Below are 115,343 nucleotides of genomic sequence, written 5' to 3'. Positions count from 1 at the left end.
TGATCCTCGCGCCCGAGGGCTGGCTCTCGCAGCTGCTGCAGGGGATCGGGGTCATCCCCGGTCCGCTCGACCTGCTGTACTCGCGCGGCGCCGTGCTCCTCGGCGTCGTCTACAACTACCTGCCGCTGATGATCCTGCCGCTGTTCGTCGCCTTCGACCGGGTGTCGGGACCGCTGCGCGAGGCGAGCAAGGACCTGGGCGCGAACAGCATCACGACCTTCCTGCGGGTGACGGTGCCGCTGGCCCGACCCGGCATCATCGCCGGCGTGCTCCTGGTGTACATCCCGCTGATGGGCGACTACATCACCGCCACCGTGCTGGGCGGAGCGAAGGGCAACATGATCGGGCAGGTGGTGGCGAGCCAGTTCCAGACCGCGCAGAACTGGGCATTGGGCTCGGCGATGGCCGTGCTGCTGATCATCGTCATCATGCTCTCGATCGCGGTCGCGGCCGGACTCCTCTGGCTCCTGACCCTGCCGCTCAGACAACGCAACCGACTCGTCCTGGGGGAGGGATCATGACCGATACGAAGACCGCCATGACGGCACCGCGCGTGCGCCGCGGCGCAGGACGCTTCGTGCTGCCGATCTGGGCGGCGCTGGTGTTCCTGTTCCTGTTCCTGCCGATTCTCGTGATCATCGCGTACTCGTTCAACGTCGGGCGCCTGCTGGTGTCCTGGGACCACTTCGGCTTCGACTCGTTCCTCGCGATCGTGAACAAGCCCGCGATCCGCGATGCCGTGCTCGTGTCGGTGCGCACCGGTCTGCTCGCGGCTCTGCTCGCCACCGCGCTGGGCACGCTGGCGGGCATCGCGATGGCACGCAATCCCGGCAGGTGGGTGTGGTGGTTCCTCGGGCTTCTGCTGCTCGTGTCGGTCACGCCCGAGATCGTCGACGCGGTCGCGCTGCTGCCGTGGCTGGTGTTCCTCGGGCAGGATGCCGGGATAGGCATCTTCAACGACGGCACGATGAGACTCGTGGTGGGGCAGTCGCTGTTCTCGATCGCCATCGTGTCGTACATCGTGCGGGCGCGGCTGGTCGGGCTCGACGCCCGCCTGGAGGAGGCATCGGCCGACCTCTACGCGCCGCCCGTGCGCACGTTCCTCAAGATCACGCTGCCGCTCGCGATGCCGGCCGTGCTCGCCGGGTTCCTGCTCTCGTTCACGCTGAGCCTCGACAACACGGTCGTGTCGGCGTTCGTGCAGGTGTCGGGAACGACGCCGTGGCCCGTCTACGTGCTCAGCGCGCTGCGCAGCGGCTTGCGTCCGGAGATCGCCGCGGTGTCGACGATCATGCTCGTACTCACGCTGTTGGCGCTCGCGCTGGTGGCCGTGGTTCTGAAGAGGGCGGGGGACTCGGCGACCGAGATCGCCCGCACGATGGCAGGGGGTTGAGCGTGGGATACGCAGATCTGGTCTTCACGGGTGGCGTGCGCGGAGGGCGGGTGTTCCTTGCCGATGCCGCGCGCACCACGGCGCACGCGGTCGCCGTGACGGACGGGTTCATCAGCGCGGTGGGGCACGACGTCGCGGCGCTGATCGGGCCGGAGACCGAGGTGATCGACCTCGCCGGCGGACTGCTGGTGCCCGGATTCCAGGACGCGCACGTGCACCCGGTGTGGGGCGGGTTGGACATGCTCCGCTGCGATCTGTCCGCTCTGGCCACCCGCGAGGAGTACCTCGACCGGATCGCCCGGTATGCGGCCGCGCACCCGGACGACGAGTGGATCCTCGGGGGCGGATGGCAGATGTCGGCGTTCCCCGGAGGCACACCGACGGCAGAAGACCTCGACTCCGTCGTGCCCGATCGCCCGGCGTTCCTGCCGAACCGTGACGGACACGGTGCCTGGGTCAACTCCCGTGCGCTCGCGCTCGCCGGCATCACCCGCGAGACGGCCGACCCCGCGGACGGGCGGATCGAGCGCGATGAGACCGGTGCCCCCAGCGGCACGCTGCACGAGGGCGCGATGGGCCTGGTCAACCGGCTCCTGCCGACCGAGGCGCCCGAGCGACTCGTGGAGGCGCTCCTGCAGGGGCAGCGCCACCTGCACTCCTACGGGGTGACGGCCTGGCAGGACGCGATCGTCGGCACCGAGTACGGCGATGCGGGCGATCCGCTCCCGGCCTATCGGACCGCCGCCGCATCCGGGGCGCTCACCGGTCGCGTCGTCGGCTCCCTGTGGTGGGATCGATCACGGGGCCTGGAGCAGATCGATGACATCGTGCGCCGTCGGGACGAGAGCACGGTCGGGCGCTTCCGGGCGCGCAGCGTGAAGATCATGCAGGACGGCGTCGCCGAGAACTTCACGGCCGCGATGCTGGAACCGTACTGCGACGGCCACGGGCACCCGCGCGAGGATTCGGGGATCTCCTTCGTCGATCCGGAGCTGCTCAAAGAGGCCGCGACCCGACTCGATGCCCTGGGCTTCACGCTGCACTTCCACGCGATCGGCGACCGCGCCGTGCGGGAGTGCCTCGATGCGGTCGAGGCCGCCCTCGTGCGCAATGGGCCACGCGGCAACAGGCATCACATCTCCCACATCCAGGTCGTGCACCCCGACGACATCCCGCGGTTCCGGGCGCTCGACGTCACCGCCAACATGCAGATGCTGTGGGCGACGCTCGAGCCGCAGATGGTCGACCTCACCATCCCGTTCCTCGGAGCGCAGCGCAGCGCGTGGCAGTACCCGTTCGGCGACCTGTTGCGTTCCGGTGCCGCGCTCGCGGCGGGCAGCGACTGGTCGGTCAGCACGCCGAACCCGATGGCGGCGATCCACGTGGCCGTCAACCGCCGTTCCGCGCCGACCGAGTGGGAGGGCGACTACGAACCGTTCCTCCCGGAGCAGGCGATCGACCTCGCCACGGCCCTCGTCGCCTACACGGCGGGATCGGCGCGGGTGAACCACCTCGACGACACCGGGACGATCGCGGTGGGGATGCGGGCCGACCTCGCCCTGCTCGACCGGGATCCGTTCGAGCATCCGGCGGAGGAGATCGGTCTGACCGAGGTGCGCGGCACCTGGGTCGGGGGAGAGCGGGTGTTCGACTCCGTGGGCGACTGAGTGACACCACACCGACAATTACGCCGAGGGAAATCGGGGGGAGTAGCTCAGGGCCCCTCGGTCGCTAACCGCCCCCAGACCTGGTGCGTTGCGATCTCCTCGGCGGCCGCCGGACGCACAACGATCTGCGTGCGAAAGGTGGGGCCGGCGTAGACCTCGGGAAGCCACCAGTCGAACACATCGACGTGAGAGTGGAGTTTGCCGCCTAATCGTATATCGGTCGCTCTTCGCGATGTGGTGCGGGTTTCGCTGGTCCGTCCCCCGAATGGTGGACAGACAGGTTCTGCTGGAGTGCGGGATGCTTGTGCGCGCGGCGGGTCGAGTGATCGGAGAAACACAGTGAGATATCGAACAAAGGTTTCGGCTGGGGCGGTGGTGGCCTCCCTGGCTCTGATCTGTACGTGGGTGGGTCCGGCATATGCGTCCGAGGATGTTGACACGGTTTCGGTGGCAGACGTTGAGCGGGCTCTTGCCGGAGTGAGGGCAGGTTTGGTTGAGGATGCGGCGGCGTCTTCGCGTACAGATGATGCGGTGGCGGTGCTCGATGTCGGAGGAAGCACGGTTACCGTGCCGCGGGATGCGTCCGAGGGAGTGAAGCTCGCCGTCGGGGATGCTGTGGTGGGCATCAGCCTTCCTGCTTCGGAAGGGGGTGAAGCGGGCGTCTCATTGGAATCGGGGGCTGTCGCATACCCCTCGGATAACGGTGTGGCTAACACGGTCGTGCCATTTTCAGATGGTGTGCAGATGCTCACCACGATCGCTTCATCGAAAGCTCCCGAGCGCTTCGCCTACGGAATCGACGTTCCTGTCGGCGGTTCGGTGATGTTGGTCGAGGACGGATCAGCGGTGGTTGCGGATCGAGATGGCATCACGGTGATCACAACGAATGTGCCATGGGCGGTCGATGCGAACGGCGCTGCAGTTCCGACTCGATACGAAGTTGATGGCACTCAGCTCGTGCAGGTCGTTGAACACACTGCCCGCGATGTGGCCTATCCGGTCGTCGCCGATCCGACCTATTGGTGGGGAGGGAAAACGTGGATCCCCGCGAACAAGGTCTCGATCAGTCAAACTGCGTCCATCCTGTACGCACTGATTCCAGGATTTGTTGGCCCGGTAGCTCTCTACAACGTGGGGCTGGGGCTATGCAACCAGGCCGGTAAGGGCATCTGGGTGTACTGGACCTGGGCGGGTCACATCTGGTGTACAGGACCGTAAGGAGATAAGGAGCTTCAACCATGGTCTCTCTCAATGAACTTGGCCCTATGGCGAAACGGAAGCGCAGTCTTCTCATCATCAGCTGGGTGGCGCCTGTCCTCGCGCTGGTCGCAGCCATCGTTTTCTGGAATGACCCTCCAATGCTGAGCGCGATCGCTGCAGCGATCTTGCTGCTCATGATGACGGCGCTCTATCTTGTAGAAAGAAGATTCTCCAGAGCCCTTATCGCGGCTCTGAGGCGTCAACAAACATGAAGTGACGAACGAGAAGGGGTGAGAGCGGCTGCGCTCACCCCTCCGCTGTTCCGGACTAGCGGCTAGTGCCCTCGTTGAGGTTCGCGTGGGTCGTAGCGAGGGCTGTAGTCGGGCTCGTAGTACGAGGGTCGAAGGTCGTCATCTGAAAACCCGTGTTCTCGCGTCAGCCTGCGGCGGCCTCGTCGGCCACGGAGAGCGCTTCGTCGAGCACGGTGAGTCCGCGCACCAGGTCTTCTTCGCTGATCACCAGCGGCGGGGCCACGTGCATGCGGTTGAAATGCGTGAACGGCCAGACGCCGGCCTTCTTGGCGGCAGCGGCGAAGGCGCCCATCGGAGCGGCATCCGCGCCGGAGGCGTTGAACGGCACGAGGGGCTCGCGCGTCTCCTGGTCACGGACCAGCTCGACCGCCCAGAACAGTCCGAGGCCGCGCACATCGCCGACGCTCGGGTGCTTCTCGGCCCAGGAGCGCACGGTCGGACCGACCACGCGTTCGCCGAGGTCGCGCACGCGCTCGAGGATGCCGTCGCGACGGAACACCTCGAACGTCGCGACACCCGCCGCACAGGCCAGCGGGTGCCCCGAGTAGGTCAGCCCGCCGGCGAAGGGCATCGTGTCGAAGGCGCTCGCGATGCGGTCGGAGATCACCACGCCGCCGAGGGGCACGTAGCCCGAGTTCACGCCCTTCGCGAAGGTGATCAGGTCGGGGCTGGCGTCGAACGCGTCGATGCCGAACCATTCGCCCAGTCGCCCGAATCCCACCATGACCTCGTCGGCGATGTAGACGATGCCGTAGCGGTCGCACAGCGCGCGCACGCCCTGCAGGTATCCGGGCGGCGGCACGAGCACGCCGTTGGTGCCGACGACCGTCTCGATGATGATCGCCGCGATCGTCTGCGGCCCTTCGAGCTGGATCGTCTGCTCGAGATGCGCGAGTGCTCGTTCGGACTCCTGCTCCGGGGTCTCGGCGTGGAACGGCGAGCGGTACAGGTACGGTCCGAAGAAGCGCACGGCGCCGGAGTCGACGGTGTCGTTCGCCCAACGCCGCGGGTCGCCGGTGAGCGAGATCGCGGTCGATGTGGAGCCGTGGTAGCTGCGGTACATCGACAGCACCTTGCGACGGCCGGTGAACTGGCGGGCCATGCGCACCGCGTACTCGTTGGCCTCGGCGCCGCCGTTGGTGAAGAACACCTTCTCCAGGCCCTCCGGCGCGACCTCGGCGATCAGTCGCGCGAGTTCCCCGCGCACGTCGTTGGCGATCGCGGGCTGGATCGTCGCGAGACGCCCGGCCTGCTCTTGGATCGCCGCGACCAGGTCGGGATGCTGGTGCCCCAGGTTCAGGTTCACGAGTTGGCTCGAGAAGTCGAGGTACGCATTGCCCTGGTAGTCCCAGAACGTCGAGCCCTCGCCCGCGGCGACGGGATGCGGATCGATCAGGCCCTGCGCGCTCCAGGAATGGAACACGTGGCCGCGGTCGTCCGCACGCACCTGCGCTTCGGCCTCGGGCGCGGGGAGCGGGTGCGAGACGCCGTGGCGGTCGGTGAAGTTCGTCATCGTGGTCGCTCCTCGTCAGTGGTTGCTCGGGAAGCCCAGGTCGACCTGGGAGGGCGTGTGGTCGGGCCACCGGGTGGTGACGACCTTGGAGCGTGTGTAGAAGTGCACCGACTCGGGACCGTAGATGTGGGAGTCTCCGAACAGCGAGTCCTTCCATCCGCCGAACGAGTAGGCGCCGATCGGCACCGGGATCGGCACGTTGACGCCGACCATGCCGACCTCGATGTCGAACTCGTACTGCCGGGCGGTGCCGCCGTCGCGCGTGAAGATCGCGGTGCCGTTGCCGTAGGCGTTGGCGTTGACCAGCTCGACCGCCTCGGCGTAGGTCTCGACGCGCACGACCGACAGCACCGGGCCGAAGATCTCGTCGTCGTAGACCTTCATGCCGGGCGCGACCTCGTCGATCAAGCTGACGCCCAGGAAGAAGCCCTCCGAGTCGAACTGCTTCTGCGTGCCGTCGACGACGACCTTCGCGCCCTCGCCCTCGGCGCCCGTCACGTACGAGGCGACCTTGTCGCGGTGCTCGCGGGTGATGAGCGGACCCATCTCGCTCGCGGCATCCGTGCCGGCACCGATCGTGAGGCCGCCGATGCGATCGGCGATCGCGGTGACGAGGTCATCGGCGATGTCGCCGACGGCGACCAGCACCGAGACGGCCATGCAGCGCTCGCCGGCGGAGCCGTAGGCGGCGGAGACCGCTGCGTCGGCAGCCGCGTCGATGTCGGCATCGGGCATGACGACCATGTGGTTCTTCGCGCCGCCGAGCGCCTGCACCCGCTTGCCGGCGGCCGAGGCGCGCTGGTAGATCGAGCGGGCGATGGGGGTCGAGCCGACGAAGCTCACGGCATCGACCCGGGGCGACTCCAGGATCGCGTCGACGGCCTCCTTGTCGCCGTGGACCACGTTGAGCACGCCGTCGGGCAGCCCGGCCTCGGCGAAGAGCTTCGCGAGCCACACGGAAGCCGACGGATCCTTCTCGCTCGGCTTGAGCACGACCGTGTTGCCGCAAGCGATCGCCGAGGCGACCATCCACAACGGCACCATGACCGGGAAGTTGAACGGTGTGATCGCCGCGACGACGCCGACCGGCTGCTTGACCGAGTGCACGTCGACACCGCGTGACACCTGCTCGCTGCGTTCACCCTTGAGCAGATGCACGAGTCCCGCCGCGAACTCGACGTTCTCGATGCCGCGCGACACCTCGCCGGCAGCGTCCGAGAGCACCTTGCCGTGCTCGGAGGTGACGATCGCGGCGAGTTCGGGTGTGCGCTCCTTGAGCAGCTGCCGCAAGCGGAAGAAGACGTCGGCGCGCTTGATCAGGCTCGTCTCGCGCCAGGCGGGGAGCGCGGCCGCCGCCGCGGCGATGGCGGAGTCGACCTCGGCGGTCGAGGCGAATGCGACCTGCTTCGACACCTGGCCGGTGGCGGGGTCGAAGACCTGGCCGGTGCGGGCCGCTTCTGCGGCCTCCACTCCGTTGATGACGTGACGGACGATGTCCACGATGTTCCTCCGAGGCTGAAGAATACGGATTCGAACACTCTGACTGAACGTTCGATACGCTGATGTTCCTCAATGATCACAGAGCGGAAGAGCGTCGAGTGGTGTCAGAACGTCAGGACTTGAGCCCGCATCGGACAGATCGTCCGAGTCGGGCAGGGGGTGTGCTCACGGTGGCCGACGTTCTCGCCGATCCGGTGCTGCAGGCGGGCGCACCGGACGTGGTCGTGGGCGGCGCCGCTCTCGATGCCGACGTGCGCTGGGTGCATGTCTCCGACAGCGCAGGAGTCGCCCGACTGCTCGACGGCGGCGAGCTGCTGCTCAGCACCGGGGCGGGATGGCCGACGGCTCCGGACGAGCTGCGCGACTTCGCGAGAGCCCTGCACCGTGCGGGGATCGCGGGCATCGTCGTGGAGCTCGGGTCCGGCCAATCGCAGATCCCCGATGCCGTGACCGAGGTGTGCCGGGACGTCGGTCTCGCCCTGATCGCCCTGACCAGCGAGATCAAGTTCGTCGCGGTGACGGAGTCGGTGCACAGATCGCTCATCGCCGCTCAGACGGATGCGCTGCACGAACGCCAGCGCCTGCACGAGCTCTTCACTGCGCTGAGCCTGCAGGGCGCTCCGGCCGACGTCGTCGTCGCCGAGACCGCGAGAGCGCTCGGCGCGCCCGTCGTGTTGGAGAACCTCGCGCACGAGGTGATCGCGCTCGAGACCCTGCGGATGCCGGTCGCGCAGGCGCTCGGACAGCTCGACGCGGCCGATCGCATCCCGGTGCAGGCGCGGGGGGTGCGGTGGGGAACCCTGCTCGCCCTTCCGGGCCCCGTGCACCCGGCGGGCCGGCACACGGTGCTCGAACAGGGGGCGACGGCACTGGCCTTCGGCTGCCTGGCGGACGGGGGCGACACCGAGTGGTCGCTGCTCGCGCAGCGGGGCATCATCGACGATCTGCTCGGCGCGCGGTTCGCGAACCCGGCCGACATCGCCGCCCGTCTGGCTTCGGGCGGGTTCGCTCTTTCGGGTCGGCATTGCCACGGCATCGTCGCCCGCGGGGCGGAGTCGGCGGCCGAGCTCGCCTACCGGGCTCGGCAGGCCGGGGCCGCCGTGGTCGCCGCACGCGTGGGAGAGGACGACGTCGCCCTGCTGTCGCTCCCTGAGTCCGCGCTGCTCACCGATGCTCTCGCCGTGCGCATCGCCGGGCCCGCGCGCACGGTCTTCGTCGGCCCTCCCGCCGAAGATGTCCTGGGGCTGCTCGCCTCATTGCGCGCGGCGAGAGACCTCGCGGCGAGCGACCGCTCCGAATCCGGCCCGCGCGTGCGACGCGTCGACGACCGTCCGCTCGAGCGCTTCGTCGCCTCGTTGCGTGACGATCAGCGCCTGCTCGCGCACAGCGAGCGGATGCTCGCCCCGGTCGTGGCGTACGACCGCGACCGGCGCGGAGACCTGCTCGACGTGCTCGCGGCGCTCGTCACCCACCCCGGAAATCGCTCCGCGGCGGCGGCCGCGAGCCACCTCTCGAGATCCGTCTTCTACCAGCGGCTCACCCTGATCGGTGATCTGCTCGACGTCGACCTCGACGACGGGGAGACGCTCGCCGCGCTCCACCTCGCGCTGCTGGCGAAGCGGAGCGCGGTGCCGGTGGCCTGACCCGTATCCGCCCGATCGGTGCGCGCGAGGGTCAGAGCACCGACTGCGCGCGTGTCAGCACGTCGCGCAGGATCTGCTCGATCTCGCGGAATTCCGAAGGCCCGACGGTGAGCGGCGGCGCGAGCTGGATCACGGGGTCGCCGCGGTCGTCGGCGCGGCAATACAGACCGGCCTCGAACAGGGCGGGGGAGAGGAAGCCGCGCAGCAGCCGCTCGGACTCGTCGTCGTCGAAGGTCTCCTTGGTCGACTTGTCCTTCACGAGCTCGATGCCGAAGAAGTAGCCGTCGCCCCGCACGTCGCCCACCAGCGGCAGGTCGAGCAGCTTCTCGAGCTCGGTGCGGAACAGCGGGGAATTCTCGCGCACGTGCGCGTTCAGCCCCTCCTCGTCGAAGATCGCCAGGTTCTCCAGAGCGACAGCGGCCGACACCGGGTGTCCGCCGAACGTGTAGCCGTGCGGGAAGGACAGATCGCCCTTCGAGAAGGGCTCGTAGATACGGTCGCTGACGATGGTCGCGCCGATGGGGGAGTAGCCGCTCGTCATGCCCTTGGCGCACGTGATCATGTCGGGCACGTAGCCCAGGCCCGTGCAGGCGAAGGTGTGACCGAGGCGGCCGAAGGCGCAGATGACCTCGTCCGAGACGAGCAGCACGTCGTGGCGGTCGCAGATCTCGCGGACGCGGGCGAAGTAGCCGGGAGGGGGCGGGAAGCATCCGCCGGAGTTCTGCACCGGCTCGAGGAACACGGCGGCCACGGTGTCAGCGCCTTCGAAGAGGATCATCTCCTCGATGCGGTCGGCCGCCCAGCGTCCGAATGCCTCGAGGTCGTCGGCGGGTCCACCCATCTCGGCCGCGCGGTAGAAGTTGGTGTTGGGCACGCGGAAGCCGCCGGGGGTGACGGGCTCGAACATCGACTTCATCGCCGGGATGCCCGTGATCGCCAGCGCGCCCTGCGGGGTGCCGTGATACGCGACGGCGCGAGAGATCACCTTGTGCTTGGCGGGCTTGCCCTGCAGCTTCCAGTAGTGCTTCGCGAGCTTGAACGCGGTCTCGACCGCCTCGCCGCCCCCGGTGGAGAAGAAGACCTTGTTGAGGTCGCCCGGCGCCTCGTCGGCGAGACGGTCGGCCAGCTCGATCGCTGCCGGGTGCGCATACGACCAGAGGGGGAAGAAGGCCAGCTCGGAGGCCTGCGCCGCCGCGGCCTCGGCCAGCCGACGCCGACCGTGGCCGGCGTTCACGACGAAGAGTCCGGCCAGGCCGTCGAAGTATTCCTTGCCCTTGGCATCCCAGATCCGATGCCCGTCTCCCTTGACGATGATGGGCACACCCGACTCCGCCATCGTCGACTGCCGGGTGAAGTGCATCCAGAGATGGTCCTTCGCCATCGTCTGCAGTGCGGACTCGGAAGGGATGGTGCGTGCGGTGCTCATCTGGTCCCCCAGTTGTAGAGCTGCTTCTGCAGCTTGGCGTAGATGAAGGTTTCGGTGGAGAGGACGCCATCGATCGGGCGGATGACGTCGTTGATCAGCGCGAGCAGGTCGTCGTCGTCCTCGCAGACGACCTCGGCGAGGACGTCGAACGAGCCGACCGTGATGACCACGTAGTCGACGGACTCGATCGCGGCGATGGCCTCGGCGACACGGCGCGCGTCGCCGGACACGCGGACGCCGATCATGGCCTGGCGGTGGAAGCCCAGCTGCATCGGGTCGGTGACGGCGACGATCTGCATCACACCCGACTCGGTGAGCCGCTGCACCCTCTGGCGCACCGCGGCTTCGCTCATCCCGACGGTGCGGCCGATCTCCGAATACGAACGACGGCCGTCCTCTTGGAGCAGCTCGACGATCGTCTTCGAGACCGCATCGAGGGAAGGGTGCTTCTTCGCCGGACTCATGGTGCGATCTTCGCACTCCGCAATGCGCTCGGCAACCGATTTCGCAGAATCTGGCGATTCGTCCAGCGGAATCGGCAGGAAATTCAGCTCTCGAGCGGACCCAGCCAGGCGTTCGCCGCCGTCGAATGCGCGGATTCGGGGTCGGAGGGGTGGAACGCCCCGGCCAGCACGTCACGGTAGAGACGCGAGAGCTCGTTGGCGGAGAAGTACGACCCGCCGCCGGCCACGAGCATCGCCTCGTCGACCACGTGCTTGGCCATCGTGATCGCCCGGTGCTTGACGCCGGAGAGCTGCGGGAACCAGCGCGCGCCGTGATCGACGCCGTCGTCCACATCACGGGCGAGGGAGGCGATCTGCGGCGGCAGGGCGTCGTAGGCGATGGCCATGTCGGCGATGCGCCAGCGGATGTCGGGGTCCTGGCTGTAGGCGAGGCCGGTCTTCTTCGAGTGCCGCTTCTGCGCCGTCGTCACGGCCAGCTCGAGCGCTCTCCGGGCGATGCCGGTGTAGACGGAGGCGAGCAGGATCTCGAACACCGAGAAGATGCCGAACACGATCGGATCGGGGCTGGGCCCGGGGTCGATGCGCCGCACCACGTGCGCGGCATCGGCCACGGCGCCGTTCAGCCGGGTGGTGCGGCTCTGCGTGCCCCGCATGCCGAGGGTGTCCCAGTCGTCGGACGTCGTGACGGCGTGCGTCCGCTCCACGAAGGCGAACACGAGCTTCGGCCCATCGGGGCTGGTGGTGTCGAGGCCGTGCAGCCCCAGCCGCGTCCAGACCGGAGCGAGGGAGGTGAAGATCTTGGTCCCGGTGAACGCGTAGCCGCCGTCGCCGTCGGGCACGGCCGCGGTGTCGCTGCCGAACAGCACCAGGTCGTTGCCGCCCTCGCTGATGCCGAAGGCGAAGACCTCGCCTGCCGCAGCGCCGTCCTGCACGAACTCGAGGCCGGGGACGCCTCTGTCGGAGAAGACCTTCGCCACGCCGGTCCACACGAGATGCATGTTGATGGCCAGCGCCGTCGCCGGCGCGGCACCGGCGAGACGCTGCTGCAGGATCGCGGCCTCGGCGAGTCCGAGCCCCGCCCCTCCGCGCTCCTTCGGCACCAGGATCGACAGGTAGCCGGCCGCGCGCAACTCGTCGAGGTCCTGCTGGGGGAAGGTGTTCTCGCGGTCGTGGATCGGTGCGCGCTCGCGGATGCGCTCGAGAAGGTCGTCGGGCAGGAGCGTCGCAGGGTCGAATGTCATGCCAGAGCCTCCAGAAGCTGACGGACGGATTCCTCCGGGCGGTCGCGGTGCAGGGAGTGTCCTGCACCCTCGACGACGGAGAGGGTGATCAGGGGGTTCGCCGCGAGGACCTCGTCGGCGAGTTCTCCCGTGAAGATGCTGTAGACCGCGGGGTCGGCGCCGATCACATGCGTGGGCACGGTCAGACGCGCAGCCTCTGCCCGTACGTCCCAGGGCTGATTCTGGGTACTGGTCTGCTCCACCGCCCACGCGCTCGCACGCAGCACCGCGTCGACCTTGAGCTCCTGATCCTGCGGATGCCAGTGCGGATGCTCCGCCTGCACCACTTCGAGGCGGGTGTCGGCGAATGCGCGCTCCTGGCTCCGTCGCACGATCGCCGCATCGCGCCCGCCCACATGGATCGCGGGGTCGATCAGCACCAGCCGTCGAGTCCATTCCGGGGTCGATGCCGCCGCGACCGTGCTGGATGCGCCGCCGAGCGAATGGCCGATGACCGCGTCCCACGCGCCGCCGCCGTCCGGGAGGGTGGCGGCGAGATCGGCACCGTACGCGGCCACCGAGTAGTCGAGAGCGCGCGGTGCATCGCCGTGACCCCGCAGGTCGACGGCGGTCGCGTGCCATCCCGCTGCGGCGAGAGCGTCTCCGAGACGCCACATCAGTGCTCCGGAGGAACCGAGACCGTGGACGAGGAGAGCGCGACGGGATGCCGACGGGGAGCCCCACGAGATACGGGGCAGGGTGAGCGGGGCGGGCATGGCACCAGCCTACGACCGGTGGTGTTCAGGCGGCCGGGATCACCCGAGCCGCATCAGGCGAGCGGCACCAGCGGTGGGAGGTCGGCGGCGATCGTCAGCACGCGCTCCGCGGCCGCGTGGCCGGCGGAGAGGCGCGCGGCGAGGTCGGCTCCGTCGAGGGTCGCCGCCAGGAAGCCGGATGCGAACGCATCTCCCGCGCCGACCGGCTCGACGACGTCGACCACGGGAGCGGGCACGAAGATCGGCTCGTCGTCGCCATGGAAGGCAGTGGCGCCGACATCGCCGTCCTTGACGACCAGCAGCGCGCAGTTCGGGAGGAAGGCGCGGATCTCGGCGGGTGTCGCGGTACCCCAGATGCGTTCAGCCTCGTCTCGGCCGACGAAGGAGATGTCCGCGGTGTCGGCCAGGCGGGCGAGCGTCTCTGCGGCATCCTCCCTGCTCCACAGCGGACGCCGGTCGTTCACGTCGAACGACACGAGGGCTCCCGCGGTGCGGGCGTCGGAGAAGAGCTGGTCGACCGTCTCGCGGCACGACGCGGACAGCGCGGGGGTGATCCCGGTGGTGTGCACGATCCGCACCCCGTCGAGACGCCGCGCGGTCAGGAACCCCGGTTCCATGCGGGAGGCAGCGGATCCCCGACGGTAGTAGTAGACGGAGGAGGATTCGGCGCCCGGGTCCTTGAACATCACTCCGGTGGGCGCGGCATCGTCGCGCTCGACCCACAACTCCACACCCCGCCGCTCGAGCTCGAAGGCGACCCTGTCGCCGAGCGGGTCGGCGCCCAGCCGCGACGCCCAGGCGACCCGGTGTCCGGAGGAGGCGACGCCGGCGGCCACGTTGGACTCGGCGCCGGCCAGGCCGATCGACGCCTGCGCGGCGTCGGCGAGCGGGGCATCCGTCGGAGTGATCAGCGCCATGGTCTCGCCGATGCAGACGATCTCGGGGGCAGAGGTCGAAGAAATGGGGGAGCTCATGAGGGGGTGACCGCCAGGGGTTCGGTGTCGGGATGCGGGCTCGCGTCGCGGTGACGCAGATCAGGGAAGGAACGGACGAAGACGACGGCCACGAGCAGTCCCACCGCGGCGAAGATCGTGGCGGCGAGGTAGGCGCCGCGCCAGTCGCCGACATCGACGAGGAAGCCGGCGACCGCGGATCCGGCGGCGGCGCCGATGAGCTGGCCGGTGCCGGCCCAGCCGAAGGCCTCAGCGGTCTCGCTGAACTTCACACTGGCCGAGGTGATCGCGAAGAGCACGGCGAGAGCCGGAGCGATGCCGATGCCGGCGAGGATCAGGGTGCCGCCGAGCCAGAACACGTTGAGCATGACCATCGTCAGGCCGAGGCCGATCGTGACGATCAGCAGACGGCGCGCCATGGCCCACGGCCCGATGGGGATGTGACCGAAGGCCAGACCGCCGGCGAGGCTTCCCGCCGAGAACACGGCGAGCACGAGACCGGCCGCGAGGCTTCCGTGCTCGAACGTCGCGACGACTCCCACCTCCACAGCCGCACAGGCTCCGATCAGGAGGAAGCCGATCACGGTCGCCAGCAGTACGGGCGGCTTGAGCACGACCGTGCCCAGAGCGTTGCGGCTCCGGGGGATGCGGACCCGTCCGACCTCTGGGGAGAGGATGAACCAGGCGCCGCCGCCGACGAGGATGATCGCCACCAGCAGCAGGCCCTCCGGCGTGCCGATCTGGGTCGAGACGAGCGTGATCACGACGGGGGCCAGCACCCAGATGATCTCCTGCAGCGACGCGTCGAGGGAGAACAGCGGCGTGAGGTTCGAGGAGTTGACGAGCTTCGGATAGATGGTGCGCACCGCGGCCTGGACGGGCGGGGTGGAGAGTCCGGCGACCATGCCGAGAGCCATGTAGCCCGGTACCTCGAGCGGCAGCAGTGCGAGGCACAGCACCGCCACGACGCACACCGACAGCGTGAGCGTGAGCACACGTCGCATGCCCCAGACGCCCATCCAACGGCTCGTGATGGGACCGGCGATCGCCTGGCCCACACTGGTCGCGGCGAGGACCAGGCCTGCCGATCCGTACGACCCGGTCTGCTGCTCGACGTGCAGCAGGATCGCCAGCGACATCATTCCGTTGGGGAAGCGCGCGGTCAGCTGAGCAGCGATCATGCGCGCCACTCCCGGCGTGCGAAGAAGATCCCGATATCCCGCCACCAGACCACGGTACCGGGCCGCGGGGTCGGCCGCCGAAGAGGTCGATCCGCGACACGCCCGCGACACGCCGAAGGTCGATTTCCACAGGAATCCGAATGTCGGTGGGGCGTCGTAACGTCCCCCCTGTGGATGGATCGCTCACAGGGGCTTCCCAGCCGCGATTTCACGCGGTTCGAGTGCCTCCGGACGAGGGCTCGGCCTGTGGAAGAAACGGTGGAGAACCTGTGTTGTATCTGTAGAGAACGGTGGATAACTACACGGATGTAACTACTACCCCTTGTGGTCGCCCCCAATGTCGGTCCCCATATGTAGTATTGAAGTCCCGGCAGGGGGTCTACCGGGAAACAGCCTGATGAGAAGCGGGCCAGAGATTTGAGGGGTTACGAAAAAGATGTCGATCACGGTCTACACAAAGCCTTCCTGCGTTCAGTGCAACGCCACCTACCGTGCCCTCGATGCCAAGGGCATCGAGTACGAGATCCTCGACCTGTCGGAAGACCCGACGGCGCTCGAGCAGGTCAAGGCGCTCGGTTACATGCAGGCACCCGTCGTCGTCACCGACGAGGGTCACTGGTCGGGTTTCCGTCCCGACAAGATCGACGAACTCGCCTCCCGTCTGGCGTGACGCCGCATGAGCGCCGTCGCGACCGCAGCGCCGCTCCTGATCTACTTCTCGAGCGTCTCGGGTAACACCGCGCGGTTCATCGAGAAGCTCGGACTCCCGTCCCGACGCATCCCCCTCCACCGACACGAAGAAGACCTCGTCATCGACGAGCCCTTCGTGCTGGTCACCCCCACCTACGGCGGGGGAGCGGGGCGCGGCGTCGAGAAAGGCGCAGTTCCGAAACAGGTGATCCGGTTCCTCAACGATGAGCGCAACCGGCGCCACATCCGCGGCGTGATCTCCGCGGGCAACACCAACTTCGGCGACGCCTTCTGCCTCGCCGGTGACATCATCAGCCGCAAGTGCAACGTGCCTCACTTGTATCGGCTCGAGATCTTCGGCACACAAGACGATGTGGATCGCGTGAGCGACGGATTGGAACGACGGTGGCAGCTTCAGTGACCGAGACAGTGGCATTCAAGGCGAACCCCTCTTACGAGGGTCTCGACTATCACGCCCTCAACGCGATGCTCAACCTGTACGACGCGAACGGGAAGATCCAGTTCGACGCCGACAAGCGCGCCGCGCGGGAGTACTTCCTGCAGCACGTGAACCAGAACACGGTGTTCTTCCACTCGCTCAAGGAGCGTCTGGACTACCTCGTGGAGAAGGAGTACTACGAAGGCGCCGTCATCGAGAAGTACTCGATGGAGTTCATCCAGAAGCTCAACGACCTCGCGTACGGCAAGAAGTTCCGTTTCGAGACGTTCCTCGGCGCGTTCAAGTACTACACGAGCTACACGCTGAAGACGTTCGACGGCAAGCGCTACCTCGAGCGCTTCGAGGACCGCGTCGTGATGACCGCCCTCGGCCTCGCCGACGGCGATGAGAAGCTCGCGGTCGCGCTCGTCGAGGAGATCATCTCCGGTCGCTTCCAGCCGGCCACCCCGACATTCCTCAACGCCGGCAAGGCGCAGCGCGGCGAACTCGTCAGCTGCTTCCTGCTGCGCATCGAAGACAACATGGAGTCGATCGCCCGCGGCATCAACTCGGCCCTGCAGCTCTCCAAGCGCGGCGGCGGCGTCGCCCTGCTGCTGTCGAACATCCGCGAGTCGGGTGCGCCGATCAAGCAGATCGAGAACCAGTCCTCCGGCATCATCCCCGTGATGAAGCTCCTCGAAGACAGCTTCAGCTACGCCAACCAGCTCGGTGCGCGTCAGGGCGCCGGTGCGGTGTACCTCAACGCCCACCACCCCGACATCATGCGCTTCCTCGACACCAAGCGCGAGAACGCCGATGAGAAGATCCGCATCAAGACGCTGTCGCTGGGCGTCGTGGTTCCGGACATCACGTTCGAACTCGCCAAGAACGACGAGGACATGTACCTGTTCTCGCCGTACGACGTCGAGAAGGTCTACGGCGTTCCGTTCGGCGACATCTCGGTCACCGAGAAGTACCGCGAGATGGTCGACGACCCGCGCATCAAGAAGACCAAGATCAACGCGCGCGAGTTCTTCCAGACCGTCGCCGAGATCCAGTTCGAGTCCGGCTACCCGTACGTCATGTTCGAAGACACGGTGAACAAGGCCAACCCGATCAAGGGTCGGATCAACATGTCCAACCTCTGCAGCGAGATCCTGCAGGTGAACACGCCGACCACGTACAACGACGACCTGTCGTACGACAACATCGGCAAGGACATCTCCTGCAACCTCGGCTCGATGAACATCGCGCTGTCGATGGATGCCGATGACCTGGGGCAGACCGTCGAGACGGCGATCCGCGCCCTCACCGCGGTGAGCGACCAGAGCCACATCGGCTCGGTGCGGTCGATCGAGGACGGCAACGACCGCTCGCACGCGATCGGCCTCGGCCAGATGAACCTGCACGGATACCTTGCCCGCGAGCATGTGTACTACGGCTCCGAAGAGGGCATCGACTTCACGAACATCTACTTCTACACGGTGCTGTTCCACGCCCTGCGGGCGTCCAACAACCTCGCGATCGAGCGCGGCACGACGTTCGACGGGTTCGAGGACTCGAAGTATGCGTCGGGGGAGTTCTTCGACAAGTACATCGACCAGGCGTGGGTTCCCGCGACCGAGAAGGTCAAGGAGCTCTTCGCCGGCAAGCACATCCCGACCCAGGACGACTGGGCCGAGCTGAAGGCGTCGATCCAGAAGCACGGCATCTACAACCAGAACCTTCAGGCCGTCCCGCCGACCGGCTCGATCTCGTACATCAACAACTCCACGTCGTCGATCCACCCGATCGCGTCGAAGATCGAGATCCGCAAGGAAGGCAAGCTCGGTCGCGTCTACTACCCGGCGGCGTTCATGACGAACGACAACCTGGAGTACTACCAGGACGCGTACGAGATCGGCTACGAGAAGGTCATCGACACCTATGCGGCCGCCACGCAGCACGTCGACCAGGGTCTGTCTCTGACCCTGTTCTTCAAGGACACCGCCACCACGCGTGACATCAACAAGGCGCAGATCTACGCATGGCGCAAGGGCATCAAGACGATCTACTACATCCGTCTGCGTCAGCTGGCGCTCGAGGGCACCGACATGGCCGAGTGCGTCTCGTGCATGCTCTGACCTGACAACCTGTCGACCCGAGAACGCGGCTGAAACCCGAGAAACGACGAAGAAATGACTCCTGAAAGACTCAAGCTGGTCTCCAGCGTGCAGGCGATCAACTGGAACCGCATCCAGGACGACAAGGACCTCGAGGTCTGGAACCGTCTGGTGAACAACTTCTGGCTGCCCGAGAAGGTGCCGCTGTCGAACGACGTGCAGTCGTGGAACACGCTCACCCCCGACGAGCAGCTGCTCACCATGCGGGTGTTCACCGGTCTCACGTTGCTCGACACGATCCAGGGCACCGTGGGCGCGGTGTCGCTGATCCCCGACGCGATCACCCCTCACGAAGAGGCCGTGTACACGAACATCGCGTTCATGGAGTCGGTGCACGCGAAGAGCTACTCCTCGATCTTCTCGACCCTCGCGTCGACGAAGGAGATCGACGAGGCGTTCCGCTGGTCCACCGAGAACCCGAACCTTCAGAAGAAGGCTCAGATCATCATGGACTACTACCAGGGCGACGACCCGCTCAAGCGCAAGGTGGCCTCCACCCTTCTGGAGTCGTTCCTCTTCTACTCGGGCTTCTACCTGCCGATCTATTGGTCCTCGAAGGCGAAGCTGACGAACACGGCCGACCTGATCCGCCTCATCATCCGCGACGAGGCCGTGCACGGGTACTACATCGGCTACAAGTTCCAGAAGGGCCTCGAGAACGAGACCCAGGAGCGCCGCGATGAGCTCAAGGACTACACGTTCTCGCTCATGTACGAGCTCTACGACAACGAGGTGCAGTACACGCAGGACCTCTACGACGGTGTCGGTCTGACCGAAGACGTGAAGAAGTTCCTGCACTACAACGCCAACAAGGCCCTCATGAACCTGGGCTACGAGGCGATGTTCCCCTCCAGCGTCACGAACGTGAACCCGGCGATCCTGTCGGCACTCTCGCCGAACGCCGACGAGAACCACGACTTCTTCTCGGGGTCGGGCTCGTCGTACGTCATCGGCAAGGCCGAGGCCACGGAAGACGACGACTGGGACTTCTGAGAAGTCAGGGAGGACGCTCGAGCTTCGGGCGCATCCGGATCACCAGCGGGTGAGAGGGCCTCGGGATCATTCGATCCCGAGGCCCTCTCTGCATCGTCGAATCCCTTCGCTCATCCATGCACGGGTGCGGGATCGTGGCCCACTGCGCCCACGAGGCCGGGCGCGGTCATCGCCCTTCGTTCGTGTGCTCGGCACGCGCGTGGCGCGGCGGCGCCGGGCTGCGTCAATGCGTGACAGAAGCGGCTCCAGACCGTGATTAAACGATTATGCTGAGGGGATGCCCGAACCTTCCGCACAACGCGTTCGCATCAGGGACGTCGCTCTCGCCGCAGGTGTCTCGGCGGCCACCGTCTCGCACGTCTACAACGGGCGAGGGAGAGTGTCCGAGCGCACGCGCGCCCGTGTGAAGGCGATCGGCGACCGGCTCGGCTACCAGCCGAATCAGACGGGTCAGGCACTGCGACTCGGGCGGACGAACGTGATCGCGGTCGTGGCGAGCTTCCGCGATCCGCGCGTCACGGAAGCCTCGTTCATGCCGTGCTTCCGGAACATCCTCGCGGGGGCGGCGTTGGAGGCCGGCGCGATGGGTTTGGCGGTCACGGCAGGCCGCGCGGGGGTCGACGGTCAGATCACGACCACGCTCTCGTATGACGGGATCATCGTGGTCGACCCCATGCCCAGCGACCCCGTGGTGGAGCGCGCGCTGAGTCTCGGTCGACCGGTCGTCGCCGTCGGCGGATACGACGAGCGTCCGACGGCTCGCATCCAGCAGATTCGGCTGGGCATACGGGATGCGCTTCCGGCCTACCTCGACACAATCGCAGATGGTGACGAAGAAGTCCGGCCTGCGATCTTCGTCGGGGCGCGACTGGATCACTTCACCAACGATGCCATCGCCGGGTTTCAGCGCTGGTGTGCGCGGCGGGGGATCACGCCGCGGGGAGGGGCGTTGGAGCCGGGGGAGTCGCTGGACGACGCTGCCACGAGGATGCTCCCGGGCGCACTGCCGCCCACGGTGGTGCACTGCATGAACGAGTCATTCAGCGCAGCCATCCTCCGAGCGGCCGAACGGGCTGGGCTCGATGTGCCCGGTCAGTTGCGTGTGACGACGGTCGGTGATCCCGGCGGGCTCGCTGCGCAGCATGGCGTGGACTATTTCGCCACCGATCCGTTCCGGAACGGCTCCCTCGCGGTGAAGGCCATGGCCGAGCTCGTAAGCGGCGAGACCCCTGCTGACCTCCTTCTCGAGCTGCCTTCGGTGGCGGTTTCCGCCTCGCCTTCGTCGTACAGGCTTGCGTGATCCCCTGAGGACGTCTTACCTTGTTTCCATCGACCCAGGTGGCGGTTAACCGATTTTGCACGTCGGTTCCATGTGCCGCTGCGATGCACGCAAGCAAGGAGACGACATGACTGATCACGAGACCTCCAGCCCGGCAACACCGATGTTCGCGAGGCCGGCTGAAGCTACCGGCGCCGCACGTCATGTCATCCCTGCCGGTGAGTCGCTCCCCGACACGGCGAAGCAGATCGTGGAGGACGAGACGATCCTCGACGGGAACGCGCGGCTGAACCTCGCGACGTTCGTGAGCACCTGGATGGATGACGATGCGAAGCAGGTGTACGCGGCGTCGTTCGACAAGAACATGATCGACAAGGACGAATATCCGCAGACGGCGGCGATCGAGGACAACTGCTGGCACATGCTGGCGAACCTGTGGAACGCGCCCGATGCGGAGAAGAGCATCGGCACCTCGACGATCGGCTCGTCCGAGGCGTGCATGCTGGGCGGTCTCGCCTTCAAGCGGCGGTGGCAGCAGGCCAGGCGTGCAGCGGGCAAGGACACCTCGACGCCGAACCTCGTGATGTCCTCCGCCGTGCAGGTGTGCTGGGAGAAGTTCTGCAACTACTTCGACGTCGAGCCCCGCTACGTGCCGATCAGTGCGGAGCACAAGACGCTCGACGGGCATGACCTGGCGAAGTACGTCGATGAGAACACGATCGGCGTCGTCGCCATCATGGGTGTCACCTACACCGGCATGTACGAACCCGTCGCCGAGATCGCCGCGGCGTTGGACGAGATCCAGAAGAACACCGGCCTCGACATCCCGATCCATGTCGACGGTGCCTCCGGCGCGATGATCGCGCCGTTCCTGCAGCCGGATCTGGTCTGGGACTTCCGTCTCGAGCGCGTGCACTCGATCAGCACCTCGGGTCACAAGTACGGTCTCGTGTACCCGGGGCTCGGGTGGGTGGTCTGGCGTGACGCCCAGTGGCTGCCGGAGGACCTGGTGTTCCAGGTCAGTTACCTCGGTGGGGAGATGCCGACCTTCGCGCTGAACTTCTCGAGGCCCGGCGCCCAGGTGGTGTTGCAGTACTACCTGTTCCTGCGCTTGGGATTCGAGGGATACCGGGCCGTGCAGCAGGCCTCGCAGGACGTCGCGAAGTACCTCTCCGCGGGGATCGCGAAGCTCGACGCGTTCGAACTCTGGAACGACGGCAGCGACATCCCGGTGTTCGCCTGGCGCCTCAAGGACGGGCACACGAAGAACTGGACTCTCTACCATCTGCAGGACCGGTTGCGGATGAAGGGCTGGTTGATCCCCGCCTATCCGATGCCCGCCGACCTCGAGCAGATCACGGTGCAGCGCATCGTCGTCCGCAACGGGCTGAGCATGGACCTCGCGATCGAACTGCTGCAGGCGATCGAGACCGAGGTCGCGTACCTCGACGCGCTCGAGTCGCCGATGCCGATCGAGAAGCCGCAGTCGGCCTTCCACCACTGAGAGAAGCCGCCATGTCCTCGCCTCAGAGTTCCGCTCCGTCGCCGGCACCGGCCGAGTCGTCCCCGACCGCATCGAACCATCCGCTCGCACCCCGTTCCGCGGTGACCTCCTTCCTGGGAGTGGGGCAGCTCGCCCTCCTCACCCTGGTCGTGGTCGCGAGCCTGCGATCGCTCCCGGCGATGGCCGTGTTCGGCCTCGGCAGCATCACGCTCTACATCATCCCCGCGATCCTGTTCCTCGTGCCGACAGCGCTGGTCGCCGCCGAGCTCGCGACCGGGTGGAAGGGAGGCGTGTACATCTGGATCAGGGAGGCGATGGGCAACCGCTGGGGGTTCACCGCCGTGTGGTTGCAGTGGATCCAGAACGTGGTCTGGTACCCCACCCAGCTCGCCTTCATCGCCGGAGCGCTCGCGTTCGTCTTCTTCGACCCCTCCCTGTCGAGTTCCGGCTTCTTCACGGCCGTGGTCATCCTGGTCCTCTACTGGGGATCCACTCTCATCGCGTTGCGAGGCGGCAACCTCTTCGCCAAGCTCGGCTCCTGGGGCGGCATCCTCGGCACCCTGCTCCCCGCAGCCCTCCTCATCGTGTTCGGAGCGATCTGGGTGTTCAGCGGAGAGAAGAGCGAGGTACCCCTCACGCCCGAAGCGGTGATTCCCCCCTTCACCGGCATCGCATCGATCGTGCTGATCGTGTCGAACTTCCTCGCCTACGCCGGCATGGAGGTCAACGCCGTCCACGTGAACCAGATGAAGGACCCGGGCCGGGGCTTTCCTCGCTCCATCTTCATCTCCGCGGTCCTCATCCTCATCGTGTTCATCCTGCCGACGATCGCCATCGCCGTTGCGGTCCCGCAGAAGGAGCTGGGCCTGACCAACGGCATCATGCTCGCGTTCCAGGAGTACTTCTCGCACTGGGGTGTGGGTCAGTGGGCGACGGCGGCGGTGTCCGCGCTGATCGCCGCCGGCGCACTGGCGTCCGTGATCACCTGGATCGTCGGACCGTCCAAAGGTGTTCTCGCCGCGGCGGAGACGGGGCTGCTGCCCCCACTGCTGCAGAAGAAGAACAAGGCCGGTGTGCAGTCCGGAATCCTGATGCTGCAGGGCACGATCGTCACCGCCCTGGCGGCGATCTTCATCATCGTCCCCAACGTCAGTGCGGCGTTCGTCGCCCTGATCGACATGGCCGCAGCCCTGTACCTCATCATGTACATGATGATGTTCGCCTCGGCGATGGTCCTGCGGCGGACGCAGGCGAGCGTGAAGAGGGCCTACCGTGTTCCTGCGATCAACCTCGTGGCGGGCATCGGATTCCTGGCGAGCCTCGCGGCCTTCGTGTTCGCCTTCATCCCGCCGGAAGGGTTCACGGCGTTCCCGCCGGCCCTGTATCCCTGGATCGTGGCGGCGGTGATCGTCGTGCTCGGCGCTCCGCCGCTCATCTTCTACGCGGTTCGCAAGCCCGCCTGGGACATGCGCACCGAGGAGCAGAAGAATGCCCACGGGACCCACGAAGAAGACGAGCACGCGCAGACGTAGGCGAGCGCGCGTGCTCCGGAGCGCGTCGACACGCGCCCGGACCTAGAATCGACCCGATGATCGACGAGACCGCCACCGAGACGCGCGTGCGCGCGAAGGTGAACCGGACGTTCGTGCGCGTGCCGATCGCCGTGGGCACGGTGCTGCTGATCGCAGCCATCGGGTTCACGCTCGCGGGTGATGACCTCAGTTTCTTCCCGTTCCTGCTCATGCTGGTCGGGGGCTGGTGCTTCGGCTTCGCGTTCGTGAACGTCACCCTGGGCATGGTGCCGGCCCGCAACGGGGCGATCCTGCACCTCGGTGTCGCAATCGTGCTCGGGGCCGTCCTGGTCCTCATGGTGGAGTTCGGGGGAGACCTGCTCGACCGCTTCCCCGAGGCGGTGCGCGGGGTCGCCGTCGTCCTGCAGCTCGCGGGGATACCGGCGACCGGGTGGATCTGGCTCGGACTCCTCAGTCGCGTCACCGATCTCTTCGCCCGCCGGGACGCGAAGAAGAAGCCGCTGCCGGTGACGCCGGACTGGGAACGGGAGGAAGGCGGCGACGGGTCGATCGTGCGCTTCCCCGCCATCGAGCTGCGGATGCGCACGCTCACGCAGGCGATCGTCGGGATCGTCGTGGTCGTCGGACTCCTCGGCGTCGCGCTGCTGATCGGACTCGACGACATCGTGATGCGGATGGGGCCGCGGATCGCGATCGTCCTCATGGGAATCGTGCTGGGGCTTCCCGTGTACCTCCTGTTCATGGCGATCCTGCGCCGACGCACAGCGCAGTGCGCGGTCGCCTTCGGGAACGACGAGTTGCGTGTACGGGTAGGCGATCAGCTCCACACGATCCCGTTCCGGAGGCTCGAATTCCTGCGCTGGCGGTGCCGCAGCGACTACGCGCGGATCGAGGTCCGTGGCGCCGGTGTCGACCTGTCGCTCTTCGCCGGGCTCGCCACGCCGCCGCGCGGCTTCTCCGCCGAGCTTCCCGCAGTGCCTCGGCGGGTTTTTCGACGACTCGAGCTGGCGGGACTCATCCTCGAGAAGGCTCGGCGGGACGAGGTCGTCACGTTCCGGAGTGCGTCGGAGCCGGCGTCACGCGCACCCGCACACTGAGCGCACCCGACGCTGAGCACACACGACGCGGAGCCCACCTTCACATTGAACGCGGTGTCGGAGGCCTGTGGCAGCATCCGAACATGGAAGACCTGAGACTCCGGATCTGGTCCGAGAACGACCTCGGACTGCTGCACGCGGCCAACACCCCGGAGATGACGGCGCACATCAACGGCCCGGAGAGCGTCGACCAGATCATCGAGCGGCACGCCCGTTACCTGCGGCTGGTCGCCTCCGGGGAAGCACGGATGTTCGTCATCGAAGACGAGGGAGCGCGAGCACTCGGATCGATCGGGTACTGGCACGTCGAATGGCGTGAGGAGCCGGCCCTCGAGACCGGATGGTTCGTCCTGCCCGAGGCGCAGGGGCGCGGCGCGGCATCGGCTGCCCTCGCTCTTCTCATCGACGACGCCCGTGCGCATCGCGAGGGCCGACGTTTCCTGACCGCATTTCCCGGGGTCGAGAACTCGGCATCGAACGGGGTGTGCCGCCGCAACGGATTCACCCTGGCGGGGAGCTTCACAGAGGAGTTCCGCGGTGCCGAGCTGACTGTGAACGAATGGGCACTCGACCTCACGGAGTGACCGAGATCACTCCGCGGGATACTCCTGGGCCTTGAGCAGTCGGGCCAGGTGTGCGGCGTTCCTCGTCGCCGTCCCGATGGCCGACGCGACCTTCTCGGGTGTCTCATCGAGATCCTTGTAGTCGACGGTGTGCATCGCCTCGCCGTTCCAATAGACCGAGCCCTGTGCGGCGACCGTGTATCCCACGTCGTTCAGCGACTGGAAGAGGATCGCCGCGATGTGGTGCGCGCCGTCTTCATTCCCGACGACGCCCGCGATGGCCACCTTGTCGAACAGGGTGGGGCGGCCGCGGGCGTCCGTCTCGCCGAGCTCCGCATCGAGGCGTTCGAGCACGCGCTGTGCGACGCTCGAATGCTGCCCCATCCACGTGGGGGTGACGAGGACGAGGATGTCGGCGTCCAGCACTCGCCGACGGATCTGGGGCCATTCGTCGTCGCCACCCATGTCCTTCTCGACACCGGGGCTGAGGGAGAGGTCGACGGCGCGGACCACGTCACCGGTGACGCCGTGGTCGGCGAGGCCGTCGAGCAGCTGCGTCGCGAGGAGATCGGAGCTGGAGGGCGCGGGCGACGGCTTGAGTGTGCAGGAGATGGCGACGGCGGTCAGTGGTGTCTTCATGCTCCGAGCAGACCAGACGAGGAAGAACATGCACAGGGGGTTTCCGAGTCCGGGCTATCCTGGTAGACGGCACCGACGACAGGAGATCCCGTGATCCTCAGCTTCCTCTTCTTCATGATCCTCTTCATCGGAGGGATCCTGCTGATGGGCATCTCGTTCGGGCTGCCGGCGTTCCAGGCTCTCGCCTTCTGCGGTGGGCTCCTGCTGGTGACCCTGGCCATGGCCTTCCTCTTCCGCCAGGGCGGCTCGGCCACCCGCCGGTCGAACAACTGGTCGGGCAACGCCACCGAGTGACTCCCCGCGGTCCGCGGGTCGTCAGGCGTGGCGGCTGACCGCCGACGGTCGACGGTTCACCGTCGTCTGGCGAGCCTCGCTTCGAGGTTCGCCCTGACAGCGGGCCACTCCGGCTCGATGATGGAATACTCCACGCTGTCGCGCAACGCGCCGTTGCGGTAGCGGCTCATGGCCCGCATGACGCCGTCCTGCTTGGCGCCGAGCCGCTCGATCGCCGTGCGCGACTGGAAGTTCACCCATTGCGTGGTCAGGCCCACGCGGAAGGCTCCCAGCGTCTCGAACGCGTGCCGGAGCAGCAGCAGCTTGGACTCGGCATTCGTGCCCGTGCCGTGTGCCGACGGTCGGTTCCACGTGAAGCCGATGTGCAGCCGGGGAACGTCGGCGACGATGTCGTAGTACGACGTGAGTCCCAGGATGCGACCAGTGGCGTCGAACGTCGTGAAAGGGACCATCTCGCCCTTCTCGACGAGCCCGAGCCGGCGCTCGACCTCCGCGGCGACACCATCGGGTGCGGGTACCGAGGTGTACCAGGCCGTCTTCCACAGGTCGCCCTCCTCCACGGCCTCGATCAGTCCATCGACGTGGGCGCGTTCGAGGGGACGGAGTTCGACGAGTTCGCCGGTCAGGGTGACAGGGGAGGGCGTGACGAGGAAGGGCATGACGATATTCAACCAGCGACGAGGATCGTCTGACGCAGCAGCCGCTGGTAGGCCGTGACGAGCTCGATCGTGACCTCCAGCTCGAAGGCCAAGCTCGCGAGATGCGGACCTCGAACCGCTTCTGCTTCCGCGTAGGCGCGCGGCGTGATGAGCTGCGACGCCGCCCATTCATCCGCCTGGCGCTCCTGCTGGGCGCGGATGGCGGGGGTCGGGGCGGGAACGTGGCCGAGAGCGGCGTGTCCGAGCTCGTGCGCGAGCACGCTGCGAGTGGTGCGGACGCTCATGCCGGGGCTGAGGCGGATCGTGCGAGTCGCGGGGTCGTAGCCCCCGCGCGTTCGACCGGTCCGCTCGACGACGCGAACCCGCTGTTCATCGGCGAGCCGGAGAAGGTGGTGCATGGTCACTCCTCCCGTGCCGATCTCGCGCCGGGAGCGGTGTCCGGCCTATTCGTAGAGGTCGTCGGTGTCGGCGTCGTGGCGGACACCGGATTCGAAGGCGACCTCTCGGGTATCTTCGCGCGGGCCGGCGACATCGGGCGCGCGTCGGATCGGCGTGATGCGCGCGACGGCCTCTCCGTCGGCGCGGAGACGTTCTTCCGCGCGTGCCAGCAGCACGTGGGGTTCGACACCGAGATCGGCGCACACCGCGTAGACGACGGGGACCGGGATCGCACGCTTGCCCGTCACGTAGTTGTCCAGTGCGCTGCGCGCGATCCCGATGGTGCGCGCCATGGCGGCGATGCTGCTGCGCGACGCGGCGATCTCGGCACGCATCTGGCGCCCGACAGCGTCGTTGAAATCCTCGGCAGGTGTCTTCACCCGGCTCACCATAGCAGCGAGACGACGCCAAAATGCTGCCATTCTGGTCCATTCGACCGCCATGCGGGTTCGTTCGTGGCGGTAGTGTAGGCGTATGGGGACAGAATTGCGTCATTTGCTGGCATCCGAAGTCGACGGGGCCCGGTTCCACGCCGGAGTGTCCTTCTCCGAGCTCTCCGCGCGCTCGGGCATCGACCCCGATGCCCTGGGGAATCTGCTCGACGGCATGGAGGACTTCACGGTGGTCGACCTCGCGCGCATCGCCGGAGTCCTCGGCGTTCCGGTCACGGCGCTGATTCCCGGCGCCGCGACCGAAGATTCCTGACGACGTCGGTGCGGGGCGGTAGCGTGATGCGCATGAAGACAGTGCCGTTCGGATCAGCCACCGCCCCCGCCGTGATCGCCGGCATGATGCGCATCGACGACAAGGACGACTCTCACATCCGCACGCTGTACGGCACCGCGCGGACGGCGGGCATCGACTTCTTCGACCACGCCGACATCTACGGCGGCAGCATGCACCATTGCGAGGCGCGATTCGCCGACGCGTTGCAGCTCACCCCGTCCGAGCGTGACGAGATCGTGCTGCAGACCAAGTGCGGCATCGTGCCCTCGCAGGGGATGTTCGACTTCTCGTACGCGCACATCCTGGCGCAGGTGGAGGGCTCGCTCGCGGCGCTGCGCACGGACCGCCTCGACGTGCTCCTGCTCCACCGCCCCGACGCGCTCGTCGAGCCCGACGAGGTGGCGCGCGCGTTCGACGACCTGGAGCGCGCGGGCAAGGTCAGGGCGTTCGGCGTCTCGAACCACACGCCTCGCCAGATCGACCTCCTCCGCACGGCGGTCCGGCAGCCGCTGGTCGCGAATCAGCTGCAGCTGTCGATCACGCACGCGCCGATCATCGCGCAGCCGGTCGCAGCCAACATGGCCGGGCAGGAGCAGAGCGTGGTGCGCGACGGCGGTGGCATCGTGGAGTACTGCCGCATCAACGACATCACGATCCAGGCCTGGTCGCCGTTCCAGGATGGGTTCTCCCACGGGGTGTTCCTCGGCAACCCCGAATACGCGGAACTGAACGCCGTGATCGATCGCCTCGCAGCGGCGTACGACGTCGCGCCGATCGCCATCGCGACCGCGTGGATCACTCGCCACCCCGCCGGTATGCAGGTCGTGCTCGGTACCACCACACCCCAGCGGGTGCAGGACGCGGCGGCCGGAGCCGACATCACGCTCACGCGGCCCGAGTGGTACGAACTGTTCCGCGCCGGCGGGCATCTGCTGCCGTAGCCCGAGCGGCACGGCGCGGCGTCGTCTACCCTGAACTCATGTCGTTCCTGTTCTCGCTCCTCGTCATCGCGCTGATGATCGGTGCACTGATCGACATCATCACGCGGGACAGCTCGCTGGTGAAGTTCCTGCCGAAGCTGGCGTGGATCATCATCGTGATCCTGCTGCCGTTGATCGGTGGCCTGCTGTGGTTCGGGCTCGGGCGTGACTACGGCGAGTCCGGCATCCAGATGCCGCGGATGCGGAGAGCCGAGCGACCCGCGACGCCGACCGATGTGCGTCCGGCGCCACCCAGGGACACCCGCACGACGGAGCAGCAGATCGCCGACCTCGACCGTGAGATCGAGGAGTGGCGATTGCGCCAGGAGATCGAGAAGAAGCGCGGCACCGACGGCGAGGGGCCCGCCGGGGCGGCGAACGCCGGCTAAGCAGCGGGTTCGCGGTCGAACGACTCGCGGATCGCCTCTTCGAGGGTCGGGTATCGGAACTCGAATCCGGCCGTGGTGAGCTTCTCCGGCAACACCCACCGACTCTTCAAGATCAGCTCGGTCTCGGTGCGCATGCCGATCGCTCCGAGTTCCAGCATCCACCGCGGCATCGGCACACCGATGCGCGCGCCCAGCACCCGACGCACCGTCGCCATGAATTCGACGTTGTCGACCGGGTGCGGAGATGCGGCGTTGACGGGCCCTTCGAGGGAAGGCGTCTGCTCGAGGAATTCGATGATGCGGGCCACGTCTTCGATGTGCACCCAGCTGAAGCGCTGGCGGCCGCGACGGGCGCCGGGGAAGTGGCCGGTGCCTGCGGCCCGACGCGCAGCGCTGACCGGCCATCGTCCGTCGTACTGGGATCCGCCGAGCCCGAGCCGGGCGAGGTCTTTCACCGGACCGAGGACACCGCCGTGGCCGAGGACGATGGCGCTGCGCAGCGCGACGCGTCGCGTGGAGGGGAGGTCGTCGGCGAACAGGGCCTTCTCCCAGGCCTTGGCGACCTCGACCGAGAACCCGGTGCCGATCTCGCCGGTCGACTCGGTCATGGCACGGTCTTCCGCATGACGGTAGATGGTCGCGGTCGAGGAGTTCACCCAGAGCGCCGGCGGCGTCGAGGCGCGGGCGATCGCGGTGCTCAAGGATGCCGTCGTGTCGAGGCGTGAGCGGAAGATCTCCGCGCGATTCTCCGGTGTGTAACGACAGTTCACGCTCTTGCCGGCCAGGCCGACCACGAGGGCCGCGCCATCGACGGCGCGGTCGATCTCGACCTGGTCGCCCCAGCGGATGTCGGCGCCCGAACGGGAGATCGTGACGACTTCACGGCCCTCGGCGCGGAACCGCGGCAGCAGGAATCTGCCCATGAAACCCGTGGACCCGCCGACCACGACCCGTCCTGCGCTCATGCCATCTGCTCCGTCTCGGAATGGTGGATGCGGTAAGTGAAGTCGCCTCGATACTCGTACACGCGGCCCAGCAGCGGCGCGTCGACGGTCAGCGACATGCGCTGACGGTCGAGGGCGTCGTCGAAGCGTTCGGTGAGGCGGATCACGGGGGTGACCGCACGCGGGAGGCGCACCCGAAGGCGTCCGAGACGCAGGCCGACCGCGCGACTGGTGAGGTGCAGGGCCCCGTGGTGGACGTCCACATCGAAGCAGGCGGCGAGGAGGGCGGGCTCTCCGAGCTCGTCGACCACGCGACCGTGTCGCGTGAGTGCGGCCGCGTCGCGCATGGTCCACGCGCCGTGACGAAACTGGAAGGTGCGCTCTCCGATGGCCCTCGACGCGATGGTCCGATTCTCCACGCGGAACGGCACATCGCGCTCCCACCCTGCGGCGACCACCCCGCGGCGCTCGAGCAGCCGGAGCAACGGCCACAGCCATCGCCGCGGGGTGCCGACGCGCCCGAACACCCCATCGCCGATGCCGACGGCGCCGTCGGGGATCGCCTCGAAGTACGTGCGAAGCCGGGGATGCAGCTCATCGATGCGCTCGCCGAGCGCCCGGGCGTAGGGAGACTGCGGCACGGGCGTCACGTTTCGAGCCTAGCCCTGTCGTCGGGGTCCCGATCCGCGCCCCGTCCTGTTCAGGATGCGGGTCTCAGCAGTCGATCGAGGAGCGCGAGCGCTTCGTGCTGCGGTGCGGTCTCATCGAGCAGCCACTGCGTCTGCAAGCCGTCGGACGCCGCGACGACGAGGGCGGCGACCGCATCCGGGTCGATGTCGTCGCGGATCCGGCCGTCCTCCTGCTGGCGTCGGACGACGTCGGCGAGTCGGGCGCGGAGGCGGCTGAAGCGACCGGTGGCGAACGTGCGGGCCGCCGGGTGTCCCTCTTCGAGAGCGGTGGCGACGAGGGTCGAGTAGAGCTGGACGAGGCCGGGGATCGCGCGGTTGGTCCGCGCGGATTCGATCATCATCTCGACCGGTGTCGCATCCTCCGGGGGAGAGCCGGACTGCCGGGACGGGGCCGTGCTCTCCTCGTAGACGGCGACGAGGAGCTCTTCCAGCGAGCCGAAGTAGTGCGTGAGCGCCGCATGGGTGACCCCGACCTCGCGAGCGATCGCCCGCAGGCTCGTGCGGTCGGCGCCGCGCTCGGCGAAGACCTCGATCGCGCGATCGAGGATCTCCTGTCGTCGAGCGATCCCCTTGGCGTACGCGCCGCGTGGGCGGGGAGGATCGGCGTGATCGGACGTGTCGGGGGGCATGTGGCGAGTCTAGCCAATCAAAACTTCCGCATGGAGGTATTTGGTGATAGCGTGCCTGCACGGGACAGCGGTCCCGCCACGTCACCGATGACCGAAGGAGCACGACCGATGACGATTCGGACTTCCCTGCAGCTGTTCACGATCAAGGACGAGCTGGAGGCCGACCTCGAATCCTCCCTGGCGGCGGTCGCCGCCCGCGGATTCACCGCCGTGGAGCCCTATGACTTCGTCCGCCGCGCCGAGCCCCTCGCTGCCGCACTGTCCACCGCCGGGTTGGTCGCCCCGTCCGGCCACGCCTTCCTGGCGTCGGAGTCGTTCGTGAACCCCGACGGCAGCGGCACCACGGTGCCGGTGCCGTCGCCCGCAGAGGTCTTCGCCGCAGCGAAGGTGCTCGGCATGGACACGGTCATCGATCCGTACACCGAGCCCGCGCGCTGGGAGTCGGTCGAGCAGATCGAGCAGACCGCGCGACTGCTGAACGAGGCGGCGGAGATCGGTGCGACCGTGGGCGTGCGCGTCGGATACCACAACCACGCACACGAGCTGGAGGCCGTGTTCGACGGCGTCACCGGACTGGAGGTCCTCGCGGGCCTCCTCGACGAGCGCGTCGTGCTCGAGGTCGACCTGTACTGGGTCGCCCGCGGCGGCGTCGACCCCGTCGCGCTGCTCGAGCGTCTGGGCAGCCGCGTCGTGGCCGTGCACGCCAAGGACGGCACGCTCGACCCCGCGCTCGCCGGCGCCTACCCGCCCGCCGACCAGGTGGCCGCGGGCGAAGGATCCGTTCCGCTCGTCGAGGCCATCGCCGCGGCTCCGGCCCTCGAGCTCGCGATCGTGGAGTTCGACCACTACGAGGGCGACCTGTTCGACGCCATCGAGCGCAGCCGGGTGTACCTCGACGAGAAGGTCGCCGGCTGATGGCGGTCGGCACCCGTTCGTTCGGGGACGGCCCCGTCGGCGTCGGCATCATCGGCGCCGGGAACATCAGCGATCAGTACCTGTCGAACCTCACGACGTTCCCGGATGTGCGCGTCCTCGCGATCGGCGACCTGCTCGAGGACCGCGCGCAGGCGCAAGCCGAGAAATACGGCGTCCCGCGCTCCGGAGGCGTCGACGCGGTGCTCGCCGATCCGGAGATCGACATCGTCGTGAACCTCACGATCCCTGCCGTGCACGTCGAGGTGTCCGAGGCGATCATCGCGGCGGGCAAGCATGTCTGGACCGAGAAGCCGATCGGCGTGAGCCGTGAGGAGTCCCGCCGACTGCTGGAGAAGGCGGATGCGGCCGGTCTCCGCATCGGAGTCGCCCCCGATACCGTGCTCGGACCGGGTGTGCAGACGGCGAAGCGGGCGATCGCGCGCGGCGACATCGGCCGTCCGCTGTTCGCGCAGACCACGTTCCAGTGGTCGGGACCGGAGATCTTCCACCCGAACCCCGCATTCCTGTACGCCAAGGGCGCGGGCCCGCTGCTCGACATGGGCCCCTACTATGTATCGGCCCTCGTGCACGTCTTCGGCCCGGTCGCCTCGGTCGCGGCCCTCGGGCTTCAGGGGACGCCGACGCGGCGTGTGCAGGTCGGCGAGTTGGCCGGCCAGGAGTTCCCGGTCGAGATCCCGTCGACCCTGAGCGTGCTGATGGACTTCGAGCAGGGAGGGCAGGGGCAGAGCGTCTACAGCACCGACTCGCCCGTCATCCGGCAGGGGATCGTCGAGATCACCGGCACCGAGGGCACCATCGTGATCCCCGACCCGAACACCTTCGGCGGCGCGATCTCGATCACCCGACCGCTCACGCGTCTGTTCATCCCACCGGAGCCCGTCCAGCAGGACATCATCGACGTCGAGCAGGAGGGTGTGCTCTCCGGCCGCGGCGTGGGGCTGCTCGACATGGCACGCTCGATCGCCGCCGGTCGCCCGCACGTGGCGACGGGGGAGTTCGGCTACCACGTGCTCGACACGCTCCTGTCGATCGAGGAGGCCGCCGAATCTCGCAGCTTCGTCGACGTCGAGAGCACGCTCGATCAGGTCGGTTCGATCGCCTCTGACTTCGATCCGTTCGAAGCGACGCTCTGATCGCAGCCGGTGGCGGTGGCGGAGGTTCGGATCACCGAGCCTTCGTCGCCACCGACCGGATCAGGGGGCAGGTTCGCGCGTGCTGATCAGGCAGCGCGTCGATCAGGCGGCGGGCTCGCGCAGACGGACGAGTCGCTCGTGCCCGGTCTCCTCGAGTTCGGCGATGTCGTCGCGCGACTTCAGGAAATCGGAGAACGAGCGGTAGCCGAGGGCCTTCTCGCTGAAGGACGGATCCATGCGGCGCATGTGCGTCTTGACCGCTGAGCTGTGCAGCCACTCGTCGGCGTCGGCCTTGTCGTGGCCCAGACGCAGCGCGCGCTCGAGCAACTGGGTCGCCTCGCCCTGCTCGTCGAGCTTGGGCTCCTCGACTTTGGGTGCGGCCGCCTTCGACTTCGCCCGGCGCGGGGTCTTCGCCTTGACCGCGTCTGCGACATCGGGCACAGCCTCGGGCGCGGGCTCCGCGACGGCCTCGGACTTCGCGGCGACGGCGGGCGCCGCCTTCACGGGGCGGACCACACCGGGAAGCGAGTCGTAGGATTCGAACTCGTCGCACGCGGCGGCCAGCGACTTGGCTGTGGAGCCCGACACTCCGACGCCGATCACGTAGCGTCCGAGACGCTTGCACCGCTGAGCCAGCGGCACGTAGTCGCTGTCGCCCGCCACGATCACGACGTGCGTGAGGTCGGGCAACCGGAACATGTCCTCGACCGCATCGACGGCGAGGCGGATGTCGGCGCCGTTCTTGGCGTAGGCGGCTGCCGGGAACAGCTGCACGAGGTCGACGGCGCGCGCCACGAGCTGCGAACGGTACTCGGCGTTCACGGGAGACGACCAGTCGGCGTAGGCCCTCGTGAGCACCAGGGTGCCGAACGAGGCCGCGTAGTCGATGATGGCGCCGACCTCGATCATCGCGCGACTCAGTCGGTCGGTGACCTCGGGATCGTTCGGGTTCTCGCTGATCCGCTGACGGTCCTTGCCGTAGGCGTTGCGTCCGTGCACGCGGTCGTACCAGGAGATGACGATGTTGTCGAAATCGAGGTAGACGGCCACGCGGGCATCGGTGGTCTCGGCCATGATCAGACCTCCTCACGGGGATAGCGGACGCCGATCTGCGCTCTGATCTCGTCGAGAGCGCCCATGATGGCGACGCTCTCGGCGATGGGCAGGATGTCGCCCTCGAGGATGCCGTCGCGGACGAGCCGCTCGGCGGCGAGTGCCTGGTACTGCATCCCGCGGCCCTCGACCTCGGACGTGTAGGTCTCGTGAACGGTGCCGTCGGGGAGGACGACCCGGAACGTGGTCGGGCTGTACCAGACCGCATCGATGTCGATGCGGGCGGCCGTGCCGATGATGCTCGCGACGTTGGGTCCGGCGGCGCGCGACGACGACAGACTGGTCGAGATCGCTCCGCCCTCGTGCGTCATGACGGTCGCGACCTCGGAGTCGGCTCCGGTCTCCACGAGCCGGCCGACGGCGTGGAGCGTGGTCGGTGCGCCGAGGATGTCCCAGATGAAGGAGATCGGGTAGATCCCGAGGTCGAGGAGCGCGCCGCCGCCGAGCTCGAGGGCATTGAGGCGGTGGGTGGGGTCGGAGGGCAGCAGTTGCGTGTGGTCGGCGTTCACTGCGCGGATCTCGCCGAGGACGCCGTCGGCGATGAGCTCGCGGATGCGGACCATGTGCGGCAGGTAGCGGGTCCACATCGCCTCCATGACGAGCAGGCCGCGTTCGGCCGCAAGCGCCTGCAGATCCTCCGCCTCCGCGCGGTTCAGCGTGAACGCCTTCTCGGCGAGCACGTGCTTGCCGTTCTCGAGCGCGAGCCGGGCGTTCTCGTGATGCATGGGGTGCGGCGTCGACACGTAGATGATGTCGACGTCGGGATCGGACACCAGCGCCTCGTACGAGGGGTGCGCGCGGGGGATGTCGAAGCGGGCGGCGAACGCGTCCGCCGACTCCTGCGAGCGGGACCCGACGGCCACGAGGTCGAGCCCCGCGGTTCTCAGATCGGACGCGAATGCGCCGGCGATACCGCCGGTCGCGAGGATTCCCCACCGAAGACCTGTCATGGTCTCAGCGTAGGGGGTGTGCCGGCTGTGACGGACTGTTACATCCCGTGACGCCCGGCATCGGCGCCCTGGCAGCGGAGGCTCGACGGCTCCTACCGTGACGCCATGACCGAACCCCTCATCATCGGCGCCATGGTGCGCACCCTGGGCGCGTACCCCTCGGGCTGGCGGCAGCCCGGCGCGCATCGTGATCCCGCGTCCGACGCCGACATCCTGCGGCACATCGCGCGGGAGGGGGAGGACGCCGGCCTCGACTACCTCTTCTTCGGGGACTGGCTCGCCACCGGCCCGGATCTGGAGTTCCGCGACCCGTACCTGCTGGCCCGCATCGATCCCGTGAGCGCCGTGCTCTTCCTCGCGGGGGTGACCTCGCGGATCGGCCTGATCGCCACGGTCAACACCACGTACGCCGACCCGTACACGACGGCACGCTCGCTGGCGTCCCTCGACGTGCTCACCCGAGGCCGTGCCGGGATCAACCTCGTCACCGGCGCCGAGCCGCGTGCAGCGGGCAACCACGGCCGCGAGGCGCACGCCGACAACGAGTCCCGCTACGACCGGGCGGAGGAGTTCGTCGAGGCACTGCGCCGACTGTGGGACTCGTGGGGCGAGGACGCCTGGATCGCCGACGCCGACCGCGGGGTGCTGATCGACCCGGAGGCACTCCGCGCCGCCGACCTGCGGGGAACGCAGGTGCGCGTCACGGGACCGCTCAACGTCGCCCGCCCGCCGCAGGGACAGATCCCGATCGTGCACGCGGGGACGTCGCCGCGCTCGAGGGCGCTCGCGGCCACCGAAGCCGATCTCGCGCTCACGGCCGCGCCCACGCTGGCCGATGCGATCGCGACCCGTCGACTGCTGCGTGACATCGCGGCGGAATCCGGACGATCGCCGGATGCGCTGAAGGTGATCGCCCCGGTGCTTCCCGTCGTCGCGGACACGGATGCCGACGCGCGACGCATCGTGGAGCGGCTGCTCGCCCTGGTGCCGCTGGCCGAGGGGCACCAGGCGGCCAGAACGGCGTTCCCGTCGAATCGCACCGTCGCCGCGCTCGCCGATGCATTCGACGTCCCGCTCGACGACCCGCTGCGCACCTCGACCTTCGACGCGCCCGTGACCTCTGCGGAGGCCCTGCGGCTGGGAGAGCGCGGCGCCGCGCTGATCGAGCGCCTCGGCATCATCGCCGGGCTGCGCGTCTCCGCATCGAAGGTCTCGGGATCGGGCATCGGGAACGGCGATCCGCTCACATGGCGGCACCTGGTCGCCGCGCATGCGGTGCCGGCGGCGTTCGTCGTGGGAGACGCGGCGACGATCGCCGACCATTTCGAGACCTGGCGTGAGGAGGGCGCCGCGGACGGGTTCAACGTGCTGTCGGCGTTCCAGCCCGCGCAGTTCGAGGCTTTCACGCGACAGGCGGCTCCCGAGCTGCGTCGTCGCGGCCTGCTGCGAGACGCGCAGGAGAGCACCCGAGCGACCCTCCGCGACCGTCTGCGCATTTCCTCGTATGTCGACGCGTGACCACGCGTGTCGCCACGCGACATCCGGAGTCGGCCACCTCGCGCCGGAGGAACCGCGATTCCTACGGTGAAGTCACCTCACCACAGCACCCGAAGCACCGCACAGCACCCGAAGCACCGCACCCGAATCCTGGAGGCCCACCCATGAACCGTCGTCTCATCCGCGCCGCTGCCATCGCGCTGCCGCTCGTCCTCGCGGGCAGCCTCGCCGCCTGCGCGTCGACGCCCGCACCGGCGAACTCGCCTGCCGAAGGCGGCGACCCCGTCACGGGAGGAACGCTCACCTACCTCGAGCACCAGGCGTACACGAACCTCTACCCGCCGCAGGCCGGCTTCTACCCGAACGGCGGCATCGTGAACAACATCGCGGCCCGTCTCACCTGGCAGAATCCGGAAACGCTCGAGATCGAGCCCTGGATCGCCTCCGACTGGACCGTGAACGACGACGCCACCGAGTACACGTTCAACCTGAACCCCGACGTCACGTTCTCGGACGGCACGGTGCTCGACGCCGCGGCCGTGAAGAAGAACTTCGATACCTACGGGCTGGGCGATGCCGAGCGGGGACTCACTGTCTCCGAGGCGATCAACAACTACGCCAGCAGTGAGGTGGCCGACGAGGACACCGTCACATTCCATTTCTCGGCGCCGTCGCCCGGGTTCCTGCAGGCGACCTCGACGATCAACTCGGGCCTCCTGTCGCCTGCGACCCTCGACGGCACGATCGAGGACTTCGGTGCGGGCAACGCGGCCGAGATCATCGGCTCGGGGCCGTTCACCGTCACGGGAGAGAAGCTCGGCACCGAGTACACGCTCACCGCCCGCGACGACTACGACTGGGGCCCCGACAGCGTCGACAACGACGGCCGCCCCTACCTGGATGCCGTGCACGTGCTGATCACGCCGGAGGACTCGGTGCGCATCGGCTCGCTGCTCGCCGGCCAGGCCGACTACGTCCGCTACGTGCAGGCGTTCGACGAGGACCGCGTCGAGGCGGCCGGCTTCACGCTCTACGCCCCGCAGACCCGCGGGGTGAACAACTCGATCGCCCTCCGCCCCGAGAACCCGCTGCTCTCCGACATCCGCGTCCGGCAGGCGATCATCTCCGCCGTGGATGCGCAGGAGGTCGTGGACACGCTCTTCACCGAGAACTACCCGGTGGCGACCTCGGTGCTGTCCTCTCAGGCCCTCGGCTACAAGGACGAATCAGAGCACTACGAGTACGACCCGAAGAAGGCCGAGAAGCTGCTCGACGAGGCCGGATGGAAGCCCGGTGCCGACGGCATCCGCGAGAAGGACGGAGAGCGTCTCGCGATCACGGTCTACGAGGCCAAGCCGCAGCCCCTGTCGAAGCAGACCCTCGAACTCGTCGCGCAGCAGCTGGCGAAGGTGGGTGTCGAGCTCTCGGTCAAGCCCGGCGACGCCGGCAGCTACGCCGAAGACACCCGTGACCCGCTGAAGACCGGCTTCTACCACTCGATGGTCGGCCGGGCGGATCTCGACGTGATCAAGAGCCAGTACTTCACGAAGAACCGCGACGTGCTCATCTCGAAGGATGCGAAGCTCGACGAGCTGCTCCTCGCGGTGGCCTCCGAGCCCGACGCCGACAAGCGCGTCGCTGCGTCGCAGGCCGTGCAGGACTACATCGCCGAGCAGGCCTACGTCATCCCGCTGTTCGAGGAGCCGCAGGTGTACGGCACGGCGACATATGTGCACGGCGTCGCGTTCGAGTCGGTGGGGCGCCCGACGTTCTCCGGCGTCTGGCTCTCCGAGCACTGATCGGCATGGTGCGTCGATGAATTTCGTCCTCCGACGAGCCGGGCAGGCCGCGATCGTTCTGATCGCGGCCTTCACGGCCACCTTCTTCCTGCTGCAGCTGTTGCCGGGCGATGCGATCCTGATCAAGTTCTCCGACCCCAGCCTCGGGCTGTCGCCGGATCAGCTCGACAGCATCCGCGCCACGTACGGTGCCGACCTGCCCTGGTGGCAGCAGTACGTGCACGCAGGGCTCGGCTTCCTCGCCGGGGACTTCGGATTCTCGACGCAGTTCGGCACGCCGGTGCTGGCGATGCTCGCCGAGGCGCTGCCGGCGACACTGCTGCTCGCGTCGCTCGGACTCCTCGTCGCGCTGCTGCTGGCGGTCCTGATCGCGGGGCTCTCGTCCCTCGCGCCGTTCGCCTGGCTGCGTGATGGTCTGCGCCAGATCCCCGGCCTCTTCGTCGCCGTGCCGGTGTTCTGGCTGGGCATCCTGCTCATCCAGGTGTTCTCTTTCGGACTCGGCTGGGTGCCGATCGTCGGGGCCGACCCGGCGAGCGGCCTCATCCTCCCCGTGCTGACCCTCGCGGTGCCGATCTCGGCGCCCTTGGCGCAGGTGCTGGTCAGGGCGATCGATCAGGTGCAGGCGCAGCCGTTCGTCACGGTGGTGCGCGCGAAGGGCGCGCCGCCGCTCTGGGTGCTCACGCGCTCGGTCGCCCGCAACGCCGCGGTGCCGACGTTGACCATCGCCGGCGTGCTGTTCGGAGAGCTCGTCGGGGGAGCGGTCGTGACCGAGACCGTGTTCGGTCGCACGGGCGTGGGCAGGCTCACGGAGCAGGCCGTCACGAACCAGGACATCCCGGTGCTGCAGGGCGTCGTGCTGCTCTCCGCTCTCGGTTTCGTGGTCATCAGCTTCGCGGTCGACCTCGTCACCCCGCTCATCGACCCGCGCCAGCGGACGCTCACGCGCTCCCGCCCATCCGCCGCGTTCGCCCCCTCGAAGCCCGCACCCCAGGAGGTGTCAGCATGACCGCTCCCGTGATCGCCGAGACGAGCGTCGAGCCCGGAGCCGTGCCGGCACCGACCCCTCAGGAGCAAGCGCCGGCACCTCGGCGGCGTGGTCGTCTGCACGGCCGCGCCTGGGGCCTGTATCTGGCGCTCGCCGTCGTGGCGCTCGCCGTGCTCTGGGCAGTCATCCCCGGGGTGTTCGCCCCCGGCGACCCGCTCACCGGCGTACCGGCCGACAAGCTGCTGCCGCCGAGCGCCGCCCACTGGTTCGGAACCGACACCCTCGGACGCGACCTGTTCGGACGCGTCGTCCATGGCGCGGTGCATTCGCTCTCCGGCGCGCTGATCGCGGTCACGGTCGGCCTCGCGCTCGGCACGGTGCTGGGCGCGATCGCCGGGGCCGTGGGCGGTGCGGTCGATGACGTGCTCATGCGCGTCGTCGACGTGCTCCTCGCGATCCCCGGGCTCCTGCTGTCGCTGTCGGTCATCATCCTGCTCGGATTCGGCACCGTCAATGCCGCCATCGCGGTCGGTCTCGGCAGCGTCGCCGCCTTCGCCCGGCTGATGCGCGCCGAGGTCGCCCGCGTGCGGCGCACCGAATACGTCGAGGCGGCCTTCGGCAGCGGCGCCACCTTCTTCGCGGTGCTGCGTCGGCATGTGCTGCCCAATTCGCTCACACCCATCGTGGCGCTCGCTGCGCTGCAGTTCGGCACCGCGATCCTGGCGATCTCGACTCTCGGCTTCCTCGGCTACGGCGCCCCGCCGCCCACCCCGGAATGGGGGCTGCTGATCGCCGAAGGACGCAACTACGTGGGGACCGCCTGGTGGCTCACGGCACTTCCCGGTCTCGTCGTCGTCGCGGTCGTGCTCAGCGCCAACCGCATCAGCCACCGCATCGGAAGGGGGACGCGATGAGCGTTCTGGCTGCGACGGATCTGCGGATCTCCTACGGGGGTCGCGAAGTCGTGCACGGCATCTCGTTCGAGATCGAGGAGGGCGAGACCCTCGCGCTCGTCGGCGAGTCGGGATCGGGCAAGTCCACGACCGCTCATGCGCTCCTCGGTCTGCTTCCGGCCGGCGGGAAGGTCGATGGCGGGACCGTGGCACTCGGAGACCTCGACATCTCCGGATGGACCGATCGCGCGCTGCGGGGCATCCGCGGCGCGGAGATCGGCCTCGTGCCGCAGGACCCCACGACCTCGCTCGATCCGGTGCGTCCGATCGGCGCGCAGGTCGAGGAGATCCTGCGCCTGCACGGACACCGGGACCGGCGTTCGCGTCGCGCGCGTGCGATCGAGCTGCTCGACCGCGTCGGCATCGACGATCCGGACCTGCGGGCGCGCCAGTACCCGCACGAGCTCTCCGGCGGCATGCGGCAGCGCGTGCTGATCGCGACCGCGATCGCCCTGCAGCCGCGCCTGCTGATCGCGGACGAACCGACCAGCGCCCTCGATGCCACGGTGCAGCGCAAGGTGCTCGACCTGCTCGACGAGCTGCAACGTGAGGAGGGCACCAGCATCCTGCTCGTGACCCACGACCTCGGTGTGGCCGCCGATCGCGCGGAAAGGCTGGTCGTGCTCAAAGACGGCCGGATCGTGGAGCAGGGCCCGAGCGCAGCGGTGCTCGCTGCGCCGTCCGACCCGTACACGCGGCAGCTGCTCGCCGATGCTCCTGCATTCACGACCGGATTCCGCCGCCCGGAGGCGCCGCCGTTCCTGCGGGACGCGGCGGCCGTCGCCGCGGAGAACCCCTATGCGATCGTGGCCGAGGGGCTCGTGAAGGAGTTCCGCGTCGCGGGGCGCGAGCGCTTCCGCGCGGTCGACGACGTCTCGTTCCGCGTGCGTCGGGGCACCACTCACGCTCTCGTCGGGGAGTCCGGGTCAGGCAAGACGACCACGGCGCGGCTGGTCACGCGCTTCCATCAGCCCGACGCCGGCACGATCGAGGTCGACGGCGAAGACGTGACCCACGCGAAGCGCGAACAGCTGCGCGCGCTGCGCCGACGCGTGCAACTCGTCTACCAGAACCCGTTCGCCTCGTTGGATCCTCGTCAGCACATCATCGACATCGTGGCGGAGCCGCTGCAGAACTTCCGCGTCGGATCGAGCGCCGAGCGCCGAGAACGGGCGCTGGCCCTCCTCGACCGGGTCTCGCTCCCGGCCGACGTCGCGAGGCGCACTCCGCGCGAGCTCTCGGGCGGCCAGCGACAGCGCGTCGCGATCGCCAGGGCGCTCGCGATCGATCCGGAGGTCGTGGTGCTCGACGAGGCGGTGTCAGCGCTGGACGTGACCGTGCAGGCGCGCATCCTCGAGCTGCTCACCTCGCTGCAGTCCGAGCTCGGACTCACGTACCTGTTCATCTCGCACGACCTCGCGGTGGTGCGCAGGATCAGCCACACGGTCTCGGTGATGCGTCGTGGCCGGATCGTCGAGGAAGGGCAGACGGAGGAACTCTTCCGCGACCCGCAGCACGACTACACCCGGGAGCTGCTCGCCGCTGTCCCCGGACGAACGGAGACCGTCGTATGACCACCGCACCCACCGTCGCCTTCTTCACCCGCCTGCTCGACGACGCTGCACCTGTCGAGAGGTATGCGCTCGCGACCGCGCAGATCCAGCAGGCCGAGCGGCACGGGATCGGGCGGGCCTGGGTCGCCCAACACCACTTCCACGCGGCCGAGGGCGGGCTGCCGTCCCCTCTGGTGTTCCTCGCCCACGTGGCCGCCGTGACCCGCGGCATCCGGCTCGGAACCGGGGTCATCACCCTGCCGCTGGAGGATCCGGTGCGGGTGGCCGAAGATGCCGTGGTCGCTGATCTGCTCTCCGGGGGGCGCGTGGATCTGGGACTCGGCAGCGGGGGGACACCGTCGTCGTTCGTGCCCTTCGGGGAGGACGTGCGCGACAAGGCACCGACCTACGACCGCAAGCTGCGCACGCTGCTCGACGGGCTGGCGGGTCGCGACATCGGGGCGGGCAACACGCTCTACCCGGATGCCGGAGATCTCGCCGACCGCATCTGGCAGGCCACCTTCTCGGCGCCCGGTGGGCACCGCGCCGGGGTGCACGGGCACGGACTGCTGCTCTCGCGCACGCAGCCTCGCCGCGCCGACCGACAGCACGCACCGCTCTCCGAACTGCAGGATCCGATCATCGACGCGTACCTCGAGGCGCTTCCGGCCGGGGTGGAGCCGAGGATCACCGCGTCGCGGACCGTGTTCGTCGCGGACGACCGCGCCGAAGCGCTGCGGTTCGCCGAGGTCGGGCTGCGCCGGGGGGCGGAGGGCTTCCGCCGACAGGGGCAGACCATCCCCGGAGACAGCATTGACGAGTTGATCGCCGCTCTCGACACGCACCTCGGCACGCCGGAGGAGGTGGCGGAGTCGCTCGCCGCCGACGCCACCCTCGCCCGCGCGACCGAAGTGGCCTTCCAGGTGCACTCGGTCGACGCCCCGCACGAGCACGTGCTGCGATCCATCGCCCTCTTCGCCGATGAGGTCGCGCCGGCCCTCGGCTACGCACTCAGCCCTTCCGCCCCAGACACCCTCACCCTCAAGGAGAACGCATGACCGACGACATCGTGGACCGCATCGTGGAGGTGACGCCGGAGCTGGATGCGCTGCGCCGTCGCCGGCCGGTCACCCGAGAGCAGCTGCAGGCGAGCTTCGACGCACTCTTCCGACCGGTCACGGTCGAGCACGTCTCGCAGGCGGAGCGTGAGCTTGTCGCCGCCTTCGCGACGGGGCTCGCCGGAGCGGATGATGCGACCGCGGTGTTCTATGCCGCCCGCGCACAGGACGCGGATCCGCAGACCGCGAGCGTCGTGCTCGCCGAGGCCGCCGGCGCGGCCGTCAGCGGACCCTTCGGCGCCTACACCGAGCTGGGGCTGCAGGAGGAGAACACCGAGGGGAAGCGGTACGTCCCCTCCGGCGCGGTCGTCGCGGTCATCGGTGAGCGCCTCGCCGCGGCCCTCGCACACACGCACCTGCTGGTGTTCCGGCCCCGCGAGGCTTCGGGTGCCGACCTCGGGCGCCTGCTCGACGCCGGGTGGTCGACCGACGGGATCGTGACGCTGTCGCAGCTGGTGTCGTTCCTCGCCTTCCAGCAGCGCGTCGTCACCGGGCTCCGCGTGCTCGCCGCCGCAGGACTGACGACCGCATCCGAGACCGACAGCTCCGAGGAAGAGGAAGCCGCATGACCGCCGAACAGAGCGTGCTCCGGCACGATGACGCCCCGCACCCGCACGCCTTCACCCGCGGGGAGGTCGGCTGGGTCCCGCACCTGGAACCCCTCGCGGAAGACGAGCTGACCGCGCGGCACTACGACGGTCTTGTCGACGCCGCGCGGGCGAAGAACGACTACTTCCGCCTGCTCGCCCGTGACCCCGAGGTGCTCAAGGCGCGGACCCTCGTCGACAAGGACATCTTCTACAACGCGGCAGAGGGCCTCCCGCGCGCGGACCGCGAGCTCGCGGCCACGGCGGCATCCCGTCGCAACGGCTGCGTGTTCTGCGCCTCGGTGCACTCGCGCTTCGCCGCGCACCACAGCAAGCGCACGGACGACGTCGACTTGCTGCTCGAGGAGGGCGTGGACGCGGACCTGGGCGAGCGATGGAACGCGATCGTCGCGGCATCCGTCGCCCTCACCGACACGCCCAGCGCATTCAGGGAGCACGAGATCGCCCGGCTGCGCGCGGCAGGGCTCGACGATCTGGAGGTCGCGGACGTCATCCACGGCGCCGCGTTCTTCAACTGGGCGAACCGGCTGATGCTGTCGATCGGACGGCCGGTGGCTCCGGCCTGACCCGGAGCCCTGCGACTACGGGAGCAGGATGATCTTGCCCGAGGCGGCGCCGGATTCCATGAGTTCATGGGCCTGCGCCGCTTCGGCGAGCGGCAGCTGCGGTCCGAGCTCGATCGTGAAGTCGCCGGTGTCCAGGAGGGCGATCGTCTCGGCGAGGGCCTCGGCACGCCAGGCGAGTTCCTGGTCGGTCAGCGGCACCGGCGATCCACCGGAGAAGGCACGGATGCCGAAGGATGCGGCATCCGGCCCCCGCACGATCGTCGCGATGCGGTCGCGGTCGGACACCAGGGCGAGCGAGGTCTCGATCGCCTCGTCGGTTCCCGCGCAGTCGAGTACCACTGTGACGGCGGAGGGAGCCGCCTCGCGGACCCGCTCGAGCAGGCCGTCGCCGTACGCCACCGGGATCGCGCCCAGCTCGCGCAGCTGATCGTGGCGGGCGGGGCTCCCGGTCGCGATCACGGTCGCGCCCCAGGCGACGGCGAACTGCACGGCTGCCTGCCCGACGGCTCCGGAGCCGCCGTGCACGAGCAGCACGTCGCCCTCGGTCACCCCGAGCGAGCGCAGCGCCTGGTAGGCGGTTCCGGCGGGGATGCCGATGCCGGCGCCCTCTGCGGTGGTCACGGAGTCGGGGAGCTTTGCGAGGTTCTCGGCCGGGACGGCGAGCGCCGACGCGTAGGTGCCGTGCCCATCGCGGATCGCCACCCGGTCGCCGACCGCGAAGTCGTCGACGCCTTCGCCGAGCGCTTCGACGACACCGGCACCGTCGAAGCCGACCGGACGCGGTTCGGTGATCGGCGGCGACGGGCGCTTGCCGCCGCGCAGCTTCGCATCGATCGGGTTCGCCCCCGCCGCCTCGATGCGGACGACGACCTCGCCGCGGCCCGCCACGGGGTCGGGGATCTCGATCAGATGCAGGACAGCGGGGGAGCCGATTTCGGTGTACACGATCGCGCGAGCCATGCATTCAGGCTACCTGCGCCGACAGTAGCGGTCACGGATCAGCGCCCGGACAGCACCTTCATGATGCGCTGCGGCGACACCGGCTGCGCGGTGCCCAGACGCTGCGCGAACACGCTCACGCGGTACTCCTCGAGCAGCCAGCGCGCCTCGACGAGCGCCGGCGAGGCGTCGGCCGCGAGCGGGATCGTGCCACCGGCGTCTTCGAAGGCCTTCGCCATCCGCTCGTACTCGGTCATGCGTGCACGGTCCTTGCCGGGCTCGCTGGACAGGGTCTTCAACCGGTCGAGCATCCCCTCCAGGTACCGGGGGAAGTGCGCGAGGCGGTCGACACCGGCGGTGGAGACGAACCCGGGGTGCAGCAGTCCGCTCAACTGGGTGCGGATGTCGTTCAGCGGGCCGAGGAGGGCGAGCGAGTTCTGCGACTTGATGCCGCGCTCCACGTCGCGTGACTTCGTGAGGATGCGTGCGACCAGGGAGACGCAGGCGAACAGTTCGTCGACGAGGACGGCGGAGACCGCGTCGCGCACGCGGGCGAAACCCGCCTCGTCGCGCACGATGCCATCCGGCACGATGCCTTCGATGACTGTGCGGGCGACCGCCGCACGCGAGTCCTCGATGAGGGCGGCGGCCGACGGATAGGGCGAGGCGGCGAGAGCGAGCTTCTCCTGGCTCGTCAGGTGCTCCTGCACGTACGAGGAGGGCGAGGGCACACCCAGAAGAACGAGGCGCAGCACGCCGTCGCGGGTGGCGGCCGCCGCGGCATCCGGGGTCGATTCGACGCGCACCGACACGCTCTTGCCCTGGTCGACGATGGCCGGGTACCCCCGCACGACGCCGCCGGCGACGCGGGTGTCGAGCACCTCGGGCAGTTCTCCGAACGTCCACGCCGTGAGGCCGGTCTGCTCGAGGGGCGCGGACGCGATGCGTTCGATCCCCCCGCGTTCGGTGCCGCGTCTCGCTCCCGTCCCCCCGGAGCGGGGAGGAGCTGCGATCGAGCGGGCGACGCTGCTGCGGGCGCGGTCCGAGAGCTGGGTCTGCAGCGCCCGCAGGTCGCGTCCGGAGCCGACGATCCTGCCGCGTTCGTCGACGGCGCGGAAGTTCATGCGCAGGTGCGGGGGCACGCGCTCGTCGTCGAAGTCGGCGGCGGAGACCAGCTGGTTCGCGAGGGGCTGGATGCGGCGGGCGAGCGCCTCCTTGAGCGTGCGCGGAGGCAGGCCGCCGTGCGACTCCGGCCCCTCCTCGACGAGCTCGGCACCGAACTTCTCGGCCCAGTCTGCGGCGGGGACCACGTGGCGACGGATCGCCTTGGGGAGCGCGCGCAGCAAGCCCGTCACCAGTTCGGCACGCAGGCCGGGAACCTGCCAGTCGAAGCCGCGGTCCTCGATCTGCGCGAGGAGCGGTAGCGGCACGACCACGCTCACGCCGTCGTCGTCGGCGCCCGGCTCGAACCGATACGCGAGGCCGAGCACCTGGTCGCCCTGGGTCCACCGGGTCGGGAACTCGCGCTGATCCGCACGCTCCTCGTCGTCGATCAGGTCGCTCTCGCGCATCACGAGCAGCTTCGGCGTCGTCGCCATGGCCTCTCGCCACCAGCTCTCGAACGACCGCACGTCGAACACCTCGGCGGGGATGCGCTCGTCGTAGAAGCGGAACACGGCCTCGTCGCCGGCGAGGATGTCGCGGCGACGCTCGCGCTCCTCGAGCTTCTCGAGGCGCTTGCGCAGTTCGGCGTTGCTGCGCCAGAACGCGCTCACCCGCTTGTCGATCCGTGTCGGATCCCACTCGCCCTCGACGAGAGCGTGCCGCACGAACAGCTCGCGTGAGGCAGCGCGGTCGATGCGGGCGAACTGCACGCGCCGACGCGGGATGATCTCGAGGCCGAACAGGGTCACCTTCTCGAAGGCGACCGCAGCACCGGCATCCTTCGACCAGTGCGGCTCGGTGACCTGACGCTTGGCGAGGTCGCCGGCGAGGGGCTCGGCCCAGGCGGGGTCGATCGCGGCGACCGTGCGGGCGAACGTGCGGGAGGTCTCGACGATCTCGGCGGCGATCACCGCACGCGGACTCTTCTTGCGCAGACCGGAGCCGGGGAAGATCGAGAAGCGGATGCCGCGCGCCCCGCGGTACTCGGCGATGCGACGGCCTTTCGGTTCCTTCGCAGGGGAGTGCGCCTTGCCTGCGGGGGCGGTGCGCTCGTCGAGGATGCCGATCTGCGAGAGCAGGCCCGACAGCAGTGCACGGTGGATGGCATCGGGATCGCTGGTGCCGCCGTCGTCGCCCGCTCTCCGGTCGTCGCGGGGGCGGTCGGGCGTCTTCACGAGCGTGCGCAGCTGGCGATGCACGTCGAACCACTCGCGCACCCGCACGTAGTTGAGGTGCTCGGAACGGCACAGGCGGCGGAACGCGCTCGAGCCGAGCTCGCGCTGCTGCTCGCGCAGGTGGTTCCAGAGGTTCAGCAGGGTGAGGAAGTCACTGGTCGGGTCGACGAAACGCGCGTGCATCCGGTCGGCTTCGTCCCGGCGCTCCTCCGGCCGCTCCCGCACGTCCTGGATGGTCATGCCCGAGACGATCGCGAGCACGTCACGCGTCACGGTGCCGCCGGAGTCCGCCTTCCCTGCTTCGATCAGCATGCGTGCGAACCGCGGATCGATCGGCATGCGGGAGATGTCGCGACCCGTGCGGGTGAGGTGCGGGGTACCGTCGCGGCGCGATGCCTCGACGGCGCCGAGCTCGGTGAGCAGGTCGAACGCGGCCTTCACGCCCCGCGAGTCGGGCGGGGTGAGGAAGGGGAACGCCGTGATGTCGCCGAATCCGAGCGACAGCATCTGCAGGATGACCGAGGCCAGCGAGGTGCGCAGGATCTCGGGCTCGGTGTACTCCGGGCGCTTGTCGTAGTCCTCCTCCGAGTAGAGGCGGATCGCGATGCCGTCGCTGGTGCGGCCCGCACGGCCGGAACGCTGATTCGCCGACGCCTGGGAGACGGCCTCGATGGGCAGGCGCTGCACCTTGGAGCGGTTGCTGTACCGGGAGATGCGGGCGGTGCCGGTGTCGATGACGTACTTGATGCCGGGAACCGTGAGGCTGGTCTCGGCGACGTTCGTGGCGAGGATCACCCGGCGGCGCACACCGGCCACCCGGCTGCGCTCGAACACCCGATGCTGGTCGGCGGCGGAGAGGCGTCCGAACAGGGGCAGCACCTCGGTGGGGGCGCGGTCGTTCGCGTAGGCGCCGCGCACGGCATCGGCGGCGTCGCGGATCTCGGCCTCGCCGGGGAGGAAGACGAGCACATCGCCCGGTGCTTCGCGGTCGAGCTCGCGCAGGGCCGTGACGATCGCCGAGACCTCGTCCTCCGGCTCGGACGGCGCGTCCTGCTCGTCCGTATCCTCGACCGGCCCGCGGTAGCGGATCTCCACCGGATACGTGCGTCCGGAGACCTCGATGATCGGCGCCGGGGTGCCATCCGGCGCGGCGAAGTGCTTCGCGAAGCTCTCCGGATCGATCGTCGCCGAGGTGATGATCACCTTCAGGTCGGGGCGCTCCGGGAGGATGCGGGCGAGGTAGCCGAGCAGGAAGTCGACGTTGAGGGAGCGCTCGTGCGCCTCGTCGATGATGATCGTGTCGTAGCGCGTGAGCAGCCGGTCGCGGTGGATCTCGTTGAGCAGGATGCCGTCGGTCATCAGGGCGATGCGCGTGGCGTCGGACACCTTGTCGGTGAAGCGCACCTTGTACCCGACGAGTGTGCCCAGCTCGACCTGGAGCTCTTCGGCGACGCGCTCCGCGATCGTGCGCGCGGCGAGTCGACGGGGCTGGGTGTGAGCGATGCGCTCCCGACCGAGCTCGAGCGCGATCTTCGGCAGCTGGGTGGTCTTGCCCGAGCCGGTCGCGCCCGCGACGATCACGACCTGGTGGTCGCGGATGGCATCGGCGATCTCGGCCCTGGCGGCGCTGACCGGCAGCTCCGGGGGATAGGAGATCACGGGGGAAGACATAGCCCTCCATCGTATGCCGGGATCGGTCATCCACGCACCGATGCCGGCCTCTACGATCAGGGGGTGATCACTGCTCTCGACCCCGTCCGGTGGTTCCACGAGTTCGGACGACCTCCGCGCATCCTCGGGCTCGACGTCGCCCGAGGACTGGCGATCCTCGGCATGGCCGGAGCGCACATCGGCGAGACCGAGCCGTTCGACTGGTTCGACCCGTCGACGTGGACCGACCTGGTGCATGGACGCTCGTCGATCCTGTTCGCGGTGCTCGCGGGCATCTCGATCGCCCTCATGACGGGACGCAGCGCGCTGCCCGAACGTGAGCGCATCCCCGGCATCCGCCTGAACCTCATCGGCCGGGGCGCGGTGATCTTCGTGATCGGCCTGGCCCTCGAGATGTTGAACACCCCGATCGCAGTGATCCTCACGCTCTACGGTCTGCTCTACGTCGCGGTCATCCCGTTCCTGCGCTGGAGGCCCTGGCAGCTGCTGACGGGGGCGGCGGTGCTCGCACTCCTCGGTCCGGCGCTGCTCGCGTTCCTGAACGCGGTGATGCTGAACCCCTACGGTTCCGGCATCGGGTTCGTGCTGTACGGCACGTACCCCATCACGGTCTGGATGTCACTGGTGCTGGCTGGCATGGCCCTCGGACGCCTGCGCGTCGAGCGGATGCGCACCGCGGCGGTCGCGCTCGGCGTCGGATTCGCGCTCGTGGTGGTCGGGTACGGTCTGGGCGGGGTCGGCCACGCCGCCGGTCTCGCCAGCGACGTCGGGAACGGCTCATCGGGGACGGAGGTCTCATCGGGCAGCTCGATCGTCGACCCCGGCTTCGTCGACATGGGCACGGCTCCCACCGGGTGGGAGGCCTACCCGCAGGCGCTCGCCGAGACCGACCCGCTCCGTGCCGTGCTCACGGCGGTCTTCGCCGTCGACCCGCACAGTGGAGGTACGGCCGAGATCCTCGGGTCCGGCGGGTTCGCCCTCGTCGTCATCGCCCTGTGCCTGCTGCTGAGCACACCTCTGCGCTGGGCGCTGCTCCCGCTGGGTGCGCTCGGTTCCATGCCGCTCTCGGCATACAGTGCGCATGTGCTCTCGATCATGCTGGTCGGTGGACCGGGGTCGTTCTTCACCAGCAACACGTTCTGGGCCGCGACTGCGATCGCTCTGCTCCTGCTGACCACGCTCTGGTCGATGTTCTTCGGCCGCGGACCGCTCGAACGCCTGGTCGGTCGGAGAGCGACGGCGATGGCGTCGGTGCCCCGGAGCTGACTCCGTCGATGCCGACCACGTCGCCGACCATAGGGCCGACCACGTCGCCGACCACGACGAGGGCCGAGAAGACGATGTGCTAGCGTGGAACGGCGACGCTTTCTGGCGTTCGCGACCGACCCCGATCTCGGGTCGGACTGGGGAGTTTCGAACTGGGGAGTTCACACCACCGCGTTGCGGCGATCCATTCGCCGTCTCGATGTCGTCGAGTGCGCGGGGGATGACGCCTGCGCGTTCGGAACGGCATCGACTGGGGAGTCACGGTGGGGAACACGAGTTTCGGGCGACGGGCACGCGGTGCCGTCGCATCAATGCTGACGGCCGGCCTGCTGATCGCGGGTCTGTCCGGTGTGGGAGCGACGGCGGCTGCTGCAGCCGACGTGCCGCCGACGACGCCTCCGCAGCTGCAGCGCGATGAGAACGTGGTGACGTCGGATCCGATTCCGACCGTCCAGATCGACAACGGATACGTGTGGGCGCAGACCACGATCGGTACCACCGTGTACGCGGTCGGCAAGTTCGACAACGCGCGTGAGCCGAAGGCCGCGCCCGGCACGGCCCTCACCGCACGCTCGAATGTGCTGGCGTACGACATCGTCTCCGGCGCGCTGTCGTCGTTCGCCCCGAAGGTCAACGGCGTGATCAAGGCCGTCGCGGCATCGCCCGACGGCACGCGCATCTACATCGGCGGATCCTTCAACAGTGTGAACGGCAAGGACCGGTGGAACTTCGCGGCGCTCGATGCGAAGACCGGCGAGCTGGTCCCGCAGTTCGCGCCGTCGATCGGTGGCAGTGGCGTGTACGCGATCACCACCGACGGATCGAACATCTACCTCGGGGGTCTGTTCACTCAGGCCAACGGCGTCGCCCGGAAGAACCTCGCCGCCTTCGACCAGAAGAACGGTGCGCTGCTGAGCTGGGCTCCCCAGGCCGACCGCCAGGTCGATGCCCTGGTGATGGATCCGGCCGGCACGAACGTCATCGTCGGAGGTCGCTTCTCGACGGTCAACGGCAGCAGTCTCCGTGGCTCGGCCGCTGTGGACAAATCCACCGGTGCAGCGGACACCTCCTGGGGCATCTCCCAGGTCGTGAAGAACAGCGGGAGCAGCAGCAACTCCGGTATCTTCGCCCTCGCCACCGACGCGAACTCGGTCTACGGCACCGGGTGGAGCTGGGCCGGCGGGGGCAACCTCGAGGGCACGTTCGCCGCAGAGGCGGGAACAGGAGCGGTGCGCTGGATCGCGGATTGCCACGGTGATCACTACGGCGTGTACTCGACCGGCAAGGTCGTCTACACGACGAGCCACATGCACTCCTGTAACACGATGGGCCTGCAGCCGCAGAAGAACCCGGCGGTCTACCAGTACGCCGAGGCGTACACGGCCGATGCGCGCGGCACCCTCTCCGCGAACACCTACTCGGGGTACGCCAACTGGGCAGGAACCCCTGCGCCGTCGCCCTACCAGTGGGCACCGGACTGGTCGGTGGGCACCACCACCGGACTCGGCCAGGCGGGCCTGTCCATCACGGGCGCGGGCGACATGATCTCGATCGGCGGCGAGTTCCGATCCGTCAACGGCGGTCAGTTCGAGGGACTGGTCCGGTTCTCCACGAACCCGCCTGGCGGCGCCAAGGACGGTCCCCGTGTCGCCGCTGCGGACTGGAAGCCCACGGCGGGCACATCGCCCGTCCCCGGGCGCGCTCGCGTGACGATCCAGACGAACTGGGATCGGGATGACCTGACCCTCACCTACGAGCTGTACCGAGCCGGAACCGCTGAACCTGTGGCGAGCACGACTGCGGACGGCACCTGGTGGAAGCGCGCGACGGTCACGCTCGATGACCCGACGGCGACGTCGGGCGCAACGCAGAGCTACACCGTGGTCGCGAAGGACGCCGCCGGGAACACCGCCACCAGTGCGAGTGTGAACGCGAAGGCGAACGCGGGGACCGTCTCTGCATACACGGCCAAGGTCCTCGCGGACGGTCCCTCGCTGTACTACCCGATGGGAAACATCTCGAAGGATTGGGCGGGCGCTAACACCCCGGTGAACGGGTCGGGCGCCACGGTCTCGTCGGCCGGCATCGAGAACAGCGGCACGGGGTCGACCGCCTTCAACGGCACCACGACCGGCCGGGTCTCGTCCGACGCCAAGGCGGCGGTGTCGAAGGATTTCTCCTCGGAGATCTGGTTCCAGACGACCACGAAGACCGGCGGCATGCTCATCGGCTCCGGAGCCGCCAAGACGGGAAGCTCCGCGACCGTCGACCGACAGCTCTACATGACGAACAGCGGCACTCTGACCTTCGGCGTCTTCGCCGGTCAGACGCGCGCCACGGTGGCAGGGGACAAGGCGCTGAACGACGGAACGTGGCATCACGCGGTCGTCTCGCAGAACGCGGAGGGGATGAAACTCTACGTCGACGGTGAGCTCGTCGCCTCGGATCCCGCGGTGACGACGTCCAGGACCGACTCCGCCTACCTCCGCATCGGCGGCGATGCCCTCGCGGGCTGGCCGTCGGCTCCCTCGTCGAACTACTTCAAGGGTGCGCTGGACGAGGCCGCGGTGTACCCGTTCGCGTTGAACGCGGATCAGGTGCGGTCGCACTTCCAGCTGGGGAAGGGCATGAAGGCTCCGACGGCGGCATTCACGGCGCAGTCGACCGATCTGAGCGTGGCGGTCGACGCGTCGGGCTCGTCCGCGGACGGCGGAGCATCGATTGGTGCTTACGCCTGGGACTTCGGCGATGGTTCGACGGCCACGGGCGCGACCGCGACGCACGAATACGCTGCAGCGGGGACCTACACGGTGCGCGTGACGGTGACGGACAGTCGTGGACTGTCGGCATCGAGCGAGAAGCAGGTCGTGGTCACGGCCCCCGTCGTCGCCGATGTCGTCGTGGCATCGGACGGGTTCGATCGTGCGGTCGATTCCGGCTGGGGCACCGCTGATGTCGGTGGTCTGTGGACGCCGATGCAGGGCAAGTCGACCGCGCTCTCCGTGGCAGAGGGTGCCGGGGTGATCGACCTCGCCGCAGGGCAGACGCGCGAGATGCTGCTGGACGATGCATCGGTGCGGGATTCCGCCACGACGATGTCCTACACGCTCTCGGCCGGTCCGGAGTCCGGCACGGCGTACGTCGGTGCGGGTTCTCGTCGCGCCGGCGACAGCGGGTTCCGAGCCCTGGCCTGGCATCGCGCCGATGGGGCGGTCTGGGTGGTGATCCAGCGCAACGGGACGGCGATCGCCAGCGCGGCGGTCCCCGGTCTGACCTGGAGTGCCGGGACGATGTTCCACCTGTCGACGGAGACGTCGGGTTCACCGTCGACGACCATCCGCGCCAAGGTGTGGGCCGACGGCCAGCCCGAGCCGACGGCGTGGCAGGTGTCCGCGACGGATGCGACGTCGACGCTCCAGGGCGAGGGATCGCCGTCGGTGTTCTCGTATCGGGCCGGCAGCGCGACCGGCACGAACATCGTGCGGGTGCACGAGGTCAAGGCCATCCGCTCGGGCGAGTGAGCTCAGGAACGAGTGCGCGGGTGGGGGCACCGGATCGGGTGCCCCCACCGGGTCCTCTCAGAAGTGCGTGCCGCCGTCGATGCGCACCTCGGTGCCGGTGATGAACGCTCCGTCCTCGCTCGCGAGCATCGCCACGACGCCGGCGACCGACTCCGGTCCGGCGAAACCCTGACCGATCGCGGGCGCGAGCTTCATGAACAGGCTCATGTCGGCGTCGGCGGGCAGGCCCGGACCGTTGCTCTGGTTGCTCTGGCCGGATCCGTCGGTCATGCCGGACGAGATCGACCCGGGCTGCACCGCGGTGAAGCGGATCCCGCTCTTCGCGTATTCGGCGGCGAGTGCGTGGGTCATCGACTGCACGCCGCCCTTGCTGGCCGCGTAGGCCGCCATGTAGGGGTGCGCGAAGCCGGCTGAGGTCGAGCTGAAGTTCACCACGGCGGACGACGAGCCTTCGAGCAGTGCGGGGATCGCCGCGCGGATCACGAGGAACGTGCCGACCAGGTTGATCCGGATGACCTGCTCGAACTGGTCGAGCGTCGTCTCGTGGGTGTGCGAGGAGCGCAGGATTCCGGCGGCGTTCACGAGCACGTCGAGTCCGCCCAGAGCAGCGACGGCCTCGGCGACGCCGGCAGCCACGGAGGCTTCGTCGGCGATGTTCATCGTGACGGTCGTGAGGCGTTCGGCGAGTGCGCCGGCCTGGGCGACCGTGTCTTCGAGACCCGCGGTGCTGACGTCGGCGGCGACGACGCTGCCGCCTTCGCGGAGCATGCGCAGCACGGTGGCCTGACCGATGCCCGACCCTCCGCCGGTGACGAGCGCCCGACGTCCTTCGTAGCGGTTCATGATCTTCCCTTTCGTGGTGAATGTCGTGGTGGATGCGGTGATGGTGTCGCGAGGCGACGTTCCGTTGTAGGCAGACTATGCCTGTATGGCAGAACGTGCCACATAGACCCAACCTGCCGCGGCGTTCGCCTATTCCCGTACGCTGTGACGGTGGAGACCTCGACCCTCACCGAACGCCGCCGGGCCGCGACCGAGCGGGACATCGCGGCCGCCGCCGCCGCGCTGTTCGCCGAGCAGAGCGTGGCGGGGGTCACCGCCGAGCAGATCGCGGCGCGCGCGGGTGTCTCGGTGCGTACGTTCTACCGGTACTTCGCCCGGAAGGAAGACGCGATCACGCCCATCCTCAGCGTCGGCGCCCAGCGCTGGCAGGAGGCATTCGCGCAGGTGGGGGAGCTTTCGCTGCGGGAGCGGATCCCCGCCGTGATCCACGCCCAGCTCGCCGAGGACGGGTCAGGGGAGCGGTCATCCGACGGGCTCGAACTCGACACGATGCTCGGCGTGCTCCGGGGCCTCGACGACGACACGGCGATGCGCGATGTCTGGCTGCGCGTCAACGACGACTCCGAGCGTCGACTGCGAGCGATCCTCCGGGAGCGGGGGATCGCGGTGTGGGATGCGGCTCTGCTCGCCGCTGTCGCGACGGCCTCCATCCGCGTCGGTCTCGAGCAGTGGGCGGCGGATCCCGACGGTGCTCGTCCCGCGGAGCGCGCTGTCGAGGCCTTCCAGGCCATGTCGCAGGGGCTCGACGGGCTCGACTGACTTCTTTCGTCACCGGCCGGTCCGACCTGTCATCACAGGTCATAGGCTGGAGGCATGACGATTCCTGCACTCGAACTGAACGACGGCAACTCCATCCCGCAGCTCGGCTACGGCGTCTTCAAGGTGCCGCCGGCAGAGACCGAGCGGGCGGTGAGCGAGGCGCTCGAGATCGGCTACCGCCACATCGACACCGCCGCCATCTACGGCAACGAAGAGGGCGTCGGCGCCGCCATCGCCGCCTCCGGCATCCCGCGCGACGAGCTGTTCGTCACGACGAAGCTCTGGAACGACCGTCACCACGACGACGAACCGCGCGCCGCCATCGGCGAGAGCCTCGAGAAGCTCGGACTCGACGAGGTCGACCTCTACCTCGTGCACTGGCCGACCCCGGCCAAGGACGACTATGTGCACGCGTTCGCGAAGCTCATCGAGCTCCGCGAGGCGGGTCTCACCCGCAGCATCGGCGTCTCGAACTTCCTAGTCCCGCACCTGGAGCGCACGGTCAAGGAGACCGGCGTCATCCCGGCCGTGAACCAGATCGAGCTGCACCCGGCGTACCAGCGCCGCGAAGAGGTCGCCTGGGCCGACGCGAACGGCGTCCGCATCGAGGCGTGGGGTCCTCTCGGCCAGGGCAAGTACGACCTCTTCGGCATCCCTGCGGTGGCAGATGCCGCCGCAGCGCACGGCGTCACCCCGGCACAGGCGGTGCTCCGCTGGCACCTGCAGAAGGGCATCATCGTGTTCCCGAAGTCGGTGCGCGCCGAGCGGCTGCGTGAGAACCTCGACGTCTTCGGCTTCGAACTGACCGACGCCGAGATCGCGGCGATCGACGCCCTCGACCCGCTCGACGGCTCCGGCCGCGTCGGCTCGCACCCGGACGAGGTCAACTGACCCCGCTCCCGTGGGACGGAGCCTCGGGCTCACATGACGCCCCGTGTCGCATCGCGCGACACGGGGCGTCGTCGTGAGTACCGTCGAGGCATGACAGCTCCGTTCCGTGTCGTCGCCGTGTCGGGATCCCTCCACGAGCCCAGCAAGACGACCGCCCTCGTCCGCGCGATCACGGCCGCCATCGCCGAGCGCGCCGAGGTCGAGTCGCAGCTCATCGAACTGACGCAGATCGGTCCGGGACTGGCCGGCGCGCTGCAGCGCGATCAGCTGCCGCCGGAGGTCGAGGCGCAGTTGCAGGCGATCGAATCGGCCGACCTGCTGATCGTGGGCAGCCCCGTCTACCGGGCGTCGTTCACGGGGCTCTTCAAGCACCTGTTCGATTTCGTCGGCCAGTACGACCTGGTGGGCAAGCCGGTGCTGCTCGCCGCGACCGGTGGCGGCGAGAAGCACGCGCTGATCATCGAGCACCAGCTGCGTCCGCTGTTCGCGTTCTTCCAGGCGCTCACCCTTCCGCTCGGCGTCTACGCGAGCAACACCGACTTCGACGGCTACGAGATCGCCTCCGAGGTGCTCGAGGCCCGCATCGCGTTGGCTGCCGAGCGCGCCCTTCCGCTGGTGGGGTACGCGGCATCGCGTCCGATCGAGCTGCTCGTCGGCTGACCGCACCCCCTCCGCGCGGCGTAGCGTGAAGGCATGACCAATCGGCTCGCCGACACTCTCAGCCCGTATCTCCGCGCGCACGCCGACAACCCCGTCGACTGGTACCCGTGGGGCGAGGAGGCATTCGACGAGGCGCGGCGGCGGGATGTGCCGCTCCTGATCTCGATCGGCTACTCGACCTGCCACTGGTGCCATGTGATGGCTCGGGAGTCGTTCGCCGACCCGGCCACCGCCGCGCTCATCAACGACGGGTTCGTGGCCGTCAAAGTCGACCGTGAGGAGCACCCGCAGGTGGACGGCGCCTACATGGCCGCGGCCTCCGCCTTCACGCAGAACCTCGGCTGGCCGCTCACCGTGTTCGCCACACCGCGTGGGCGCACCTTCTATGCCGGCACCTACTGGCCACCGGAAGCCCGGCCGCCGCTGCCGGCATTCCGCGACGTGCTCGCGGCGGTGCGGGAGGCGTGGACGCTGCGTCGTGCGCAGGCGGAGGAGTCGGCGGATGCCGTGACCGACGCGCTCGCCCGGGCGGCGGAATCCACACCATCCGACCTGCCGGACATGGTCGCGATCGCCGCGGCGGCCGCGTCCATCGCGCAGCGCGAGGATCGGCAGTTCGGCGGCTTCGGCGGCGCGCCCAAGTTCCCGGTCGCCACGACACTGCGATTCCTGCAGCATCCGCTCGTGAGAGAAGGCGCTCCCGAGGCGGCTGCCGCGACGGCACGCGCGCTCGCTGCGATGGCGGGTTCGGACCTGCGCGACGCCGATGGAGGATTCTTCCGTTATGCGACACAGCGTGACTGGACCGTGCCGCACTACGAGCGGATGCTGACCGACAACGCGCAGCTGCTCGAGATCGCGCGCGACGCGGGAGACGAGCAGACCGTGCGGGGCATCGCCTCCTTCCTGATCGACGTGCTCCAGCGCGACGGCGGGGGATTCGGCGCGGCGCAGGACTCAGAGTCGACGATCGACGGCGTGCGCAACGAGGGTGGCTACTACCTCCGCGCCCTCGCCGACCGCGCGGGTCTGGAGGTGCCGGCGGTCGACGGGAAGGTGATCACCGGTTGGAACGGACTCGCGATCGGCGCCCTCGCCCGGGCGGGGGCGGCCTTCGGGGAGCAGGGCTGGATCGACGCGGCCACCTCCGCGGCGGAACAGGTGCTGCGGATCAACCGGGATGCCGACGGTGCCCTGGTGCGTGCTTCCCTCGACGGGCGGGCATCCGCCGCGGTCGCGACCGCCGCCGACCTCGGGCTGCTCGCCGACGGTCTGTTCGCGCTCGCCCTGGCGACGGGCGACGCGGGGTGGGCGGTCGAGGCGCGCGTCGTCCTCGACGAGGCTCTCGAGGGGGCGGCCGGTGACGACCCGCTCCTGTCGGCCCAGGGCATCGCGACGTCGCCTGATCAGACCGATGGCGACCTGCCCTCAGACGCGGCGGCCGTCGCCGCTGCAGCCCTGACGGCCTGGTGGCTGGGGGCGGGGGAGCGATATCGCGAAGCGGCCGTCTCGACGGTGAGCGCGCTCGCCGAGCGCTCTCGGGAGCAGCCGTTCGCCCACGGCACGCTGCTGCGGGTGGCCGCAGGACTCGCCGTTCCACCTCGCCAGCTCGTCGTGGTCACCGAGGCACGTGGCAGCGCCCTGGCCGTGGCGGGGAGGGGTGCGGACGCCGAGGTGGTCGCCGTGGTCAGCGCCGAGCAGGCGCGATCGTTCGCGGATGCGGGATTCGCCCTGTTCCAGGGCAAGGATGCGACGACGGAACGCGCCTACGACTGCCGGGCGTTCGTGTGCCGACTGCCGGTGAGCGATCCCGCCGAGGTGTCGGTCGGGCGCTGACGGTCGGCCCGCGCTCCCGCCGGGGGCTCCTACGCTGGGAACGAACCGGTTTCGAGGGAGGAACGGGCATGACCGTGCAGCACATCGAGTGGGTCGACATCCCGGCGGGGACACTGCAGCGGGGAACGCCGCTCGATCAGATCGATGCCCTCACCGTCCGGTATGCCGCGACCGGTGTTCCGCCCGCCTGGTATCGGAAGGAGACGCCGCGCACGCCGGTCGCCGTCCCGGCGTTCCGACTCGCCCGCACCCCGGTGACGGTCGCGCAGTGGGCGGCGTACGCGGAGGCGACCGGCGCCCGCGCCATCTCCGGGATCGACGAGCATCCGGTGATCGGGGTCTCGTGGCACGAGGCCACCGCCTACGCCGCATGGATCGGCTCGCAGCTCGGCGTGGACGCCCGCCTGCCGACCGAAGACGAGTGGGAGCGGGCGGCGCGCGGCGACGACACCCGCGAGTTCCCGTGGGGTGACGAGTACGTCACGGGCCGGGCGAACCTGTTCGATCTGGGACTCGGCACCACCACACCCGTCGGTGCGTTCCCCGAGGGCGCCAGTCCGTTCGGGGTGCTCGACATGGCGGGCAACGTCGACGAGTGGACCTCGACCCTGTACGCGCCGTATCCGGGCGCGCCCGATGACGTCCCTGCCGTCGAGGACTGGGCGGCCGACCCGCACATCACACGCGGCGGAGCGTTCCGCCACGACGTGGATCTGGCCCGCTGCGCCCGCCGACACGGGGCGTACGAGGAGGACCTCGTCGCTGTGGGCATCGGGCTCCGGCTTGCGGCGTCCGCGATCGCGACAGCGTGACTGTGCAATCTGACTAACCGTCGCCCCAGGAGTGGCGGTCGGTTGCGCGAGATGCGCAGCTTCCGGTGCGCCGATTGCCCAGTGGATGCGATCCGTTCTACTGTTGCGCGACAGCAGGCGGTGCCGCTCGGGGGCCGCCCATGGATCACAGCAAGGACGCTCTGACGATGCCCCTCCCCACCCGCGCCGGACTCGACGCCGTTCCCGCGTACCGTCAGGGGCGCTCCGCCCCGGCCGGTGCTTCGAAGCTCTCCTCGAACGAGTCCCCGCATCCGCCGCTGCCCTCGGTCGTCGCGGCCGTGCGCGACCGCCTCGACGGCATCCACCGCTACCCGGACATGAGCGCTGCCGCCCTGCGCGAACGGCTGGCCGACCGCTACGGCGTCGATCCGTCGGAGGTCACGGTCGGTGCGGGGTCGGTCGAGATCGCCGCTCAGCTCATCCACGCGGTCGCCGGCGATGGTGACGAGGTGGTCTTCGCGTGGCGGTCGTTCGAGGCGTACCCGTCCCTGGTTCGCATCGCGGGTGCCACGCCCGTCCCGGTGCCGCTCGACGCAGACCACGGACACGACCTCGACGCGATGCTCGCGGCGATCACCCCGCGCACCCGCCTGATCTTCGTGTGCAACCCGAACAACCCGACGGGCACCGTGGTCGGCGCCGACGAGCTCGAGCGCTTCGTCGCCGCGGTGCCGCACGACGTGCTCGTGGTGATCGACGAGGCCTATGTGCACTTCGATCGCACCGAGAGTCGAGGTGCCGGCATCGAGCTGTTCCGGCGGCACCCGCATGTGGCGGTGCTGCACACGTTCTCCAAGGCCTACGGCCTCGCGGGCCTGCGCATCGGCTATGCGATCGCCCCGGCCGCCGTCGCCGAGAACCAGCGCAAGGTCGCCGTGCCGTTCGGCGTGACCGACCTCGCGCAGACCGCGGCGCTCGCCTCGCTGGACGCCGAGGACGAGCTCGCGACACGCATCGACGAGGTCGTCGTGCAGCGCGACCGGCTCCATGCCGTGCTCGTGGCGGCCGGATGGCCCGCCGTCCGGTCCCAGGCGAACTTCGTGTGGGTGCCGTCCGCCGACCGCACCGCGGAGCTCGAGCACCTGCTGCAGGCGGGCGGCGTGATCGCGCGCGCCTTCGCCGGGGAGGGCATCCGCATCTCCTCGGGCTCTGTGGAGGACATCGACCGGGTGGAGGCCGCGCTCGCAGGCGCCGCCCGGGAACGCGGTGCCGCTGAGCGTGTGGAGGTCGGCGCATGACCGATGACCGCATGACCGAGATCCCCCCGACCACCACGACCACCAAGGGTCTGCACCCGGGCCTGACCCGCCGCCAGATCTCGATGATGGGGCTGGGCGGTGCGATCGGCGCCGGGCTGTTCGTCGGATCAGGTCAGGCGATCAGCATCGCGGGGCCCGCCGTGCTGGTGTCGTACCTGGTCGCGGGCGGCATCGTCGTGCTCGTGATGGCGATGCTGGCCGAGATGGTCGCCGCCCGGCCCAGCTCGGGGGCTTTCAGCTCATATGCCCAGAAGGCGATGGGACGCAGCGCCGGCAGCGCGGTCGGCTGGCTCTACTGGATCCAGCTGGTCGTGGTGATCGCCGCGGAGGCGACCGGTGCCGGTGCGATCGTGGCCAACTGGACACCGGGCATCCCGGCCTGGGTGTGGGTGCTGATCTTCGTCGTCGCGCTCACCGCGGTGAATCTGTTCGGGGTGCGCAACTACGGCCGCTTCGAGTTCTGGTTCGCGGCGATCAAGGTCGCGGCGATCATCGCCTTCCTCGTGGTGGGGGTGTGCGCGATCGTCGGGCTGATCCCCGGTGTGCCGGCGACCGGCATCGCGAACCTGGTCGACAACGGCGGCTTCGCACCGAACGGCATCGCCGGGATCGCCGGCGCCCTGCTGATCGTCGTCTTCGCGTTCGGAGGTACCGAGGTCGTCGCGATCGCCGCCGCGGAGTCGAACGATCCCGCGCACAACATCCGCCGCATCGTGCGGGAGGTGCTCGTGCGCATCCTCGTCTTCTACGTCGGATCGATCTTCGTGATCGTGGCTGTGCTGCCCTGGAACGACCCCGCCGTGAAGGCGGGGCCCTTCTCGGCGGTGCTCGAGACGCTGAACGTGCCCGGCGTCGGTCTGGTGATGGACCTCATCGTGATCATCGCGCTGCTGTCGGCCATGAACGCCAACATCTACGGCGCCTCGCGCATGGCGTATTCGCTGGGGGAGCGCGGGCTCGCCCCGCTGGCCGCGACCCGCACGAGCCTCAAGGGCGTGCCGTTCGTCGCCGTGCTGGCCTCCGTGGCGTTCGGGTTCGTCACGGTCGGGCTCAACTGGGCCTTCCCTGACGTGGTGCTGCCCGCCCTGCTCAACGTGGTCGGCTCGACGCTGCTCGTGATCTGGACCGCCACCGCGGTGGCGCAGATCATCCTCCGCCGTCGCGCGGATCGTGCCGGCGAGGCGATGCCGATGCGCATGTGGGGCTTCCCCTGGCTGTCGTGGCTGTGCCTGGTGCTGCTCGCCGCGGTGATCGCCCTCGCGATGATCGATGAGGCCGCGCGCATCCAGCTGCTGCTCACGCTGGGTCTCACCGCCGTCCTCCTCCTCGTCGCCCGGGCGACCAGGAGCGTGGCCCGGCCCGGCGTCCCACGGGAGTAGCGATGCGCATCGATCGCCTCGACGCCCAGCTCATCCGCCTGCTCACGGAGTCGCCGCAGCTACCGATCCTGGAGTGCGCACGGCGACTCGGGATCGCGCGCGGCACCGCGACGAGCCGGCTCGCGCGCCTGCACGAGGGCGGGGTGATCGAGGCGATCGTGCCGCGGATCGATCCGGCGGGTTTCGGCTACGGCGTCGTCGCGTTCTGCCTGGTCGAGATCGATCAGAAGGTGGGGCACGACGACGTCGCCACGGCTCTTGCGGATGCCGTCCCCGAGATCGTCGACATGCACACCGTCACGGGGGCCAGCGACATGCAGCTGCGGCTGGTGGCGCGCGATGCCACGCGGCTGCAGGAGGTGCTCGATCGGGTCGCCCTGGTGCCGGGAGTCGCGCGCACCGCCTCGTCGATCGCGATGCGCACGCATCTCTCGGGCCGTGTGCTCCCGCTGGTCGAGCACGTCGCCGCGGACGAGGTGCTCTAGGGCGAGGCGATCCCGCTAGCATCGTCGTCATGGTCGCTGCTCCTGTGCTCGTGGACCTCGACCGTGACAGCGTCGCGATGGGCGACGACATGTCGTCCCATGCGCGTCGCCTGTCGTTTCCGGACGGCACGCGCCTGGCAGATCTGCTCGAGGCGACGCATCCGGAGATCGAGAACCGCGGATGGTCGTGGGTCGCGGTCGTCGACGGCACCGTGTCGGCGGTGTGGTCGGTGGACCACGGCGTGTGTCTGCTGGTCAGGAACCGCCGGCTGCGGGGGTCGGCGTCGCCGATCCCGGTCGTCTTCCGCTACTTCCTGCAGCTCGATCCGCAGTGGCTGCACGGGCGACTGGCGGCGGGCGCTGCGGCGAATCGGGATGCCCTGAGCGTGGAGTACGCGCCGCTCGCGGCCGAGCGCCTGGAGGCGGAACAGCGCCGCCGCGAGCGGGAGGTTCCGGAGAAGCTGCTCTCCTCAGCGGCCGTCGGCGCGCTCGCGCGGCTCGGCGCGACGATCGACCTGCACTCCGACGTGCGCTGTCGGTTCCTCGCCGCGGGGGAGCGATGGGTCGTCGTGCGTTCCGACTCCATGACGGTCGTCTACCGCGCGGAGACCCCCGCACCGATCGCGTCGCTGCGTCCCCGCGCCTTCGCCGAGCTCTGGCTCGCGACGGCTGTGGGGGCGCGTGGACGGCAGGCGCACGGCCTTCCTCCGTTGCCGCCATCCGCGTCGACGGAGGTTCCGCAGCCGGAGACCATGGCGTCCTGGCCCCCAGGCACCTCGCGATGGTCGTTCACCGGCGAGGACGGTCACGTCGCTCAGCTCTCCGGCGAAGACGCCCTGGACTGGTACCGCTTCGCGTTCGGGCGCACGCTCGACGAGATCGTGGGGTCACTCGCGGTCTGAGGGACGCCGTGGTGCGTCGGGCGGGCTCACACCCAGCCGGGCAGCCAGTTGTGTACCAGCCAGAACTCGTACGGCACGCTCATCCCCGTCCACAGGGGAAGGAAGAACGCCGACACGAGCACCACGAACGCGAGGAAGATCATCACGGTGCGCTCGCCGGACTGCCGGCGGTGCAGCGGATCCTCACGTCGCCCGGCGATGATCCGCAGCGTCATCGCCAGCGCGAGCACGAGGAACGGCATCATCACGACGGTGTAGAACTGGAAGATCGTGCGGTCGGGGAACATCAGCCACGGCACGTAGGTGACGGCGAGGCCGACCAGGGGGATGCTCAGTTCCGGGCCGACGGGCTGCCGGGTGATCCAGCCGCGCACCAGGCGGTAGAGCAGGTAGATCGCTGCGGCCACGCCCGCGTACCAGATGAGCGGATTCGGGATCGCCGAGATCACGCCGATGCAGTGATCCGTCCCGCAGCCCGCAGGGTCGGAGTCGACCCAGACCGCCGTGGGGCGCAGCAGGAACGGCCACTCCCAGGCGGGACTCGCGTAGGGGTGGCCGCGAGTGAGGCCGACGTGGAAGCCGAGCATCGACTCGTGGTACTTCCACAGCGCGATCAGCGGGTTCGGGTCGCTCTGGCGGTCATAGCCCCCTGCCGTCACCAGCCAGCCGGTCCAGCTGATCAGGTACACCGCCAGGGCGGGGAAGACGAGCAGCACGAACGAGACCGGCCCCTGTCGGAACGCGGCCGCAGTCGGCCACAGCACCACTCCCGCGCGACGGCGGGCGAGAGCATCCGTGACGACGACGTACAGGCCGAAGCCCGCCAGCACGTACAGCCCCGACCACTTCACGGCCGACGCCGCGCCGAGGGCGGCTCCCGCGGCGATCAGCCACGGACGACGCCAGAGCACCGGACCCCAGAACGGATCCGGGGTGTCGGGATCGCGCTTCTCGAGCACGGGGATCGTCCGCTGCCGGTCGATGATCACGAAGAGCGCACCCAGCAGGACGAAGAAGGTCAGGATGCCGTCGAGCAGGGCGATGCGACTCATCACGATGCTGAGACCGTCGATCGCGAGCAGCGTCCCAGCCACGCTCGCGACGATCACGGAACCGCTGAGCCGTCGCGCGATTAGGTAGACCAGGAGCACCGAGGCGCTGCCGAGCACCGCGGTCGCGAGTCGCCAGCCGGCGCTGTTGTCCGGCCCGCCGATCGCCATGCCGAGCGCGATGAGCCACTTGCCGAGCGGCGGATGCACGATGAACGCGCCCTGTTCGGACAGCGGCAGCTGCTGCAGCGTGACGAAGGCGTCGTTGGCGTTCTCGCCCCAGGTGCCCTCGTAGCCGAGCGTCCACAGCGACCAGGCGTCTTTGACGTAGTACGTCTCGTCGAAAGCGAGCTGATGCGGATGGGCGACGTTGATCAGCCGGAGGAGGGCAGCGATCGCGGTGATGACGAGGGGTGCGAGCCACCGGATCGCGCGTCCCCAGTCGGGGGCGTTGAGCAGGCGGTCACGCAGTCGCCCGTAGCGCGTCAACCGCTCATCGGGAGCGGGAAGCAGGGGCACGGGCGCGGTCACCGCTCCAGCCTAGACAACCGGCCTTCTCGGCCGGCTGCATCCGGCCCGCCTAAGCTGGGCGGGTGATCATCCTCGCCGCCACTCCGATCGGAAATCTCGGCGACGCGTCGCGCCGTCTCGTGGAGGTCTTGGAGAACGCCGAGGTCATCGTGGCCGAAGACACCCGCACCACGCAACGTCTGCTGAAGGCCCTGCAGATCGAGAATCGCCCGCGCCTGATCGCCCTGCACGACCACAACGAGAAGCAGAAGGCCGCCGAGCTGGCGGCTCTCGCGGCCGAGACCGACATCGTGGTGATGAGCGATGCCGGGATGCCCACCGTGAGCGACCCCGGCTACGGGCTGGTCGCCGAAGCGGTCGCTCAGGGCGTCACGGTGACCGCGATCCCCGGGCCGAGCGCGGTGCTGATGGCACTCGCGATCTCGGGCCTGCCCACCGACCGCTTCACGTTCGAGGGGTTCCTGCCGCGCAAGCCGGGGGAGCGGCGTTCGACTCTGCGCGCGCTGGCGGCCGAACCCCGCACCATGGTCTTCTTCGAATCGCCCGCCCGCCTCGCGAGCTCCCTCGCCGACATGGGGGCGGCATTCGGCGACGACCGGCGGATCGCGGTGTGCCGAGAGCTGACGAAACTGTACGAGGAGGTGCGCCGCGGCACAGCATCGGAACTCGTCGCCTGGGCCGAGGACGGCGTGAAGGGTGAGATCGTCGTCGTGGTCGAAGGGGCGGCGCACCGCGATGCCTCCCCGGAAGACGCTCTCGCGCAGGTGCAGAAGCTCGTCGCCGACGGCATCCGGTTGAAGGACGCCGCCTCCGAGGTCGCCGGCCTCACGGGTCTCTCCTCCCGCGACCTCTATCAGGCCGCCCTCGCCGCCCGCTCCGGAGGAGCGTGACCGTGAGCAAGGCGGCGACCGTGTACGACGTGGCCGATCGGGCCGGCGTCTCGATCGCCACGGTCTCGCGTGTGCTGCGCTCGCCGGATGCGGTGCGCCCGGTCACCCGTGAGCGCGTGCTCGACGCCGTCGCCGCGCTGGGGTACGTGCCCAGCGGCAGCGCCCGCGGACTCGCCGAGCGTCGAACCGGGGTGCTCGGGCTGTACTTCCCGGGGTTCGACGCCGCCGAGGATGCTCCGCCCCTCGACGCGCTCTCCGCCGCCGACGCCGACGCACCGCCGTTCGCGATCGTCCGCGACGAGGTGGAATCCGACGGCCGGCACACCTCGATGCTGTTCCTCGACGAGGTGCTGCGCGGTGCGGAGCTGGAGGCCTGGAAGCAGGGTTTCGTGCTGATGGTCGGCGTCGGGCGGGACGACCCTGACCGCTCCACCGTGCGCGACATGGCGGGCCGTGTGGACGGGCTCATGGTCCTCGCGAGCAGCGTGCCGGACGACGTGCTGGCCCGGCTGGCGCGGCGCATCCCCGTGGTGGTGCTCTCGGGTCCTCCCCGCGGCGATCACTACGACCACGTCACGGTGAGCAACGCCGAGGCGATGGGTGAGCTGACCAGGCACGTGCTGGCGCAGGTGGGAGACGGGCGGCTCGCGTTCCTCGCGGGGCCCGCGGATTCGCCGGACGGCCTGCAGCGCTGGGAGGGGTTCGCGGCCGCCGTGACGGCTGCCGGTGGTGGGCTCGACGACGTGACCGTGCTGCGCGGCGACTTCACCCGCGCATCGGGGCGCCGCGCGGCCGAGGAGCTTCTCGCCGCGGGGGTGCCGGCCGCGCTGATCGCCGCGAACGATCAGATGGCGCTCGGAGCGCTCGACGTGCTCCGAGGCGCCGGTATCCGCGTGCCGGACGACGTCCTGGTGACGGGCTTCGACGGGATCGAGGCCGCCGCGCTGTCGCAGCCTCCGCTGACCACGATCCGTCAGCCGATGATCGACCTCGGCCGGGCGGCCGTTCAGGTGCTCGCCCGGCGGCTGGAGAACGCGGAAGCCGACCCGGTGGTCGCCCGGCTGCCCCTCCAGATCCTGCTGCGCGAGAGCTCTCAGCACCCCGTCTGAACGGCGCGGCCATGGTCGGCGCGCCCGTGTCAAGGGGTTGCGATCGCAAAATGTATGCGCTTACAATCACTGAGGCGGTGCACACCGCCCTGAGACGGCGCAGGCCGTGCGGGTGTTCCGAAGTTCCGGTGGTCCGGCAGGGGCGCCCTTCATGACAGAGACGACATGAGGTGGCAGATGTCAGGTGGCAGAACACCGGGACGGCGCATGATGCAGCGCTGGCGCCGAGCGACGATCGTGGGCCTCGCGGCCGTGGCGGTCGCCCTCAGCGGCTGCAGCATCCAGATCACATCCCAACCCGATCCGTCGATCGGCGCCGACACGATGCTGATCAATGCCGACAAGGGCAACCCGTTCTTCACGAAGAACTTCAACCCGTACCTCACCAACACGCGCACCGCGTCGCGGTGGATCTACGAGCCGCTGATCCTGATCAATCCGCTCGACGGCACGCAGAACCCGTGGCTCGCCTCCGAATGGAGTCAGCCCGACGCGCGCACGATCGTCATGACGATCCGCGACGACGTGAAGTGGAGCGACGGCGAAGACCTGACGCCCGAGGACGTGGCCTTCACGTTCCAGCTGCTCAAGGACAACCCGTCGCTCGACATCAAGGGCGCATGGCAGCACCTCGACAGCGTCGAGACCGAGGGCAGCGACGTGATCCTGCACCTCAAGACCGAGGACGCGCCATCGCTGGCGATCCTCGGTCAGACCATGATCGTGCCCGAGCACCTCTGGTCCGATGTGAAGGACCCCGGCACGTATCGCAACGAGGATCCGGTCGGAACCGGGCCGTTCGTGCTCGGCAACTACAACGACCAGCAGTACTCGATGGACAAGAACCCCGACTACTGGCAGGCCGACTCGATCGAGATCGAGCACATCATCCTCCCCGCCACGAACTCGCAGCTCGACACCGTCACCCGCGGTTATGACTGGGCCTACTCCTTCATCTCCGACGTCGAGGGCACCTGGGGCGCGGCGAGCGAGCACAACGCGTGGTGGTTCCCGCCCGGCGGCGTGATCGCGTTGATGCCGAACCTCGAGGTCGCGCCCTTCGACGACGTGAACGTGCGACGCGGCATCGCGCTCTCCCTCGATCGTGAGGAGATCGCAGAGACCGCCTCCGAGGGATACATGAAGCCGGCGGGTCAGACGGGTCTCATCCTTCCGAACCAGGAGCAGTACCTGGATCCGAGCATCCCCGATCAGGGCATGATCACGCAGGACGAGGATGCCGCTCTCGCCGCCTTCGCCGACGCGGGCTACACCCTCGACGGCGACCGTCTCGTCGACGCGAACGGCGAGCAGCTCGAGTTCGCGCTGACCACGGCGAACGGGTATTCCGACTGGACCAGGGCGGCGCAGACCGTGCGCAGCCAGCTCGCCGACGTCGGCGTGAAGGTCACCCTCAAGCTTCCGCAGCCCGCGGGATATCAGAGCGCGATCAGCAACGGCGACTTCGAGATGGCGATCGGCGGCATGGGCAACGGCGACGTGTACCAGGCCTACAACAACCTGCTTTCCAGCGAGTTCTACGTGCCGTCGGGAAAGCCGACCGCGAACAACTTCGAGCGCTACAAGTCGGACAAGGTCGACGCACTGCTCGCCGAGTATCGCGAGACCGTCGACGCCGCCCGCCAGGCCGAGATCGTGAAGGAGCTGCAGGGCGTCGTCTACGACGAGATGCCTGTGATCGGCCTCTACTACGGCGGCATCTGGGGCCTGTTCAGCGACGCCAAGTTCACCGGCTGGCCGAGTGAGGAAGACCCGTACATGATCCCGCAGAACTACGACTCCGCGCCGCTGGGCATCTTCACCCGGCTCGAGCGCGTGAAGGAGGACGACAAGTGAAGTACGTGCTCCAGAAGTTCGGCCTGTTCGTGCTCACCCTGTGGGCCGCGGTCACCCTGAACTTCTTCCTCCCGCGCATGATGCCCGGTTCCCCGGCGGATGCCGCCATCGCCAAGCTGTCCCAGAACGGGCCGGTGTCGGACGCCACGCGCGCCGCCATCGAGGCGCAGCTGGGTGTTCCGACCGGATCGCTGTGGGACCAGTACATCGCCTATCTCGGCCAGGTCGTCCGGCTCGACTTCGGTGTCTCGTACACGTTCTATCCGCAGTCGGTGTCGAGCATGGTGTCCACGGCGCTGCCGTACACGATCGGGCTCGTCGGCATCGTCACGATCCTCGCGTTCGTGATCGGCACGCTGATCGGCGTCGCCGCCGCCTGGCGTCGCGGCACCTGGCTCGACACCCTCCCGACGCTGACCGGTTCGTTCCTCAGCACGTTCCCGTACTTCTGGACCGCGCTGCTGCTGCTGTTCTTCTTCGGCTACGTGCTGCACTGGTTCCCGACCACCGGCGCCTACTCGGCGACCACGACACCCGGGTTCACCTGGGAGTTCCTCGGAGACCTGCTCAGCCACGCGTTCCTGCCGGCCCTGACGATCCTGCTCACCTCCCTGGGCGGATGGATCATCGGCATGCGCAACGCCATGATCAATACGCTCGGCGAGGACTACATCACGTTCGGCGAGGCGAACGGGCTGCACGGCCGCACGATCGCCCTCCGCTACGCCGCGCGCAACGCGATCCTGCCGAACCTCACCGGCTTCGGGCTCACGCTCGGCGGTGTGGTCGGCGGATCGATCCTGGTGGAACAGGTGTTCGGGTATCCGGGCATCGGCTATCTGCTCTTCAACGCCGTGATCGGGCAGGACTACCCGCTCATGCAGGCGCTCTTCCTGATGATCACCGTGAGCGTGCTCATCGCCAACTTCCTCGTTGACATCCTGTACGGGGTACTCGACCCAAGGACCCGCCGATGACTTCCACCATGAACGTCAAGATCCCCGCCGAGCGCATCGCTGCGCCCAGCCCATGGCGCGCCTTCGGGCGCATGGTCGCCACCCTCTGGAGCAATGGCAAGGCACGGCTCGGGTTGTGCATCCTCGCCTTCTTCGTGCTCGTGGCGGTGTTCGCCCCCGTCCTCGCCCCCTACGGCGCGAAGGACAACACCTTCGAGCGCAACGCCGATGCGTCGTGGGCGCACTGGCTCGGCACGACGGCCGCGGGGGAGGACGTGCTCAGCCAGCTCATCTACGGCGCACAGGTCAGCCTGCTCGTCGGCTTCGCCGCCGGCATCCTGTCGACCATCGTGGCGGTGCTCATCGGTCTCAGCTGGGGCTACATGCGCGGTTTCGCCGGCGAGGTGGTCGGCTTCATCGTCAACCTCTTCCTGGTGATCCCCGGACTCCCGCTCATGATCGTGATCGCCGCGTACCTGCAGAACGGCGGCATCCTGATGATCATCGCGGTCATCGTGGTGACCGGCTGGGCCTGGGGCGCCCGTGTGCTCCGCAGCCAGACGCAGTCGCTGCGCGGCAACGACTTCGTCACCTCGGCGCAGTTCTCGGGTGACAGCAGGACGCGCATCATCTTCCGCGAGATCCTGCCCAACATGACGTCGATCATCGCCGGCACGCTCTTCGGGGCGGCGACGGCCGCGATCCTGGCGGAGGCAGGCCTGGAGTTCCTCGGCCTCGGCGACTCCAGCATCGTCAGCTGGGGCACCATGCTCTACTGGGCGCAGAACTCCAACTCCCTGCTCACCGGACAGTGGCTGCTGCTGTTCGCCCCCGGTCTGTGCATCGCACTGCTGGCGTTGAGCCTGACACTGATCAACTTCGGCGTGGACGGCATCTCCAATCCGCGCCTGCGAGAGGGGAAGGGTCGATGACCGCCATGGCACCCGCGACCACCACCACGGAGAACGACATCCTGCTCGAGGTGCAGGGGCTGTCCGTCGAATACGCCTCGCCGGGCACGAAGCCCGTCACCGCGGTCGAGAACGTGTCGTTCTCGCTCCGCCGCGGCGAGTTCGTCGGTCTGGTCGGCGAGTCGGGGTCGGGCAAGTCGACCCTCGGCTTCGCCCTCACGCGACTGCAGAAGCCCCCGGCGCGCATCAGCGCGGGGCGCATCCTCTTCGGCGGGCGCGACATCCGCGAGCTGGATGCCGAGGAGCTGCGTCGTCAGCGTCAGGGCGGATTCGCCATGGTGCTGCAGTCGGGCATGAACGCCCTCAACCCCGTGCGCACCATCGGCAACCACTTCCGCGACATCTTCGCGGCGCACGGACACGTGCCCAAGGACGCCCGCGATGCGCGTGCCCGTGAGCTCATCGGCAAGGTCGGTCTCGACGCGTCGGTGCTCGCCCGTTACCCGGGCGAGCTCTCCGGCGGTATGCGCCAGCGTGCCTCGATCGCGCTCGCGCTGTCTCTCGAACCACAGCTGATGGTGTTCGACGAGCCCACCACGGCGCTCGACGTGCTCGTGCAGCACGCGGTGATGGACACGATCAAGGAGCTGCAGCGGGCCGAGCACTTCACCGCCATCCTCATCAGTCACGACCTCGGCATCGTGCTGGAGGCGACCGACCGGGTGATGGTGATGCACGAAGGGCACATCGTCGAAGACGCGAGGAGCATCGACATCCTCGAGCGCCCGCAGGACGAGTACACCCGGATGCTCCTCAGCCACTACGCGGACCCCCGCGCGGAGAAGATCGAGATCCCCGGCTTCCTCGACGCCGGTACCCGCCGTCGTGAAGGACGTGCGCGGACCGACGTCACCGAGACGCTGCCGACCGTGTCGTCGCGCGACACCCGTCGTGCGGATGCGGCGATCGTGGTGGAGGGCGTCTCGAAGCACTACCCGGCCCCTCGCCGTGGGCAGGACGCCGTGACCGCGGTCGACGACGTGTCGTTCCGTCTCGAACCGGGGGAGGCCCTGGCACTCGTGGGCGCCTCGGGCTCGGGCAAGTCGACCATCGCCAAGATGCTGACGGGGGTCGAGAAGCCGACCTCCGGTACGGTGCACTTCGGCGATGTCGACGTCGCGACGCTCAAACGCCGTGGACTGCGCGACCTCCGCAAGGACGTGCAGATGGTGTTCCAGGATCCGTATGCGGCGCTCAACCCGCTGCACACGGTCGAGTACGCCCTCACCCGTCCGGTCATGAACTACACGACGCTGCGGGGGCCCGAGGCGAGGGCGCGAGTGCTCGAGCTGCTCGAGACGGTGGGCCTCACGCCCGTCGAGCAGTTCGCCGCCAAGCTGCCGCACCAGCTCTCCGGCGGGCAGCGGCAGCGCGTCGTGATCGCCAGGGCGCTCGCGAGCGACCCGCAGGTGCTGATCGCCGATGAACCCGTCTCGATGCTCGACGTCTCGCTGCGTGCCGGGGTGCTGGCGCTGCTGGAGGACCTGCGCGAGAGGTGGGGCATCAGCATGCTCTACATCACGCACGACCTGCTGAGCGCGCGCCTGGTGACCCAGAACATCCTGGTGCTCAACGGCGGCCGGGTGGTCGAGCGCGGCGAGACCTCGGAGGTGCTGCAGCATCCGGAGGATCCGTACACGATCCAGCTGCTGGACGCGGTGCCCAATCCCGCGCGCCTGCGCTGACCGTCACGACTTCAACACAAGAGAGAGGAGAGCACTCGTGCTCGCATTCCCCGACGGCTTCCTGTGGGGTGCCGCGACAGCGGCCCACCAGGTGGAGGGCAACAACACCACGAGCAACTGGTGGGCGATGGAACACGCGCCCGGCTCGCCCATGGTGGAGCCCTCCGGTGACGCCGCCGACCACTTCCACCGCTACCCGGAGGACATGCGGCTGCTCGCCGCCGCCGGGCTGAACTCCTACCGGTTCTCGGTGGAGTGGGCGCGGATCGAGCCCGAGCGCGGCTTCGTCTCCCGGGCGATGCTCGACCACTACCGTCGCATGATCGACACCGCCCGCGAGAACGGGCTCGACCCCACGGTCACGCTCATGCACTTCACGGTGCCGCAGTGGTTCCAGAAGGACGGCTTCTGGCGTGCCGACGACGCGGTCGACCTGTTCGCCCGCTACGTCGAGACCGTGCTGCCGATCCTCGACGGCATCGACTACGTGTGCACGATCAACGAGCCGAACATCGCGGCGATGCTGGCCGGAGGAGAGGACGCGGCGAACCTCGTCGCCTACGGCCTCCCGAACCCCGACCTCGCCGTCGCCGACACGCTGCTCGAGGCGCACCACCGCGCATCGGAGATCCTGCACTCGGTGCCCGGTGTCAAGGCCGGATGGACCATCGCCACGCAAGCGTTCCACTCCACGGGAGAGCCTGGCGCCGACGAGATGCTCGCCGCGTACGGCGACCCCCGCGACCACTGGTACCTCGACCAGTCGGCCGGCGACGACTTCGTCGGCGTGCAGGCCTACACCCGCACCTTCATCGGTCCCGAGGGCCCGCGCCCGGTGGCGGACGATGTGGAGACCACGCTGACCGGCTGGGAGTTCTTCCCCGAGGCGCTCGAGATGGGAGTGCGCAGCGCCTGGGAGCGGAGCGGCGGAGTGCCCGTGCTCGTGACCGAGAACGGCATCGCGACCGCTGACGACACGCGGCGCATCGCCTACACGCAGGGTGCGCTCGAGGGACTGCACCGCGCCATCTCCGACGGCATCGACGTGCGCGCCTACCAGCACTGGAGCGCCCTCGACAACTACGAATGGGCCAGCGGCTTCCGGCCCACGTTCGGCCTGATCGGCTTCGACCACGAGACGTTCGAGCGCTCGCCGAAGCCGTCGCTCGCCTGGCTCGGAGAGGTCGCGCGCCGCAACGGCCTCTGAGAGGCGCCGCCGACCCCGCCGCGGATGCGCCCCGGCATCCGCGGCGGGGTTACCCTCGGGTCATGACGAACGCGATGCACGCGACGCGGGGGGAAGAGGCGCGGCGGGACACCCTCCGGGCAGCCGCCGCCGGCCTGAGCGCGTCGTTCCTCGCCGTCGGCCTGGCGGAGCTCGTCGCCGCGGTGGTGGAGCCGAGCGCGAGCCCGTTCGCCGTGATCGGGAGCGGGCTCATCGATCTCGCACCGAGCTGGGCGAAGGACACCGCCATCGCGCTGTTCGGCACCGGGGACAAGGCGGCCCTGATCACGGGGATCGCCGTCGTGCTCGTCGTCGTCGCCGCCGTCGCCGGGATCCTGGAGCGCAGACGATCCGGTCTCGGGGCGGTGATCCTGGGCGCCCTCGGCGTTCTCGCCGTCGTCGCGGCGATGATCCGACCCGGCGCGGGACCCTTCGCCTGGCTCCCCGGTCTCATCGCCGGGCTCGTGGCGGTGATCACTCTGCGTCTCCTCGTGGCGCGACTGCGACCGGTCGCGGGCCTGCAGCCCGACGGCGAGGACCGGAGACGGTTCCTGCTGTGGACCTCCGGGGTCGCCGCGGCCGGCGCCGTGGCTCTCATCGTCGGGAACGTCGCGCGCGGCGCGAGCCGTTCGATCGAAGCCGTCCGCGATGCCCTGCGGCTGCCGAGCGCGGCACGCGCAGCGGCCGCGGTTCCTGCCGGCGCGGAGCTGGGGATCCGCGGTCTGGCTTCCGTCGTGACACCGAACGCGGACTTCTACCGGATCGACACCGCGCTCATCGTGCCGCAGGTCGACCCGGCCGACTGGTCGTTGCGCATCCACGGGATGGTCGACCGCGAGATCGAGATCACCTGGGACGAGCTGCTGGCCATGCCGATGCAGGAGTCCGACGTGACGCTCGCCTGCGTGTCGAACGAGGTCGGGGGATCACTGATCGGCAACGCCCGTTGGCTGGGTCTTCCGGTGCGGGAGCTGCTCGCGCGCGCGGGTGTGGATCGCGACGCCGACATGGTGCTCTCGACCTCGGCCGACGGCTTCACGGCATCGACCCCGATCGAGGCGCTCACGGATGACCGCGACGCTCTGCTCGCGATCGGCATGAACGGAGAGCCGCTGCCGATCGAGCACGGATTCCCGGTGCGGATGGTGGTGCCGGGTCTCTACGGCTATGTGTCGGCCACGAAGTGGGTCACACAGCTGGAGGTGACGCGGTTCGACCGTGCCACGGCCTACTGGACGACGCGAGGGTGGTCGGATCGCGGGCCCATCAAGCTGCAGTCCCGCATCGACGTCCCGCGCCGTGGGCAGTCGGTCCCGGCGGGGGCCGCGGTGATCGCCGGGATGGCCTGGCAGCAGCACGTCGGCATCGCCGGGGTGGAGGTGCGCATCGACGACGGCCCGTGGCGCGCCGCCGAGCTCGCGACCGCGATCTCCGCCGACACCTGGGTGCAGTGGAGTCTCGACTGGACCGCCGAGAGCGGTGCGCACACCATCGAATGCCGGGCGCTGAGCGCCGACGGCGAGACGCAGACCTCGGATCCGGCTGCTCCGGCACCCGACGGCGCTCAGGGATGGCACCGCATCGACGTCTCCGTCGGCTGAGCGCGTAACCACCCGCGGCATCGCACCTAGAATTGCTCCATGCCCGCAGGCGAATCCTTCTACATCACCACGCCCATCTACTACCCGTCCGACGTGCCTCACATCGGTCACGGGTACACGACGGTGGCCGTCGACACGCTCGCACGGTGGCACCGCCAGGCGGGGGATGACACCTGGATGCTCACGGGCACCGACGAGCACGGTCAGAAGATGCTGCGCGCGGCGGCGGCGAACAACGTCACCCCGCAGGAATGGGTCGACAAGCTCGTCAGCGAGAGCTGGTTCCCGCTGCTGACGACGCTCGACGTCGCCAACGACGACTTCATCCGCACGACGCAGGAGCGGCACGAGACGAACGTGCAGACGTTCTTCCAACGCCTGTACGACCGCGGGTACATCTACGCGGGCGAGTACGAGGCGCTCTACTGTGTGGGCTGCGAGGAGTTCAAGCCCGAGTCGGAGATCGTCGACGGCACCGGTCCTTTCGAGGGACTCAAGGTCTGCGCGATCCACTCCAAGCCTCTCGAACTGCTGCAGGAGAAGAACTACTTCTTCAAGCTCAGCGAGTTCCAGGACCGCCTGCTCGAGCTCTACAAGACCCAGCCCGATTTCGTGCGCCCCGACTCCGCGCGCAACGAGGTCGTCTCCTTCGTGAGCCAGGGTCTGAAGGACCTGTCGATCTCGCGTTCGACCTTCGATTGGGGCATCCCGCTGCCCTGGGACGAGTCGCACGTCATCTACGTGTGGGTCGACGCCCTGCTGAACTACGCCACGGCCGTGGGCTACGGCTCCGATGAGGAGACCTTCGCACGCCGCTGGCCCGCCTACCACGTGGTCGGCAAGGACATCCTGCGCTTCCACGCCGTGATCTGGCCCGCGCTGCTGATGGCGGCCGGCCTCGACGTGCCCAAGGGCGTGTTCGCGCACGGCTGGCTGCTCGTCGGCGGCGAGAAGATGTCGAAGTCGAAGCTCACCGGTATCGCGCCGACCGAGATCACCGACGTCTTCGGCTCGGACGCGTACCGCTTCTACTTCCTCTCGGCGATCGCGTTCGGCCAGGACGGATCCTTCTCGTGGGAAGACCTGTCGGCCCGCTACCAGGCCGAGCTCGCGAACGGTTTCGGCAACCTCGCCTCGCGCACGACCGCGATGATCGAGAAGTACTTCGATGGCGTCGTGCCGCCCGCGGCCGAGTACACCGAGAAGGACCTCGCGATCCAGAAGATCGTGGCGGATGCGGCGACGAATGCGGATGCGTCCATCGCGCAGTTCCGCATCGATGAGGCGATCTCGGCGATCTGGACGATCGTCGACGCGCTCAACGGCTACATCACCGCGAACGAGCCGTGGGCACTGGCCAAGCAGGCGAACAGCGGAGACGAGGACCAGCGCGCACGCCTCGGCACCGTGCTGTACACCTGCGCCGAGGGGCTGCGCGCCCTCGCGGTGCTGCTGTCGCCGGTGATGCCGGAATCGACCGAGAAGCTCTGGGTCGCCCTCGGCGCCGCCGAGACCCTGGGCCGCCTGCAGGACCAGCCGATCCGCGAGGCGGGCGCCTGGGGCGTGCTGCGCCCCGGCACCAGTGTCAACGGCCTCTCGCCGCTGTTCCCGCGGGTGGAGTCAGCGGGCTGAGCCGCGGCCCGGAACACAGAGCGCGAAGAGATGGCCGAGACCTACGTGCGTGAGCGTTCGGGGGACGGACGCAAGGATCTGAAGTATCCGTCCGCCCCCGAACCGCTGACGGTTCCGGTGTACGACAACCATGCGCACCTCGAGATCCTCGACGGAGACGATCCGCTCTCGCTGAGCGAGCAGCTCGACCGGGCGGCGGCCGTGGGCATCGCCGGGGTCGTTCAGGCTTCGGGCGACATCGAGTCGTCGCGGTGGGCGGTCGAGGCCGCGGCATCCGACCCTCGTGTGCTGGCCGCCGTCGCGATCCACCCGAACGATGCGCCGACGTACGCAGAGGAGGGGCGTCTGGATGAGGCGATCGCGGTGATCGACGAGCTCGCCGCACACTCGCGCACCCGGGCGATCGGCGAGACGGGGCTGGACTTCTTCCGCACGGAGCCCGAACGGCGGGCGCCGCAGTTCGAGTCGTTCGAGGCGCACATCGCGCTCGCGAAGAAGCACGGCATCGCGATGCAGATCCACGACCGCGACGCACACGACGCCGTGCTGGAGACGCTCTCCCGCCTCGGCGCCCCGGAGCGCACGGTGTTCCACTGCTTCTCGGGCGACGACGCGATGGCGCGCATCTGCGCCGATGCCGGGTACCACCTGTCGTTCGCCGGCAACGTCACGTTCAAGAACGCCCAGAACCTGCGCGATGCGTTGAAGGTCACCCCGCTCGATCGCCTCCTGGTCGAGACGGATGCGCCGTTCCTCACCCCGGTGCCGCTGCGCGGACGCCCGAACGCGCCCTACCTGGTGCCGATCACGGTGCGCTTCATGGCCGCCGAACTCGACCTCGACGTCGATGAGCTGTGCGCCCAGCTCGCCGAGAACACCCTGCGGGTCTACGGCTCCTTCGACTCCTGAGGCTCGTTCGCCGACGGACTCGCGGGTTCCGCGTCGTCGGGACCGGTGTCGGCGATGGGCTTCGCCGACACGATCTGCGAGATGGGCTTCCACACCAGCAGCAGGGTGAGGGCTGCGCCGACGAAGGCGAACCACCACGGGGCGGTGAGCCCCCAGACCTGGGCGATCACGCCGCCGAGCGCCTGACCGACGACCATGCCGCCGAAGACGCCGACCATGTTCACGGATGCCACCCGGCCCTGGAGCTCGGCGGGGACGAGCCGCTGTCGCACGGTCGTGGAGATCGTGCCCCACACGAACGCGTAGGCGCCGAAGAAGAACATGATGACCAGGGCGACCCACCCGGTGGTGGTGAGGGCGAACGACAGGTGCATGAGCACCTCGAGCGAGAGCACGACGCGCATCAGCGTCGCGAACGACACGTGCCGTTCCAACCAGCCGAAGCTGAGGGTCGCGAGGATCCCCCCGGCCGCGGATGCCGTCGTGAGTGCACCGTAGCCGACCGCGCCCATGTGCAGGTGCTCGGTGGCGTACAGCACGAGGACGCCCCAGGGGGCCGCCCAGGTGATGTTGAAGACCAGGATGATGAGCACCAGCATCCGTACCGGCGGGTTGCGCCACAGCCACCGCAGGCCTTCGGCGATGTCGGTGTGCACGGGCGGGTGGGTGTCGGTCTCCCGGGGCGGGACGGGCGTCGTCGCCATGCGCGAGATGAGCACCACGGCGAAGCTCACGCACACGACCTCGAGCAGGAAGGGCCACGCCGTGCCGGCCGCGAACAGGAATGCTCCCAGCGGGGGACCGGCGAACTGGTTCGCGACCAGGTATCCGGCCTGCAGGCGCGCGTTGCCGACGCCGAGGTCTGCGGGTTTCACGAGCATGGGCAGCAGCGTGCTTCCCGCCGTGTCGACGAAGACCTCGGCGGTGCCGTAGAGGAACGCGACCGCGAGCACGATCCAGATGTTCGCGACCCCGGTGAGGAGGAACACGCAGAGAGCTGCGAGCACGAGGGCTCTGGCCGCGTTGGCGAACATGACCAGGCGACGACGGTCGAAGCGGTCGGCGATCGCGCCGGCGTGCAGGCCGAAGAGCAGCCAGGGGAGGAACTGCAGGATCGCGCCGGCCGCCACCAGGATCGGCGACGAGGTCATCGACGCGATGAGCAGCGGAGCGGCCGCGAGCGCGACGCCGTCGCCGACGTTGCTCGTCCACGACGACGCGAGCAGCCAGCGGAAGTCTCGGCCCATGCGGCGGGGCGCGACGAGTTCACCGAGAGAAGGCACCAGAGAAGACTACTGACGGCGGGGGACATCGAAGGAGTGGGGGAGAATGGGGGGATGACCGTCACCCTGCTCGGCGCCACCGAGATCCGCCGCCTCGCCGCCGAGCTCGACGTCACCCCGACGAAGAAGCTCGGCCAGAACTTCGTCACCGATGCGAACACCGTCCGCAAGATCGTGCAGGCGGCCCGCGTGCAGCCGCACGAGCGTGTGGTCGAGGTCGGACCGGGGCTCGGCTCCCTGACGCTCGCGATCCTCGAGACCGGCGCCTCCGTCACAGCCGTCGAGATCGATCACCGACTGGCCGCCCGCCTCGCGCAGACCGCGGCCGAGCACGGCGTCGAGGCCGATCGGCTCACGGTCGTCGATGCGGATGCGCTGCGCATCACCGCGCTGCCGGGGGAGCCCACCGTGCTGGTGGCCAACCTGCCCTACAACGTCTCGGTGCCGGTGCTGCTGCACTTCCTCGAGAACTTCGCCTACCTCCAGCGCGGCGTCGTGATGGTCCAGGCCGAGGTCGCCGAGCGCCTGGCCGCGAAGCCCGGCTCGAAGATCTACGGCTCGCCCAGCGTCAAGGCCGCCTGGTACGGGGAGTGGAAGCTGTCCGGAAACGTCTCCCGCCAGGTGTTCTGGCCGGTGCCGAACGTCGACAGCCTGCTCGTCGGCTTCGACCGCTCCGAGGGCGAGCGCGGCACCGAGGAGGAGCGTCGCCGCACGTTCCAGATCGTGGACGCGGCGTTCAACCAGCGCCGCAAGATGCTCCGCCAGGCCCTCTCCGGGATCTTCGGCAGCTCGGCCGCGGCGTCGGAGGTGCTGATCGCCGCCGGTGTCGCCCCGACTGCACGCGGAGAAGACCTCACGGTCGAGGACTACCAGCGCATCGCGCAGCACGCCCCGGCGGCGGACGCCGCTGCGGAGATCGTCACCGACGACGTCGCTCCCACCCAGTAATCTGGCACCGTGACCGACTCCCCCCGCTTCCGCCCCGATGTCCCCGAGCTGCACCGTCCGTATGCGGCGGACGAGAACCGCTACCAGCAGTTCGCCTACCGCCAGGTCGGCACGTCCGGCCTCTACCTGCCCCCGATCTCGCTCGGGCTGTGGTGGAACTTCGGCGACAACATCCCGCTCGACAACCAGCGCGCACTGCTGCGCCACGCGTTCGACCGCGGCATCACGCACTTCGATCTGGCGAACAACTACGGCCCGCCCTACGGCTCGGCCGAGAAGAACTTCGGGCGCATCTTCGCCGAAGACCTCCGCCCGTACCGCGACGAGCTGATCATCTCGTCGAAGGCCGGGTGGGACATGTGGCCCGGCCCCTACGGCGACTTCGCGAGCCGCAAGTACATCCTCGCCAGTGCAGAGCAGTCCTTGACCCGCATGGGTCTCGACTACGTCGACATCTTCTACTCGCACCGCGTCGACCCGGTCACCCCGATCGCCGAGACGGTCGGCGCGCTCGACACCCTGGTGCGGCAGGGCAAGGCCCTGTACGTCGGGATCTCGTCCTACAGCGCCGAGCGCACGGCCGAGGCCGTCGCGGTCGCGAAGGACCTCGGCACGCCGCTGGTCATCCATCAGCCCGCATATTCGATCCTCAACCGCTGGGTCGAGGACGGCCTGACCGACACCCTCGAGCAGTCGGGCCTGGGGGCGATCGCCTTCACGCCGCTGGCGCAGGGGCTGCTCACCGACAAGTACCTCGGTGACGGTACGGCCGAGCGCGCGCAGAAGCGCGGCTCGCTGCCGGAGGGGCGGCTCACCGACGACGCGGTGCAGACGCTGCGTTCACTCAACGAGGTCGCGCAGGGACGCGGCCAGTCGCTCGCGCAGCTCGCCCTGCAGTGGACGCTGCGCACCCCCGTCGTGGCCTCCGCACTGATCGGCGCTTCCCGTCCCGAACAGCTGGACGAGAACATCGCGGCGGTGAACGGACCCGCCTTCACGACGGAGGAGCTCGCCCGCATCGACGAGCTCGCCGGCGCCATCGACGTCAACCTGTGGGCGAAGTCCTCGGAGCTGTGACCCGATCATGAGCCATGCCGCGTTCACCGATTCCGTGCACGTGCGCGCCCCGGGGAAGATCAACGTCTTCCTCGGGGTCGGCGGGCGGCATGACGACGGCTACCACGCGCTGGCGACGGTGTTCCAGGCGGTCTCCCTCTACGAAGACGTGATCGCGCGCCCGGCCGACGACTTCTCGGTCACGGTCTCGGGTGTGGAAGACATCGGCTCGGTTCCTCTCGACGACCGCAACCTCGCGATGCGTGCGGCCAAGCTGCTCGCCGCGGCCGTGGATCATCGCGGCGGAGTCGCCCTGGAGATCCGCAAGAGTGTGCCCGTCGCGGGGGGCATGGGGGGAGGATCTGCGGATGCTGCGGCCGCCCTGGTCGCCTGCGATGCGCTGTGGGGCACCGGGCTGTCGCAGACGCGCCTGCACGACCTCGCCGCGCGTCTCGGCGCGGATGTGCCCTTCGCGCTGCACGGCGGCACGGCGGTCGGCACCGGTCGCGGCGATCAGCTCAACCCGGCACTCGCGCGCGGACGCTTCGACTGGATCCTGGTGCCCAGCGAGCAAGGGCTCTCGACGCCCGTGGTCTACGAGCGCCTCGACCTGCTGCGCGAGGAGGAGGGGGCTCTCGCCGACGATCCGCCGCTGTCGCTCGACGTGCCGATCCCGGTGCTGCAGGCGCTTCGGTCGGGCGACCCGGTGAGGCTCGCCGAGACGCTGTTCAACGATCTGCAGGCTGCGGCCCTCTACGAGCGACCCGACCTCGCTGACACGATCCGTCAGGGGGTCGCTGCCGGCGCGTTGCAGGGCATCGTCTCCGGTTCCGGACCCACCGTGGCCCTGCTGTGCCCCGATCCCGAGACCGCACAGGACGTGCAGTCCTCGCTGCGGGAGGGAGGGCTCGACCCCCTGCATGTGCACGGTCCCGTTCCGGGCGCGCGCATCATCGGCTGACGGGCGAGACGCTCACTCCGCCTGCAGCAGTGCGCTCACCCGGTAGGGGATGACCTCGCGCAGGAACAGGCTCGTCGAGGTGCGGAGGATGCCGGGGCACAGCCGCACCACCTCGGCGACGCGGTAGAGGTCGTCCGGGTCCTTGGCGACGACGCGCAGCAGCAGGTCGGTGTCACCGGCCGGCGCGAAGCACTCCAGCACCTCGGGAACACGGCTGAGCGCCTCGATCGCGGCGGTGATCTTGTGCTGGTCGAGCTCGACGAGGATCGAGGCGGCGACGCCGCGGCCCAGTGCCTGCGGGAGGATGCGCGAGCTGTGCGCACGCAGATAGCCACCCGACTCGAGACGGTCGAGACGTGCGTGCACGGTGCCGCGTGCGAGGCCGAGGTCCTGGGCGATCAGGGCCACCGGGCGCCGTGGGTCGGTGTCGAGCACCGTGAGGATCCGTCGGTCGGTCTCGTCGAGGTTGGCCATTTCGATCACCGTCGCCTTCTTCGGGTCGCGTGGATTGATCGGATCGATCAATCGAAACTCACTCTATGGTCTGAATGCCCTATACGTGTTGAGATGAGTGTCAGATACGCAGGATGTCGGCCACGAGCGGGCATCACGCGCACTCGACGGAGAGGCCACGAGCCGCCCCTGCCGGGTGTCGACGGCGACGGGCCACGAGCCTCGGCCGGCCCCGTCCCCGGGAGGGGCGGGGCAGGCGCTGTCCCTGAGGTGGCGCTGTCCGCTGATGGTGCGAGGGGTGCGTCAGTCGCGGGGAACGAGCAGACGCAGCTGCACCATGGCCGAGAACCGGGCTTCCGGATCGGTCAGATCGAGTCCGCTGATCTCCGACAGTCGGCGCAGCCGATACCGGAACGTGTTCGGGTGCGTGTAGACCCGTGCCGCGGCCACCGCGACATCGCCGAAGGCATCGAGCCAGGCCCGCAGCGTCTCGACCAGGTGCGTGCCCTTCTCCCGATCCTGGGCGAGGAGCTGGGCGACGGGGCCGGTGGGCTGGTCACCCCGTGCACGCACGAGGTCGCCGAGCTCGACCAGCAGTGCCTCCATCTGCACAGCGGTGAAGCGTGCCACCGGTTCATGCGACGGGGCCTGTCGGACCACGCGGAGGGCGCGGTCGGCGTTCGCGCGGGATGAGGGGATGCCGGCGGTCTCGTCCGCCACCGTACCGACGCCGATGCGGATCTCGCTGGTCGCTCCGAGCCGACCGAGGAAGTCGGTGGCCACACGCGCAGCGCGGTTGTCCGCGTCGCTGCGCTCGGCTCCGGATTCGGCATCGCCCTGCTCCGGGCGGGTGCCGACCACGGCGTACACGACATCGCCGATCACGGCGACGGCGGAACGGAGGTAGACCGCGCCCAGGTGCACGGCGAAGGCGTCGGCGATGTGCTGTCTCTCCGCGACACCCCGGGCGCCGGCCGATGGTTCGTCGTCGGCCTCTTCCGCCGCGGACAGCGCGAGGACCACGCATCGGTGGTCGTTCAGCCGCAGCCGCGCCGTGGCATCCGCCGCACCCGGACCCCCTTCGAGGATGGTGGCGAGCAGGTCGGCGCGCAGCCGGCGCTCGACATCGGCACCGGCCCGCAGGCGCAGCATATGCAGGGCCACCAAGCCGGCGGAGTCCTTCAGCGCACGCACACGGTCGGGGGAGAGCGGCTCCTGCACCGCGGCCCAGATCGATCCGAGGATCTCGTCGCCCGCGCGCACGGCCAGGGCCACGCGGGGGAAGGACGGAAGGCCCTCGGTGTTGAGCACCGGACCGACGTCGATCGGATCCTCGCTGCGATACAGCTCCTGGAAGACCCCGCGCTCTTCGAGCTGGCGTGCGAACCGCTCGGGGACCTGTCGTCCGAGAACCGTCTCGATGCGTGCCGGATCGGCTTCGTGCTGGCGCCCCGAGAACGCGACGACCCGGGAGTTGCGGTCCTCGATCGTGACCGGGGCGTTCAACAGGGTGGCGATCGCGTTGGCGAGGGCGAAGAGATCGCCGGAAGGCATCCCGCCGAGCGTGGTGGCTCCCTGATCGCCGACGTCGCCCTCGGCGATGAGCGAGCGCAGCATCGCGGCCAACTGTGCCCACGACGCCCCGCGGGTGAGGGCGAGGACAGGGATGCCGGTGGCCTCGGACGCATCGCGCACCGGCTGCTCGGCGCGCACCGGGGCGCGTAGCACGAGGGCGGAGGCGTGCTGGGCGGCGAGGGTCTGCAGCAGTGCGGCGATCTCCTCGGGGTCGCTCAGCCCGACGCCGAGGACGAGGGCACCGCGCATCGGCATGGCATCGTCGAGGACGTCGTGGATGACGACCGTCTCGATCTCGGCGTCGTCGTCGGCCGCACCGCTCACGACCTCGAGCAGGGTGTTGCCGAGGTCTTCGATGACCCGGCCGAGGCTGGCGCGGGGCCTGGTCGTCACGGACATGAGCACAGGGCCCAGGGTAGGGGGAGACCGCCGGTCGCGGAGCTGTGGGGCACGACGAAATCGTATCGACTCTTGGTCGATCTCGACAGGATCGTCGTGCCCCGCTCGGGCGGTCATCCTGTGCTCAGACGGCGATCCACTCGGTGCGGACCGTCACGGCGTCCAGCGCAGCCTGGTCCGGGGTGACACCGATCCCCGGGCCCGTCGGAACCGTGAGCGTGCCGTCTTCGACGACGAACGGCTCGGTGATGTCGCGGGAGTAGTAGCGGCCCGAACCCGAGGTGTCGCCGGGGAGCGTGAAGCCCGGCAGCGCCGCGAGAGCGACGTTCGCCGCACGGCCGATCCCGGTCTCGAGCATCCCGCCGCACCACACCGGGATGTCGTTGGCCACGCACACGTCGTGGATGCGACGCGCTTCGAGGTATCCGCCGACGCGGCCGGGCTTGATGTTCACGATCGAGCACGCGCCGAGGGCGATCGCATCCGCCGCCGCGCGGGCCGACACGATCGACTCGTCGAGGCACACCGGAGTCGTGATGGCCCGGGCGAGCTGCGCGTGGCCGAGCAGATCCTCCTCGTCGAGGGGCTGTTCGATCAGGAGCAGGTCGAACGGGTCGAGCTTGGCAAGATGCCGGGCGTCGCCGCGGTGGTACGCGGTGTTCGCGTCGACCTGCAGCAGCACGTCGTCGCCGAAGCGCTCCCGCACCGCGCGCACGGGGTCGATGTCCCATCCCGGTTCGATCTTCAGCTTGATGCGCACGTACCCCTCGTCGAGGTATCCGCCGACGGCGTCGAGCAACTCGGGAATGGAGTCCATGATGCCGACCGAGACACCGCAGTCGACCCGGTCGCGCACGGCACCGAGCTCGCGGGAGAGCGGCACTCCGGCCGCGCGCAGCTGCGCATCGAGGATCGCCAGCTCGACCGCGGCCTTCGACATGCGGTGCCCCTTGAACTTCGCCAGCGCTGGCGCGACGCCACCCGCGTCCAGATCCTTCACCTGCGCGAGCGCCGGAAGCAGGAATCGCGTGATCACATCCACGCTCGCCTCCACGTACTCGGAGGAGTACAACGGGTCGTTCATCGCGACCCCCTCGCCCCAGCCCTCCGCCTCGTCGGTGACCGCGCGGACCAGCAGCGCCTCGCGCACGGTCTGCACCCCGAACGATGTCCGGAACGGCGACACCAGGGGCATCTCGATCACGCGCAGTTCGAATCCGGTGAGCTTCATCCCTGTTCTCCTCTGTCGATGGTGTAGGCGCCGGAGCGGTCGAACGCGAGCACGCGCCCTCCACCTTCCAGCGATGATCCGAGCGTCTCCCGCAGCGCCAGACGCCACGCGGTCGCGCGGGCGGGTTCGGTCAGACGCAGGGTCTCGATGTCGCGCGGCAACGCCACGCGCACCAGGCGCGCGTCGGTGCGATGACGGAGCGGCCCGAGGTCCTCGCCCACGCTGAGCAGGGGCTCGACGCGCGCGAATCCGTCGGCGGATCCGTCGGTCAATTCCTCGTCGGGTCGGTCGGCGGAGACGGCGGGATCGCCGTGGCAGGCGGCCACGACCCGGGGGTCGCGCACATACCAGGTCACCAGCATCCGATCGGTGTCGTCCGCGCCGTTGAGGGCGTCGGCCATGTGTCCGTAGAAGTTGCGGTGATACGACGTCGGGCTCGCCGCGAGCTTCACGAGGTTGAAATGCGCGTTCCGGCTGATGAGCGGATCGAACGTCCAGGAGATCTCGTCCAGCCCCTCGTCGAGCGCCCATGCCCGCTGATGCACCTTGAGGGCGAAGCCGACGCTGCGGCCCCGCATGCGCGAGGAGACACCGGCGATGTGGCTGTGCAGGGCGCGCTGGCCGGGGGCGGCGAAGAACCCGAAGCACGCTCCCACCAGCTCGTCGTGCTCGAAGGCGCCGCCCACGTAGCTGCCGGCCTTCGACAGCGCCCGCAGGGTCTCGACGTTGACGGGAGAGGCCTCGCCCTGCTTCGTCCAGATGCCCTGGAACAGCTCGGCGACCCGGGCGAAGTCGTCCACCTCCGAAAGCAGGCGGATATCCACTCCCGCTCTCCTGGCTGCGGCGCTCGCGGCATCGGCCGCCTCCTCCGGCGAAGCGCGGAACGCGGCGGCATCCGTCATGCTCATGCCCTTCCTCCGGCCCGTGCATCCCGATCGAGCGGTGTCTCCCGCTCGGCCAGGACGGTGGCGATCAGCTCCTGCAGCAGCAGGGTGCGTTCGGGGATCATCGCGATCACCACGTGCTCGTCATCGGCGTGCGCGCCACCGCCGACGGCACCGAGGCCGTCGAGCGTCGGCACGCCGAGCGCTGCGGTGAAGTTGCCGTCGGAGGCCCCGCCGACCGCGATGCCCTGGAACGGAGTGAGTCCGGTGCGCGCGGCGATCGCGACCGCCTGCGCGAACAGGTGCGCCGACGACTCCGGCTCCAACGGACGTCGGTTCGCACCGCCCTCGATACGGACGGATGCACCCGGAATCGTCGGAGGGAGGTCGCGGAGCGCCGCATCCACCCTGTCCTGCTCCGCCACCGTGCGCACCCGTACGTCGACCGCGAACTCCGCCGCAGCCGGCACCGTGTTCGTGGTGCTGCCGGCGCGCACGAGCGTAGGGGTCACACTGGTCCCCGCCGCGCGGTCGCCCAGGTCGGCGATCGCGAGCAGCAGATGCGCGGCCTCGACGGCGGCGTTCACCCCGCGCTCCGGTTCCAGCCCGGCGTGAACCGCCCGGCCGGTGACGTGCACCCGGTAGAGCGAGACGCCCTTGCGCGCGATCTTCACGGCGCCGCCCTCGGCCGCGGCCTCCAGCACGAGGGCCGCGGCACAGCCGAGCGCCTCCTGCTCGATCAGTGCGCGTGAGCTCGGCGAACCGAGTTCCTCGTCACCCGTGATCAGGATGCTGACGCCGGTGCGGTCGGGCAGCGCCGCCACGGCATGCAATGCCATCGCCACGCCGGTCTTCATGTCGAAGCATCCCGGCCCCCGCAGCACGCCGTCGTGGAGGCGGAACGGAAGTCTCCGCAGCGAGCCGAGCGGCCAGACCGTGTCGTGATGACCGAGGACCAGCACCACCGGTTCGCCGAACCGCCATCGCAGATGTGTGCGCCCTTCGATCACGATGCGCTCGGGGGCCACGCCCAGCAGCCGCTCGCCGAGGGATGCGACGACATCGGCGCTGCGGGAGACGGCGTCGAGGTCGTCGGAGGGGGACTCGCAGGAGACGAGGGTCTCGATGTCGGCCAGGACCTGGTCGAGGTCCACGTCCGCCTGCACGCTCATCACGACACCTTCGGCGCCGCGCGGACGCCGTGGTGCAGGTAGTGCTCGCCGGTGGGCAGGGAGTAGAAGACCACGGCATGCCACCCCTGCTCGCCCTCCGGCCGCATCACGAACTCGCCGTGACGCACCGGGACCAGCGGGTGCTCCTGCACCGGGTCGGGGAGCAGCGCGGCGAGGGGGCCGTTGAGCGTGGTGCGCATGCGGAGACCTTCGTCACCGCGGAAGATCTCGGTGCGGACCCCGGAGCGGTCGTAGATGCCCTCGAACTCGGAGAAGTCGTCGGCGAACGGCTCCTCCGGAGGGGTGAGGCCCGCCGGCACGTGCACATCCGCGAGCTCGGAGAAGATCTCGTCGAACAGCTCGGCATACAGGTCATGCGTGTTGCCGCCGTTGGTGAGCATCGTCACCGCGAGCTGCTCGTCCGGCAGGATGCGCAGGAACGCGGCTTGGCCGATGGTGTTCCCGTCGTGACCGTAGAGTCGGCGCCCGTCCCAGTCGAACAGGATCCACCCCACGCCCCAGGCGTCTCCGAGCGAGTACGGATCGGGCATGTCGACCTCCCGCTGCTGCATCCGTCGCACGCTCTCCTCAGACAGCACCCGCGTGCCGTCGGCGGCGAGTCCCCCCGTGAGGTGCATGCGGGCGAAGGCGAGCACGTCGGCGGTCGTGGAGTTCACCAGTCCCGCCGGACCCATCGCGCGCGGGAGCATCCAGGCGGGGGCGAGCACGGGACCGTCGTCGCCGGTCTCGGTGTGGCCGCTGGCCGCCCGGAACATGATGGCCTCCTCCGGGAGCGTGGAGGAATGGGAGAGGCCGAGCGGCGAGATGAGCAGGTCGCGCATGGCCTGGTCCCAGCTGGTGCCGGTGATCTTCTCGATCACGCGGCCCGCGAGCACGAACCCCGAATTGCAGTACGACATGGTCGCCCCCAGCGGGTGGTTCTGGGCGACCCCGTCCAGGAGCGAGACGTACTTCTCGAGCGTGTCGTCACCCCGCCCGGTGTCGGTGAAGACGTCGCCGTCGATCCCGCTGGTGTGGCTGAGCAGGTGGCGCATCGTGACACGACCGGTGATCTCGGGATCCGAGGAGGAGAACTCTGGCAGGTAGTCGACGATCGGGGCATCGAGGTCGAGCCTGCCCTCGTCGACGAGCCGCATCACGACGGAGGCGGTCCACACCTTCGTCATCGAGCCGATCTGGAAGACGGAGTCGTCGGTGGTCTCGATGCCGGTGCGCACATTGAGTATGCCGTGATGCGCATATACCGGCTCTTCGCCGACGCGGAGGATGCCGAGGGTCGCCCCAGGAACCTTGTGCGCTACGGCCAGGGCGCTCAGCCGCTGCTGCCAGTGCCGGGCGTCGAGCCGTGCGCGCACGGGCTTCCCCGCGGCAGGGGCGTACTGCTCGACCCAGTCGATCACGCGCTGTGAGAAGTCCGCCCGGTGCGAGGGTGCGCCGGAGAGGACGAACAGGTGAGAACCGCCGGGGTAGAGCACGAGACGCGTGGGGACACCGCGTTCGCGCAGGGCGGTGAACCACTGCTCCGCCTGACCGACGGGGCAGCGGTCGTCGGCCGCTCCGTGCAGGATGAGGGTGGGCGTGGTGACCCGATCGACCTGCGTGAACGGGGACTGCGCCGAGATGCGCTCCTCGTCGCGCCAGGGCAGTCCGCCGTTCTCCTTCGACGACAGGTAGTGGCCGAAGTCGGACGTGCCTCCCATCGAGAACAGGTCGGTGACCACACCTCCGGCGACGGCAGCGGCGAAGCGGTCGTCGCGCGAGGTGAGGAAGCAGGTCATGAAGCCGCCGTAGCTGTAGCCGGTGACGGCGAGGCGAGCCGGATCCGCGATGCCCTCGGCCACGAGTTGGTCGATCGGCTGGAGGAAGTCGTTCGCGTCGCTGACGCCCCACCCTCCGGAGACTGCGGAGAAGAAGGCGTCGCCGTAGCCGTCGCTGCCGCGCGGATTGAGGGTGAGGACGGCCCAGCCGCGTCGTGCGAGCACCTGGTGATACGGGTGGATGACGTCGGCCGCGCCGTTCCACGCGTTGTGCGGGCCGCCGTGGATGTCGAGCAGCAGCGGGAGAGGCCCTGCGGCGTCGGGGTCTCGACGCAGCCATCCGGTGACGACCGTGCCGTCCGAGATCGTGAAGCGGCGCTCCTCGGCGCGGACGAGGTCGAAGTCGGGGGTGCCGTATCCGGTGAGCACGCTCGTCGTCCCGTCGGCGAGGTCCAGGAGTGCGACGTCGCCGAACGACTCCGGTGTGGCGAGCACGATCGCCGCGGATGCTCCGGCGACCGACAGCCCGGACACGTTCGCGGTGCCGCCGACGAGCGTCACAGCGCCCGACCCGTCGGGGGCCACGCGGTACACGTGCGAGTAGCCGTTGTCACGCAGGCAGAACACGATGTCCCCGCCGTCGGTGAACCGCGGCATCCCACCGGGGTAGCCGGGGCCACCCGGCATCACGTTGCGGTCGAGGCTTCCCGTGATGTTCTGCGGCTCTCCGCCGTCGACCGGGAACAGCAGCAGATCCGCGTTGCCGACCTCGGTGTCGAGACGTCCGGCCGCCAGCACGTGGCGACCGTCCGGAGTCCAGCCGACCGCTGTGGCCTGCACGTCGGCGGCACTGATCTGCACGGCCTCGCTGTTCGGGTCGGTGGAGGAGCGCACGAACACGGGGATCCGCATCGTCAGGTCCGCATCGTCCTCGACACTCGACGAGTAGGCGATCCGCGTGCCGTCGGGCGACCAGAACGGCTCGGAGGCGTGGGAGGATCCGCGGGTGAGGACCGTGACGGCGCCCGAGTCGACGTCGAGCACGTGCACCTGCTGCACGAGGGTGCCGAGGTTCCCCGCGCCGTCCGCCTTGTAGCCGAGACGGTCGGTGGCCGTCGGTGCCGAACGCCGGGCGAGGATGGTCTCCGCGCCCTCGCCGGGGAGCGCGGCGCCGTCGACCGGCGCCGTGAAGGCGATGCGCTGTCCGTCGGGGCTCCAGGCGGGGGCGCCGGCGCCGAGAGGGAGAGTCGTGAGGTTGCGCGCCTCGCCACCGGCAGCCGGGAGGAGCCAGAGCTGCGCGGGGCCGTCCTGCGCGCGCAGGAACGCCAGCTGCGAGCCGTCCGGGCTCCATACCGGCGTCGAGTCCGCCGTCGCGTAGGTCAGCGCGGAGGGGGTTCCGCCCGCGGCCGGAACCTGCCACAGCGCCCGTGCGTCGCGGTCGCCGTCGCGGTCGGTGGTCCGCAGCACGAAGGCGATGCGGGTGCCGTCCGGAGACAGCGCGGGCTGCTCGGGCGTGCGGACGGAGAGCAGGTCGTCGACGGTGACGCGGTTCATGAGAGCTCCAATCGATGGTCAGTCCACTGTGTCCGCTGAGAGCGGGGACCGTGTTGTGGTCGCGGCCGAAACCAGGGGGATGCTTTGGGAGGTGGGCACAGTCCCGAGCGCGGCGTCGGCAGGCGTCCCCGCGAAATGACAGGCAGCGCCCGCCGTGCCCGCGGGCAGCGGAGGCTCCGCGATGACGCAGATCTGACGGTCGGGTCGTGCGGCCGGGCCGATCGGACACCGCGGGTGGAAGCGGCATCCGCTGGGCGGCGCGTGCGGATCGGCCGGCTCGACATCGATCGGTGCGAGCGGATCGACCGCGAGCAGGTTCCCGTGCCGGGTGGGCGCCGCCTGCAGCAGATCCCGCGTGTACGGGTGCTGCGGGTCGGCGAGCACCTGCTCGGTGGGCCCGAACTCGACGATGCGCCCGAGGTACATCACCGCGATGTGGTCGCTCAGGTAGCGCACGACAGACAGATTGTGCGAGATGAACAGCATCGTGAGGTCGAGCTCGCCACGCAGCTCCCGCACGAGGTTGAGCACGGAGCCCTGCACCGACACGTCGAGTGCTGAGGTGATCTCGTCGGCGATCACGACCTCGGGCCGGGCGGCGAGCGCCCTGGCCAGGGCGATGCGCTGACGCTGTCCGCCCGAGAGCGCGGCCGGGAGCGACTGCGCGCGGTCGGCGTCGAGGCTCACGAGGTCGAGCAGACGGGCGACCTCGGTGCGCCGGGCGTTCGCACCGCGGATGTCACGCGGCAGCGCCTCGGCGATCGACTCGCCGATCGTCATGCGCGGATCGAGTGAGGAGAACGGATCCTGGAACACCATCTGGATCGGGCGACGACGACGGAAGGTCCGCACGTCCACGCCGTCGAGCGTGATGGTCCCCTCGCTGATCGGGGCCAGCCCGATCGCCGCGCGGGCCAGGGTCGACTTTCCGGATCCCGACTCGCCGACGAGTCCGACGACGGATCCGGATGGGACCACGAGCGAGACGTCGTCGACGGCGGTGAGGCCGGAACGATGCGTGCCGTAGCGCACGCTGACCTGATCGAAACGCAGCTCGCTCATCGCAGGACCGTCTCTTCCTCTTCTGCGGTCGTCTCGTCGGCGACCGTGGCGATCGCCACCGGGACCGGGGCCTCGCCGTCCACCGGGTGCCAGCACGCGACGCGGTGTCCATCGGCATCCGCCACCAGCTCGGGATCGCTCTCGCGGCAGAGATCGGTCGCGAGAGGACAGCGGGCGGCGAACGCGCAGCCGACCGGGAATGCCCCGGGAGCCGGGGGACGGCCGGGGATCATCTTGAGCGGCTCGCTGCGGTCGGCGTCGAGCTCGGGAACGACCTCGAGCAGGGCTCGCGTGTACGGGTGCCGGGCGTCGGTGTGCAGCGTGGCCGCAGGCAGGTCCTCGACGATGCGGCCGGCGTACATGACCAGCACGCGGTCGCAGGTCTGGGCGACCACGGCGATGTCGTGGCTGATCAGCAGGATGGCCGCATCGGTGTCGCGGCGCACGCCCGCCAACAGCTGGAGCACCTGCCGCTGCACGGTCACGTCGAGCGCCGTCGTCGGCTCATCCGCGATGATCAGACGCGGGTGGTTCATGAGTCCCATGGCGATCATGGCGCGCTGTCGCATGCCGCCGGAGAACTCGTGGGGGTACTGGTGGGCGCGTCGGGTGGCCGCGGGCACCCGGACCGACTGCAGGCGTTCGATCGCCCGATCCATGGCCTGCTTCCGGGTGATGTCCTGGTGCTCGGAGGCGGCTTCGGCGAGCTGCGATCCGATGCGCCTGGTCGGATTGAACGAGGTCATCGGGTCCTGGAACACCATCGAGAGCGAGGTGCCGAGCAGGCTCCGCACCGCGCGGTCCGATGTGGTCATCAACGGCGTGCCGCAGAAGTCGAGGCGGGCGGCGGCGACATGACCCGGGCGTTCGATGAGGCGGGCGGCCGCGAGCGCGGTGAGGCTCTTGCCCGAGCCGGATTCGCCGACGACACCGATCGCCTCACCGCGCGAGATCGTGAACGAGACGCCGCGCACCGGGGTGACCCAGCCGGCCGGCGTCGGGAAGGAGACGCGCAGGTCGTCGACGAGGAGCACCACTTCTTCACCGTCGACCTGCGCGGGCTGGGCGGCGCCGGGCGTGCTCGCGCCGGGGAGCGCGACGGCGGGGAGACGGTGCCGGCGCCTGGCGGATCGTCCGCCGAGGGCTGCGGCCGCGGTCTCGCCCAGGAGATTGAACGCGAGTCCCGCGATGACGACCGCCACGGCGGGGCCGAGGGCGGCCGCCGGGTTCAGGTAGATGCGGTTCAGGCCCTCGCCGAGCAGCCGGCCCCAGTCGTATTCGGGCACCTGCACGCCGAGGCCGAGGAACGACAGCCCGGCGAAGGCGAGCAGCGCCGAGCCGGCCGCCACTGTCGCGTTCACGATGAGCGGTTCGCCGATGTTCGGCAGGACGTGGCGGATCAGGATGCGGAAGCGCGAGACGCCGGCGACCTGGGCGGCGGAGATGAAGTCGCGGCCCGCGATCGCGGCCGACAGGGTCTGCGTGAGTCGGGCGAACTGCGGAGCCATCGCGAATCCGATCGCAAGCACGGCGCCCGTGGAGCCGACGCCGAAGATGACCGCGAAGAACAGGGCGAGCAGGAGGCCGGGAAAGGCGACCGCGATGTTGACGAACCCGACGATCGGGCGTCCGAGCCACCGGGGGAGCACCGACGGCGCCGTGCCGAGGAGGGTGCCGGCGACCACCCCGATGATCACGGCGATCACCGCGAGCACCACGGAGAGCCGGGTCGCGACCAGGACACGGGCGAGCACGTCGCGTCCGAGGGTGTCGGTGCCCAGCAGGTGCTCGGCGCTGGGGCCCTGGGTGATGGCGGCCGGATTCACCTGCTCGGCCTGCGCACCCCAGATGATCGGGGCGAAGATCGCGCCGAGGGTGACGAGGAGCATCAGGCTGAGAGCCGTGATCCCGAGGGGTGAACGGACGATGCCCGACCAGGCGGTGCGTGCCGACATCATGCCTCCTTGATGGTGGAGCGAGGATCGAGGAGCGCGAGGATCACGTCGATCACGAGGTTCACGACGAGCACCCCGACCCCGTAGACGAGCACGATGCCCTGCACGACGGAGTAATCCTTGCTGAGGATCGACTGCACGATCATGGTGCCAAGGCCCGGCCAGGCGAAGACGTTCTCCACCAGCACGGTGCCGGCGACCATGCCGGTCAGGAGCAGGCCGGTGAGAGTGAGGGTCGCGGTCATGGCGTTCGGCAGCGCGTGGCGCGAGTAGATGCGGTGCGGGGCCAGACGTTTCGCCCGTGCGGTGCGGATGAAGTCTTGACCGAGCACCGAGAGCACCTCGACCCGGATGATGCGGGAGAACACGGCGATCGGTCCGACCGCGAGCGCCACCACGGGCAGCACGAGCGAGAACGGCGCGGTGTTGCCCGCCACCGGGAACCAGCCCAGCGACACCGCGAACACGTAGACGAGACCGACGGCGAGCAGGAACTCGGGAATCGCGGCCAGGATGACCGATCCGGTCGCGAAGGCGAGTTCGAGGCCACGTCGCCGCCCGCCGCGGGTGGCGACGGCCATCGTCACCCCGAGGGGGACCGAGACCAGGAGCACGAGCACGACAGCGAGCACGGCGAGCTGCAGCGTGGCGGGGAGCCGGGTGGCGATGATCTCGGAGACCGGCTGACTGGTGATCATCGAGGAGCCCATGTCGCCCGTGAACAGGCCCCCGATGTAGCGGAAATACTGCACGATGAGCGGCTGGTCGAGGCCGAGCGCCGCGCGCCGGGCCTCGACCAGCTCGGCCGGGGCGTTCAGCCCGAGGGCAGCGCGCACCGGGTCGCCCGGCACGAGGTGGATCATGAGGAAGGCAGCCGTGACCAGCACCCACACCGAGAGCACGAACTGCCCTCCGCGCCGGACCAGGAAGGACACCCACGGGTTGTCCGACCGTGCGGATCTGATCAGTATCGCCTGCGTGGCGGTGGTGCTGGCCATCGGCTGTCTCCGGTCTTCGGTCTACTCGTACATGCGGATCGACGTGGGGTCGATGCCGTCGCCCTCGGTGAACGTCGATTTGGTCGCGAAGGTCGAGCGGTTGATGTTCGCGTACGGCACGACGCTGGTCGTCGCGTACAGGGCCTGTTCCGCGGCGCCCCAGTCGTCGCATCCTTCGCTGCCGGCCTTGGCGGATGCCGCGGTGACGGCGTCGGTGTACTCCGGGTTGTCGATGGAGGCGAAGTTGGTGCCGTTGGGCGATGTCGGACCGGAGTAGAACGGCACGAGCATGCTGGGCAGCGAGACCGTGAGCGGTGCGGCCGAGATGTCCCAGTCGCCGGTGGAGAACAGGGTCTCGCTCAGCGTCGGGGAGTCCACGGCGGCGACGGTGATGTCGACTCCGAGATCCTTCCACGCGGCCTGGGCGAGCTCCGCCGACGCGTTGCCGGCGTCGCCGAGCTGCGAGGAGTAGATCATGCGCAGCGTCAGCGTCTCGCCGTCCTTGGTGCGCACCCCGTCGCTGCCGGCCTTCCACCCGGCGCTGTCGAGGGCGGCGGCGGCGGCCTTCGCATCGAACTCCGGCATGAAGCCCGTGAGCACGTCGGCGCGGCAGGGGTTCGGCGACACGGTCACGAGACCCGTCGGAACGGTGCCGGCGCCGCTGCCGAGCACCTGGCGCATCTGGTCGAGGTCGAGGGCTTCGATCAGCGCTTCGCGCACGGCCTGATCAGCCGTGGGGCGTCCCTCCGCCTGATTGAAGATGAACTGCCCCGCCGGGGTCGGGATCTCGGTGTGGAACAGGCCCGCGTCCTTCAGGCGCTGGTTGTCGGGGCCGATCACGAGAGCGGCGTTGACCTCACCGGAGAGCAGCAGGTTGGTGGCGGTCGTCTCGTTCGGGACCACCCGGAACACCACCGCGTCGGGGAGACCCTTCTGCTTCGGGTCCCAGTCGTCGGGTCCCCAGGTGAAGTCGTCGCGGCGGGTCAGCGTGTACTGGCTGTTCGGCACGACCTCGGTCATGGTGAACATCCCGGTCGCGCCGGCGCCCTTCGCGAGCGCATCCGGGTCGTCGATCACCGAGCCGCAGACGATGGAGATGCTCCCGATGTTCTCGATCAGGAACGAGTCCGGTCGTCCGCTGGTGACCGTCACGGTGCCGGTGGCGTCGTCACCCACGGCACTGGTGCCCGGCTGCACCTGCAGCCCGACCAGAGGAGAGCCGTTGGCGGGGTCGCCGATGTGGGTGATGTTCGCCGCCACATCGGTCGCCGTCAGCGGGGTGCCGTCTTCACAGGTGATGCCGTCGCGCAGCGTGAAGGTCGCCGTGATCGTGTCCGCCTCCCAGGAGTCGGCGAGGCCTGAGGCGATGCTGCCGTCCTCCAGCACTTCCACGAGCCGTGCGTAGAGGAAACGGTCGATGGATCGCGCCACCGACATCACGGTGACGAACGGATCGAGACTGCCCGGATCGGTGGAGATCACCGAGGTGAAGGTCTTGCCGTCGGCGAGCACGCCGTCGGCGCCGTCGCCTCCGCTCTGTGGGGCGCCTGCGGCGCAGGATGTCAGGGCGAGCGCCGCAGCGCCGAGCAGCGCGATCAGCGGGGTACGAGAACGCATCAGAAGCCTCCAGCAGTGTTCGGGATGGTGCAGGTGGGTCGTGCAGGGGGAGTGCGGTGGTGCAGGGGGGAGTGCGGATCAGACGGTCTGTGTGCGCAGGGCCTCGACGGCGGCGAAGGCGGCACGGCCGATCGAGGCGTCGACGAGCGGCTGCCGGTCGGCGAGCGAGGCGGCCCGGGTGAACACGGCCACCGCGTACCGACGGCCGTCGGGATAGGTCACGACGCCGGCCTCGTTGCGCCAGGTGGGCAGCGTGCCGGTCTTCGCGGCGATGCGCACCTCGCCGGGGAATCCGGCGGTCAGCCGATGCGGCCAGATCTGCAGCGCCATGATGTCGCGCGCCTGACGGCAGGCCTCGGCCGGGGCTGCGGTGTCGGTCCACAGGGCGTTCAGCAGTGTGGTGACATCCCGCGGCGTGGAGTGCGAGGTCCGCAGCGGCTGCACGGCGTCGAGCGCGAGGATCTGCTCTGCGGTCGCGCCGGTGAACAGCTCGTCCAGGTGGCTGTCCGGGGTACCGCCGAGGTCGGCGATCACCGAGGCGAACAGGTCTTCGCAGCATCCGATGAGTCGGGTGTCCGCCAACCCCAGGTCGGCGATGACCCGGTCCACCGCCTCGGTTCCGAGGCGGTGGTAGATCACGTCGGTCGCCGCGTTGTCGCTCATCGACATCATGTTCAGCGCCAGGTCGCGCCAACTGGCCTCGACGTCGTCCGCGAAGCCGGCGGTGCCCACGCCGCCGATCCGGTAGCGCGCCGTCACGGTCGTGCGGGCCGTCGGGTCGAGCTCGCCCGCGGCGACCGCCCGCACGTAGGCGGTGAGCACCAGGATCTTGAAGACCGAGGCGAGCACCACCGGTTCGTCGGCGCCGACGGTCACCTCGGGACCGTCGGCCACGCCGATCTCCCGCGCGTGCAGGAAGCCCGTGGCTCCCGCGCCGGCGAAGATCTCGGCGATCTGCGCGGACGTCTCGGATGCCGGGGTCGTCGTGATGGTCACGCGTCCACCCGGCGATCGGCGCGTCCGGTGTGCAGGTACAGCGCGCGGCCGCTGCCGTCGTCGCCGACGAACGCATGCGGCATGTGCATGCCGTTCTGCGGTTCGCGCGGGAGCAGGGTGTCGCCGGCCCAGCCGACGAGCTCCACCGGTTCGGGAGCCGGACCCAGCTCGGCGAAGATGCCCTTCATGGTGCGCTCCAGCCAGATGCGACCCTGGTCGTCGACACGCACCGTCGAGTCGGAGACCGACGACGAGTAGGTGCCCAGCACCCGTTCGAGGTCGATCGGCACCGGTGACTCCGGAACCGAGGGGAGCGTGGGTACGGTGACCCCGGCGAGAGCCGCCAGCACCTTCGATGTGATCGCGTGATAGGCGTCGACCGTGCGCCCGCCGTTCGTGAGCACGGCCACCGCGACCCCCGCGCCAGGGACCATCCGCAGGAACGCGTTCTGTCCGATCGTGCCGCCGTCGTGCCCGATCACGGGTCCGCCGTCCCAGTCGAAGATCTCCCAGCCGAGGCCCCAGGCATCGCCCATCAGGCCGAGCTCCGGCAGATCGACCTGCCGCTCCTGCATCGCTCGCACGCTCTGCTCCGAGAGCACCCGCGTGCCGTCGGCGGAGACCCCGCCGTCGAGGTGCATGCGGGCGTAGGTCACGAGGTCGCGTGCCGTCATGGCGAGCATCGATCCGGCCGGGGCGTTCGAGCGCACCAGGCTCCACACCGGCGCGGGGACCGGCTCATCGCCGCTCTCGGCGGGGATGTGCCCGAGCGCTGCACGGAACATGATCGCCTCGGCGGCCGTCGTGGCCACGTGCGTGAGGCCCAGCGGGGCGGCGAGGTGCGTGCGCAGTGCCTGGTCGTACGACGTGCCGCGCAGCACCTCGACGATGCGGCCGAGCACCACGAATGCGGCGTTGTTGTACGAGAAGCGCTCGCCGGGGGCGAAGAGCTGCGGAGCGTCGGCGATCGTCGCGAGATACTTCTCGACCGCGTCATCGCCGACACCCGTGTCGTTGAAGAGGTCGCCCTCGAACCCGCTCACGTGGCTCAGCAGCTGGCGGGGGGTGATCGCGCTCGCCGCCGCGTCATCGCCGATCGCGAACGCGGGCACGGTGTCGCGCACCGGGGCATCGAGGTCGAGCAGACCCTCGTCGACGAGCTGCATGATGAGCGTCGCGGTCCACGTCTTCGTGATCGAGCCGATCTGGAAGACCGAGTCCTCGTCGGCTTCGACGCCGGTGTTGCGGTTGAGGATCCCGGAAGCGGTGGTGAAGATCTCGCCACCGGCCAGGATCGCGACGGATGCCGCGGGGATGTGCGCGTCGGCCAGCATCGTGGGAAGGTTCTCCCGCACCCAGCTGCCGATTTCGTTCAGGTCGGACACGTGCGCTCCTCTTCGTCGAGTGGGGCCGTCGTCTTCGGGCGACGGCGATGGGGCCGAGACTATTCGCGTGCTCCATCGCCTCGTTGGTGCCCGGCGACGAGACTTCTCCAGACCTTGGTGCGCCCGGACGAAGGATCGGCGGTCAGCGGCGTCGCACGGCGCGCATGCCCACGTGGAGCAGCTCGGGACCACCCTCAGCCGCGTCGAGCACGCGCCCTACGGGCTGATCGGCGTCGGTGATGAGGGCGCCGTCGGCGCGCACGCGTAGCCGCAGCGGCGGGCGGGCCGGGATACCGAGGGCGGCGATGTCCTCACGCAGCACCATCGCGAACTCGAGCGCATCGCCGACACGGGTGACGTCGTAGCGCCACTGCCCGGCGTCGTAGGTGCCGACCATCTCCTCGAGCAGCTCCACCGCGTGCAGCTCCGCCGTCTCGGGGGGCTTCTCGATGCCGCGAAGCCGTGCGAAGCACCAGTCGACGAGCTGCGCCCCGAGTGCCTTGCCGCTGCCGCTGTTGGTCAGCACGGTGACGGCCAGGTCTTCCTCCGGAGCCATCACGAACTCGCTCAGCTGCGTGTCGGAGATGTTCCCCCCATGCATCACGACGCGAGCCGAACCGTGTCGGCTGAGCAGCCAGGGCAGACCGATCGCGTCGATGGGCGGACCGGCGGCGAGGTGGGGCTGCTGCATCAGGAGCCGGGTCGCGTCGCCCACGGGTGGCGTGCCCTCGGACTCGCCGCGCATCTGGAAACGGGCGTAGGCGAGCTGATCGCGCACCGACGACACGATGCCGCCCTCGGCCGCGATGTCGCGAGTCAGGGGCCAGTGCGGGAAGGTCGCCATCGCTCCGTTCTCGCCGGGGACGTGCCCCACCGCATGGGGGCGAGCGATCACGTCCCACGGGAAGAAGAACGTCTCCGTCATGCCCAGCGGATCGAGGACGACGCGCTGCACCGCCTGCTCGAACGTCTCACCCGTGATCGTCTCGATCACGCGACCCAGCAGCCGGATGCCGGCGTTGCTGTACGAGGCGATGGTACCGGGCGCGAAGAACTGCGGAAGATCGGAGAAGGTGGCCACGTTGCGGGCGAGGGCGTCGTCATCCCACCCTGGCCGATCATCCGCGTCACCCAGGAACCCTCCGGAATGCGTGAGGAGGTGCCGGATGCGCAGCGCCGCGAGGGCCTCCCCGTCGGCGAGACGAAGGTCGGGGAGCACGTCGACCACGCGTGTGTCCAGGTCGAGCGCGCCGTTCTCGACCAGGTGCATCGCGACGGTTCCCGTGAAGGTCTTCGAGGTCGAGCCGACCTGGAACAGGGTGCTCTCCGTCACCGCGGCGCCGGTGTCGACCGCGGCGACGCCGGTCGTCGCGATGAGCTCCCGATCCCCGTCGATCACACCGACCACCGCGCCGGGTACGCCCAGGTCTGCGGCGGTGGCGTCCAAGAACTCCTGCAGGTCGTCGTTCACGCGGCATCCCCTCGTACGGCGCGGCCCGGCAGGGCTGCGGTCACGATCTCTCCTTCGTGCACGACGCGAGTGCCGTGGACGTAGAGCTCCCGGACGCCCCGCGACGGTCGGATCGGGTCGGCGTAGCTCGCCCTGTCGGTCAACGTCGTCGGGTCGATCACCACGATGTCGGCATCCGCCCCGACCGCCACATGTCCCTTGCCCCGCATGCCGGACGAGACCTCGTCCAGGACCCGCGCGGGGAGGAACGAGCAGCGGCGGAAGGCTTCGAGCCAGCTCCACGTGCCGCTCTCGAGAACCATGAGCCGCAACGACTTCGCGAAGGTGCCCGCGGTGCGCGGATGAGTGTGGCCGCCGGCGGGAAGCGGCCAGTCGCGCTGTTCGTAGACGGTGCGTCCGCCGCTCGCGTTCCACGAGATCGGCATCGCATCGCTCGCCACGATCGAATCCGGGTAGGCCAGGGCACGGTGCAGGTGTGCGCGGTCGAACGGGTCGCCCTCGTCGAGGAACGTGACGATGCAGGTGGCACCGGGGTCCGTCGCGCGTACCTCGCGCAGGCGGGCCTCATCGGCGATGCGCTCGCCGGTGTCGACGAGCACGAGAGACCGTGGAGTGATGCCGAGGCCTGGGAGCTTCTCCGGCGCCAGGAAGAAGGCGCCGATCGCCGTGCTGCCGGCCCCGTAGGGGTATGCCTCGACGGTGACGCGGGATCCGGCGGCGCGGCTGCGGTCGAGCAGGCCCAGCACGCGGTCGACGTGGCGCAGCGAGGTGCTGTTCACATGGCAGTGGTGCATCGCGGCCCCGGTCTCGGCAGCGGCGCGCACGAGCTCTTCCGAGCCGTCGATCGGCGTGCGGGGGTCGGCTTCGATCAGCTCCCGCACGTGCGTGAAGGTCGGGGCGTGCGCTGCGGCGGCCAGACGTGCGAGGTCGAGATATTCGTCGGGATCGGACCGTGGTGCGTATCCCATGAGAACGCCGATGCCGAGAGCCCCCGCTCCCAGCTCGTCTTCGAGCAGACCGAGCCAGCGGCGGCGTTCCGCGGGGGAGGAGGAGCGCTGCCACTCGGGCGTGCCGAGCAGATCCATCGACGCGGTGAAGTCGGCGACGGGCACCCGGTCGAGGTGCGCGTATGCCCGTGCCTGCGACCAGGAGGCCGAGAACCCGTAGTTCAGGGGGCGCCCGTCGGCCGCGGCGCGCGCGAGGGCCTCGGCGATCGGCATGAGCCCTGCTTCGAGGTCGAGGGCGGTGGTGACACCGTCCATCGCCTGCAGCCGGTGCCCCGCGATCGAGTGCACGTGGCTGTGCAGGTCGACGAAACCCGGCCCGATGATGAGGCCGGCGGCATCGACGACCTCGCCATCGGGTGGCGCCATGAGCCCGTCGCCGACCGCCGCCACCCGCCCGCCCGCGATCAGCAGATCGGTGATCCGGTCGGTCTCCGTCTTCGGGTCGATCACGCGCCCGCCGCGCAGCAGAGTGTCCACGTCGTCACCATGCCATGCGGGCCGGAGCGGATCCGGTGCCGCCCGACGAAACCGGGGGGTCGTTCCGGTGCCCGGGCACAAGCCGTTCGGCGACGGTCCCGCCGTCGAGAGGTGCACGCGCCGGCGTCGACCGACATAATGTAGTGGGGATGTGACCGTGCACACGCAAGGAGGCAAGTGATGTCCACCGCCTCCGAGCGCGCCCGCCTGCCGAGCATTCGCGACGTCGCCCGCCTCGCCGGTGTCTCGCATCAGACCGTGTCCCGCGTGCTCAACGATCATCCGAGCATCCGGCCCGAGACGAAGGCCAAGGTGCTCGACGCCATCTCGGTCCTCGACTACCGGCCGAACCTCGCCGCGCGCGCCCTGGTCACCAGCAAGTCGAACATGCTGGGCATCCTGTCGGCCACGATCGGGGAGTTCGGACCCACCTCGTCCATCGCCGGCATCGAGGATGCGGCGCGGGAGGAGGGCTATTCGGTCTCGACCCTGAACCTCGCCGACACGACGCCGGAGGCCATCGGCCATGCGGTGCGGCAGCTGTCGCGTGAGCAGGCCGACGGCATCGTGGTGCTCGCCCCGCAGGTGCGGGTGTTCCATGTGCTGCGCGGCATGTCGGTCGACATGCCGTTCGTGACCCTGCAGACGGCTTCGGGTTCCGATGGCGTGAGCCTGTCCGCCGATCAGGTCGCGGGTGCCAAAGCGGCGACCGAGCACCTGATCTCGCTCGGTCACAGCGACATCCTGCACCTGGCCGGTCCCCAGGACTGGATCGAGGCGGAGTCGCGCATGCGCGGCTATCTCGACGGTCTGCGCGAGGCCGATCTGCCGACGTTCCCGCCGATCCGCGGCGACTGGACGGCCGACTTCGGTTACTTCGCCGGCAAGGAGCTGTCGCTCCGGCGTGACTTCACTGCGGTGTTCGCCGCGAACGATCTGATGGCGATCGGGCTGATGCACGGTTTCCGTGATTCCGGTGTGCGGGTGCCGCACGATGTGAGCGTCATCGGCTTCGACGACATCCCGGTCGCGGCGCACGTTGCTCCCACGCTCAGCACCGTGCACCAGGACTTCCCCGAGCTCGGTCGTCGAGCAGTGCGCATCCTGCTCGCGCAGATCCGGGGGGAGCAGCCGCCGACGTTCGGGCCGCTGCAGACGATCCTGCGCGCGCGCGAGTCCGCCGCGATCCGCTGACGCGTTCCGTGCAGCGCTGGCGCGCCGCTCGAATTCATCGAATCCTTTCGATCCGTGCCGTCGCGTGGTGGATCGAGATGGCGCCGGCAGCAACAGTGTCACGGTCCGGATTCGAATTGCCGGTGCCGACTTGACACCGGTCCCACGGAAGACGACGATATACCGATGTGAACGGTCACATCGAAGGTGACCGCACGTCGCGAGGAAGATCCGTGAGCACCACAGCAACGTTGCCTACCGTGTCAGGCCCCATCCTGGAGATGCGCAGCATCACCAAGGAGTTCCCGGGGGTCAAGGCGTTGGCCGACGTCTCCATCACCGTCCGCGCCGGCGAGATCCACGCGATCTGCGGGGAGAACGGCGCCGGGAAGTCGACCCTGATGAAGGTTCTGTCCGGGGTCTACCCCTACGGAACCTACGACGGCGAGATCCTGCTCTACGGTGAGGAGCAGCGGTTCAGGGACATCGCGGCCAGCGAGCAGGCGGGTATCGCGATCATCCACCAGGAGCTCGCGCTCATCCCCGAACTCTCGGTCACCGAGAACATCTTCCTCGGTAACGAGATCCAGCGCGGCGGACGCATCGACTGGACGGCTCAGAAGGAGCGGGCCATCGAGCTCCTCGCCCGCGTCGGGCTGAGCGAAGACCCCGACGTGCCGATCAAGACCCTCGGCGTCGGCAAGCAGCAGCTCATCGAGATCGCCAAGGCGCTGAACAAGGACGTCAAGCTGCTCATCCTCGACGAGCCGACCGCTGCCCTCAACGAGAACGACTCGCAGCACCTGCTCGACCTGATCCTGGGGCTGAAGGCCAAGGGCATCGCGTCGATCATGATCAGCCACAAGCTCAACGAGATCGAGCAGATCGCCGACGAGATCACGATCATCCGAGACGGCCGCACGGTCGAGACGCTCGACATCTCACGCGGGGAGATCAACGAGGATCGCATCATCCGCGGCATGGTCGGTCGTTCGCTCGAGAGCCGCTACCCGGATCGCACCCCCGAGATCGGCGAGGTGTTCTTCGAGGTCAAGGACTGGTGGGTGCAGCACCCGACCGTGCCGGAGCGCATGGTCGTGAAGGGCTCGAACATCAACGTGCGCCGCGGCGAGGTCGTCGGCATCGCCGGTCTCATGGGTGCGGGGCGCACCGAGTTCGCGATGAGCATCTTCGGGCGCTCCTACGGCACCTTCCTCTCCGGCACCCTGATCAAGGACGGCCAGGAGGTCGCCCTGCACGACGTCGCCTCGGCGATCAAGCACGGGCTCGCGTACGTCAGCGAGGACCGCAAGGTGCTCGGACTCAACCTGCTCGACACGATCAAGCGGTCCATCGTCGCGGCGAAGCTCTCGAAGATCGCGCACAACGGCGTCGTCGACTCCCGTGAGGAGTTCTCGGTGGCTGAGCGCTATCGCAAGGCGCTGCGCATCAAGACGCCCTCCGTCGAAGAGGGTGTCGGCAAGCTGTCCGGTGGGAACCAGCAGAAGGTCGTGCTGGCGAAGTGGATGTTCACCGACCCCGACCTGCTCATCCTCGACGAGCCCACGCGTGGCATCGACGTCGGTGCGAAGTACGAGATCTACGCGATCATCAACGAACTCGCGGCTCAGGGCAAGGGCGTCATCGTCATCTCCAGCGAGCTCCCCGAACTCCTCGGCATCTCCGACCGCATCTACACCGTCTTCGAAGGTCGGGTCACCGACTGCATCCCGGCCGACCAGGCGACACCTGAGGACCTCATGCGCAGCATGACCTCCGCGACCCAGAAAGCATCCGCATGACCACCGACACCACCGCAACGAAGCGCGGCTTCCACTTCAAGGACATCACGAAGATGTTCGGGGGAGGGCAGTCGACCCTCCGTCAGTTCGGCATCCTCGGCAGCCTGGTCGTGATCCTGGTCGTCTTCCAGGTGCTGACGTGGATCTTCAAGGGCACCGGACTGACGCTGTCCTCCGGCAACCTGATCAACGTCGTCAACCAGTACTCGTACATCCTGATCCTGGCCATCGGCATGGTGATGGTCATCATCATGGGTCACATCGACCTCTCCGTCGGATCCGTCGCCGCGTTCACGGGCATCGTCGTGGCCAAGGCCATGCAGGACTGGAACCTCCCCTGGCCGTTGGGCATCCTCCTCGGTCTCGGTGTCGGCGTGCTGGTCGGTGCCTGGCAGGGATTCTGGGTCGCCTACGTCGGGGTGCCGGCGTTCATCGTGACGCTGGCCGGCATGCTGTTCTTCCGAGGGGCGAACCAGGCGGTGGGCGACTCGCTGTCGATTCCGGTGCCGCAGGGCTTCAAGGTCATCGGCGCGGGATACCTTCCCGAGCTGTCGTTCATCCCGGTGCCCTTCAACGTCTTCACGATGCTCCTCGCTCTCGCCGGCGTCGCGTGGATCGTGTTCTGGGAGATCCGCACCCGTCGCATCCAGCACAAGATGGGCGCCGACATGGCGCCGCTCTGGGTGAGCGTCACCAAGGTCGTGCTCATCTCGGTCGTGATCCTCGTCGCCGGTTGGCTGTTCGCCACCGGGCGCGAGGGCACCAGCTTCCCGATCTCGGGCATCATCCTGCTGGCCCTGGTCATCCTCTACTCGTTCATCACGAACAACACCGTCTTCGGTCGCCACATCTACGCGGTCGGCGGCAACCGGCAGGCCGCGCGACTGTCGGGTGTGAAGGACCGCTGGGTCGACTTCTTCGTGATGATGAACATGTCCGTGCTCGCCTCGTTGGCCGGCATGATCTACGTCGCCAGGGCGACGGCCTCCGGCCCGCAGGACGGCAACGGCTGGGAGCTGGATGCCATCGCCGCCGTCTTCATCGGTGGCGCAGCCGTCTCCGGTGGAATCGGAACCGTGATCGGGTCGATCATCGGTGGTCTCGTGATGGCGTTCCTCAACAACGGCCTCGCCCTCCTGGGCGCCGGAGCCGACGTGGTCTCCATGATCAAGGGCCTCGTGCTCCTGTTCGCCGTCGGGGTCGACGTCTGGAACAAGCAGCAGGGCCGCCCGTCGATCATCGGATTCCTCACGCGTCGCTTCGGCCGCAAGCAGGACCCGGCGACCGACACGTTCGATCCGACCAAGACGAACTACCCCACGAGCCAGAAGTACGAAGCCCCCGCCGTCGAAGAGACGCGCGGATAGTAGGGGCCCAGGCGCGTACCGCACGCGCACCTGGACCTTCACACACCAGAGAAAGAGATCACATGAAGAAGATTCTTCTGTCGGCGACAGCGCTTGTCGTCGCGGGCGCCTTCGCCCTCACCGGCTGCTCCTCGGAGCGCGGCGGTGACACCGGTTCCGGATCGGGGGACGAGGCCAAGGGCTTCGCCGCCGATGCCACAATCGGCGTCGCCCTTCCGGACAAGACCTCGGAGAACTGGGTCCTCGCCGGTCAGCTGTTCACGGACGGCCTGGAGAAGGCCGGGTTCAAGGCTGACGTGCAGTACGCGCCGGCCAGCAACACGGTCGCCGAGCAGCAGAACCAGATCCAGGCGATGGTCACCGGTGGCGCCAAGGTCATCATCATCGGTGCGAAGGACGGCAAGCAGCTCGCCACCCAGGTCGAGGCCGCCCGTGACGCCGGCGTCACCGTCATCGCCTACGACCGTCTGATCGAGAACACCGAAGCCGTCGACTACTACGTCGCGTTCGACAACTTCAAGGTCGGTCAGCTGCAGGGTCAGGCTCTGCTCGACGGGCTCGCCGAGCGCGCGGGTCATGAAGCTCCGTACAACATCGAGCTGTTCTCGGGCTCGCCCGATGACGCGAACTCGGCCGTGTTCTTCAACGGTGCGATGGACGTGCTCCAGCCGAAGATCGACGACGGCACGCTGAAGGTCGTGTCCGGTCAGACCGAGATCGCCCAGACGGCGACCGAGGGCTGGAAGGCGGAGAACGCACAGCGCCGCATGGACTCGATCCTGACGTCGACGTACAGCTCCGAGACGCTGGACGGCGTCCTGTCCCCGAACGACACCCTCGCTCGCGCCATCATCACCTCGGTGCAGGGTGCGGGCAAGCCGGTCCCGGTGGTCACGGGTCAGGACTCCGAGGTCGAGTCGGTCAAGTCGATCATGGAGGGTGTGCAGTACTCCACGATCAACAAGGACACCACGCTCCTCGTCGAGCAGTCGATCAAGATGGTCGGCCAGCTGCAGAAGGGTGAGAAGGTCGACGTCAACGACACCGAGCAGTACGACAACGGCGTGAAGGTCGTTCCGGCCTACCTGCTCGACCCGATCATCGTCACGAAGGAGAACGCGGCAGAGGCCTACGCCAACGTCCCGAGCCTCCTCGAGATCGTGAAGTCGTACCAGTAAGACGCACCCTCTTCACGACGCTCACCGTCGTGGAACGGCGAGCCGTCCTGACCTTCGGGTCGGGGCGGCTCGCTCGCGTTCGGCACCGGCGTGGTCCGTCCGCCGCCTTCCTCAGCCGCGGAGGGCGCGGGTGGCCTGGCCCGTGCGCTGCAGAGCATCGACGGTCTCGGTGTATCGACGCTTCGCGACGCCGATGAACAGGCAGTCCACGAGCGTGAGCTGGGCGATGCGGCTCACCATGGCACCGGCGCGGAAGGTCGATTCGCGCACCTCGGTGAAGAGCGGGTGATCGGCCGCACGCGCGAGGGCAGAATCCTTGGCCGACGTCACCGCGATCGTGGCGGCACCGCTGGCGCGTGCGGTCTCCAGGAAGCGCACCGTCTCGAGCGTGGACCCCGAATGGGAGAAGCCGATCGCGACGGTCAGAGCGGTGGGCAGCACCGAGACGGCCACGGCTTCGTGCGGGTCTGCCGGCATGTGCGCGTTCCGACCGACGCGCAGGAGTTTGTGGGTGAGGTCTTCGGCCACGAACCGACTGGCGCCGAGCCCGTAGAGGAGGATGCGGTCGGCGCGGTCGAGCGCATCGACCGCGGCTTCGAGCACGGCGAAGTCGAGACGGGCGACGGTCTCCTCGATCGCCAGCAGTTCGAGAGCCGCGACCTTCGACACCGCCTCCTGCAGGGTGTCGTCGTCGGAGATCTCCGACCCGTAGGCTCCGCGTGCCGAGAACTGCGCCGCCTCCTTGCCGAGCTCGGCGGCCAGGGCCATGCGCAGCGGCGCGTAGCCGCTGAAGCCGATGGCGCGGCAGAAGCGCACGACCGACGCGACCGAGGTCTCGCATTCCGCGGCCAGCTCGTTGATCGTGTTGTCGATCACGACCGAGGGGTTCTCCCGGACGACCAGCGCGATGCGGGCGAGCGACGGCGTGAGGGTGGAGGCCGCGGCTTCGATCGTCGACTGGATGCTCATCGGTCCTCCATCGTGCGGTGCCGCCGGTGCGGTGAAAATTCTTTTTGCAGAGTCTACTTCGCATGTAGTCTCTTTTCATAGCCTTTTTCCGCCGATCCGAGGAGAGCCGATGAGCGTGCAGAAGAGCGCCTCCGTCGATCTCGGCAAGTCGCGGTGTCGTGTCCTGGTCTCCGACGCCGAGGGCCGGATCGAACGTGACGGTGTCGGCGCTCCCGGCCTGGCCGCAGCAGGCGGGGTGGCCAGCGCGTTCGACGCCATCCTCCCGCTCCTGGCGGGGGAGCGACTCGACCGGATCGGCGTCGGTGCCGCGGGAGCCTGGATGGCACCGGATGCGGCGCAGGGGCTGTCCTCTCGGCTCGCCGCCGAGACCGGTGCCGCAGTCGCTGTCGCCTCCGACGTGGTCACCGCCCACGCAGGTGCGCTCGACGGGGCCGGGGGAGTGCTCCTCATCGCGGGCACCGGAGCGGCGGCGCTCGGCATCGACGCCGACGACGCACGGCTCATCGACGGCTGGGGGCCGGAACTCGGCGACTTCGGCAGCGGTTCGTGGCTCGGGCGCGAAGCGCTGCGTGCGGTGCTGCGCGCCGACGACGGGTTGGCGCCGGGCACAGTGCTCACCGAGGCCATCGCCGAGCCCGTCGGCGCGGTCACCGACATCCAGTCCTGGCTCGCGGGCGGCGGTCCGCTCCCTCGGCGCCTCGCGACGCTCGCCCCGCTCGTCCTCGACGCCGCGCAGTCGGGCGACGTCGTCGCCGGCGCGATCGTCACCGAGGGGATCCGACTGCTCACGGCGACGGCGTCCGCCGCGTCCGCGCTCACGGCCGACGTCGTGCTCCATGGCGGACTCACCGCGCATTCGTGGTTCCGCGAGTGCCTCACCTCCTCCCTGCAGGCTGCCGGGCGTCGGGTCGTCCCCGCGCGCGGTGACGCCCTCGACGGTGCGCTGCTGCTCGCACGCCGCACCGACCTCCCCCACGAAAGGTTCGTCCACCGTGCCGAATGACGATTCCCGTCTCGCCGCCCTCCTCTCCGTGCTCGACCGCCTCGACACCGAGGCCTCGACGACCGAGCGCGGCGACCTCGACCTGCTCGGCACTGCTGAGCTCGTCCGGCGCATGAATGCCGAGGACCGGCGGGTGCCCGAGGCCGTCGCCGAGCACGCCGAGGAGATCGCGACCGCCGTCGACGGCATCACCGCGCGGTTCCGGCGCGGGGGGCGCCTCATCTACATCGGCGCCGGCACGGCAGGCCGTATCGGCGTGCTCGATGCGAGCGAGTGCCCGCCGACCTTCGGCACCGATCCCTCGATGGTGGTCGGTCTGATCGCCGGCGGAGAGACCGCGATCCGCTCGGCCGTGGAGAACGCCGAAGACGACGACACCGCCGCGGAGGCTTCGCTGCGGAGGCTCGCACTCTCGGAGAGCGACACGGTGGTCGGCATCTCGGCATCCGGCCGCACCCCCTATGTCGTGGGAGGGCTGACCTACGCGCGCAGCGTCGGCGCCTTCACGGTCGCGATCGCCTCGAACGCCGACTCCGAGATCGGTGCGGCCGCCGAGATCGCGATCGAGGTCGTCACCGGTCCCGAGTTCATCTCCGGATCCACTCGGCTCAAGTCGGGCACCGCGCAGAAGCTCGTCGTCAACATGCTCACCACGCTGTCGATGATCAACCTCGGCAAGACATATCGAGGGGTGATGGTCGACCTGCTGGCCACGAACGAGAAGCTCCACGCCCGCTCCATTCGCACGGTGTCGCAGCTCGCCGGCGTCGACACCGATCAGGCGGCTGGGGCGCTGCAGGCGGCGGACGGCTCGGTCAAGCTCGCACTCCTCATGCTCGCCGCCGACGCGACGCCCGAGGATGCGGCATCCGCCCTCGACGAGGCCGACGGCATCCTTCGCGACGCGATCGCGGCACTCGCCTGATCTTCATACGCACCTGATCTCGGCACGCACCTGCGTCTCGGGCGCTGGGCGCGGTGCTGATTCCGGACGCCGGACGTGGTCCTGGGGTGCTCCTGCGTCAATAGGATTCGGGTGTGGATGATCTCGTTCCGGCGGCGCCCTGGTTGCTCGTCGGTGCGGCCGTCGTCGCGGCGGTGGCCTCGCTGATCGCGGGGCGCGCCGTGCCGTGGCAGGGTCGACAGGCCGTGCTGGTCATGGCGGCCGCGATGCTCGTGGCCGCGCTCGCCGGAGATGCCCCGATGGTCGGTCTGGGGCTCGGGGCCGTGCTTCTGCTCTCCGCCATGCTCGGCACGGTGGGGGTGCGCGGAACCTCGGCTGCCGGCGAGTGCTTCCGCCGTGCGCTCATCGCCCTGCTCCTCGCCGTCTGCTCGTTCGAGAGTGCGGTGACAGGCGAGGCTCCAGAGGCCGGTGCGGGGGCGCACGGAGGTCACGGAGGTCTCTCGGGGCTGCTGTCGGTCGTGATCGTCGCCGGAGTGATCGGCGTGGTGCTGTGGACCGTCGTGGCGGACTGGTTCGTCGAGCCCGTCCATCACGGGCGCACCGCGCGAATGGTCGCGACCGAATCGTGGGCGCTGGCCGCCGGGGTCGCCCTGATGTGCCTGGCGACGTGAGGGGAGTTCCGGGTTCCGATAGCGTGGCGACATGCCTCTCGCTCTGATCACCGGTGCCGCCCGTGCCGACAGCATCGCCGCCGGCATCGTCCCTCGACTGCGCGCCGCCGGATGGACCGTCGTCACCAGCGACCTGCACGATGCCGACCACCCGGCCGACCTCTCGACGCACGAGGGACCGGAGGCGCTGATCGCCGAGGTCACCGCCGCGCACGGACCGATCACCGCCCTCATCCTGAGCCATGCGCACGACGTGGAGTCGGGCATCCTCGACACGACCGCCGAGAGCTTCGACCTGCACGTCGCCGTGAACGCGCGGGCGACTCTGCTGCTGATCGCCGCGTTCGCGCGGCAGATCGGCGACGATGGGGGAGTGATCCTCGCGCTCACCAGCGACCACGTCACCGGCAACCTCCCGTACGGCGCATCCAAGGGTGCCCTCGACCGCCTCGTGATCTCTGCGGCGCGCGAGCTCGGTCCGCGCGGGATCTCGGCGAACGTGCTGAACCCCGGCCCCATCGACACCGGCTGGATGGACGACGAGACGCGCACGGGTCTGGCCGGGATGACGCCCCTCGGGCGCCTCGGGCAGCCGGCGGACGTGGCTGCGGTGGTGGAGTTCCTCGTGTCGGACGAGGGGCGCTGGATCTCCGGGCAACTGCTGAAGTCCGACGGCGCGTTCTCGGCGCAGTACTGAGGGGTACCGGGCGCTCGATCAGTCGCGGGCGCTGGCGATCGTCAGTGCCCGCCGCCGAACTCGATCATCCCGACCCCGACGGCGATGAGTGCGACGCCGACGGCCATCATCGCCGAGAAGTGGTCCTTGAAGATGACCCGTCCCAGCACGGCGGTCAACGCGACGCCGGCGGCGGCCCAGATTCCGTAGGCGACGCCCACCGGCATCCCCAGCGCCAGGATCGTGCCGAGCAGCGTGAACGCCGCGACGTAGCCGACGACGATCACGGGGATCCAACGGCGACGGCGCAGACCCTCGGATGCGCGCAGGCTCAACGTCGCGGTGACCTCGCTGACGATCGCGAGGGAGAGGAGCAGCCAGGTCATGGGGTGATCTCCGTCGTCTCGCGCGTGTGAGAACCGAGTTCGACGAGCAGCACGCCGACCACGATCACGCCGACGCCGATGATCTGCACCGGCCCCAGCAGTTCGCCGAACAGCACGGTGCCGAGCACAGCGGTCAGCACGACTCCGATCGCCGACCAGATGCCGTACGCGACCCCGACGGCCATGCCGCGATCGAGCACCACCGACAGCAGCCACAGTGAGCCGGAGTAGCCCAGAACCACGACGATCAGCCAGAGCGGATGCGTGAATCCCTCGGCCGCACGCAGCGAGAGGGTCGCGGTGACCTCCAGCCCGATCGCGAGCAGCAGGGGCGGCCATGCCGAACGGCGAGGACGATCTGTCATCGGGGGCCTTTCGTGGAGGGTCCGAGGGGGAGAACGCGAGGGCGGCGTGCAGGATTCCCGGCGCGTGTGGAATCGATGGCGGTCGAGAGCGGGACGGGAGCGAGCTGTCGACGTCGGACAGGAGAGGGATTATGCGCCGCTGATATGCCGGCATTGCTTCGAATATAGCTTCGAATGTCGGTGGTGGTCGCGGTAAAATCGAGTATGTCGAATTTGACCGCGTTGCATGAGGCGATGTCTCGCTTGGATGAGGTGTGGGCGGGTGTGGGGGATTCGGGGGAGTTGTCGCGGGAGCAGTTGGTCGTGGTGAGTGCGTCGATCGGGGTGTTGCGGCGTCGGTTGGATGCGGTGCATGTGTCGGTGGCGGCGTGTATTGCTCGGGAGTCGCGTGCGGAGTTGGGTGCGGGGAGTCTGGCGAAGCAGCAGGGTTTCCGTAGTCCGGCGACGTTGATCGCGGCCGCGACGGGGGTGTCGACGGGTGAGGCGTCGCGTCTTGTCAGGGTGGGTGAGGCGACGGCGCCGCGGAGTGATCTTCTGGGGGCGCGTCTGCCGGCGAGGTATCCGTTGGTGAGTGCGGCGTTGGATGCGGGGGTGCTGGGGGCTCCGGCGGCGGCGGTGATCATCGCGGCGCTGGATCGGTGCCGGGTTGTGGCGGGGGTGGAGCGCGTCGCTGAGGGGGAGCGGCTGCTGGTGGAGAAGGCGGCAGGGCTCGCGCTCGATGGTGTGCGCACGCTCGTGGTGCGGGTGGAGGCGTGGCTTGACCCGGATGGGGTGGAGCCGCGTGAGGAAGAGCGCCGTGGCAGGCGGGCGTTGTCGCTGTTCGAGCGGGACGGGATGGTGCATCTGAACGCGGTTCTCGATGTGGAGACCGCGGCGCCGGTGGTGACGGCGATCCGGGGGTTCGTGACGGCGGTGTTCGCGGCGCGGAAGGGCGCGCCCGATGCGGGCGCTCCTGATGGGGATCGGCGGACGGTGCCGATGATTCAGGCGGATGCTCTTTCGGTGTTCTGCGCGCATGTGCTCGGGTGTGAGCGGCGGGTTCCGGTGGCGGGTGCGACGGTGATCGTGCGGGTGGGTCTGGATGATCTGGAGGCCGGGACCGGGTCGGCGACCGTGGATGGTGTGGATCAGCCGGTCAGTGTCGGGGCGGCGCGGCGGATGGCGGCCGGGGGCGGCGTGATCCCGTGTGTTCTCGGTGGGGACAGTGAGGTGCTCGATTGGGGGCGGGAGAAACGGTTGTTCACCCGGGCGCAACGGCTGGCGTTGGTGGAGCGTGACGGGGGATGCGCGATGTGCGGATTGCCGCCGGAGATGACGAGGGCGCATCACATCCGCTGGTGGACACGCGATCGCGGGCCGACCGATCTCTCCAACGGGGTGCTGCTGTGTGAGACCTGTCACCATCGCATCCACGACAACGGGTGGGAGATACGCATCGACGCTCCCGGAACCGGAACCAGAACCGGGAGTGGGACCGGGACCGGA

The 115,343-nt window shown here is 69.1% G+C and carries 101 protein-coding genes (1 of these 101 running past the window's edge); 62 read left to right on the top strand and 39 right to left on the bottom strand.

Annotated features, from left to right (window positions below; all coding sequences use genetic code 11):
- The 5 genes from L687_RS32400 to L687_RS32385 all read left to right on the top strand — a co-directional run.
- Positions 1 to 521, top strand: the 3' portion of a protein-coding gene (locus tag L687_RS32400) for an ABC transporter permease (RefSeq protein WP_021199970.1). Its footprint begins 364 nt before the window's first position; the window shows 521 of its 885 coding nt (coding positions 365-885); its start codon lies beyond the left edge, outside the window; the stop codon is at positions 519 to 521.
- Entirely contained in the window at positions 518 to 1,393 is an 876-nt protein-coding gene (locus L687_RS32395) for an ABC transporter permease (RefSeq protein WP_021199969.1), read from the top strand. Before L687_RS32400 ends, L687_RS32395 begins: the two co-directional genes overlap by 4 nt.
- A 2-nt stretch (positions 1,394 to 1,395) precedes the next feature.
- Positions 1,396 to 3,060, top strand: a complete 1,665-nt coding sequence (locus L687_RS32390) for an amidohydrolase (protein WP_021199968.1) — start codon at positions 1,396 to 1,398, stop codon at positions 3,058 to 3,060.
- Between the two features lie 372 nt (positions 3,061 to 3,432).
- A complete protein-coding gene (locus tag L687_RS42465) occupies positions 3,433 to 4,278 on the top strand; it encodes a hypothetical protein (protein WP_152525889.1) in 846 nt (281 codons plus the stop codon).
- A 20-nt stretch (positions 4,279 to 4,298) separates the two neighbouring features.
- On the top strand, positions 4,299 to 4,532 hold the full coding sequence (locus L687_RS32385) for a hypothetical protein (protein ID WP_021199966.1): 234 nt from the start codon (positions 4,299 to 4,301) through the stop codon (positions 4,530 to 4,532).
- Between the two features lie 163 nt (positions 4,533 to 4,695).
- On the opposite strand, the gene L687_RS32380 is transcribed toward L687_RS32385, so the two are convergent.
- Positions 4,696 to 6,084, bottom strand: a complete 1,389-nt coding sequence (locus L687_RS32380) for an aspartate aminotransferase family protein (protein ID WP_021199965.1) — start codon at positions 6,082 to 6,084, stop codon at positions 4,696 to 4,698.
- Between the two features lie 15 nt (positions 6,085 to 6,099).
- Positions 6,100 to 7,584 carry a CoA-acylating methylmalonate-semialdehyde dehydrogenase gene (locus L687_RS32375; RefSeq protein WP_021199964.1) on the bottom strand — a complete coding sequence of 495 codons (1,485 nt, stop codon included), beginning with the start codon at positions 7,582 to 7,584 and terminating at the stop codon, positions 6,100 to 6,102.
- A 101-nt stretch (positions 7,585 to 7,685) separates the two neighbouring features.
- On the opposite strand from L687_RS32375, the gene L687_RS32370 reads away from it, so the two are divergent.
- Positions 7,686 to 9,227: a PucR family transcriptional regulator gene (locus tag L687_RS32370; protein WP_235045228.1), complete on the top strand. Its 1,542-nt coding sequence runs from the start codon at positions 7,686 to 7,688 to the stop codon at positions 9,225 to 9,227.
- A gap of 31 nt (positions 9,228 to 9,258) precedes the next feature.
- On the opposite strand, the gene L687_RS32365 is transcribed toward L687_RS32370, so the two are convergent.
- From L687_RS32365 to L687_RS32340, 6 genes are all read right to left on the bottom strand, one after another.
- A complete protein-coding gene (locus L687_RS32365; RefSeq protein ID WP_021199962.1) occupies positions 9,259 to 10,653 on the bottom strand; it encodes an aspartate aminotransferase family protein in 1,395 nt (464 codons plus the stop codon).
- Positions 10,650 to 11,117, bottom strand: coding sequence for an Lrp/AsnC family transcriptional regulator (locus L687_RS32360; RefSeq protein ID WP_021199961.1), 468 nt, complete (start codon positions 11,115 to 11,117; stop codon positions 10,650 to 10,652). Before L687_RS32360 ends, L687_RS32365 begins: the two co-directional genes overlap by 4 nt.
- A gap of 83 nt (positions 11,118 to 11,200) precedes the next feature.
- Positions 11,201 to 12,358, bottom strand: a complete 1,158-nt coding sequence (locus tag L687_RS32355; protein WP_021199960.1) for an acyl-CoA dehydrogenase family protein — start codon at positions 12,356 to 12,358, stop codon at positions 11,201 to 11,203.
- Positions 12,355 to 13,113, bottom strand: a complete 759-nt coding sequence (locus L687_RS32350) for an alpha/beta fold hydrolase (RefSeq protein WP_021199959.1) — start codon at positions 13,111 to 13,113, stop codon at positions 12,355 to 12,357. Before L687_RS32350 ends, L687_RS32355 begins: the two co-directional genes overlap by 4 nt.
- Positions 13,114 to 13,166: 53 nt before the next feature.
- Positions 13,167 to 14,087, bottom strand: a complete 921-nt coding sequence (locus tag L687_RS32345) for a sugar kinase (protein WP_021199958.1) — start codon at positions 14,085 to 14,087, stop codon at positions 13,167 to 13,169.
- Positions 14,084 to 15,247 (bottom strand): MFS transporter, encoded by a 1,164-nt coding sequence (locus L687_RS32340; RefSeq protein WP_021199957.1) that lies wholly within the window; start codon positions 15,245 to 15,247, stop codon positions 14,084 to 14,086. The genes L687_RS32345 and L687_RS32340 overlap by 4 nt, the downstream gene beginning before the upstream one ends.
- Before the next feature lie 436 nt (positions 15,248 to 15,683).
- On the opposite strand from L687_RS32340, the gene nrdH reads away from it, so the two are divergent.
- The 9 genes from nrdH to L687_RS32295 all read left to right on the top strand — a co-directional run bounded on the left by nrdH (position 15,684) and on the right by L687_RS32295 (position 25,527).
- Entirely contained in the window at positions 15,684 to 15,917 is a 234-nt protein-coding gene (gene nrdH / locus L687_RS32335) for a glutaredoxin-like protein NrdH (RefSeq protein WP_017828869.1), read from the top strand.
- 6 nt (positions 15,918 to 15,923) lie between these two features.
- Positions 15,924 to 16,358 (top strand): class Ib ribonucleoside-diphosphate reductase assembly flavoprotein NrdI, encoded by a 435-nt coding sequence (gene nrdI, locus L687_RS32330; RefSeq protein WP_021199956.1) that lies wholly within the window; start codon positions 15,924 to 15,926, stop codon positions 16,356 to 16,358.
- Positions 16,355 to 18,499, top strand: a complete 2,145-nt coding sequence (gene nrdE / locus L687_RS32325) for a class 1b ribonucleoside-diphosphate reductase subunit alpha (RefSeq protein ID WP_021199955.1) — start codon at positions 16,355 to 16,357, stop codon at positions 18,497 to 18,499. Before nrdI ends, nrdE begins: the two co-directional genes overlap by 4 nt.
- Positions 18,500 to 18,553: 54 nt before the next feature.
- The gene (gene nrdF / locus L687_RS32320; RefSeq protein ID WP_017828866.1) at positions 18,554 to 19,531 is read left to right on the top strand and encodes a class 1b ribonucleoside-diphosphate reductase subunit beta; all 978 of its coding nucleotides are present in this window, start codon (positions 18,554 to 18,556) and stop codon (positions 19,529 to 19,531) included.
- Between the two features lie 277 nt (positions 19,532 to 19,808).
- On the top strand, positions 19,809 to 20,831 hold the full coding sequence (locus tag L687_RS32315; RefSeq protein WP_021199954.1) for a LacI family DNA-binding transcriptional regulator: 1,023 nt from the start codon (positions 19,809 to 19,811) through the stop codon (positions 20,829 to 20,831).
- A 106-nt stretch (positions 20,832 to 20,937) separates the two neighbouring features.
- Positions 20,938 to 22,314, top strand: a complete 1,377-nt coding sequence (locus L687_RS32310) for a glutamate decarboxylase (RefSeq protein WP_021199953.1) — start codon at positions 20,938 to 20,940, stop codon at positions 22,312 to 22,314.
- Between the two features lie 11 nt (positions 22,315 to 22,325).
- Positions 22,326 to 23,846, top strand: coding sequence for an amino acid permease (locus L687_RS32305; protein WP_021199952.1), 1,521 nt, complete (start codon positions 22,326 to 22,328; stop codon positions 23,844 to 23,846).
- A gap of 56 nt (positions 23,847 to 23,902) precedes the next feature.
- The gene (locus tag L687_RS32300; protein ID WP_021199951.1) at positions 23,903 to 24,943 is read left to right on the top strand and encodes a hypothetical protein; all 1,041 of its coding nucleotides are present in this window, start codon (positions 23,903 to 23,905) and stop codon (positions 24,941 to 24,943) included.
- A gap of 83 nt (positions 24,944 to 25,026) precedes the next feature.
- Positions 25,027 to 25,527, top strand: coding sequence for a GNAT family N-acetyltransferase (locus tag L687_RS32295; protein ID WP_021199950.1), 501 nt, complete (start codon positions 25,027 to 25,029; stop codon positions 25,525 to 25,527).
- A gap of 6 nt (positions 25,528 to 25,533) precedes the next feature.
- Here the strand turns inward: L687_RS32295 and L687_RS32290 are convergent, their stop codons facing one another.
- Positions 25,534 to 26,145, bottom strand: a complete 612-nt coding sequence (locus L687_RS32290; RefSeq protein WP_029259577.1) for a flavodoxin family protein — start codon at positions 26,143 to 26,145, stop codon at positions 25,534 to 25,536.
- A 90-nt stretch (positions 26,146 to 26,235) separates the two neighbouring features.
- Here L687_RS32290 and L687_RS32285 point away from each other — a divergent pair, with 90 nt between their 5' ends.
- On the top strand, positions 26,236 to 26,439 hold the full coding sequence (locus L687_RS32285; protein ID WP_021199948.1) for a hypothetical protein: 204 nt from the start codon (positions 26,236 to 26,238) through the stop codon (positions 26,437 to 26,439).
- A 56-nt stretch (positions 26,440 to 26,495) separates the two neighbouring features.
- On the opposite strand, the gene L687_RS32280 is transcribed toward L687_RS32285, so the two are convergent.
- The 3 genes from L687_RS32280 to L687_RS32270 are packed head-to-tail and all read right to left on the bottom strand — an operon-like array spanning position 26,496 to position 27,916.
- Positions 26,496 to 27,098, bottom strand: a complete 603-nt coding sequence (locus tag L687_RS32280; RefSeq protein WP_021199947.1) for a GNAT family N-acetyltransferase — start codon at positions 27,096 to 27,098, stop codon at positions 26,496 to 26,498.
- An 8-nt stretch (positions 27,099 to 27,106) separates the two neighbouring features.
- Positions 27,107 to 27,517, bottom strand: coding sequence for a zinc metallopeptidase (locus L687_RS32275; RefSeq protein ID WP_268741825.1), 411 nt, complete (start codon positions 27,515 to 27,517; stop codon positions 27,107 to 27,109).
- Between the two features lie 24 nt (positions 27,518 to 27,541).
- Entirely contained in the window at positions 27,542 to 27,916 is a 375-nt protein-coding gene (locus L687_RS32270) for a helix-turn-helix domain-containing protein (RefSeq protein ID WP_231479904.1), read from the bottom strand.
- 94 nt (positions 27,917 to 28,010) lie between these two features.
- Here L687_RS32270 and L687_RS32265 point away from each other — a divergent pair, with 94 nt between their 5' ends.
- The 3 genes from L687_RS32265 to L687_RS32255 are packed head-to-tail and all read left to right on the top strand — an operon-like array spanning position 28,011 to position 29,631.
- Positions 28,011 to 28,241 carry a helix-turn-helix domain-containing protein gene (locus tag L687_RS32265; RefSeq protein WP_235045227.1) on the top strand — a complete coding sequence of 77 codons (231 nt, stop codon included), beginning with the start codon at positions 28,011 to 28,013 and terminating at the stop codon, positions 28,239 to 28,241.
- 32 nt (positions 28,242 to 28,273) lie between these two features.
- Positions 28,274 to 29,203, top strand: coding sequence for an aldo/keto reductase (locus L687_RS32260; protein WP_084487343.1), 930 nt, complete (start codon positions 28,274 to 28,276; stop codon positions 29,201 to 29,203).
- A gap of 38 nt (positions 29,204 to 29,241) precedes the next feature.
- On the top strand, positions 29,242 to 29,631 hold the full coding sequence (locus tag L687_RS32255; RefSeq protein WP_021199942.1) for a PLDc N-terminal domain-containing protein: 390 nt from the start codon (positions 29,242 to 29,244) through the stop codon (positions 29,629 to 29,631).
- Here L687_RS32255 and L687_RS32250 read toward each other — a convergent pair.
- From L687_RS32250 to L687_RS32240, 3 genes are read right to left on the bottom strand one after another with little or no spacing between them, the layout of a single operon-like run.
- Entirely contained in the window at positions 29,628 to 30,596 is a 969-nt protein-coding gene (locus L687_RS32250) for an epimerase (protein ID WP_021199941.1), read from the bottom strand. The two genes, L687_RS32255 and L687_RS32250, sit on opposite strands and share 4 nt — an antisense overlap.
- Positions 30,593 to 31,225, bottom strand: a complete 633-nt coding sequence (locus L687_RS32245; RefSeq protein ID WP_021199940.1) for a DUF4166 domain-containing protein — start codon at positions 31,223 to 31,225, stop codon at positions 30,593 to 30,595. Before L687_RS32245 ends, L687_RS32250 begins: the two co-directional genes overlap by 4 nt.
- Positions 31,226 to 31,275: 50 nt before the next feature.
- Positions 31,276 to 31,893 (bottom strand): TetR/AcrR family transcriptional regulator, encoded by a 618-nt coding sequence (locus L687_RS32240; RefSeq protein WP_021199939.1) that lies wholly within the window; start codon positions 31,891 to 31,893, stop codon positions 31,276 to 31,278.
- Positions 31,894 to 32,001: 108 nt separating this feature from the next.
- Here L687_RS32240 and L687_RS32235 point away from each other — a divergent pair, with 108 nt between their 5' ends.
- On the top strand, positions 32,002 to 32,808 hold the full coding sequence (locus L687_RS32235) for a sugar phosphate isomerase/epimerase family protein (protein WP_021199938.1): 807 nt from the start codon (positions 32,002 to 32,004) through the stop codon (positions 32,806 to 32,808).
- Positions 32,808 to 33,962 carry a Gfo/Idh/MocA family protein gene (locus L687_RS32230; RefSeq protein ID WP_021199937.1) on the top strand — a complete coding sequence of 385 codons (1,155 nt, stop codon included), beginning with the start codon at positions 32,808 to 32,810 and terminating at the stop codon, positions 33,960 to 33,962. Before L687_RS32235 ends, L687_RS32230 begins: the two co-directional genes overlap by 1 nt.
- Positions 33,963 to 34,064: 102 nt before the next feature.
- Here L687_RS32230 and L687_RS32225 read toward each other — a convergent pair whose 3' ends face one another.
- Positions 34,065 to 35,036, bottom strand: a complete 972-nt coding sequence (locus L687_RS32225) for an NYN domain-containing protein (protein WP_021199936.1) — start codon at positions 35,034 to 35,036, stop codon at positions 34,065 to 34,067.
- Between the two features lie 2 nt (positions 35,037 to 35,038).
- The gene (locus tag L687_RS32220) at positions 35,039 to 36,025 is read right to left on the bottom strand and encodes a Gfo/Idh/MocA family protein (protein ID WP_021199935.1); all 987 of its coding nucleotides are present in this window, start codon (positions 36,023 to 36,025) and stop codon (positions 35,039 to 35,041) included.
- A 105-nt stretch (positions 36,026 to 36,130) separates the two neighbouring features.
- Between L687_RS32220 and L687_RS32215 the strand changes: the two genes are divergently transcribed.
- From L687_RS32215 to L687_RS32180, 8 genes are all read left to right on the top strand, one after another.
- Positions 36,131 to 37,543 (top strand): NtaA/DmoA family FMN-dependent monooxygenase, encoded by a 1,413-nt coding sequence (locus L687_RS32215; protein ID WP_021199934.1) that lies wholly within the window; start codon positions 36,131 to 36,133, stop codon positions 37,541 to 37,543.
- Positions 37,544 to 37,686: 143 nt separating this feature from the next.
- Positions 37,687 to 39,321, top strand: a complete 1,635-nt coding sequence (locus L687_RS32210; protein WP_021199933.1) for a TIGR04028 family ABC transporter substrate-binding protein — start codon at positions 37,687 to 37,689, stop codon at positions 39,319 to 39,321.
- Positions 39,322 to 39,337: 16 nt separating this feature from the next.
- Positions 39,338 to 40,327, top strand: a complete 990-nt coding sequence (locus tag L687_RS32205; protein WP_021199932.1) for an ABC transporter permease — start codon at positions 39,338 to 39,340, stop codon at positions 40,325 to 40,327.
- Entirely contained in the window at positions 40,324 to 41,220 is an 897-nt protein-coding gene (locus L687_RS32200; protein WP_021199931.1) for an ABC transporter permease, read from the top strand. The genes L687_RS32205 and L687_RS32200 overlap by 4 nt, the downstream gene beginning before the upstream one ends.
- On the top strand, positions 41,217 to 42,833 hold the full coding sequence (locus L687_RS32195) for a dipeptide ABC transporter ATP-binding protein (RefSeq protein WP_021199930.1): 1,617 nt from the start codon (positions 41,217 to 41,219) through the stop codon (positions 42,831 to 42,833). Before L687_RS32200 ends, L687_RS32195 begins: the two co-directional genes overlap by 4 nt.
- The gene (locus L687_RS32190; RefSeq protein ID WP_021199929.1) at positions 42,830 to 43,870 is read left to right on the top strand and encodes a putative FMN-dependent luciferase-like monooxygenase; all 1,041 of its coding nucleotides are present in this window, start codon (positions 42,830 to 42,832) and stop codon (positions 43,868 to 43,870) included. Before L687_RS32195 ends, L687_RS32190 begins: the two co-directional genes overlap by 4 nt.
- Positions 43,867 to 44,499 (top strand): CMD domain protein, encoded by a 633-nt coding sequence (locus tag L687_RS32185; protein ID WP_021199928.1) that lies wholly within the window; start codon positions 43,867 to 43,869, stop codon positions 44,497 to 44,499. The genes L687_RS32190 and L687_RS32185 overlap by 4 nt, the downstream gene beginning before the upstream one ends.
- Positions 44,496 to 45,104 (top strand): alkylhydroperoxidase domain protein, encoded by a 609-nt coding sequence (locus L687_RS32180; RefSeq protein ID WP_021199927.1) that lies wholly within the window; start codon positions 44,496 to 44,498, stop codon positions 45,102 to 45,104. Before L687_RS32185 ends, L687_RS32180 begins: the two co-directional genes overlap by 4 nt.
- A gap of 15 nt (positions 45,105 to 45,119) precedes the next feature.
- On the opposite strand, the gene L687_RS32175 is transcribed toward L687_RS32180, so the two are convergent.
- Both L687_RS32175 and hrpA read right to left on the bottom strand, forming a co-directional pair.
- The gene (locus tag L687_RS32175; RefSeq protein ID WP_021199926.1) at positions 45,120 to 46,064 is read right to left on the bottom strand and encodes a quinone oxidoreductase family protein; all 945 of its coding nucleotides are present in this window, start codon (positions 46,062 to 46,064) and stop codon (positions 45,120 to 45,122) included.
- A gap of 38 nt (positions 46,065 to 46,102) precedes the next feature.
- Positions 46,103 to 50,053 (bottom strand): ATP-dependent RNA helicase HrpA, encoded by a 3,951-nt coding sequence (gene hrpA, locus L687_RS32170; protein WP_021199925.1) that lies wholly within the window; start codon positions 50,051 to 50,053, stop codon positions 46,103 to 46,105.
- Between the two features lie 63 nt (positions 50,054 to 50,116).
- Here hrpA and L687_RS32165 point away from each other — a divergent pair, with 63 nt between their 5' ends.
- Both L687_RS32165 and L687_RS32160 read left to right on the top strand, forming a co-directional pair.
- Complete coding sequence (locus tag L687_RS32165; protein WP_021199924.1) at positions 50,117 to 51,319, top strand: heparan-alpha-glucosaminide N-acetyltransferase domain-containing protein; 1,203 nt, start codon at positions 50,117 to 50,119, stop codon at positions 51,317 to 51,319.
- Positions 51,320 to 51,630: 311 nt separating this feature from the next.
- Positions 51,631 to 54,840, top strand: a complete 3,210-nt coding sequence (locus tag L687_RS32160; protein ID WP_021199923.1) for a LamG-like jellyroll fold domain-containing protein — start codon at positions 51,631 to 51,633, stop codon at positions 54,838 to 54,840.
- 57 nt (positions 54,841 to 54,897) lie between these two features.
- Here L687_RS32160 and L687_RS32155 read toward each other — a convergent pair whose 3' ends face one another.
- Entirely contained in the window at positions 54,898 to 55,683 is a 786-nt protein-coding gene (locus tag L687_RS32155; RefSeq protein ID WP_021199922.1) for an SDR family NAD(P)-dependent oxidoreductase, read from the bottom strand.
- Positions 55,684 to 55,833: 150 nt separating this feature from the next.
- Here L687_RS32155 and L687_RS32150 point away from each other — a divergent pair, with 150 nt between their 5' ends.
- From L687_RS32150 to L687_RS32110, 9 genes are all read left to right on the top strand, one after another.
- Entirely contained in the window at positions 55,834 to 56,442 is a 609-nt protein-coding gene (locus L687_RS32150; protein WP_021199921.1) for a TetR/AcrR family transcriptional regulator, read from the top strand.
- Positions 56,443 to 56,496: 54 nt separating this feature from the next.
- The gene (locus L687_RS32145; protein ID WP_021199920.1) at positions 56,497 to 57,333 is read left to right on the top strand and encodes an aldo/keto reductase; all 837 of its coding nucleotides are present in this window, start codon (positions 56,497 to 56,499) and stop codon (positions 57,331 to 57,333) included.
- 90 nt (positions 57,334 to 57,423) lie between these two features.
- Positions 57,424 to 57,993 (top strand): FMN reductase, encoded by a 570-nt coding sequence (gene msuE / locus L687_RS32140; RefSeq protein WP_029259601.1) that lies wholly within the window; start codon positions 57,424 to 57,426, stop codon positions 57,991 to 57,993.
- Between the two features lie 33 nt (positions 57,994 to 58,026).
- Complete coding sequence (locus L687_RS32135; RefSeq protein WP_021199918.1) at positions 58,027 to 59,829, top strand: thioredoxin domain-containing protein; 1,803 nt, start codon at positions 58,027 to 58,029, stop codon at positions 59,827 to 59,829.
- Between the two features lie 68 nt (positions 59,830 to 59,897).
- The gene (locus L687_RS32130; protein WP_021199917.1) at positions 59,898 to 60,641 is read left to right on the top strand and encodes a formylglycine-generating enzyme family protein; all 744 of its coding nucleotides are present in this window, start codon (positions 59,898 to 59,900) and stop codon (positions 60,639 to 60,641) included.
- A 167-nt stretch (positions 60,642 to 60,808) separates the two neighbouring features.
- A complete protein-coding gene (gene hisC, locus L687_RS32125) occupies positions 60,809 to 61,900 on the top strand; it encodes a histidinol-phosphate transaminase (protein ID WP_036331598.1) in 1,092 nt (363 codons plus the stop codon).
- A gap of 11 nt (positions 61,901 to 61,911) precedes the next feature.
- Positions 61,912 to 63,300, top strand: coding sequence for an amino acid permease (locus tag L687_RS32120; RefSeq protein ID WP_231494457.1), 1,389 nt, complete (start codon positions 61,912 to 61,914; stop codon positions 63,298 to 63,300).
- Between the two features lie 2 nt (positions 63,301 to 63,302).
- Entirely contained in the window at positions 63,303 to 63,785 is a 483-nt protein-coding gene (locus L687_RS32115; protein WP_021199914.1) for an Lrp/AsnC family transcriptional regulator, read from the top strand.
- A gap of 29 nt (positions 63,786 to 63,814) precedes the next feature.
- Positions 63,815 to 64,687: a hypothetical protein gene (locus L687_RS32110; protein ID WP_021199913.1), complete on the top strand. Its 873-nt coding sequence runs from the start codon at positions 63,815 to 63,817 to the stop codon at positions 64,685 to 64,687.
- A 26-nt stretch (positions 64,688 to 64,713) separates the two neighbouring features.
- On the opposite strand, the gene L687_RS32105 is transcribed toward L687_RS32110, so the two are convergent.
- Positions 64,714 to 66,267 carry a dolichyl-phosphate-mannose--protein mannosyltransferase gene (locus L687_RS32105; RefSeq protein WP_021199912.1) on the bottom strand — a complete coding sequence of 518 codons (1,554 nt, stop codon included), beginning with the start codon at positions 66,265 to 66,267 and terminating at the stop codon, positions 64,714 to 64,716.
- A 62-nt stretch (positions 66,268 to 66,329) separates the two neighbouring features.
- Between L687_RS32105 and rsmI the strand changes: the two genes are divergently transcribed.
- The 10 genes from rsmI (at position 66,330) to L687_RS32055 (ending at position 79,102) form a co-directional block, all read left to right on the top strand.
- Entirely contained in the window at positions 66,330 to 67,157 is an 828-nt protein-coding gene (gene rsmI / locus L687_RS32100) for a 16S rRNA (cytidine(1402)-2'-O)-methyltransferase (RefSeq protein ID WP_021199911.1), read from the top strand.
- Complete coding sequence (locus L687_RS32095) at positions 67,154 to 68,266, top strand: LacI family DNA-binding transcriptional regulator (RefSeq protein ID WP_021199910.1); 1,113 nt, start codon at positions 67,154 to 67,156, stop codon at positions 68,264 to 68,266. The genes rsmI and L687_RS32095 overlap by 4 nt, the downstream gene beginning before the upstream one ends.
- 207 nt (positions 68,267 to 68,473) lie before the next feature.
- On the top strand, positions 68,474 to 70,123 hold the full coding sequence (locus L687_RS32090; protein WP_021199909.1) for an ABC transporter substrate-binding protein: 1,650 nt from the start codon (positions 68,474 to 68,476) through the stop codon (positions 70,121 to 70,123).
- Positions 70,120 to 71,100 carry an ABC transporter permease gene (locus L687_RS32085; RefSeq protein WP_021199908.1) on the top strand — a complete coding sequence of 327 codons (981 nt, stop codon included), beginning with the start codon at positions 70,120 to 70,122 and terminating at the stop codon, positions 71,098 to 71,100. Before L687_RS32090 ends, L687_RS32085 begins: the two co-directional genes overlap by 4 nt.
- Positions 71,097 to 72,011 carry an ABC transporter permease gene (locus tag L687_RS32080; RefSeq protein ID WP_021199907.1) on the top strand — a complete coding sequence of 305 codons (915 nt, stop codon included), beginning with the start codon at positions 71,097 to 71,099 and terminating at the stop codon, positions 72,009 to 72,011. Before L687_RS32085 ends, L687_RS32080 begins: the two co-directional genes overlap by 4 nt.
- Positions 72,008 to 73,735 (top strand): ABC transporter ATP-binding protein, encoded by a 1,728-nt coding sequence (locus L687_RS32075; protein ID WP_021199906.1) that lies wholly within the window; start codon positions 72,008 to 72,010, stop codon positions 73,733 to 73,735. Before L687_RS32080 ends, L687_RS32075 begins: the two co-directional genes overlap by 4 nt.
- Positions 73,736 to 73,772: 37 nt before the next feature.
- Complete coding sequence (locus tag L687_RS32070; RefSeq protein WP_021199905.1) at positions 73,773 to 74,942, top strand: glycoside hydrolase family 1 protein; 1,170 nt, start codon at positions 73,773 to 73,775, stop codon at positions 74,940 to 74,942.
- Between the two features lie 62 nt (positions 74,943 to 75,004).
- A complete protein-coding gene (locus L687_RS32065) occupies positions 75,005 to 76,561 on the top strand; it encodes a molybdopterin-dependent oxidoreductase (protein ID WP_031207402.1) in 1,557 nt (518 codons plus the stop codon).
- A 39-nt stretch (positions 76,562 to 76,600) separates the two neighbouring features.
- Positions 76,601 to 78,193, top strand: a complete 1,593-nt coding sequence (gene metG, locus L687_RS32060; RefSeq protein WP_021199903.1) for a methionine--tRNA ligase — start codon at positions 76,601 to 76,603, stop codon at positions 78,191 to 78,193.
- A 30-nt stretch (positions 78,194 to 78,223) separates the two neighbouring features.
- Positions 78,224 to 79,102 (top strand): TatD family hydrolase, encoded by an 879-nt coding sequence (locus L687_RS32055; protein WP_021199902.1) that lies wholly within the window; start codon positions 78,224 to 78,226, stop codon positions 79,100 to 79,102.
- Here L687_RS32055 and L687_RS32050 read toward each other — a convergent pair.
- Entirely contained in the window at positions 79,081 to 80,349 is a 1,269-nt protein-coding gene (locus L687_RS32050; protein ID WP_021199901.1) for an MFS transporter, read from the bottom strand. The genes L687_RS32055 and L687_RS32050 overlap by 22 nt on opposite strands.
- A gap of 90 nt (positions 80,350 to 80,439) precedes the next feature.
- Between L687_RS32050 and rsmA the strand changes: the two genes are divergently transcribed.
- From rsmA to L687_RS32035, 3 genes are read left to right on the top strand one after another with little or no spacing between them, the layout of a single operon-like run.
- Positions 80,440 to 81,333, top strand: a complete 894-nt coding sequence (rsmA, locus tag L687_RS32045) for a 16S rRNA (adenine(1518)-N(6)/adenine(1519)-N(6))-dimethyltransferase RsmA (RefSeq protein ID WP_021199900.1) — start codon at positions 80,440 to 80,442, stop codon at positions 81,331 to 81,333.
- A 9-nt stretch (positions 81,334 to 81,342) separates the two neighbouring features.
- Positions 81,343 to 82,410 carry an L-glyceraldehyde 3-phosphate reductase gene (mgrA, locus tag L687_RS32040; protein ID WP_021199899.1) on the top strand — a complete coding sequence of 356 codons (1,068 nt, stop codon included), beginning with the start codon at positions 81,343 to 81,345 and terminating at the stop codon, positions 82,408 to 82,410.
- Between the two features lie 7 nt (positions 82,411 to 82,417).
- The gene (locus tag L687_RS32035; RefSeq protein ID WP_021199898.1) at positions 82,418 to 83,350 is read left to right on the top strand and encodes a 4-(cytidine 5'-diphospho)-2-C-methyl-D-erythritol kinase; all 933 of its coding nucleotides are present in this window, start codon (positions 82,418 to 82,420) and stop codon (positions 83,348 to 83,350) included.
- Between the two features lie 12 nt (positions 83,351 to 83,362).
- On the opposite strand, the gene L687_RS32030 is transcribed toward L687_RS32035, so the two are convergent.
- The 14 genes from L687_RS32030 to L687_RS31970 all read right to left on the bottom strand — a co-directional run bounded on the left by L687_RS32030 (position 83,363) and on the right by L687_RS31970 (position 103,364).
- A complete protein-coding gene (locus L687_RS32030) occupies positions 83,363 to 83,824 on the bottom strand; it encodes an Lrp/AsnC family transcriptional regulator (RefSeq protein ID WP_031207398.1) in 462 nt (153 codons plus the stop codon).
- Between the two features lie 282 nt (positions 83,825 to 84,106).
- Positions 84,107 to 85,777: a helix-turn-helix domain-containing protein gene (locus L687_RS32025; protein WP_021199896.1), complete on the bottom strand. Its 1,671-nt coding sequence runs from the start codon at positions 85,775 to 85,777 to the stop codon at positions 84,107 to 84,109.
- 124 nt (positions 85,778 to 85,901) lie between these two features.
- On the bottom strand, positions 85,902 to 87,008 hold the full coding sequence (menC, locus tag L687_RS32020) for an o-succinylbenzoate synthase (RefSeq protein WP_021199895.1): 1,107 nt from the start codon (positions 87,006 to 87,008) through the stop codon (positions 85,902 to 85,904).
- Positions 87,005 to 87,916 carry a hypothetical protein gene (locus L687_RS32015; protein ID WP_021199894.1) on the bottom strand — a complete coding sequence of 304 codons (912 nt, stop codon included), beginning with the start codon at positions 87,914 to 87,916 and terminating at the stop codon, positions 87,005 to 87,007. The genes menC and L687_RS32015 overlap by 4 nt, the downstream gene beginning before the upstream one ends.
- Entirely contained in the window at positions 87,913 to 89,064 is a 1,152-nt protein-coding gene (locus L687_RS32010) for a M20 family metallopeptidase (protein WP_021199893.1), read from the bottom strand. Before L687_RS32010 ends, L687_RS32015 begins: the two co-directional genes overlap by 4 nt.
- Positions 89,064 to 92,396 carry a serine hydrolase gene (locus L687_RS32005; protein ID WP_021199892.1) on the bottom strand — a complete coding sequence of 1,111 codons (3,333 nt, stop codon included), beginning with the start codon at positions 92,394 to 92,396 and terminating at the stop codon, positions 89,064 to 89,066. Before L687_RS32005 ends, L687_RS32010 begins: the two co-directional genes overlap by 1 nt.
- Positions 92,397 to 92,414: 18 nt before the next feature.
- Positions 92,415 to 93,458 (bottom strand): ABC transporter ATP-binding protein, encoded by a 1,044-nt coding sequence (locus tag L687_RS32000; protein WP_021199891.1) that lies wholly within the window; start codon positions 93,456 to 93,458, stop codon positions 92,415 to 92,417.
- Positions 93,455 to 95,413 carry a dipeptide/oligopeptide/nickel ABC transporter permease/ATP-binding protein gene (locus tag L687_RS31995; protein WP_021199890.1) on the bottom strand — a complete coding sequence of 653 codons (1,959 nt, stop codon included), beginning with the start codon at positions 95,411 to 95,413 and terminating at the stop codon, positions 93,455 to 93,457. Before L687_RS31995 ends, L687_RS32000 begins: the two co-directional genes overlap by 4 nt.
- Positions 95,413 to 96,411 (bottom strand): ABC transporter permease, encoded by a 999-nt coding sequence (locus L687_RS31990; protein ID WP_021199889.1) that lies wholly within the window; start codon positions 96,409 to 96,411, stop codon positions 95,413 to 95,415. The genes L687_RS31995 and L687_RS31990 overlap by 1 nt, the downstream gene beginning before the upstream one ends.
- A gap of 21 nt (positions 96,412 to 96,432) precedes the next feature.
- Entirely contained in the window at positions 96,433 to 98,028 is a 1,596-nt protein-coding gene (locus tag L687_RS31985) for an ABC transporter substrate-binding protein (protein WP_021199888.1), read from the bottom strand.
- Positions 98,029 to 98,106: 78 nt separating this feature from the next.
- Positions 98,107 to 99,024: a serine hydrolase gene (locus tag L687_RS31980; RefSeq protein WP_021199887.1), complete on the bottom strand. Its 918-nt coding sequence runs from the start codon at positions 99,022 to 99,024 to the stop codon at positions 98,107 to 98,109.
- The gene (locus tag L687_RS31975) at positions 99,021 to 100,409 is read right to left on the bottom strand and encodes a serine hydrolase domain-containing protein (protein ID WP_021199886.1); all 1,389 of its coding nucleotides are present in this window, start codon (positions 100,407 to 100,409) and stop codon (positions 99,021 to 99,023) included. Before L687_RS31975 ends, L687_RS31980 begins: the two co-directional genes overlap by 4 nt.
- A 142-nt stretch (positions 100,410 to 100,551) precedes the next feature.
- Positions 100,552 to 101,880: a serine hydrolase domain-containing protein gene (locus tag L687_RS0121620; RefSeq protein WP_021199885.1), complete on the bottom strand. Its 1,329-nt coding sequence runs from the start codon at positions 101,878 to 101,880 to the stop codon at positions 100,552 to 100,554.
- Positions 101,877 to 103,364, bottom strand: a complete 1,488-nt coding sequence (locus tag L687_RS31970; protein WP_021199884.1) for an amidohydrolase family protein — start codon at positions 103,362 to 103,364, stop codon at positions 101,877 to 101,879. Before L687_RS31970 ends, L687_RS0121620 begins: the two co-directional genes overlap by 4 nt.
- 180 nt (positions 103,365 to 103,544) lie before the next feature.
- On the opposite strand from L687_RS31970, the gene L687_RS31965 reads away from it, so the two are divergent.
- From L687_RS31965 to L687_RS31950, 4 genes are all read left to right on the top strand, one after another.
- Positions 103,545 to 104,558, top strand: a complete 1,014-nt coding sequence (locus L687_RS31965) for a LacI family DNA-binding transcriptional regulator (RefSeq protein WP_021199883.1) — start codon at positions 103,545 to 103,547, stop codon at positions 104,556 to 104,558.
- A 167-nt stretch (positions 104,559 to 104,725) separates the two neighbouring features.
- The gene (gene mmsA, locus L687_RS31960) at positions 104,726 to 106,339 is read left to right on the top strand and encodes a multiple monosaccharide ABC transporter ATP-binding protein (RefSeq protein ID WP_416338464.1); all 1,614 of its coding nucleotides are present in this window, start codon (positions 104,726 to 104,728) and stop codon (positions 106,337 to 106,339) included.
- On the top strand, positions 106,336 to 107,706 hold the full coding sequence (gene mmsB, locus L687_RS31955) for a multiple monosaccharide ABC transporter permease (protein WP_021199881.1): 1,371 nt from the start codon (positions 106,336 to 106,338) through the stop codon (positions 107,704 to 107,706). The genes mmsA and mmsB overlap by 4 nt, the downstream gene beginning before the upstream one ends.
- Before the next feature lie 62 nt (positions 107,707 to 107,768).
- Positions 107,769 to 108,884, top strand: coding sequence for a substrate-binding domain-containing protein (locus tag L687_RS31950; RefSeq protein ID WP_021199880.1), 1,116 nt, complete (start codon positions 107,769 to 107,771; stop codon positions 108,882 to 108,884).
- A gap of 111 nt (positions 108,885 to 108,995) precedes the next feature.
- Here the strand turns inward: L687_RS31950 and L687_RS31945 are convergent, their stop codons facing one another.
- Positions 108,996 to 109,853 carry a MurR/RpiR family transcriptional regulator gene (locus tag L687_RS31945; protein ID WP_021199879.1) on the bottom strand — a complete coding sequence of 286 codons (858 nt, stop codon included), beginning with the start codon at positions 109,851 to 109,853 and terminating at the stop codon, positions 108,996 to 108,998.
- Positions 109,854 to 109,962: 109 nt separating this feature from the next.
- On the opposite strand from L687_RS31945, the gene L687_RS31940 reads away from it, so the two are divergent.
- The 4 genes from L687_RS31940 to L687_RS31925 all read left to right on the top strand — a co-directional run bounded on the left by L687_RS31940 (position 109,963) and on the right by L687_RS31925 (position 113,128).
- Positions 109,963 to 110,856 (top strand): N-acetylglucosamine kinase, encoded by an 894-nt coding sequence (locus L687_RS31940; protein ID WP_021199878.1) that lies wholly within the window; start codon positions 109,963 to 109,965, stop codon positions 110,854 to 110,856.
- Positions 110,846 to 111,781: an N-acetylmuramic acid 6-phosphate etherase gene (murQ, locus tag L687_RS31935; protein WP_021199877.1), complete on the top strand. Its 936-nt coding sequence runs from the start codon at positions 110,846 to 110,848 to the stop codon at positions 111,779 to 111,781. Before L687_RS31940 ends, murQ begins: the two co-directional genes overlap by 11 nt.
- 113 nt (positions 111,782 to 111,894) lie before the next feature.
- A complete protein-coding gene (locus L687_RS31930; RefSeq protein ID WP_021199876.1) occupies positions 111,895 to 112,431 on the top strand; it encodes a hypothetical protein in 537 nt (178 codons plus the stop codon).
- Between the two features lie 31 nt (positions 112,432 to 112,462).
- A complete protein-coding gene (locus L687_RS31925; protein WP_021199875.1) occupies positions 112,463 to 113,128 on the top strand; it encodes an SDR family oxidoreductase in 666 nt (221 codons plus the stop codon).
- Between the two features lie 41 nt (positions 113,129 to 113,169).
- Here L687_RS31925 and L687_RS31920 read toward each other — a convergent pair whose 3' ends face one another.
- The gene (locus L687_RS31920; protein WP_021199874.1) at positions 113,170 to 113,493 is read right to left on the bottom strand and encodes a DMT family transporter; all 324 of its coding nucleotides are present in this window, start codon (positions 113,491 to 113,493) and stop codon (positions 113,170 to 113,172) included.
- Positions 113,490 to 113,858, bottom strand: coding sequence for a DMT family transporter (locus tag L687_RS31915; protein WP_021199873.1), 369 nt, complete (start codon positions 113,856 to 113,858; stop codon positions 113,490 to 113,492). Before L687_RS31915 ends, L687_RS31920 begins: the two co-directional genes overlap by 4 nt.
- Before the next feature lie 204 nt (positions 113,859 to 114,062).
- Here L687_RS31915 and L687_RS31910 point away from each other — a divergent pair.
- The coding region (locus L687_RS31910) for an HNH endonuclease signature motif containing protein (protein ID WP_021199872.1) at positions 114,063 to 115,343 on the top strand (1,281 nt) is incomplete at its 3' end.

The sequence above is a fragment of the Microbacterium maritypicum MF109 genome, assembly GCF_000455825.1.
GTDB classification, from domain to species: Bacteria; Actinomycetota; Actinomycetes; order Actinomycetales; family Microbacteriaceae; genus Microbacterium; species Microbacterium maritypicum_A.
The sequence above is the reverse complement of the archived record's forward strand: the minus strand, read 5'-3'. Positions and strand labels throughout refer to the sequence as shown.

Coding starts and splice junctions, on each gene's coding strand:
- L687_RS32120 (WP_231494457.1), top strand. CDS start 61,912: ATGACCGAGATCCCCCCGACCACCACGACCACCAAGGGTCTGCACCCG.
- L687_RS32065 (WP_031207402.1), top strand. CDS start 75,005: ATGACGAACGCGATGCACGCGACGCGGGGGGAAGAGGCGCGGCGGGAC.
- nrdF (WP_017828866.1), top strand. CDS start 18,554: ATGACTCCTGAAAGACTCAAGCTGGTCTCCAGCGTGCAGGCGATCAAC.
- L687_RS32250 (WP_021199941.1), bottom strand. CDS start 30,596: ATGAGCGCAGGACGGGTCGTGGTCGGCGGGTCCACGGGTTTCATGGGC.
- L687_RS31945 (WP_021199879.1), bottom strand. CDS start 109,853: ATGAGCATCCAGTCGACGATCGAAGCCGCGGCCTCCACCCTCACGCCG.
- L687_RS32360 (WP_021199961.1), bottom strand. CDS start 11,117: ATGAGTCCGGCGAAGAAGCACCCTTCCCTCGATGCGGTCTCGAAGACG.
- metG (WP_021199903.1), top strand. CDS start 76,601: ATGCCCGCAGGCGAATCCTTCTACATCACCACGCCCATCTACTACCCG.
- L687_RS32235 (WP_021199938.1), top strand. CDS start 32,002: ATGACGATTCGGACTTCCCTGCAGCTGTTCACGATCAAGGACGAGCTG.
- L687_RS32340 (WP_021199957.1), bottom strand. CDS start 15,247: ATGATCGCTGCTCAGCTGACCGCGCGCTTCCCCAACGGAATGATGTCG.
- L687_RS32030 (WP_031207398.1), bottom strand. CDS start 83,824: ATGGCCAACCTCGACGAGACCGACCGACGGATCCTCACGGTGCTCGAC.
- L687_RS32380 (WP_021199965.1), bottom strand. CDS start 6,084: ATGACGAACTTCACCGACCGCCACGGCGTCTCGCACCCGCTCCCCGCG.
- L687_RS32090 (WP_021199909.1), top strand. CDS start 68,474: ATGATGCAGCGCTGGCGCCGAGCGACGATCGTGGGCCTCGCGGCCGTG.
- L687_RS32205 (WP_021199932.1), top strand. CDS start 39,338: ATGAATTTCGTCCTCCGACGAGCCGGGCAGGCCGCGATCGTTCTGATC.
- L687_RS32395 (WP_021199969.1), top strand. CDS start 518: ATGACCGATACGAAGACCGCCATGACGGCACCGCGCGTGCGCCGCGGC.
- L687_RS31985 (WP_021199888.1), bottom strand. CDS start 98,028: ATGCGTTCTCGTACCCCGCTGATCGCGCTGCTCGGCGCTGCGGCGCTC.
- L687_RS32180 (WP_021199927.1), top strand. CDS start 44,496: ATGACCGCCGAACAGAGCGTGCTCCGGCACGATGACGCCCCGCACCCG.
- nrdI (WP_021199956.1), top strand. CDS start 15,924: ATGAGCGCCGTCGCGACCGCAGCGCCGCTCCTGATCTACTTCTCGAGC.
- L687_RS31915 (WP_021199873.1), bottom strand. CDS start 113,858: ATGACAGATCGTCCTCGCCGTTCGGCATGGCCGCCCCTGCTGCTCGCG.
- L687_RS32305 (WP_021199952.1), top strand. CDS start 22,326: ATGTCCTCGCCTCAGAGTTCCGCTCCGTCGCCGGCACCGGCCGAGTCG.
- L687_RS32290 (WP_029259577.1), bottom strand. CDS start 26,145: ATGAAGACACCACTGACCGCCGTCGCCATCTCCTGCACACTCAAGCCG.
- L687_RS32365 (WP_021199962.1), bottom strand. CDS start 10,653: ATGAGCACCGCACGCACCATCCCTTCCGAGTCCGCACTGCAGACGATG.
- L687_RS32350 (WP_021199959.1), bottom strand. CDS start 13,113: ATGCCCGCCCCGCTCACCCTGCCCCGTATCTCGTGGGGCTCCCCGTCG.
- hrpA (WP_021199925.1), bottom strand. CDS start 50,053: ATGTCTTCCCCCGTGATCTCCTATCCCCCGGAGCTGCCGGTCAGCGCC.
- L687_RS32345 (WP_021199958.1), bottom strand. CDS start 14,087: ATGAGCTCCCCCATTTCTTCGACCTCTGCCCCCGAGATCGTCTGCATC.
- L687_RS31995 (WP_021199890.1), bottom strand. CDS start 95,413: ATGTCGGCACGCACCGCCTGGTCGGGCATCGTCCGTTCACCCCTCGGG.
- L687_RS32315 (WP_021199954.1), top strand. CDS start 19,809: ATGCCCGAACCTTCCGCACAACGCGTTCGCATCAGGGACGTCGCTCTC.
- msuE (WP_029259601.1), top strand. CDS start 57,424: ATGACAGCTCCGTTCCGTGTCGTCGCCGTGTCGGGATCCCTCCACGAG.
- L687_RS32240 (WP_021199939.1), bottom strand. CDS start 31,893: ATGCCCCCCGACACGTCCGATCACGCCGATCCTCCCCGCCCACGCGGC.
- hisC (WP_036331598.1), top strand. CDS start 60,809: ATGCCCCTCCCCACCCGCGCCGGACTCGACGCCGTTCCCGCGTACCGT.
- menC (WP_021199895.1), bottom strand. CDS start 87,008: ATGAAGCTCACCGGATTCGAACTGCGCGTGATCGAGATGCCCCTGGTG.
- L687_RS32310 (WP_021199953.1), top strand. CDS start 20,938: ATGACTGATCACGAGACCTCCAGCCCGGCAACACCGATGTTCGCGAGG.
- L687_RS32035 (WP_021199898.1), top strand. CDS start 82,418: ATGAGCCATGCCGCGTTCACCGATTCCGTGCACGTGCGCGCCCCGGGG.
- L687_RS32195 (WP_021199930.1), top strand. CDS start 41,217: ATGAGCGTTCTGGCTGCGACGGATCTGCGGATCTCCTACGGGGGTCGC.
- L687_RS31965 (WP_021199883.1), top strand. CDS start 103,545: ATGTCCACCGCCTCCGAGCGCGCCCGCCTGCCGAGCATTCGCGACGTC.
- nrdH (WP_017828869.1), top strand. CDS start 15,684: ATGTCGATCACGGTCTACACAAAGCCTTCCTGCGTTCAGTGCAACGCC.
- L687_RS32080 (WP_021199907.1), top strand. CDS start 71,097: ATGACTTCCACCATGAACGTCAAGATCCCCGCCGAGCGCATCGCTGCG.
- L687_RS32110 (WP_021199913.1), top strand. CDS start 63,815: ATGGTCGCTGCTCCTGTGCTCGTGGACCTCGACCGTGACAGCGTCGCG.
- L687_RS32200 (WP_021199931.1), top strand. CDS start 40,324: ATGACCGCTCCCGTGATCGCCGAGACGAGCGTCGAGCCCGGAGCCGTG.
- L687_RS32220 (WP_021199935.1), bottom strand. CDS start 36,025: ATGACAGGTCTTCGGTGGGGAATCCTCGCGACCGGCGGTATCGCCGGC.
- L687_RS32115 (WP_021199914.1), top strand. CDS start 63,303: ATGCGCATCGATCGCCTCGACGCCCAGCTCATCCGCCTGCTCACGGAG.
- L687_RS32265 (WP_235045227.1), top strand. CDS start 28,011: ATGGGGACAGAATTGCGTCATTTGCTGGCATCCGAAGTCGACGGGGCC.
- L687_RS32130 (WP_021199917.1), top strand. CDS start 59,898: ATGACCGTGCAGCACATCGAGTGGGTCGACATCCCGGCGGGGACACTG.
- L687_RS32075 (WP_021199906.1), top strand. CDS start 72,008: ATGACCGCCATGGCACCCGCGACCACCACCACGGAGAACGACATCCTG.
- L687_RS32055 (WP_021199902.1), top strand. CDS start 78,224: ATGGCCGAGACCTACGTGCGTGAGCGTTCGGGGGACGGACGCAAGGAT.
- L687_RS31940 (WP_021199878.1), top strand. CDS start 109,963: ATGAGCGTGCAGAAGAGCGCCTCCGTCGATCTCGGCAAGTCGCGGTGT.
- rsmA (WP_021199900.1), top strand. CDS start 80,440: ATGACCGTCACCCTGCTCGGCGCCACCGAGATCCGCCGCCTCGCCGCC.
- L687_RS32260 (WP_084487343.1), top strand. CDS start 28,274: ATGAAGACAGTGCCGTTCGGATCAGCCACCGCCCCCGCCGTGATCGCC.
- L687_RS32155 (WP_021199922.1), bottom strand. CDS start 55,683: ATGAACCGCTACGAAGGACGTCGGGCGCTCGTCACCGGCGGAGGGTCG.
- L687_RS31920 (WP_021199874.1), bottom strand. CDS start 113,493: ATGACCTGGCTGCTCCTCTCCCTCGCGATCGTCAGCGAGGTCACCGCG.
- L687_RS32145 (WP_021199920.1), top strand. CDS start 56,497: ATGACGATTCCTGCACTCGAACTGAACGACGGCAACTCCATCCCGCAG.
- L687_RS32385 (WP_021199966.1), top strand. CDS start 4,299: ATGGTCTCTCTCAATGAACTTGGCCCTATGGCGAAACGGAAGCGCAGT.
- L687_RS32210 (WP_021199933.1), top strand. CDS start 37,687: ATGAACCGTCGTCTCATCCGCGCCGCTGCCATCGCGCTGCCGCTCGTC.
- mmsB (WP_021199881.1), top strand. CDS start 106,336: ATGACCACCGACACCACCGCAACGAAGCGCGGCTTCCACTTCAAGGAC.
- L687_RS32160 (WP_021199923.1), top strand. CDS start 51,631: ATGCTGACGGCCGGCCTGCTGATCGCGGGTCTGTCCGGTGTGGGAGCG.
- L687_RS32280 (WP_021199947.1), bottom strand. CDS start 27,098: ATGCCCTTCCTCGTCACGCCCTCCCCTGTCACCCTGACCGGCGAACTC.
- L687_RS32010 (WP_021199893.1), bottom strand. CDS start 89,064: ATGAGCGTGCAGGCGGACGTGGACCTCGACCAGGTCCTGGCCGACATC.
- L687_RS31925 (WP_021199875.1), top strand. CDS start 112,463: ATGCCTCTCGCTCTGATCACCGGTGCCGCCCGTGCCGACAGCATCGCC.
- L687_RS32295 (WP_021199950.1), top strand. CDS start 25,027: ATGGAAGACCTGAGACTCCGGATCTGGTCCGAGAACGACCTCGGACTG.
- L687_RS32175 (WP_021199926.1), bottom strand. CDS start 46,064: ATGGCTCGCGCGATCGTGTACACCGAAATCGGCTCCCCCGCTGTCCTG.
- L687_RS32225 (WP_021199936.1), bottom strand. CDS start 35,036: ATGGCCGAGACCACCGATGCCCGCGTGGCCGTCTACCTCGATTTCGAC.
- L687_RS32000 (WP_021199891.1), bottom strand. CDS start 93,458: ATGAGCGAGCTGCGTTTCGATCAGGTCAGCGTGCGCTACGGCACGCAT.
- L687_RS32050 (WP_021199901.1), bottom strand. CDS start 80,349: ATGGGCCGAGACTTCCGCTGGCTGCTCGCGTCGTCGTGGACGAGCAAC.
- L687_RS32135 (WP_021199918.1), top strand. CDS start 58,027: ATGACCAATCGGCTCGCCGACACTCTCAGCCCGTATCTCCGCGCGCAC.
- L687_RS32215 (WP_021199934.1), top strand. CDS start 36,131: ATGACCGAACCCCTCATCATCGGCGCCATGGTGCGCACCCTGGGCGCG.
- L687_RS32230 (WP_021199937.1), top strand. CDS start 32,808: ATGGCGGTCGGCACCCGTTCGTTCGGGGACGGCCCCGTCGGCGTCGGC.
- L687_RS32005 (WP_021199892.1), bottom strand. CDS start 92,396: ATGAACCGCGTCACCGTCGACGACCTGCTCTCCGTCCGCACGCCCGAG.
- L687_RS32190 (WP_021199929.1), top strand. CDS start 42,830: ATGACCACCGCACCCACCGTCGCCTTCTTCACCCGCCTGCTCGACGAC.
- L687_RS32015 (WP_021199894.1), bottom strand. CDS start 87,916: ATGAGCATGACGGATGCCGCCGCGTTCCGCGCTTCGCCGGAGGAGGCG.
- L687_RS31990 (WP_021199889.1), bottom strand. CDS start 96,411: ATGGCCAGCACCACCGCCACGCAGGCGATACTGATCAGATCCGCACGG.
- L687_RS32255 (WP_021199942.1), top strand. CDS start 29,242: ATGTCGTTCCTGTTCTCGCTCCTCGTCATCGCGCTGATGATCGGTGCA.
- L687_RS32185 (WP_021199928.1), top strand. CDS start 43,867: ATGACCGACGACATCGTGGACCGCATCGTGGAGGTGACGCCGGAGCTG.
- L687_RS32355 (WP_021199960.1), bottom strand. CDS start 12,358: ATGACATTCGACCCTGCGACGCTCCTGCCCGACGACCTTCTCGAGCGC.
- L687_RS32025 (WP_021199896.1), bottom strand. CDS start 85,777: ATGTCCGTGACGACCAGGCCCCGCGCCAGCCTCGGCCGGGTCATCGAA.
- L687_RS32300 (WP_021199951.1), top strand. CDS start 23,903: ATGATCGACGAGACCGCCACCGAGACGCGCGTGCGCGCGAAGGTGAAC.
- L687_RS31950 (WP_021199880.1), top strand. CDS start 107,769: ATGAAGAAGATTCTTCTGTCGGCGACAGCGCTTGTCGTCGCGGGCGCC.